This is a genomic window from Streptomyces sp. NPDC001880, from assembly GCF_053594575.1.
The window spans coordinates 1-115,343 of the sequence record NZ_JBSFET010000016.1 but is presented as its reverse complement, the minus strand read 5'-3'; the positions used below and the strand labels follow the sequence as shown (position 1 = coordinate 115,343).

The window sequence follows — 115,343 nt, the reverse complement described above, 5'->3', positions numbered from 1 at the left end:
ACGGTCTCGGCGAGGCCGGTGCGGAAGTCCTTGCGGGGCTCGTAGCCGAGCTCCTCGCGGATCTTGGTGCAGTCGACCGAGTAGCGGCGGTCGTGGCCCTTGCGGTCCTCGACGTACGTGACGCTGGTGTCCCAGTCGGCACCGCAGGCGTCCAGCAGCAGGCCGGTGAGCTCCTTGTTGGAGAGCTCGGTGCCGCCGCCGATGTTGTAGACCTCGCCGGCCCGGCCCTTGGTGCGGACCAGCTCGATGCCCTGGACGTGGTCGTCGATGTGCAGCCAGTCGCGGACGTTGGCGCCGTCGCCGTAGAGCGGCACCGTCTTGCCGTCCAGCAGGTTGGTGACGAAGAGCGGGATGACCTTCTCGGGGAAGTGGTGGTGCCCGTAGTTGTTGGAGCAGCGGGTCACCCGCACGTCGAGGCCGTGGGTGCGGTGGTACGAGAGCGCGATCAGGTCGCTGGACGCCTTGGCCGCGGAGTACGGCGAGTTGGGCGCGAGCGGGTCGGTCTCGGGCCAGGAGCCCTCGTCGATCGAGCCGTAGACCTCGTCGGTGGAGATGTGCACGAAGGTCTTGATGCCCGCCAGGTGCGCGGCGTGGATCAGGGTGTGGGTGCCCACGACGTTGGTGCGGACGAACTCGGCGCCGCCGTCGATGGAACGGTCCACGTGGGACTCGGCGGCGAAGTGCACCACCTGGTCGTGCTCGGCCATCAGCTTGGCGACCAGCTCCGGGTCGCAGATGTCACCCTGCACGAACCGGAAACCGGGGTGGTCGCGCACCTCGTCGAGGTTGGCCGGGTTGCCCGCGTAGGTGAGCTTGTCGAGCACGGTGACGGCGATGTCGCCGGGGCCCTCGGGGCCGAGCACCGTACGGACGTAGTGCGAGCCGATGAAGCCGGCGCCGCCGGTCACCAGGATGTTGGTGGTCATGAAGAGATCTGCACCTTGCTGTGGTCGCCGAGTACGAGTCGGTGGGCGGACGGGGAACGGGGCGCGGGGGTCACTTCGACGTCACGGCCGATGAGCGAGGCCTCGACGCGGCGGACGCCGGCGATGGAGGCGCCCCGCAGGACGATGGAGTACTCGATCTCGCTGTCCTCGATGCGGACGTCCTCCGAGACCGAGGTGAACGGGCCCACGTACGCACCGCTGATCACCGAACGCGCGCCGATGATCACGGGCCCGACGATGCGGCTGCCGCTGACCTTGGCACCCGCCTCGATCCGCACCCGGCCGATGATCTCGCTGTTCTCGTCGACCTCGGCGTCCTCGTGGAACGGCTCGACGGCCTCCAGGACGGTCCGGTTGACCTCCAGCATGTCGGTGACGTTGCCGGTGTCCTTCCAGTAGCCGTGGATCGTGGTGGAGCGCACGTCGCGCTCCTGGTCGATCAGCCACTGGATGGCGTGCGTGATCTCCAGCTCGCCGCGCCAGGACGGCTCGATCGAACGGACCGCCTCGTGGATGGCGGGGGTGAAGAGGTAGACGCCGACGAGCGCCAGATCGCTCTTGGGCTCCTTCGGCTTCTCCTCCAGCGCCGCGACCCTGCCGTTGGCGTCGAGCTCCGCGACACCGAAGGAGGTCGGGTTCGGCACCTGCGTCAGCAGGATCTGCGCATCGGGCTTGTCCGCGCGGAACTCCTCCACCAGACCGGTGATCCCACCGACGATGAAGTTGTCGCCGAGGTACATGACGAAGTCGTCGTCCCCCAGGAAGTCGCGGGCGATCAGCACCGCGTGGGCGAGGCCGAGCGGCTCGTCCTGCGGGATGTACGTGACCTCGATGCCGAGCGCGGAACCGTCGCCGACCGCCTCGCGGATCTCGGGCGCGGTGTCGCCCACGATGATGCCGACCTCGGTGATGCCCGCTTCGGCGATGGCTTCCAGACCGTAGAAGAGCACGGGCTTGTTGGCCACAGGCACCAGCTGCTTGGCCGAGGTGTGTGTGATGGGACGCAGGCGTGTGCCGGCCCCTCCGGATAGTACGAGAGCCTTCACGTGACCAGTCCCCATGGTGATCTGTCGGTCCTGTCGCGGGCGCGACGTCCGGATGATTTTACTGATGCTTCTCGGTGTGATCTTCGATGAATCGATACTGCGGGTGCACTCGGGGTCCACCCGCAGGACGAGCGGCCGTCACTCCACGGTCAGCCGCTCCTTCCATCGCCTCATGTCGCGGCGCATCCTGCGGGCCACACGCCGGGACAGCGAGGCCCGGCGGGCGGCGGCCCTCGGCTGCTCGATGCGCTTGCCGTCGTGCCAGTCCGGAACGGTCACCTCGTAGTTCGAGTCGGCCAGACCGGCCGACGCGTCGCGGAAGTGCGGGTACGCGAGGTAGAGCGTGTCACCGTTGCGCGAGCGGACCACGTCCGGGACCGTCTTCGCCCGGATGTACCGCACCACCTCGATGAGCAGGTCCATCCTGCCCTGTGCCACACAGGCCAGACGCAGCCGCTCCGACACCTTGATCAGCCGGGCCACGCCGTCGTTCCAGTACGTGCCCATCAGCGGAGCCGCGAGTTCCATCTTGTGCCGCCGGACTTCCTCGGAATCCTTCAGCACGACGGGGCCGAACTGCTGGAGCACCCCGACCGTGAAGGGCCGGACCATCAGGAAATCCCGTTTCGGACCCGCAGGCTCGATCCGGTGAATGAGCGACATCATGGCGCGCATCGAGTCGAAGCGCCATTCATACGTGCCGCTCTTCGTGACGTGCTTCCCGTCGTCACGGCCCACCAGGTAATAGCAGACGTAATTGGAGATCACCGAGACCCCGGCGCCGCGCAGATATGCCTCCATCGTGAAGAGGGCGTCCTCACCCGTTCTGAGATTCTCGTCGAACCTCAGAGAAAGCCGCTCCAGGAGTTCACGCCGGAAGAGCTTCTGGGCACTCAGGGTGTAAATGACCTTGGAGTTGTAGACGTCGACACGTTCCCTGGTGGCGCCCCACATCGACTGCGGCGCCCCCCTGTTCACTCCGACCACCTTGCCGAGCACCACGTCGGTGCCCGCCCGGTCGGCCATGGCCACCATCCGCTCCAGCGCCTCGTCCCCGAAGTAGTCGTCCGCGTCGAGGAAGAACACATAGCGACCGCGGGCCAGACCGATACCCACATTGCGCGGCCCGCTGGGACCGCCGGAGTTCTTCTGCCTCACCACTCTGGTCGACACCTTCGACCGCGCGGCGAATTCCTCCAGGTACTCCCCCGTACCGTCGGTGGAACCGTCGTCGACCGCGACGATTTCGATGCGGTCGGCACCGATGGTCTGCGCCTCCACCGATTCGAGACAACGGATGAGGTAGGGCATCGCCTCATATGCACCGACAACCACAGTCACGTCAGGAATTTGCGTCTCGTTCACACAACCAGAAGACAGCCGACCCGGTCCGTTGGTTGTCTCACGCCACACGGCCAAATGGTGATAGTCATCACAAAGGCCCGGCACAACCCTTTGTGGGGTATGCCGGGCCTTGCTCGATCATGTAATGCAAATGGTTGACTTTCAGCCACCCACAGGCTCGCCCAGGCTCTTCGCCACTCCGGTGTTCCGCGCCTCGGACTTGACCGAGAGCGCCTTCACCGCCGTATCGAACTGCACGATCGAGGTGGGCTCGTCCGGGCCCAGGAGGTACTGCTTCAGCTCGCGCCTGGCATCCGCCTGGGCGTCCGCGGCCGGATCCGTCACCGCGGCGAGCAGCTCGTCCAGCTCGGCCGCCGAGTTGGACAGGATCACCGCGGCGCGCACCGCGGTGTTCTGCCTGCGGAACTCGTCCTCGCCCAGCTCGGCCGAGTCCGTGACCGCGTACGGCTTGCCGCTCGCGATGAAGTCGGACACCACGCTGGAGATGTCCGAGACCATGGCGTCCGACTCGTTGAAGCAGTCGTACAGCCGCATCTGGGCGCCGGTGATGACCCGGTGCTCCCACCAGCCCTGCGCACGCCAGGACGCCGCGTTCCACGCGTCCTTGAGCTTCGCGGTCTCGGCCTCGCGCGCCGGGTCGGCCAGCGAGTCCCGGGACAGCTCCGCCTCGTCCCGCGCGGTGCGTCCGCCGCCTGCCAGCTCGGCCAGCCGTGCCTCGATACGGACCAGCTCGGCCCGCGCCTCGGCCTGCTCGCCCCGGAGCGCGGCCGACTGCTCCGCCCAGCGGGAGTCGGTGGCACGCTCGGCGGCGGCCTGCTCGATCATCGCGGTGATGCGCAGGTGCACCGCCTTGGCCTTGGCGCTGCGGGTGCCGGTGAAGGGGTGCGGCTTGTACAGCAGCCGGACCGGCTGCTCGGCCTCCAGCAGCCGCCTGACGATGTTCTCGCCGGCCAGCAGCAGGGAGGTGTTGCCCGGGTTGTCGTCCCAGCCCTCCCAGGTGGGGGCGTACAGCACGGTCGGGATCGGGTTCCGCTGCGTGCCCGACCAGGACTGGATGGTGGCCAGCTGCGGGCGGCCCACCTCCACGATGTCCTCGTCGCGCACCCCGACATCGGCCAGCGCGTAACGGTCGCGGCCCGCCCGGCCCGCGGTCCACACCTCGTCGTACACCTTGCTGTAAGGGTTGACGCTGGCGATCTTGTCGCTGTCGCCGTGGCCGATGAAGACGTGCTTCATCGTCGGCACCCGGAGCAGGTGGATGTTCTTGCCGACGTTGGCCGCGTAGAGCGCGACCCGCACCGACGAGAGGTCCAGGTTCATCAGGTGCACACCGCCGGGCACGCAGAGCACCGGCACCGAGGTCGTGGCGAGCTGCGGCACGATGTTGCGCTCACGGAGCAGGATCATCGGCCGGCCGTCGAGCTGCGCCATGGTCTCCAGCCACATGTTGACCTGGTAGGCGGAGTCCTTGGAGCCGGAGAAGTACAGCATCACGGTCGGCCGGTACTCGGCGAGCCAGTCGCCCACCGCGCCCAGGACCTTGGTCTCCGGGGGTACGAGCCGGCTGGGCCGGACGTACGGCAGCAGCGCCGCCAGGTAGCAGACCGCGAGAACGAGCGTCAGGCCGAGGCCGATGTACGCGATGGCGTCCTTGCCGGTCTCGACCGCGACCAGCACGCCCACCATCGAGAAGACGTCCAGGTGCAGCATCTTCTCGGCGGGCCGGCTCATCAGCATCTGCGGCGGGGCATCCGCTATCCGCACCGACGCCAGGTCGATGTTGCGGGTGACCACGGGAAGCTTGCGGCGCAGCCGGATCAGGGTGACCATGGCGCTCTGCGGCGCCTGGAGCCCGTAGAACGCCAGCAGGCAGGCGACCGTCACGTAGAAGAGCGTCTGCTCGCCGTATCCCATGCGGGACAGCAGCAGGATGAGCAGGAGCTGCCGGACCAGGAAGCGGATCGAAAGCCCCGCTCGGACTGCGGCGAGCCGGTTGATCAGATAGCTGCCGCAGTGGTGCAGATACCGGTCCGCGAGATAGGTGACCGCGGTGGCCGCGGCGAAGAACCAGAGATTGGGGATTATTGCCGCGAGCATTATGCACGGGAACCCCAGAGCCACCAGGAGCGCGGCGGCCAGCTCCGAACCGCTGCCCACCCGAGCCAAGCGCATGGCTTTCGAAATCACGAAGTACCGCTCCCGAGGGTGCCGACTTTTACCTTACGTGGGGAATGTGAAGGCAGAGCTTCACGAATTCGGACCCCTGCAGTTCGCACTTGGCGACTGCAGGGGTCCGAATAGTCGATTGTCAAGCAGTATTACACATCGGCCTGTCGGTCCAGCACAGCGGCAAGCGCCTGCTCGAAACCGGATGCCTCGGAGGCGCCACGCGTCGGGTCCTGCTGGCGTACGTCGATGACATGGCCGGTCATCTCGGAGAGCAGGACGTCGAGCGAGGTCCTGGCGACCGCCTCGGAGGAGAGCAGCGTGCCCGCGGGCTCCTCGCCGAACGCCTTGGTGCGCATCGGGGTGGCGGTGCGCTCGGGGTTCACGCAGTTCACCCGCACCCCGTCGGCCGCCCACTCGTCCGAGAGCGCCTGGGTGAGGTTCACCATGGCGGCCTTGGTCGACGAGTAGAGGCTGTACTCGGCGCGGCCCCGGGTGTAGCTGCTGGAGGTATAGAGCAGCAGCTGGCCCTTGGTCTCGGCGAGGTACCTGTACGAGGCGCGGGCGATCTGCACCGGTGCCAGGTAGTTGACGTTCAGCGCTTCCTGGATGGTCTCGTTGTCCGTCTCGGCCAGCTTGCCGATGCGGAGCACGCCCGCGGTGTTGATCACGTAGTCGACCCGGCCGGTGTCGGCGTACGCCTTGGAGAGCGCCTCGTCGATGTGGGCCGGGTTCTCCACGTGCGTACCGGTGGTGGAGCGGCCCAGGGCGTAGACGGTGGCGCCGTAGGACTCGGCGAGCGTCGCGATGTCCGCGCCGATGCCGTACGAGCCGCCGAAGACGACGAGGGTCTTGCCGGTGAGCAGCTCGCGGTAGGCGGCGTCGTCGGTCGGCTGCGGAACCGCCGTGGAGGCCAGCTGGAAGAGCTTGTCCGCGATGAAGACGTCGACCGGCTGGGTGACCTTCATGTTGTACTCGTCGCCCGCCACGACGTAGATCGGTACGTCGGGCAGGTACTTCAGCACGACCGAGCAGTCGTCGGTCGCCTGGAAGTTGGGGTCGCCGGCGGCGACCTCGTACGCCCGGCGGATCGTGGAGAGCTTGAAGGCCTGCGGCGTCTGGCCCCGGCGCAGCCGGGAGCGGTCGGGTACATCGGTGATGAACTCGCCGTCGCCGCCGTGGGTGCGGGTCACGATGATCGTGTCCGCGGACGGGATGGCGACGTCGACGGCCTCGTAACGGTCGAGGGCGTCGACGCAGTCCTTGATGACGCGCTGCGAGAGCAGCGGGCGCACGGCGTCGTGGAAGAGGACGTTGCGGTCCTCGCCCTCGGCCAGGCCCTCGCCGAGGGCCGCGATGGCGCGCTCGGTGGTCTCGTTGCGCGTGGAGCCGCCCTCGATCACCTTGGTGACCTTGGTGAGCCCGGCCTTGGCAACGATCTTCTCCACGTCGGGCACGTAGCCCGGAGCCATCAGCACGATGACGTCGTCGATGGAGTCGGCCTGCTGGAAGATCGACAGCGTGTGCTCGATGACGGCCTTGCCTGCGATCTTCAGCAGCTGCTTGGGAATGGACAGACCCACGCGCTGGCCGGTGCCGCCGGCGAGCACGACTGCTGTGGTTCGGGCTTTGGCTATGTGCTGAGCAGACACAGACGACCTACCTTGCGAGGGCTGGGAGACAACGCGATGGTTGCACTCTCCGTTACCGTCTCGCAAGGTGGACGTCGACCGCCGCATGCCGTATCGAGACCTTTTGTTGCCTTGCGATCAGGGCGAATACCGGAATTCACGCTTCCCGACCAGGTGACCGACGCCACACGAGTGAGCGGCATGATTCACCCTTGAGCGGGTTCGGATCCCCCGGACGAATGACGCGGAGAGCGTACACAACCGCCGGACGGGCTTGCGGAACAGGCCCGTCCGGCGACCGGTGCCCGGTCCCGGGCGTGTTTCGAAAGGAGCGTCGTCCGCCCGGACGCCCCCGACCGGGCGGGACTTTCGAAACCCGCCCTAGAACGGGTTGAACTCGTCGAACTCGCGCTGCGCCTCGTCGCGTTCCGCCTCGCGGTCGCGGCGGCGCTGCGCCGCCGGGCGCGGTGCTTCGAGCCGGTGGTCCTCGCCACGACGGCCGAGCATCTCCGCACCCGCCGCCAGGGTCGGCTCCCAGTCGAAGACGACCGCGTTGTCCTCGGCGCCGATGGCGACGCCGTCGCCCGCACGGGCACCGGCCTTCATCAACTCGTCCTCGACACCGAGGCGGTTGAGCCGGTCGGCCAGGTAGCCGACGGCCTCGTCGTTGTTGAAGTCGGTCTGGCGCACCCAGCGCTCCGGCTTCTCGCCGCGCACCCGGTAGATGCCGTCCTCCTCCAGCGTGACGGTGAAGCCCGCGTCGTCGACGGCCTTCGGACGGATGACGATCCGGGTCGCCACCTCCACCGGCTTGGCCGCACGCGCCTCGGCGACGATGCCCGCGAGCGCGAAGGAGAGCTCCTTCAGACCGGTGTGGGCGATGGCGGACACCTCGAAGACGCGGTAGCCGCGCTCCTCCAGGTCCGGGCGGATCATGTCGGCGAGGTCCTGGCCGTCCGGGATGTCGACCTTGTTGAGGACGACGATGCGGGGCCGGTCCTCCAGACCGCCGTACTGCTTCAGCTCCTCCTCGATCACGTCGAGGTCGGAGACCGGGTCGCGGTCGGATTCCAGCGTCGCGGTGTCCAGTACGTGCACCAGCACCGAGCAGCGCTCCACGTGCCGCAGGAACTCCAGGCCGAGGCCGCGGCCCTGGCTGGCGCCCGGGATCAGGCCCGGGACGTCGGCGACGGTGTAGACGGTGCTGCCCGCGGTGACCACGCCGAGGTTCGGGACGAGGGTCGTGAAGGGGTAGTCGGCGATCTTCGGCTTGGCCGCCGAAAGGACGGAGATCAGCGAGGACTTGCCGGCGCTCGGGTAGCCGACCAGCGCGACGTCGGCGACGGTCTTGAGCTCCAGGACGACGTCCCGGGCTTCGCCGGGCTCGCCGAGCAGCGCGAAGCCGGGGGCCTTGCGCCGGGCGGAGGCCAGCGCGGCGTTGCCGAGGCCGCCGCGGCCGCCCTGTCCGGCGACGAACGTGGTGCCCTGGCCGATCAGGTCGGCGAGCACATTGCCGTTCCGGTCGAGCACGACCGTGCCGTCCGGCACCGGCAGGACCAGGTCCTGGCCCTCCTTGCCGGAACGGTTGTCGCCCGCGCCCGGCTGGCCGTTGGTGGCCTTGCGGTGGGGGTGGTGGTGGTAGTCGAGGAGCGTGGTGATCGCCTGGTCGACGACCAGGGTCACATCGCCGCCGCGGCCGCCGTTGCCGCCGTCCGGGCCGCCGAGCGGCTTGAACTTCTCACGGTGTACGGAGGCACAGCCGTGGCCCCCGTTACCCGCGGCGACATGCAGCTCGACGCGGTCCACGAAGGTGGTCATGGTTGAAACCTCCAGTTACATGCATGCAGAAACATCTCACTCGCGCTGCTCCGCCGGCTCGTGCCGTATCGCTGGGAGACAGCCGCCCCTCATGGGAGAAACACGCGAAAGGCGGACCCGCTTCCCGTACGGGAAGTGAGGTCCGCCTCCGCAGAAACCGCTCGACGAGCGCCGAAAATCAGCCGGCGATCGGAACGATGTTCACGACCTTGCGGCCACGGTGCGTGCCGAACTCGACCGCACCGGCGGCGAGAGCGAACAGCGTGTCGTCGCCGCCACGGCCGACGCCCGTGCCCGGGTGGAAGTGCGTGCCGCGCTGGCGGACCAGGATCTCACCGGCGTTGACGGCCTGACCGCCGAAGCGCTTCACGCCGAGCCGCTGAGCATTGGAATCGCGCCCGTTCCGGGTGGACGATGCGCCCTTCTTGTGTGCCATCTCTCCTCAGTCCCTTACTTCGCAGCCGCGGGGATACCGGTGACCTTGATCGCCGTGTACTGCTGACGGTGACCCTGGCGACGGCGGTAGCCGGTCTTGTTCTTGTAGCGAAGGATGTCGATCTTCGCGCCCTTGTGGTGGTCCACGACCTCGGCCTGGACCTTGATCCCGGCCAGCACCCACGGGTCGCTGGTGACGGCGTCGCCGTCGACCACGAGCAGGGTCGAGAGCTCGACCGTGTCGCCAACCTGGGCAGTGGAAATCTTGTCAACCTCAACGATGTCACCGACAGCAACCTTGTGCTGGCGGCCACCGCTGCGCACGATGGCGTACACGCGGATCTCTCTCTCGCTCGGAACGGAGCCCCTGATGCCAGCCGCTCACACGGGCCGGGGCCCGAGGTGATCCGAATGGACGAGCGGCCTCTCACCTGTGAAGGGAGGGGGTTGCTCAGGGACAGGCGCATGGAAACACGCCGAAGGGCAAGATTACGGGCCGCCGTCCGGAGGGTCAAACCGGGCCCTGTGTCCTTCCCCGCCGCTCCCCCGTTCATGCCTGCCGACGCGGCCACGGACTCCACGGCGGGCCACGACGGCCGGTGGGCCACATCCCCGCAGGAAGTGTGGCCCACCGGCCGTCGCACCGCGCCGTACGGGCCGCGTTGTCGCCTACGCCTCGGCGTCGGCCGAGACGGTGGACTTCGACGGCTTCTCCGCGGCGACGGTCTTCTTCGCCGCCGCCTTCTTGGCCGTTGTCTTCTTGGCCGTCGTCTTCTTCGCCGCGGTCTTCTTCGCCGCGGTCTTCTTGGCGGCCGTCTTCTTGGTGGCCGTCTTCTTGGCCGTGGCCTTCTTGGCGGTCTTGCGGACCGCCTTCTTGGCCGGGGCCGCCGCCTCGGCGGTCTCGGCCGGCTCGGCGGTCTCGGCCTCGGGCTTCGGCTCGATCGGGCCGGTCACCACGACGACCTCCGCCCCGTCCGCGCCTGCGGGCGAGCCCGCGGGTGCGGTGACCTTGCGGGTCACCCGGCGACGCGCACGCGGCGGGGCGGCCTCGGGAGCCACCTCCTCGGGTGCGGCCTCGGGCTGCGGGGCCTCGGCCACGGGCTCCGGCTGCTCGGCCGGCTCGGTGGCCTGCACCGGGACGACCGGTTCGGCCGGGGCCGGCGAACCCGCCGGGGCGGTCGCCTTCCGGGTCGCCCGACGACGCGTTCGGCCCTGCGGGGCCTCGGCCGCGGGGGCTTCCTCGACCACCGGGACCGGGGCCTCCACGACCGGGGTCTCGACGACCGGCTCCGGCTCGACGACCGGGGCGGGCTCCACGGCCACGACCGGCTCCGGCTCGACGACCGGGGCGGCGGGCGCGGCTGCGGCCTTCGGGGCACCGGCCGGGGCCGTTGCCTTACGGGTCGCACGGCGACGGCCACGACCGCGCGTGGCGGCCGCCTCGGCCTCGGCCGCGCTGCTGTACAGCTCCTCGTCCGGGACGAACTCCGGCTCGGGCAGCGCCACCGGGGCGGCCACCTCGGCGGCCACCTCGGCCTCGGTCTCGGCCTCGGTCTCGACCTCTGCCACCGCTTCGGTCCCGGCCACGTGCTCGTGGTCCGCGCCGCCCCGGCCGCGCTTCTTGGAACGCTTGCCGTTGCCGCCGCCACCGACCGAGGTCGGCTGCTCCATGTGCACGATCACGCCGCGCCCGTTGCAGTGGACACACGTCTCGGAGAAGGACTCCAGCAGACCCTGGCCCACCCGCTTGCGGGTCATCTGGACCAGGCCCAGCGACGTGACCTCGGCGACCTGGTGCTTCGTACGGTCGCGGCCCAGGCACTCCAGCAGGCGCCGCAGCACCAGGTCCCGGTTGGACTCCAGCACCATGTCGATGAAGTCGACGACGACGATGCCGCCGAGGTCGCGCAGCCGCAGCTGGCGCACGATCTCCTCGGCCGCCTCCAGGTTGTTCTTGGTGACGGTCTCTTCGAGGTTGCCGCCCTGACCGGTGAACTTGCCGGTGTTGACGTCGACGACGACCATCGCCTCGGTCTTGTCGATCACCAGCGAGCCGCCGCTCGGCAGATAGACCTTGCGGTCCAGCGCCTTCATCAGCTGCTCGTCGATCCGGTACGTCGCGAAGATGTCGACCTCGGAGGTCCACCGCGACAGGCGGTCCGTCAGGTCGGGCGCCACCTGCGAGACGTAGCCGTGGATGGTCTCCCACGCGTCGTCGCCGCTGACGATGACCTTGGAGAAGTCCTCGTTGAAGATGTCGCGGACGACCCGGACGGTCATGTCCGGCTCGCCGTAGAGCAGGGTCGGCGCATTGGAGCTGCCGGTGCTCTTCGACTTCTTCCGGATGTCCTCCCACTGCTGCTGGAGCCGCTCGACATCGCGGCGCAGCTCGTCCTCGCTCGCGCCCTCCGCGGCGGTACGGACGATGACGCCCGCGTCCTCGGGGACGATCTTCTTGAGGATGGTCTTCAGCCTGGCCCGCTCGGTGTCGGGCAGCTTGCGGCTGATGCCGGTCATCGAGCCCTCGGGCACATAGACCAGGTAGCGGCCGGGCAGCGAGACCTGGCTGGTCAGGCGGGCGCCCTTGTGGCCGATCGGGTCCTTGGTCACCTGGACGAGGACCGACTGGCCGGACTTGAGCGCGGTCTCGATACGGCGCGGCCCGTGAGCCATGCCGAGCGCCTCGAAGTTCACCTCACCGGCGTAGAGCACGGCGTTGCGGCCCTTGCCGATGTCGACGAAGGCGGCCTCCATGGACGGCAGTACGTTCTGCACCTTGCCCAGGTAGACGTTGCCGACGTAGCTCGTGGCCTGCTCCTTGTTGACGTAGTGCTCGACGAGCACGTTGTCCTCAAGGACGCCGATCTGGGTGCGGTCGCCGTTCTGGCGGACGACCATGACCCGCTCCACGGCCTCGCGGCGGGCCAGGAACTCGGCCTCGGTGATGATCGGGACGCGACGGCGGCCCTGCTCACGGCCCTCGCGGCGGCGCTGCTTCTTGGCCTCCATACGGGTCGAGCCCTTGATGGACTGGACCTCGTCGAAACCGGTACCGGGCTCGCGCTCGGCGTCCTTGCGGCGGGGCTCACGGACCTTGACAACCGTGCGCTCCGGGTCGTCCGTGCCGTGGTCGGCGTCGGCAGAGACATCCCCGCTACGCCGACGGCGACGGCGCCGACGACGGCTGCTGCTCGATCCGGCGGCGGAGGCCTCGTGCTCCTCGTCCTCCTCCTCGGACTCCTGAGCGCGCTCCTGCTCGTCCTCGGCGTGCTCGGCGGCGGCCTCGTCGGCGTGCTGCTCCGCGGCCTCCTCGCCCTCGCTGACCTCACCACGACGACGGCGACGGCCACCGCGACGGCGACGGCGCGAAGGCCGGTCCCCGTGCTCATCCGTCTCGTCGCCCTCGTGCTCGGCCTCGGCCTCGTGCTCCGGCTCGTGCTCCTCCTCGGCCGGCGCCTCCACGGCGGGGGCAGCGGCCTGCTCGGGCTCGGCGGCCTCGCCACGACGGCGGCGACGGCGGCGCGAACCGGCCTGCGGCGCGGCCTCGGCTGCCGGAGCCTCGACGGTTGCCGTCGGCTCCTCGACCGTCTCGGTCTCTTCCTCGACCTCTTCGTAGCGCGACGCCGCAGCGGCTGCCGCCGCGGTCTCCGGGGTCTGGAACACCGGCTCGGCGAAGACCGGCGCCTGGAACACGGCCACGGCGGGGCGCGCGGCGCGACGGCTCTTGCGGACGGGCTCCTCGGCCTTGGCGGTGAACTCGGGCCCGCCCGCGGGGGCGGTGGCACGGCGGCGCTGACGGCCGCGCGGCGCGGTGTCCTCGGCCTCGGCCAGCTCGGCGGCCGGCTCCGGCTCGGGCTCGGCGGCGACCGGCGCCTCCTCGACGATCTCCACGGCTTCGGCAGCCTTCGGCGCACCGGCCGGCGACGTCGCCTTGCGGACCGCACGACGACGCGGACGCGCGGGCGCCGCCTCCACCGGGACCTCGGCCACGGGCTCGGCGGCCGGTGCGGCAGCCTCGGCAGGCTCGGCGGCCTTCGGTGCGCCGGCCGGCGATGTGGCCTTGCGGACCGCACGACGACGCGGACGCGCGGGCGCCGCCTCCACCGGGGCCCCGGCCACGGGCTCGGCGGCCGGTGCGGGCTCCACCACTTCGACGGCCTCGGCGGCCGCCGGCGCACCCGCCGGGGCCGTCGCCTTGCGGACCGCACGACGACGCGGACGCGCGGGCGGCGCGGCTTCCGCCGCAGCGGAACTCCCGGCGTCGGCGGTGGTGGTGCTGTCGGACACTGCGGCGTCAACGGCCGGTATGGCCGGCGCGGCCGCTTCGGCGGCTGCGCCCTGTGCCTCCGCCACCGGCGGACCGGCCGGGCGGGACGCTGCGCGGCGCCTGCGGCGCGGCGGCAGCTTGTCGCCAGGTGCGTTGTTCTCTTCGGCGTTCCCGGTCGTGCCGGGTTCGTTGGACTGGGGCATGCGGGCGGTTCTCCCGTCAGGCTCCCGGGCGCCGCGTCTGGTTCCGGTCCGGCACGGTCCGCGTGATGTACGCGGCTCCGCCGTCCGGGGCGCGGGCGCCGCACGGAAGCTCAATGTCTGGCTCGCCGGTTCCGTACGCGATGTGCGTACGGCCTGGCGAAAGTCTTATGGGTCATCGCGCGGCCCGAACCGGATGGCTCCGGAGTCGGAGGCTGCGCTGCAACGACCGCCTTACGCGGAACCTGCACCTTCCGGCGCCGTCGCGACGGCGGTCCCGGTGGCCGTGGGTGGAGCGGCCGGGGCTGCCTCGCGGTCGGGCGCGAGCGGGTCGGTCACCGTGCCGGACTCCTCGTCGAAGAGCCCCTGCGCCAGCCTGGTCACCGCTGCGGGGACCGGCGGCGCCAGGTCGGCCACAACGCGGAGACCGGACAGGACGTCGTCAGGTCGCACGGCAGGTGTCACGTGCCGAACAACCAGCCGCAGTATCGCACAGGGCCTGTCCTCGGGCCTATCAGCCTGTGGATCAAGAGCCTGCAGGTCGACCACGGCGGCACGGGCGTCGAAGGTGCGCATGCCGTTCTTCGCCCGGCGCTGGACCTCGACGGTCTCCGCGCTGTTGAAGGCGGCCACGGCTTCGGCCGCCTGCGCCGCGGTGACACCGTCGAGACGCAGCTCCCACACCGAGGCGGTCAGCCGGTCGGCGAGGCCCGAGGTGCGGGCCTCCACGGCGTCGGTGATGTCGAGACCGTCCGGCAGCGAGTCGTTGAGCAGTTGCCGCAGAACGGCCGGATCGCGGGCCTCGGTGAGGGCGATCTCCAGGAACTCGGCCTCGCTGCCCGTGCCGGTCGGGGCGGCGTTGGCGTACGACACCTTCGGGTGCGGGGTGAAGCCGGCCGAGTAGGCCATGGGCACCTCGGAGCGGCGCAGTGCCCGCTCGAAGGCGCGCTGGAAGTCACGGTGACTGGTGAACCGGAGGCGGCCGCGCTTGGTGTAGCGCAGTCGGATGCGCTGCACCGCCGGTGCGGGCGGCGGGCCTTCGGGCTGTCGCTTGCCCAGTGGTTCTTCTCCTCGGTGCGGGGCGGACGCGGTGGGGCGCCGCCCTCGAAATGCGGGTGGCCCGGGGTGTCCGGTCCGGCTCACCCCCGCTCGGCGTTCTTCTCTCCGGGCGAGGAGATCTCTGGTTCGGGCGCCGCGGTGGGCACAGTCGTTGTACTACCCAGAGTACGCGCAAGGGGCCCTTCCAGTTCCCTGGGCTCGGGCTCCCGGTCCCCGCCGACCAGCGCCCGCCAGGCGTCGCGGCGTGCCCGGCGTACGGTCTCGCGCGCCGAGCGCAGCGCCGACCGAGCCGCGCGGCCCGCCTCGACGGCTCCCCTTCTGGCCGGGCCCAGATCCGGTCGCGCCGGAAATGCCCCACCGGTGTGCAGACCGTGCGGTGGGCCCAGGTCACCGGCGCGCCGGTCAGATGCCGGGCGACGGCCCGGCCGGCGGCTCACGAGACGTACCCCGCGACCCGCCGGGCGACACCGAAGGCGGCGGCGACCTCCCGGCCGGCCGGGGCCAGGACCTCCCGGTACAGCTATCGGAGAGGCATGACCACCAGCGCGCTTCTTCGCACCGAACCCTCGATGGGCTTCGGTGCGGTCCGCTCGGGCATGCCGGCAAACGCCCCAGCCATCCGCTGGATGGCGTCGCCGCTGGTCGCGGCCTACTTCTTGACCGTGAGCGGCAGCAGCTTCTTGCCGGTCGGGCCGATCTGGATACTGGTGTCCATCTGCGGGCAGACGCCACAGTCGAAGCACGGGGTCCAGCGGCAGTCCTCGACCTCGGTCTCGTCGAGCGAGTCCTGCCAGTCCTCCCAGAGCCAGTCCTTGTCGAGGCCGGAGTCCAGGTGGTCCCAGGGCAGGACCTCCTCGTAGGAGCGCTCGCGGGTGGTGTACCAGTCGACGTCCACGCCGTACTCGGGCAGCGTCTTCTCGGCAGCGGTCATCCAGCGGTCGTAGCTGAAGTGCTCGCGCCAGCCGTCGAAGCGGCCGCCGGACTCGTAGACCGCGCGGATGACGGAGCCGACGCGGCGGTCGCCGCGCGAGAGGAGGCCCTCGACGATGCCGGGCTTGCCGTCGTGGTAGCGGAAGCCGATGGAGCGGCCGTACTTCTTGTCGCCGCGGATCTTGTCGCGGAGCTTGGCGAGCCGGGCGTCGGTCTCCTCGGCGCTCAGCTGCGGGGCCCACTGGAACGGTGTGTGCGGCTTGGGCACGAAGCCGCCGATGGAGACGGTGCAGCGGATGTCGTTCTGGCCGGAGACCTCGCGGCCCTTGGCGATCACGTTGACCGCCATGTCGCCGATCTGGAGGACGTCCTCGTCGGTCTCGGTGGGCAGGCCGCACATGAAGTACAGCTTCACCTGGCGCCAGCCGTTGCCGTACGCGGTGGCGACGGTACGGATGAGGTCCTCTTCCGAGACCATCTTGTTGATGACCTTGCGCATCCGCTCGGAACCGCCCTCGGGGGCGAAGGTGAGTCCGGAGCGGCGGCCGTTGCGGGTCAGCTCGTTGGCCAGGTCCACGTTGAACGCGTCGACGCGGGTGGACGGCAGCGAGAGGCCGATCTTGTCCTCGGTGTACCGGTCGGCGAGGCCCTTGGCGATCTCGCCGATCTCGGTGTGGTCCGCGGAGGAGAGCGACAGCAGGCCGACCTCCTCGAAGCCGGTCGCCTTGAGGCCCCTGTCGACCATCTCGCCGATGCCGGTGATGCTTCGCTCCCGCACGGGGCGCGTGATCATGCCGGCCTGGCAGAAACGGCAGCCGCGGGTGCAGCCGCGGAAGATCTCGACGGACATCCGCTCGTGGACGGTCTCGGCGAGCGGTACGAGCGGCTGCTTCGGGTACGGCCACTCGTCGAGGTCCATCACGGTGTGCTTGGACACCCGCCACGGCACGCCGGACCTGTTCGGCACGACACGGCCGATCCGCCCGTCCGGGAGGTACTCGACGTCGTAGAAGCCCGGGACGTAGACGCCACCGGTCTTCGCGAGGCGGAAGAGCACCTCCTCGCGGCCGCCGGGGCGGCCCTCGGCCTTCCAGGCGCGAATGATCTCGGTGATCTCCAGGACGGCCTGCTCGCCGTCGCCGATGACCGCGCAGTCGATGAACTCGGCGATCGGCTCGGGGTTGAACGCGGCGTGGCCGCCGGCCAGCACGATCGGGTCGTCGACGGTGCGGTCCCGGGCCTCCAGCGGGATGCCCGCGAGCTCCAGCGCGGTGAGCATGTTGGTGTAGCCGAGCTCGGTGGAGAAGCTCAGCCCGAAGACGTCGAACGCCCTGACCGGGCGGTGGCTGTCCACGGTGAACTGCGGGACCTTGTGCTCGCGCATCAGCGCTTCGAGGTCCGGCCACACGCTGTAGGTGCGCTCGGCGAGGACGCCCTGGCGCTCGTTGAGTACCTCGTAGAGGATCATGACGCCCTGGTTGGGGAGTCCGACCTCGTACGCGTCCGGGTACATCAGTGCCCAGCGGACGTCGCATTCGTCCCACGGCTTGACGGTGGAGTTCAGTTCACCGCCGACGTACTGGATGGGCTTCTGCACATGCGGGAGCAGAGCTTCGAGCTGTGGGAAGACCGAATCGACAGACATCGCGAACTTTCGAGAGCCGGCAAGGGTGACCATCAAGCGTACCCCGATGCTCAGCCTCCCAGCGCCGCCCGCAGCTCCGCCCGCGAGGCCCGCTCCCACACCCGGGGCAGCTCCCGCTCGCGGTCCGCGGCGGCCGCCTCCTCCCGCCCGTACAGCAGTCCCCAGGTGAAGGCGGACTCCTGCGCCGCGTGCGCCTGGGCGGCCAGGGTGCGCAGGGCCTCGCGGGCCACCACGCTGTCCTGGTGGTCGCCGAGGAGGCTCTGGACGGCCTTCATCCGTTTGGCGAACCGCTTGGCGGGTCCGCCGAGCGCGGGCCGGGCCGCCTCCGCCGCGTACCGGGCACGCTTGGCGGCCTTGCGGGCCTCGTGCAGGGCCACGTCCCGGTCGTGGCCGGGCGGCAGCTCCAGGGCGTGGCCGACCCGCGCCGCGAGGCGCCGGTACTCCTTCAGCACGGCCCGGGGCAGCGCCTTCCCGGGCGCCCGGGAGGCGCCGGGCAGCAGGGGCGGTGCGGCGAGCAGGGCGTCGAGGCTCTCCAGGAGTGCCAGGTACCGCTTTCCGTCGAGCACGGCCACCGTGCGGCGGCGGGAGCCGCCGCGCCGGGCCGTCGACCAGATCCGGAGCCGGCCGCGGACCGGGCCGAGGACCAGGGCACGGGGCAGGCCGTCGAGGCGGGCGCGCAGCCGGGCGTCGAGCACCTCCTGGTCGCGGTCGATGCCGAGCTCGGCGGCCAGCCACTTCAGCTCGTCGCCGACCGGGTCGGTGACCTCTCGGTCGAGGATCCTCCGGTACGTCCGCAGCACGCTGCGCAGCCTGCGGGTGGCGACCCGCATCTGGTGCACGGAGTCGGGCAGGTCGCGGCGGACGGCGGGGTCGAGGGCGACGATCGTCTCGGCCTGGTGCCGGATGTACGCGAGGACATGGTCGCCCGCGGTGGACCGCCGGGCGCTCCCGGCGGGGCTCTTGCTCCGCTCGGGCGTGGTCTCGGCGAGTGCTCTGGCCAGCTTGGACGGGGACGCGGACGGGCGGACCCCGGCCTTGCGCAGCCTGCGCTCCACGGCGTCGAGGAACGCGGGGTCGCCGTCGTCGGCGAGCTCGGCCTCGATCTCGGTCCAGGCGGCGGTGCCGTCGCCGCCGGTCAGCCGCTCGGCCCGCACCCGGTCGACGCTGACCTCGGCGAGCAGGGCGCCGTCGGCGTCGAGCAGGTGGTGGACGTCGCGGGCGGAGACCAGCCGGACGACGGGGACGAGGCCGCCGTCGCGGACCCGGGAGCGCAGCAGTCCCGCGAAGGAGCGCGGCAGAGTGTCGGAGAGCGGTTCTCGCAGCTCGTCCCGGATGCCGGAGGCGACCGGGAACTTGAGGTGCCAGCCGGCGTCGCTCCCGCCGGTGCGGCGGCGCAGGGTGAGGGAGTCCGCCGCGAGCCGGAGGTCCTCGGTGTCGTAGTAGACGGCGTCCAGTTCGCTGACGCCGCGGTGGGCGACGGCGAAGACCCCGGCCACCCGGCTCAGGTCCGGGAGCCGGGTCTCCATGGTGGCTTCGTACTTCCGCTCGATCTCACGCTTCGAGTCCGCCATGAACCGAATCTAGACGTGTTGTACGCGAATGGGCAGTGCTCACGCACCGGCTCAGGCGCTTATCGGCCGCTGCACCCTGATCGACTGGAGCAGCCCGACGGCCACCCAGACGGCGAACATCGAGGATCCTCCGTACGACACGAAGGGCAGCGGGAGTCCGGCGACCGGCATGATGCCGAGCGTCATCCCGATGTTCTCGAAGGACTGGAAGGCGAACCAGGCGATGATTCCGGCGGCGACGATCGTGCCGTACAGCTCGGTCGTCTCGCGGGCGATCCGGCAGGCCCGCCACAGCACGACGCCGAGCAGGACGAGGATCAGCCCGGCGCCGAGGAAGCCGAGCTCCTCGCCCGCGACGGTGAAGACGAAGTCGGTCTGCTGCTCGGGGACGAACTGGCCGGTGGTCTGGCTGCCCTGGAAGAGGCCCGTCCCGGTGAGGCCGCCGGAGCCGATCGCGATGCGGGCCTGGTTGGTGTTGTAGCCGACGCCCGCCGGGTCGAGCGCCGGGTTGGCGAAGGCGGCGAAGCGGGCGATCTGGTACTCGTCGAGCAGGCCGAGCTGCCAGATCGCGATGGCACCGGCCACGCCCGCGCCGAGCAGTCCGGCGATCCAGCGGTTCGACGCGCCGGAGGCGAGGAGCACGCCGAGCACGATGACGACCATGACCATCACGGAGCCGAGGTCCGGCATTCCCATGACGACGATCATCGGGACGGCTGCCAGACCGAGGGCCTTGGCGACGGTCCGGTGGTCGGGATGGAGCTGGTCGCCCGCGTCGACACGCTCGGCGAGCAGCATCGCCATGATCAGGATGATGGTGATCTTGGTGAACTCGGACGGCTGGAGCGAGAAGCCGCCGCCGATGATGATCCACGCGTGGGCGCCGTTGACGGTGGCGCCGAGCGGGGTGAGCACCGCGACCACCAGCAGCACCGAGACGCCGTAGAGGATCGGGACGGCGCCGCGCAGGGTGCGGTGGCCGAGCCAGATCGTGCCGACCATCAGGGCGAAGCCGATGCCGGTGTTGAGGGCGTGCCGGAGGAGGAAGTAGTACGGGTCGCCGTGGGTGAGCGAGTCGCGTCCCCGGGTCGCCGAGTAGACCAGCAGCGAACCGATGAAGGAGAGCGCGATCGCGGACCCGAGCAGCGGCCAGTCGAGTTGGCGTACGAGGGAGTCGCGGGCGGTGAGTTTGCCCCAGGCGGAGCGCTCGGGGGCGTACCGCTGGATGGAGAAGCCGGCCATCAGTCGCGCCTCCCCAGGACCGCGGCGAGGGTCTCTTTCTCCGGGGCCTTCTGCGAGTCCGGGTTGTAGGGCTTGATCTGCGGGGCATCGATCGAGCCGTCCTGCTGGATCTTCGGCAGGGACTTCTGCGGTGCGGGCAGCAGCGCCTTCTTCAGGTCCTGCTTGCCGGAGTCGTCGAGACCGTAGAGGGCGTCGTAGATGTTGCGCACGGCGGGCCCGGACGCACCGGAGCCCGTACCGCCCTGGGAGATCGTCATGACGATCGAGTAGTCCTTGGTGTACGTGGCGAACCAGGAGGTCGTCTGCTTGCCGTAGACCTCGGCCGTACCCGTCTTGGCGTGCATCGGGATCTTGTCCTGCGGCCAGCCGCCGAATCGCCAGGCGGCCGAACCGCGGGTCGCGACTCCCGCGAGGGCTTCGTCTATGTCGTTGCGGGTCTTGCGTGTAAAGGGCAGTTTGCCGTGCGACTTGGGCTTGATCTCCTCGACGCTCTTGCCGTCGCCGCTGACGATCGCCTTGCCGACGGTGGGGTCGTAGAGCGTGCCGCCGTTGGAGATCGCGGCGTAGATGGTGGCCATCTGGATCGGGGTGACGAGCGTGTCGCCCTGGCCGATCGAGTAGTTGACGGAGTCACCGGCGCGCATCTTGTCGCCTTCGAGGCAGTTCTCGTACGCGATCTGCTCGACGTACGTGCCGCCCTTCTTGCCCTGCTTGCACCAGGCGTCCTTGTTCGCGTCGTAGAAGTCCTGCTTCCACTTGCGGTCGGGGACCCGGCCGCTGACCTCGTTGGGGAGGTCGATGCCGGTCTCCTTGCCGAGGCCGAACTGGTGGGCGGTCTTGTAGAACCAGTCCTTGGCGTTCTTCTTGGGCTTCATCCCGCCGTCCTTCAGCCACTCCTTGTGCGCGATGCCGTAGTAGACGGTGTCGCAGGAGACTTCGAGGGCACGGCCGATGGTGATGTCGCCGTAGCCCTGGGACTCGAAGTTCTTGAAGGTCTGGCCGCCGACGTTGTACGAGCTGGGGCAGGGGTAGTGGCCGTCGAAGGGGTATCCGGCGTTGACCGCGGCGGTCGAGGAGATGACCTTGAAGATCGAGCCGGGGGCGGCCTGGCCCTGGATGGCCCGGTTCAGCAGCGGGAAGTTGGACTTCTTGCCGGTGAGCTTGGCGTAGTCCTTGGCGGAGATGCCGCCGACCCAGGCGTTGGGGTCGTAGTTGGGCAGGGAGGCCATCGCAACGACGCGGCCGGTCTTGGCCTCCATGACGACGACAGCGCCGGAGTCGGCCTTGTAGTTCTCCCCGGTGTTCTTGTCGAAGGCCTGACGGGCCGTCTTCATGGCCTCGTTGAGCTCGTACTCGGCGACGGCCTGGACCCGGGCGTCGATGGAGGTGACGACGCTGGAGCCGGGCTCCGCCTTGTCGTTCTTCGCCTGGCCGATGACCCGGCCGAGGTTGTCGACCTCGTAGCGGGTGACGCCGGCCTTGCCGCGCAGTTCCTTGTCGTAGGTGCGCTCCAGGCCGGAGCGGCCGACCTGGTCGGAGCGGAGGTACGGCGAGTCGGTGTTCTGGGCCTTGGTGATCTCCTCGTCGGTGACCGGCGAGAGGTAGCCGAGGACCTGCGCGGTGTTGGCCTTGCCGGGCGCTGCATACCGGCGTACGGCGGTGGGTTCGGCGGTGATGCCGGGGAAGTCCTCGGCGCGTTCGCGGATCTGGAGGGCCTGCTGGGTGGTGGCCTCGTCGGTGACCGGGATCGGCTGGTACGGCGAGCCGTTCCAGCAGGGCTGCGGCGTCTTCGAGTCGCAGAGCCGGACCTTGTCGAGGACCTCCTTGGGCTTCATGTCGAGGACGCCGGCGAGCCGGGTCAGGACGCTCTTGCCGTCGTCCTTCATCTTCATCAGCTCGGTGCGGCTGGCGGAGACCACCAGCCGGGTCTCGTTGTCGGCGAGGGGCACGCCGCGCGCGTCGAGGATGGAGCCGCGGACGGCGGGCTGGACGACCTGCTGGACGTGGTTGTTCTTCGCCTCGTCGCTGTACTCCTGGCCGTTGCGGATCTGGAGGTACCAGAGGCGCCCGCCGAGGGTGAACAGCAGGGAGAAGACGAGGACCTGGATGACGATGAGGCGGATCTGGACCCGTTGGGTCCGGCCGGTCTCGGGGATGTTGGTCACGGGGCGCCCCCGGTGGTGGTCGGGCCGGAGGTGTGCGAGGTGTCCCGGCTGCGGTGCGGCCTCACAGTCGCTTGACCCCCTTGATGCGTCCGGCGCGGCCCGCGCGGTTGCGGGCGGCCTTGACGCGCAGTCCACCGCGCTGGCTGCCGATGCGCAGTCCGGTGCCGGAGGCGAGCCAGCCCGCGGCCACGTCCCCGCCGCCGGAGGTGTCGGCGAGCGGGGCGTTCACCGTGCGTCTGGCGACGGCCATGATCAGCGGTACGACGAAGGGGGCCAGGAGCAGGTCGTAGACGGCGGCGGTGAACAGCAGGCTGCCGAGGCCGACATGACGGGCCGCCGTGTCCCCGACGAGTGCGCCGACCAGCGCGTACAGCAGGGTCGAGCCGATCGCCGCGGCGACCACTCCGAGCATCGGGACCATCGCCGACTTCAGCTGCCCGTTCTCCGGCTTCACCAGCCCCGCGAGGTAGCCGATGAGGCAGAGGACCAGCGCGTAGCGTCCGGCGGCGTGGTCGGCGGGCGGTGCCAGGTCGGCGAGGAGCCCCGCGCCGAAGCCGATGAGGGCGCCGCTGACATGCCCGTACACGAAGGCGAGAGCGAGGACGACGAGGAGCAGCAGGTCGGGCACGGCGCCGGGCAGCTGGAGGCGGGCGAGCACGGAGACCTGGATGACGAGGGCGACGACGACCAGGACGGTGGAGAGCAGAATCCGGTTCAAACGCATGGGAATCAGCTCTACCTCTGCTCGTTGACCGCGGTGCCGGGGTTCGATGTGCCGTCGGGGTCCGGGCTGTTGCTGGGGTCCGGGCTCTCGTTGATGTTCCCGACGACGTTTCCTTCGGTGTCGACGATGTCGCCGTTGGGCGAGATCGTGACGGTGACGGTGGGCGTCGGCTTCGGCTTGGCGGGCTTGGCCGGCTGCTTCGGCAGGACCATGTCACGGGGGTCCTCGCGCGGGGCCTGGACCACGACGCCGACGATGTCGAGCTTGGTGAAGCCGACGTACGGACGGACGTAGACGGTACGGGTCAGACCGCCGCCGGACGGGTCGACCCGGACGACCTCGCCGACCGGGACGCCGGGCACGAAGGGCTTGTTCTTGCTGGAGCCGAAGGTGACGAGCCGGTCGCCCTTCTTCACCTTGGCCTTGCCGTTGAGGAACTGGACGGAGAGCGGCTGGGTGCCCTGGCCGGTGGCGAAGCCGAGTTCGTCGGTCTTCTCCATCCGGGTGCCGACGGTGAAGTCGGGGTCGTTGGCGAGGAGCACCGTGGCGGTGTCCGGGCCGACGGTGGTGACCCGGCCGACCAGGCCGTCGCCGTTGATGACGGTCATGTCGCGCTTGATTCCGTCGTTGGAGCCCGCGTCGATGGTGACCGTCCAGGAGAAGCCCTGGGCCGCTCCTATGGCGATGACCTCGGCGCCCTTGATGCCGTACTGTCCGGCGGCCGACTTCTTCAGCATCCGGTCGAGCTCGCGGACCCTGTTGCGGTTGCGGTCGTCGCTGCCGAGCTTCGTCTTGAGCGCGGCGTTCTGCTGTTCCAGCTCGGCGATCCGGTTGTGCCGTGTCCCGGAGTCGCGTACCGCCCCTATGGCGTTGCCCACCGGGTCGACGGCTGCCGCGACGCCGTTCTCCACCGGCCCGAAGGCCGCTGCCGCGGCCCGCCGGGCGCCGTCCACCGGTGACTCCTCGCCCCCGCGGATGTCCACCGTGATCAATGCGAACGCGATGGCGATCAGCAGCACCAGGAGCAGCCGGCTCTCTCGTGTGTCCCTCACGTGCGGCGGCCGTGCCTTCCTCGTCGGAATGTTCGTGCCTGTATATCAACGATCGGCCGTACGGAGCGGCAGTGTTCCGTACAGCGGACCGCTGTGTTGTTCACCCGCTGAGTCGTTCACCTGCGGGGTCGTTCGCCTGCGGGGTCGTTCGCCTGCAGGATTGTTCACCTGCGGGGCTGTTCACCTGCGAGGTCGTTCGCCTGCAGGCCTGTTCACCTGCGGGGCTGTGCGTCCAGCACCTGCTGGAGCGCCTCGAACTCCTCGACGCACTTGCCGGATCCGAGGGCCACCGAGTCCAGCGGGTCCTCCGCGATGTGGATCGGCATGCCGGTCTCGCGGCGCAGCCGCTCGTCCAGTCCGCGCAGCAGCGCGCCGCCGCCGGTCAGGACGATGCCACGGTCCATGACATCGCCGGAAAGCTCCGGCGGGCACTTGTCCAGCGTGGTCTTCACGGCGTCGACGATCGCGTTGACCGGCTCCTCGATGGCCTTGCGGACCTCGGCGGCCGCGATGACCACGGTCTTGGGCAGTCCGGAAACGAGGTCACGGCCGCGGATCTCGGTGTGCTCGTCCTTGTCCATGTCGTACGCCGAACCGATCGTGAGCTTGATCTGCTCGGCGGTGCGCTCGCCGAGGAGGAGCGAGTACTCCTTCTTGACGTGCTGAATGATCGCGTTGTCCAGCTCGTCACCGGCGACCCGGATCGACTGGGCAGTGACGATTCCGCCGAGCGAGATGACCGCGACCTCGGTGGTGCCGCCACCGATGTCCACGACCATGTTGCCGGTGGCCTCGTGGACCGGCAGCCCGGAGCCGATGGCCGCCGCCATGGGCTCCTCGATGATGTGCACCTGGCGCGCGCCGGCCTGCGTCGACGCCTCGATCACGGCGCGTCGCTCGACCCCGGTGATGCCGGAGGGCACGCAGACGACGACCCGCGGGCGGGCCAGGTAGCGGCGCTTGTGGATCTTCAGGATGAAGTAGCGGAGCATCCGCTCGGTGATCTCGAAGTCGGCGATCACGCCGTCCTTCAGGGGCCGTACGGCAACGATGTTGCCCGGTGTGCGCCCGATCATCTTCTTGGCCTCGGAGCCGACCGCGAGGATGCCGCCCGTGTTGGTGTTGATGGCCACGACGGACGGCTCGTTCAGAACGATGCCGCGCCCCCTGACGTACACCAGCGTGTTGGCAGTCCCGAGGTCGATAGCCATGTCACGGCCGATGAACGACATTGAGTTCCCCTTGTTCCCCATTGAGGATGCGTCGGGCCTTCCAAGAAAGCGATGTGGCTTGTTCTGGTCGGCGAGGTGAGCGCGGCGGGCGTGGAAGATTCCATCGTAGTGCCGTAGTGACGGACACCGCGCGAGGGTCCTTCGCCATTGTGGGCGGAACGGGTGGCCGTTCCACTCATGGTGACGTTACGTCGAAGGGATGCGTTCCCGCGATCCTGGACCCTATACCGAAGGGCGACCGAATTAATTCGGTCGCCCCAGGTCTGAGCGCTGTTCGGCTGATCGGGGATCAGGCGATTCCGGGGAAGAAAAGCTTCAGTTCCCGCTCCGCGGACTCCTCGGAATCCGAGGCGTGAATGAGGTTCTCCCGGGTGATCGTGCCGAAGTCGCCGCGGATGGAGCCGGGCGCGGCGGCGATCGGGTCGGTGGGGCCGGCCAGCGTCCGGATGCCCTCGATGACCCGCTCGCCCTCGGCGACCAGCGCCACGATCGGACCGGACTGCATGAACTCGACGAGCGGCTCGTAGAACGGACGGCCGACGTGCTCGGCGTAGTGCTGCTCCAGCGTGGCGCGGTCGAGGGTGCGCAGTTCCAGTGCGGTGATCCGCCAGCCGGCCTTGCGCTCGATCCGCCCGACGATCTCGCCGACCAGTCCGCGCCGGACAGCGTCGGGCTTGAGGAGAACGAGGGTGCGCTGGGTCATGGTGTGCGGCTCCTTGCAGGCATGCGGGTGCGGTGAACCGAGGCTACAGGGGTACGGGGACGGGCCGGCGGCCGGGTTTGGCCGACGGGTGCCGAATCAGCCGCCGGCCGGGGCCTCGGCCGCCTCCTGCGCCGCCGCCCAGCGGGCCTTCGCCTCGTCGACCTTGCGGCCGTAGTGCACCGAGGCCCACCACAGGCCGGCGAAGACCACGCCGAGGATGAACATCATCGGGACGACGAAGCCGCTCAGTACCAGGGCGATCTGCAGCGCCCAGCCGAGCGGTATGCCGCCGGGGCGGGTGATCATTCCGCAGAGCAGCACGGAAAGCAGCATGCCTACGCCGCAGACCGTCCAGACCGTGGAAGTGGTCAGGTCGTCGGACTTCATCGCGACGAGACCGGCGAAACCGATCACGAAGAACTCGCCGATAAGCGTGGAAGCACAGAGCGTACGCATGGGTCAGCGCCTTCCCAGAAGCAGCCGGGCCTCGCCGACCGTGATCACGGAACCGGTCACCAGAACACCGGCGCCCGCGTATTCGTCCTCCTCCTCGGCGAGGGTGATCGCCGCCTCCAGGGCGTCGTCCAGGCGTGGCTCCACCTGGACGCGGTCCTCGCCGAAGACCTCGACCGCGACGGCGGCCAGCGCGTCGACGTCCATCGCGCGGCCGCTGGAGTTCTGGGTGATGACGACCTCGGCGAAGATCGGCTCGAAGGCTTCGAGGAGCCCCTTGACGTCCTTGTCGGCGCTGGTGCCGACCACACCGATCAGCCGGGAGAAGCCGAAGGCCTCGGAGAGGCCGTCGGCGGTGGCGCGGGCGCCCGCCGGGTTGTGTGCCGCGTCCAGGACGACGGTGGGGCTGGATCGGACGACTTCGAGGCGGCCCGGGGAGATCACCGAGGCGAAGGCCTGGCGGACCGTGTCGGCGTCGAGCGAGCCGGGCTGCTCGGCGCCGATCCCGAAGAACGCCTCCACCGCGGCGAGCGCCACCGCGGCGTTGTGCGCCTGGTGGGCGCCGTAGAGCGGGAGGAAGATCTCTGTGTACTCGGTGGCCGCACCACCGAGGCCGCGCAGCGTCAGCAGCTGGCCGCCGACGGCGATCTCGCGCGAGACGACGCCGAACTCCATGCCCTCGCGGGCCACCGTGGCGTCGACCTCGACGGCCTTCTTCAGCATGACCTGCGCGGCGTCCACCGGCTGCTGGGCGAGGACGACCGTGGCGCCCTGCTTGATGATCCCGGCCTTCTCGCCGGCGATCTCGGCGGGCGTGGCGCCCAGCCGGTCGGTGTGGTCCAGCGAAATGGGGGTGACGACGGCGACCGCGGCGTCGATGACGTTGGTCGCGTCCCAGCTGCCGCCCATGCCGACCTCGACGACCGCGACGTCGACCGGCGCGTCGGCGAAGGCCGCGTAGGCCATGCCCGTCAGCACCTCGAAGAAGGAGAGCCGGTACGGCTGCTGGGCGTCGACCATCTCCACGTACGGCTTGACGTCCTGGTACGCCTCGATGAACCGCTCGGGGTCGATCGGGGAGCCGTCCAGGCTGATCCGCTCGGTGATCGACTGGACGTGCGGCGAGGTGTAGCGGCCGGTGCGCAGCTCGAAGGCGCCGAGCAGCGCCTCGATCATGCGGGCCGTGCTCGTCTTGCCGTTGGTCCCGGTGATGTGGATCGAGGGGTACGCGCGCTGCGGCTCGCCGAGCACGTCCATCAGCGCGGCGATGCGCGTGACGGAGGGCTCCAGCTTGGTCTCGCCCCAGCGTCCGGCGAGCTCCTGCTCCACGGCGCGCAGCGCCTTGTCCACCTCGGGGTCGGCGGGGCGGGCCGGGACCTCTTCGCCCTGCGGCGGTCCGGAGCGGGTGCGCAGCGTGCGGCTCCCGGCCTCGATCACCGCCAGGTCGGGGTCGCGCTGGGTCTCCTCGTCGACGATCTCGGCGAAGGTGTCGTCGGCGTCGGAGTTGTCGTGCCGGTCGGAAGGGCGGGGCTCACTCACGGGGCCAGTCTACGGATGGGCACGGACATCGCGCGCAGCGCCCGGTGGCGGCCTCGGATGTGGTACGGGCGAAGCCCCCGTGCCCCTGGTCGGTCAGGGGTACGGGGGCTCCGTGCTCAGGTCATCAGCTCTGCGGCAGGTTCGCCAGCTGGCCGGAGATCCGCTCGATGTCGGCCTCGGCCTTGGCGAGCCGACCACGGATCTTGTCGACCACGTTGTCCGGGGCCTTGCCGAGGAACGCCTCGTTGGAGAGCTTGCCGACCGCCTGGGCCTTCTCCTTCTCGGCGGCGCCCAGGTCCTTCGTCAGGCGCTTGCGCTCGGCCTCGACGTCGATGGTGCCGGAGAGGTCGAGCGCGACCGTGGCGCCCGCGACGGGCAGCGAGGCGGTGGCGTGGAAGCCCTCCTCGGCCGGCTGCAGGCGCAGCAGCTGGCGGATGGCCGCCTCGTGCGGGGCGAGCGGCGTGCCGGTCAGGGTGAGCTCGGCCGGGACCTTCTGGCCGGGCTGCAGGCCCTGGTCGGAGCGGAACCGGCGGACCTCGGTGACGACCTGCTGGACGAGCGCGATCTCCTGCTCGGCCGCGTCGTCGCGGAAGCCGGAGTCCTTCGGCCAGTCGGCGATGACGACGGACTCCCGGCCGGTGAGGGCCGTCCAGAGCGTCTCCGTGACGAACGGGACGACCGGGTGCAGCAGTCGCAGCATCACGTCGAGGACCTCGCCGAGGACCCGGCCCGAGACCTCGGCCGGCCTGCCGCCCGCGAAGAACGTGGTCTTGGACAGCTCGACGTACCAGTCGAAGACCTCGTCCCAGGCGAAGTGCCGCAGCGTCTCGCTGAGCTTGGAGAACTGGAAGTCGTCGTAGTACGCGTCGACTTCGGCGACGGTCTTGCCCAGCCGCGAGAGGATCCAGCGGTCGGTCACCGACATCTCGTCGGCGGACGGCAGTTCGCCCTCGATCGTCGCGCCGTTCATCAGCGCGAAGCGGGTGGCGTTCCAGATCTTGTTGGCGAACTTGGCGGAACCCTGGACCCACTCCTCGCCGATCGGGACGTCGACACCGGGGTTGGCGCCGCGTGCCAGCGTGAAGCGCAGCGCGTCGGAGCCGTACTTGTCCATCCAGTCCAGCGGGTTGACGACATTGCCGAAGGACTTCGACATCTTCTTGCCGTACTCGTCGCGGACCATGCCGTGCAGGACGATGGTCTCGAACGGCGGGACGCCGTCGTTGACGTACAGGCCGAACATCATCATCCGGGCGACCCAGAAGAAGAGGATGTCGTAGCCGGTGACCAGGACGGAGTTCGGGTAGAACTTCGCGAGGCTGTCGGTCTGTTCGGGCCAGCCGAGCGTGGAGAACGGCCACAGGCCGGAGGAGAACCAGGTGTCCAGGACATCGGGGTCCTGCGTCCAGCCCTCGCCGGTGGGGGGCTCGTCGTCCGGTCCGACGCAGACCATCTCTCCGTCGGGTCCGTGCCAGACGGGAATGCGGTGCCCCCACCACAGCTGGCGCGAGATGCACCAGTCGTGGAGGTTGTCGACCCAGTCGAAGTACCGCTTCTCCATCTCCTGCGGGTGGATCTTGACCTTGCCGTCGCGGACGGCGTCACCGGCCGCCTTGGCGAGCGGGGCGACCTTGACCCACCACTGCATGGACAGCCGGGGCTCGACGGTGGTCTTGCAGCGCGAGCAGTGGCCGACGGAGTGGACGTACGGCCGCTTCTCGGCGACGATCCGGCCCTCGGCGCGCAGCGCGCCGACGATCGCGGAGCGGGCCTCCAACCGGTCCAGGCCCTCGAACGGACCGGGGACGGTGATGACCGCGCGCTCGTCCATGACCGTGAGGAACGGCAGGCCGTGGCGCGTACCGATCTCGAAGTCGTTCGGGTCGTGCGCGGGGGTGACCTTCACGGCGCCGGTCCCGAACTCCGGGTCGACGTGGTGGTCGGCGACGACGGGGATCGTGCGGTCGGTCAGCGGCAGCCTGATCTGCTTGCCGACGAGGTGCTTGTAGCGCTCGTCGTCGGGGTGGACGGCGACGGCGGTGTCACCGAGCATCGTCTCGGCGCGGGTCGTGGCGACGACGATGGTGTCGTCCCCGTCCCCGTACGTCATCGAGACCAGCTCGCCGTCGTCGTCCTGGTACTCGACCTCGATGTCCGAGATCGCGGTCAGACAGCGCGGGCACCAGTTGACGATGCGCTCTTTGCGATAGATGAGCTCCTCGTCGTACATCCGCTTGAAGATGGTCTGGACGGCGGTGGACAGGCCCTCGTCCATGGTGAAGCGCTCACGGGACCAGGCGACGCCCTCGCCGAGCCGGCGCATCTGGCCGGAGATCTGGCCGCCGGACTCGTTCTTCCACTTCCAGACGCGCTCGACGAAGGCCTCGCGGCCCAGGTCGTGGCGGGACTTGCCCTCCTTGCCGAGCTCGCGCTCGACGACGTTCTGGGTGGCGATGCCGGCGTGGTCCATGCCGGGCTGGTAGAGCGCCTCGAAGCCCTGCATGCGCTTGCGGCGGACGAGGGCGTCGATCAGCGTGTGCTCGAAGGCGTGCCCGAGGTGCAGGCTGCCCGTGACGTTCGGCGGCGGGATGACGATGGAGTACGGCGGCTTCTCGCTGTGCTCGTCGGCTTCGAAGTAACCCCGTTCTACCCAGCGCTCATACAGCTTCCCCTCTACCTCGGCCGGTGCGTACTGGGTCGGCAGTTCGGGGTTGCTGGCTGGCGTCTGCTGAGTGTTCTCGGTCACGGGGGACAGTTTAGGGCCGTCACAGTCGTGCACTGAAACCGGTTTGTTGAGTAACGGTGTGACTCCCGGTACTCCGTATGGGGAGCCCTTCCGTCAGGATGTTCGGAACGCATAAACATGACGAACAGGGGACACCGCAGATGAGCTACAACCAGCCGGGCCCGTACGGCGGACAGCCGCCCCAGGGCCAGCCCGGTCCGTACGGCGGCCAGCCGCCGCAGGGGCAGCCCGGCCCGTACGGCCAGCAGCCGGGTCCGTACCCGGGCCAGCCCCCGCAGGGCCAGCCCGGGTACGGATACCCCCAGCAGGCCCCCCAGGGTGTCCCGCCCCAGCAGCCCCAGCCGGGCTACGGCTACCCCCAGGCCCAGCAGCCCGGCCCCTACGGCCAGCAGCCGCCCACTCCCCCTTACGGCGGCCAGCAGCCCTACGGCACGATGCCGATGCCCCCGGCCGAGCCGAAGAAGAAAACCGGCCTGATCATCGGCGGCGTCGTCGTGGCGCTGGCGGTCATCGGAGGCGGGGTGTACTTCCTGACGTCGGGCGGTGCCAGCAACAGCGACGTGGCGGACTCCACCAAGGGGTACAAGCTGACGCCTGCTGCGGCTGTGGACGAGTACAAGAAGGAGTCGTCGGGCGCGACTCCTTCGACACCGTTGACCGGCAGCAAGAAGGCGGAAGCCGAAAAACTGGGGATCAAGGACCCCCAGAAGACGGCCGCCCAGTACAGCATGGGTTCCGAGGAGAATCCGCTCACCGTGAAGGGGCTCACGCTCCAGGGCATTTGGGGCAATGTCACCGACCCGGCGAAGGTCATCGACAGCTCGTTCACGAATGCCGAGAAGGACATGAAGCAGAGCAACGAGGACATGCAGTACTCCCTCGTCGGCAGCCCCAATGAGGTGACTCCGCCCGGCTTCGAGGGCGCGCTGATGAAGTGCCAGGACATGAAGATCGTCAACCCGGAGGGCGACGGCACCGCGGAGGGCGGGCCCAAGGAGTTCACAGCGCCCATCTGTGTGTGGGCCGACTACAGCACGGTCGGTGTGGTCACCGGCATCGACGTGGCCCTCTCCTTGGCAGGCAAGGGCATGTCCCAGGACGACGTGGCCGCCCTGACCGCCAAGCTCTACAACACGTCCCGCACCAAGATCTGATCGCACCGCAACACGGAAGGGGCGCCCGCCAGTCCACCTGGCCGGGCGCCCCTTCCGTCTGTCCCCGCTGCCGCTACGCGGACTTCTCGTGCCGGCCGCCGTCGCCCTTGCCGATCGAGCGCGGTTCGCGCGGGACCAGGGTCGGGTTGACGTTGTCCCGGACGACGTCCGCCGTGATGACGACGCGGGCGACGTCCTTGCGGGACGGCACCTCGTACATCACGGACTGGAGGACCTCCTCCATGATGGCCCGCAGGCCGCGCGCACCGGTGCCGCGGAGGATCGCCTGATCGGCGATGGCCTCCAGGGCCGGGCGGTCGAAGTCCAGCTCGACGCCGTCGAGTTCGAAGAGGCGCTGGTACTGCTTCACCAGCGCGTTGCGCGGCTCGACGAGGATCTGCAGCAGCGCCTCGCGGTCGAGGTTGTGGACCGAGGTGAGGACGGGCAGCCGGCCGATGAACTCCGGGATCATCCCGAACTTCACCAGGTCCTCCGGCATGACCTCCTGGAACTGGTCGCTCGCCTCGATCTCCTGCTTCGAACGGATCGTCGCGCCGAAGCCGATGCCCTTGGCACCCGCCCGGGACTCGATGATCCGCTCCAGGCCGGAGAAGGCGCCGCCCACGATGAACAGCACGTTCGTCGTGTCGATCTGGATGAACTCCTGGTGCGGGTGCTTCCGGCCGCCCTGCGGCGGTACGGAGGCGGTGGTGCCCTCCAGGATCTTCAACAGGGCCTGCTGTACGCCCTCGCCGGAGACATCGCGGGTGATCGACGGGTTCTCGCTCTTGCGGGCGACCTTGTCGATCTCGTCGATGTAGATGATCCCGGTCTCGGCCTTCTTGACGTCGTAGTCCGCGGCCTGGATCAGCTTCAGCAGGATGTTCTCGACGTCCTCGCCGACATAGCCGGCCTCCGTCAGCGCCGTCGCGTCGGCGATGGCGAACGGGACGTTGAGCATGCGGGCCAGTGTCTGCGCGAGCAGTGTCTTGCCGGAGCCCGTGGGGCCCAGCAGCAGGATGTTGGACTTGGCCAGCTCGATGGCGTCGTCCCGGCCCTGCGCGCCGCCGTTCTCACCCGCCTGGACCCGCTTGTAGTGGTTGTACACAGCGACCGAGAGGGCCTTCTTCGCGGGCTCCTGCCCGACGACGTACCCCTCGAGGAACTCGTAGATCTCGCGCGGCTTGGGGAGTTCCTCCCACCGCACCTCGGAGGTCTCGGCGAGCTCCTCCTCGATGATCTCGTTGCAGAGATCGATGCACTCGTCGCAGATGTACACACCGGGTCCCGCGATGAGCTTCTTCACCTGCTTCTGGCTCTTTCCGCAGAACGAGCACTTGAGCAGGTCGCCGCCATCACCGATGCGTGCCACGAGGTGCTTCCCCTTCGCCTGGGAGCAGCTTGGTTCAGCGGCTCCTGGTGCCTCTATCCGACGGTACCTTGCCTTGGCCCCCGTTCGGGCCCCCCTTGGCACGGTTCACACGGTCAAGACCGGGCGAACGTGGCGTGCCAAGGGGTGAAGGCCGACGTCAGACGGCCGCGGCCGCCTGCTTGCGGGTCGACACGATCTGGTCGACGAGACCGTAGGCGAGGGCGTCCTCGGCGGTCAGGATCTTGTCGCGCTCGATGTCGTCGCGGATCTTCTCCAGCGGCGTGGTGGAGTGCTTGGCCAGCATCTCCTCCAGCTGGGTGCGCATCCGCAGGATCTCGTTGGCCGCGATCTCCAGGTCGGAGAGCTGCTCACGGCCGGTCTGCGAGGACGGCTGGTGGATCAGCACGCGGGCGTTGGGCAGTGCCATGCGCTTGCCGGGCGTGCCCGCGGCGAGCAGCACGGCCGCGGCGGAGGCCGCCTGGCCCATGCAGACCGTCTGGATGTCCGGCTTCACGAACTGCATCGTGTCGTAGATCGCGGTGAGCGCGGTGAACGAACCGCCGGGGCTGTTGATGTAGATGGAGATGTCCCGGTCCGGGTCCATCGACTCCAGGCACAGCAGCTGCGCCATGACGTCGTTGGCGGAGGCGTCGTCGATCTGCACGCCGAGGAAGATCACGCGCTCCTCGAAGAGCTTCGCGTACGGGTCGTACTCGCGCACGCCCTGCGAGGTGCGCTCCACGAAGCGCGGCACGATGTAGCGGTTGTCCACCTGCGGGCCGGTGTAGAGGCCGCTCGCGGAGGCGCCGGGGAAGTTGTTCATGTGGGTGTTCACCATCCTGGTGGCGTTCTGTGGCTGGGGATCTCGGCGTACGAGAGGTGCGCGGGGCACCGGCGCACGATCCGGTGGGTACCGGATCAGGCGCCGGTGCCGCCGCCGCCCGGAACGCCCGATGCGATCGTGATGATCTCGTCGATGAGGCCGTACTCCTTGGCCTCCTCCGCGGTGTACCAGCGGTCGCGGTCGCCGTCGCGGATGATCGTCTCGACGGTCTGGCCGGAGTGATGGGCAGTGATCTCCGCCATCCGCTGCTTGGTACGCAGCAGGTACTGGGCCTGGATCTTGATGTCCGAGGCCGTACCGCCGATGCCGGCCGAACCCTGGTGCATGAGGATGTCGGTGTTCGGAAGCGCGAAGCGCTTGCCCGCGGTGCCGCCGGTGAGCAGGAACTGGCCCATCGAGGCCGCCATGCCCATACCGATGGTGACCACGTCGTTCGGGATGTACTGCATGGTGTCGTAGACCGCCATGCCGGCTGTCACCGAGCCGCCGGGGCTGTTGATGTAGAGGTAGATGTCCTTCTCGGGCTCCGCGGCGAGAAGAAGCAGCTGCGCGGTGATCTTGTTGGCGATCTCATCGTCGACCTGCTGACCGAGGAAGATGATGCGCTCACCGAGCAGCCGGCTGTAGACCTGGTCACCGAGGCCTCCACCGGGCGTCGGCTCACCGGCGGCGTAGGGCATCAGATTCGTCACGTATCCACCTGCTCGTCTCTGACGGCTCCGGCCGTCTCAGCGTCTTCGTACCGGGTGGGCGGGGACTCCCCTGCCCTTCCTATTCATGGACCCTAACGCGCAGGTGGGACAACGCCATCCCGCTTCCGCAACTGTTCGCTCGGAGCGCAAGCTCCGCAGTCCGCACAAGGGTTGTGGGGCACCGTACGGCCTACGACGACGGGCTCCGGACGCAGCGGCGTCCGGAGCCCGTCGTTCGGGTTCAGCGCGAGGCTCAGGCCTCGTTCTTCTCCTCGGCGGCCTCGGCGGCGGCGTCGGCAGCGGCCTCGGTGGTGCCCTCGGCGGCCTCGACGGCCTCGATGGCCTCCTCCTCGTCGTCCTCCAGATCGACGACCTCACCGTTGGTGTCGACGACCTTGGCGGCCTCGACGACCACGGCCAGCGCCTTGCCGCGGGCGACCTCGCCGACGAGCATCGGCACCTGGCCGCCCTCGACGACGGCCTGGGCGAACTGGTCGGGGCTCATGCCGGAGGAAGCAGCGCGCCGCATGAGGTGCTCGGTGAGCTCCTCCTGGTTGACGTTCAGCTTCTCCTTGTTGACGATCTCGTCCAGGATGAACTGGGTCTTGATGCCCTTGATCGCCTGCTCGGAGGTCTCGGCGTCGAACTCCTCGACCGTCTTGCCCTGGATCTCCAGGTACTTGTCGAGGGTCAGACCCATCTGACCGAGCTGGTGGTGCTCCAGGTTGTGCTTGCGGGTCTGGACCTCGTCCGCGAGCAGCTTCTCGGGGATCGGGACCTCGGCGAGCTTCAGCAGCTCGTCCAGGACGCGCTCCTGGGCCTGGGTGGCCTGGTCGTACTGCTTGGTGTTCTCGAGGCGCTTGCGGCTGTCCGCCTTCAGCTCGTCGAGGGTGTCGAACTCGCTCGCCATCTGGGCGAACTCGTCGTCCAGCTCGGGGAGCTCACGGGCGGCGACGGCGGAGACCTTGACGGTGACCTCGGCCTCCTTGCCCTCGGCGGAGCCGCCCTTCAGCTCGGAGGTGAAGGTGGCCTCGCCACCCGCCTCCAGGCCGGTGACGGCGGCGTCGATGCCGTCGAGGAGCTCGCCGGAACCGATGGTGTACGAGACACCCTCGGCGACGCCGTCCTCCAGGACCTCGCCGTCGACCTTGGCCTGCAGGTCGATCGTCACGACGTCGCCCTCTGCAGCGGCACGCTCGACCGGGTTGGTGGAGGCGAAGCGCTCGCGGAGCTGCTCCACGGCCTTCTCGACGTCCTCGTCGCTGACCTCAAGGGCGTCGACGGTGACCTCGATGCCGGAGTAGTCCGGAATCTCGATCTCGGGGCGTACGTCAACCTCGGCGGTGAAGGCCAGCAGCTCGCCGTCCTTCAGCTCGGTGATGTCGACCTCGGGCTGGCCGAGGACGTTGAGCTCACCCTCGTTGACGGCCTCGGTGTAGAACTTCGGGAGAGCGTCGTTGACGGCCTCCTCCAGCACCGCACCGCGGCCGAAGCGCTGGTCGATGACCCGGGCAGGGATCTTGCCCTTGCGGAAGCCCTTCACCGTGACCTGCTGGTTGATCTTCTTGTACGCCGCGTCGAGGCTGTCCTTGAGCTCCTCGAAGGGCACCTCGACAGTGAGCCGAACCCGGGTCGGGTTCAGGGTCTCCACGGCGCTCTTCACGGTTCGGTCTCCTTGTGGCTGACTTCTTGGGGTTCTGCTCCGCCGCGCGGGAGGCGGCTTCGCGGACCGAGCCCGGTACATCAGACACACGGGCACGCAATTTGCATAGTAACGGCAAGGCGTCGGACTCCCACAATGCGATCTTGCCGGTGGTCGGGGTGGCCGGATTCGAACCGACGACCTTCCGCTCCCAAAGCGGACGCGCTACCAAGCTGCGCCACACCCCGTCGGTGCGACACGTAGGGTACATGCAGTCAGGCAGTGCATCGGCCGCTTTGCGCGGACGGCACCGAACGCGACACCGGGTGGCCGCAATCGGGTGTGCGGGCAGCGTCCGCGACCCGCTACGATGCTTCTCGTGCCGTCGGCCTCCGGGCCTGCGGTGCGGCTTTGCGGGCGTAGCTCAATGGTAGAGCCCTAGTCTTCCAAACTAGCTACGCGGGTTCGATTCCCGTCGCCCGCTCCATGCTTGGGCCCGGTACGGCGAATTCCTCGCCGTACCGGGCCCTTTGCGTTCTGTATGTGCGACGCCGACCGCCCGCAGCGGGGCGCGGGCGGTCGGGCCGGCCGGCTCGGAAGGAGACCGGCTCAGAAGGAGATCTGGTTGATGGTCTCCGCTATCGAGTTCATGAACCTCTGGATCGACGGCGCCATGCCGGTCGATGCCAGGAAGAAGCCGAAAAGTATCGCGACGATCGCCGGCCCGCCCTTGAGCGAGCCGCCCCGGATCAGGACCACCAGGATGATCGCCAACATCAGCACCACAGACAGTGAAATGGCCACGACTGATCACACCCTTGGTCGGTCCGCCTTGCCGGCCCGGAGAGGTGCGGCCGAGCACCCTTCCGTCCTGTCCATCGTGCCACCAACTCCCCTGTGGTCGCTGCCGGCTGACGGACCGATGCGATGAGTTCGCGCCACCCTTGCGCCCCGCGCGCACTCGGGGCGCACGGCTGCACAAGGGGTCGCACAGGGCCCCGCACACCTGTGAGTGAACTGTGAACCGGCCATTCGCAATGACTTTCGAATGTGACGGTTTCCATATCCACACACTTCATCCACACGCAATTCCAAGGTTTAAGTGCGATGAAATTCACGCCCCGCAACAGCCTGGCGATATGCCCCGTTTAAGGGGGATGAATCGGTGCATAGTGGACGGTTGGCGGCGGTTTCACTTTCGACTGGGCGGCAGCACGCGATATCCCTGGGCGGTTTTACGAATTCCGATCGAGGCGTCTAAGGTGCATGAGATGTTCCACGCTCCGAACGCATTTCAGAGGGCCCCGCTCGCATCGGCGACCCGGGAGTCGGAGCCCAGACCCCAAGGGACGACCGCCACCGAGGCGCCCCCCGCACCAGTGGCGAACAAGCCGCCGTCGGCCGGACCGGCGAAGCAGCGCGACCCCTACTTCGACAACGTCAAGTACCTGGCCATCGTGCTCGTCGCGGTGGCGCACGCGTGGGAACCGGTGATGGACGGCAGCCGGACCGCCCGTGCGCTGTACATGGTGGCGTACACCTTCCACATGCCGGCGTTCATCATCGTCTCCGGCTACTTCTCCCGCTCGTTCGACATGTCCGCCGCCAAGGTGAAGCGCCTGATCACCGGCGTCGTCGTGCCCTATGTGGTGTTCGAGACGGCGTATTCACTGTTCAAATGGTTCGCGGACGACTCGGCCGACGGCGAGATCAGCCTGCTCGACCCCTGGTACCTCACCTGGTTCCTGATCGCGCTGTTCATCTGGCGGATCACCACGCCGCTGTGGCAGGCGCTGCGCCATCCGCTGCCGGTCGCGCTCGTCATCGCCGCGCTCGCCTCCTTCTCCCCGACGATCGGCAACGATCTCGATCTCCAGCGCGTTCTGCAGTTCCTGCCGTTCTTCGTGCTGGGGCTCCAGCTGCGGCCCGAGCACTTCGAGCTGGTGCGCCGGCGCGAGGTGCGGTTGCTCGCGCTCCCGCTGTTCGCCGGGGCCCTGGTGTTCGCGTACTGGGCGGCGCCGCGGATGCAGCTGGGCTGGTTCTACCGCAGCAACAGCGCGCAGGAGATGGGCGCCCCGTGGTGGTCCGGTGCCGTGATGACGCTGGTGCTGTTCGGCTGCGCGCTGCTGCTCACCATCGGGTTCCTGTCCTGGGTGCCGCGCCGCCGCACATGGTTCACGGTGCTCGGTGCCGGGACGATCTGCGGCTATCTGCTGCACGGCTTCCTGATCAAGGGAGCCGGATACGCCGGGGTGTTCGACGTCTACGACTGGCTCGCGGAGCCCGCCGGTCTGGTCCTGGTCTCCCTGGTCGCGGCCGCCGCCGTGACGCTGATGTGCACCCCACCGGTACGGCGGGCGCTGCGCCCGGTGACGGAGCCGGACATGAACTGGGCGTTCCGGCGGGACTCGGCCCGGCTCTGAGCCCCGCGGACGCGCGGATCAGTCCTTCGCCGTGTTGGCTTGATCCGATTGCTCGGTGGGCGATTTGCCCGGGGTGAGCCCCAGCAACCTCCGTACCAGCGCATACTTCTCGGTCAGCCGGGTACGGGTCGCCGGTTCCAGCACGGCGAGGCGGGCCGGGTCCGCGTTGTGTGCCAGATCGGACTCCTTGATCAGCAGCGCGCCCGGGGTGTCCAGGATGCGCCGGGTGTACGAACGAAGGTCCTCGCCGTCACGTTTGGTGACGGCGAGGACCATGTCCTTCACCTGCTGCGGCAGCGCGGCATCGGCCAGCCACCGCGCCGACAGCGCGTCGTCCTCGACCGCGTCGTGCAGCCAGGCCGCGGCTATCTGTTCCTCGCTGCCGCCCCTGGTCCGTACCCCCTCGGCGACGGCGGCGAGGTGTTCGGTGTACGGGCGTCCCGCCTTGTCCCGCTGCGCGGCGTGGGCCTCGCGGGCGATCGCCTCGACTTCGGCCAGGGTCAGGTGTGCGTGCGGCTCGGTCATGGTCCGACTCTACGGACGGGCGGCCGTTCGGCGCAGGGCAGCGCGGGCCGGGACGACCATGGCGAGGAGGCCGAGCCCGACGGTCGCGGCGACGAAGCTCCCGTACAGGACCGGTGGGATGTACGGCGGCTCGCCCGTCAGGCCCCGCATCATCGGGAAGAGCGTGACCATGGCGATGCCGGTGCCGAGCGCGGAGCCGGCCACTGTGACCAGCAGCGACTCCCAGCGGATCATGCCCATGACCTGACTGCGGGTGGAGCCGACCAGGCGCAGCACGGTCAGTTCGCGTCGGCGGTCGAGGACGGTCATCACCAGGGTGTTGACGGCGGCGATCGCGGCGAATCCGCCGAGCACCGCGGCCATGACGGTGTTGGCCCAGGCGTTGAGCTCGCGGTCCTTGTCCTGTGCCGCGGCGTAGCCGGAGGAGTCGGTGACGGTGCCGAGCGCGGTGAGCCTCTGTGCTGCGGCGGGGGTGGCCCGTACCAGGATGTCGGTGGCGTACGACGAGGTCATGTGGGCCTTCAGGTCGGCCGCGGGGAACGTCACGAGGCTGGTGCCGAGGCCGCGTCCGTAGACCGCGACGACCTTCGGGTGCGCCTTGGTGCCGTCCGGCAGCCGCAGGGCGAGCCGGTCGCCCGTGCGCAGGTCCGCCGTGTCGGCGAGCGTGGTGTCGACTGCGACGGTTCCGGGCCGCAGGCCGGTGAGGGAGCCGCTCCTGACGTCGAGGTCCCGGACCTCGGCGAGCTCCTTGCCGGAGCCGATGATGCCCTGCGCGGAGGCGCTCTGCAGTGCCACGCCCCCGCCGCCGGGCACCAGGACGGAGGCGCGGAGCAGTCCGACCGCGGTGGAGACGCCGGGGGTGGCGGCGGCCCGTTCGGTCGCGTCGGAGCCGAGTCCCGCCGGGGCGGTGACGATGTGGTCGGCGATGATGGCGTCGCGCTGCTGGTGTGCGGTCACCCGTTCCTGGCTGGTCTGCATGAAGACGAGCGTCGACGAGAAGGCCATGGCGAGCACGATCGGGGTGATCGCGGAGGCCAGTCGGCGGGCGTTGGTACGGGAGTTGGCGGCGGCCAGTGAGCCCGACGCGCCGGTGGCGCGCAGCGGGAGGCCGATGACGGTGGCGCAGATCCGGGCGATCAGCGGGCCGAGCAGCCCGACCGCGACCATGAAGAGCATGACGACGCCGAGGGCCGCGTTCGCCGAGTCGTCGCCGGACGTGGAGGCCGCGACTTTGGCGAGGACCCCGCCGCCGACGAGGGCGGCGATGCCGAGCGGGGTGCGGATCGCGCCGAACGGGGCGCGCTCCACGGCGGTCTGGGCGAGGGCGAGTCCCGGCTTCAACTTGGCGGGGCGCCGTGCGAGGTAGCCCGCGCCCAGCGCGGTGAGCATGGTGGTGGCGGCAGCGATGGCCAGTGGCGGCCAGGAGATGTGCAGGGCGACGCTGTCCAGGACCGCTCCCCGGTCCTGGAGCCGGCCGAACCACCACGTGGCCAGGGCGGCTCCGGGCAGGCAGCCGAGCGCTCCGGCGAGCGGGGCGACGAGCAGGGACTCGGTGGCGATGGTGCGGCGCAGCTGGCGCGGGGTGGCCCCGATGGCGCGCAGCAGGGCGAACTCGCGATTGCGCTGGCCCACGGAGAGGGCGACCGTGCCGGCGGCGGTGAAGACGGCGACCAGGGTGGCGACGCCGCCGAAGGAGAGGCCGAGTCCGAGGAGGAGTTCCTTGGTGCCCGCGAGGGCCGGGGTCTCCACGGCGCCCCGGTCGTCACCGGTGTGGACCTGGGCGGTGGCGGTGTGGCCGACGGCCTCGCGGACCCGGCCGGCGAGGGTGTCGGTGGCGGTGGTGCGGTCGGCGAGCACGGCGATGGCGTCGACCCGGCCGGGGTGGCCGGAGAGCTGTACGGCCTGCCGGTCGGCGAACCAGACGGTGGCGTCGGCGGCGGTGGTGCCGGACACCCGGAACTCCCGTACGCCTGCCGGTGTGTCGAGGGTGACGGTGTCGCCGGCCCGGTTCTCGGTGCCGGCCGGGAGGACGACCTCGCCGGTCCCGGGCGCGTCGCCGGTGACCAGCCGTGTGCCGGTGAGGGCGGTGGAGCTCCAGCCGTGCGCGGTGAGGGGGGTGCCGTCCTGTCGTACGGAGTAGCCGACGTCCCCGATCGCGGTGGCCGCGCCGGGGGCCGAGGCGGCTTTCGCCACCAGGGACTCGGGCAGCCGTGCGGTGTCCGGGAGGAGTACGTCGATCTCCTCCGCGCTGTCGCCGCTGCCGGACTTCAGATGGATCTTCTGGTCGGCGGCGACGACCACGGGGGCCTTCGCGTAGCGGTCCGCGGGCACGGAGGCGCGCAGGCCGGTCTCCGTCAGGATGCCGCAGGCGGAGACGACGGCCGCGGCCAGCAGGAGCGCGACGAAGGTCCCGATGAACGACGAGGGTTTGAAACGGACGGCCGCGCGGGCGAGGCCGTTCGGGACGTGCGGGGCGAACATCAGGCTGCTGCTCCTGCGGGGGCGGGGGCGGTGCGGGCGGTCAGCGCGGTCATCCGGGCGGCGATCTGTGCGGCGCCGGAGCGCGGCAGGCTGTCCGCGATCGCGCCGTCGGCGAGGAAGAGCACCTGGTCGGCGTAGGCGGCGGCGGCCGGGTCGTGGGTGACCATGACGACGGTGGCGCCGAGGTTGTCCACCGCGCTGCGGAGCAGGGCGAGGATCTCGGCGGCGGTGGTGGTGTCGAGGGCTCCGGTCGGCTCGTCGGCGAAGATCACGTCGGGCCGGGTGACCAGGGCGCGGGCGACGGCGACGCGCTGCTGCTGGCCGCCGGAGAGCTGGCCGGGGCGGCGATCGCCCTTGTCGCCGAGGCCGACCCGGGTGAGCATCTCGGCGGCTTCGCGGCGGCTGCGGGCGGAGCCGGTGCGCTGTCCGGCCAGGCGCATGGGCAGGACGACGTTCTGTTCGACCGTCAGGGACGGCAACAGGTTGAAGGCCTGGAAGACGAAGCCGAGGCGGGTGCGGCGCAGTTCGGTGAGCCGGTTCTCGCTCATGCCGGTGATCTCGGTGCCGCCGAGGCGTACGGAGCCCCCGGTGGGGCGGTCGAGTCCGGCCGCGCACTGCAGGAAGGTCGACTTCCCGGAGCCGGACGGTCCCATGACGGCGGTGAAGGTGGAGCGCGGGAGGGCGAGGTCGATGCCCCGCAGCGCGTGGACCACGGAGCCGCCCCGGCCGTACTGCCTGCGGACGCCGCGCAGTTCGACGGCGAGGTCCGAGGGCACGGCCCCCTGGTGGGCGTCCGTCGTGTACTGCCTGTCCTGCGCGCGCTGCCTGGTGCGTCGCAGCCCCATGATGTCCGCCTTCCGTCGCTCATCGGCCGCTTCTTCGACCATGGCTCGAAGCTACGGAGCGGGGCGGGTGCGGAACATGGCGGCTGCTGGCGGATCGGGGGTGGGGAAATCCCCAGGTCCGACCGGGGGAAGACGGGCCGCGGCGGCAGCACACCGATGGTTGCCCGGGTGTGGCCATGAACGTCCTCGCCGGGCTCGCCGCCGCGAAGGTGTACGGGTTCGGCCCGCAGGCCACGGCGAACATCTCCACCACGCTGGTGGCGCGCGACGAGTTCGCCCTGATCCTCGCCACGATGGCGGCGGTCGCGGGGCTGGCCGAGCGGCTCTCCCCCTTCATCGCGGGCTATGTGCTCCTCCTCGCGGTCCTCGCGCCGCCGGCGGCCGGGCGCTCGCACTGGCCGGCCCGCATCCTGCCGGGCGGGCGGGGCCGGAGTGAGGGCAGTGACAGCGGCGACGGCGCCGGGACACTCGCGGTCCCGGCCTGAGCCGGCATCCGCGGCGTTCCGGGTACGGGGACGGGCCCAGGTCCTGCCCGTACCCGGACAGACCGCGGTCGGGGTTCCGGTGACTGGCCGGCAACCGTTGACCCGTGCCTGGTCCGGCCCGTTCGCGTACGGTTCAGGATGTGCGCGACAGCAGCAACAGCGCCCGGTCGTCGTTGACGTCCTTGGCGCATGCCTCGATCAGATGCCAGGCCGCGCCCTCGAAGCCGGTGGCGACATAGCGGTCGGCCTCACCGGTCAGCCGGTCGATGCCCTCCGCGATGTCGCGGTCCGACGCCTCGACCAGGCCGTCCGTGAACAGCATCAGTACGTCGCCGGGGGCCAGCGAGCCCTTCACGGCGTCGAACTGCGCCCCGTCGTACACCCCCAGCAGCGGCCCCTCGGCCACCTTCTCCTCCCACTGGCCGCTGCCCGAGTGGAGCTGGAGGGCGGGCGGGTGCCCGGCCGAAAAAAGTTCGTAGTCGCCCGATTCGAGGTCCAGGACCAGATGGATCGAGGTGGCGAACCCCTCGTCCCAGTCCTGGCGCAGCAGATAGCCGTTGGCCGCGGGCAGGAAGCCGTGCGGGGGCAGCGAGCCGAGGAGCCCGCCGAAGGCCCCGGAAAGCAGGAGGGCGCGGGAGCCCGCGTCCATGCCCTTGCCGGAGACATCGGTGAGCACGGCCTCCAGGGTCCGGCCGCCGTTGGTGCGGGCGGCGACGACGAAGTCCCCGGAGAAGGACTGCCCGCCCGCCGGGCGCAGCGCCATCTCGCGGTGCCAGCCCTGCGGCAGCCTGGGCAGGGCGCTCTGCACCCGGATGCGTTCGCGCAGGTCGAAGAGCATGGTGCCGCCGCGCCGCCACGGCACGCCGACCCTGGCCCGGAACTGGGCGAGGACCAGCCCGAAGAAGCCGCAGGCCGCGACCACCAGGACGATTCCGGGGGTCACCCGGGCCGGGCCGTCGTCGTACGGGCCCAGTCCGACCGACTCCACGATCAGGGCCGCGGCGGCGGTCGCGTACAGACCCAGCAGGCTGGCCGGGCGCAGCAGCAGGCCGCCCGCGACGATCGGCAGGACGAGCGCGGCCGGTGAGCACCACATCGGATAGAACAGCGTGGCGCAGGTGATGGCGGGAATGGTGATCAGCAGGCCGACCAGCGCGATCCAGTCCGAGCCGTCGCCGCGGAAGTAGTCGACACCGGATTTGCGCAGCGCGATGCGTGCCCGGTGCGCCGATTTCCGCAATCGGGCCGGGTACGAGTCTGCTCCTGCGCGACGGGCCATTGCCCGGACCCTATCTACCCGGCCGCCCGAGGTGCAGGGGGACCCCGTGACAATGCGTTCGAAATCGGGTCGCCCCGCTGCCGCGTGCCCTGGTAGGCATGGCCCATGACTAGTGAGCTTCGCGTACTGCGTCCGTCCGAATGGAACCAATGGTTCGAGTGTCTGGAGCTGGCGTTCGGCGGTGTCGCGGAGCCTCCGGAGGAGCGCGAACTGTTCGAGCAGCTGACCGAGCACGAGCGCTCGCTCGGGATCTGGGACGACGGCGAGGTCGTCGGCACGGCGGGGGCGTTCAGCTTCCGGGTCGCGGTGCCGGGCGGTGCGCTGGTGCCCGCCGCCGCGATCACGATGGTGAGTGTCGCCTCCACGCACCGCAGGCGCGGGCTGCTGACCTCGATGATGCGCCGGCAGCTGGACGACATCCGTGCGCTGGGCGAGCCGATCGCCATCCTGACCGCGTCGGAGCCGGCGATCTACGGCCGCTTCGGGTACGGCGCGGCCTCGCGGCAGATGTCCTTGACGATCGAGAAGGACCGGGTCCGGCTGACGGTGCCGCCGGGCACGGACGAGGTGCGGCTGCGCCGCGCGAAGCCGGACGAGGCGATGGCCGCGTGCGAGGGCGTGTACGCGCGGTTGGTGTCCGGCCGTCCCGGGACGCCCGCCCATGCGCCCGGCTGGGAGCGCAAGGCCATGGTCGACCCGGTCTCCTCCCGGCAGGGGGCTTCGGCGCAGCAGTGCGTGCTGGCGGAGCGGGACGGGGAGATCGTCGGCTGTGTGACGTACTCCATCAATCCGGAGTGGGAGCCGGCCGGCCCCAAGGGCATCGTCCGGATCAACGATCTGGCCGCGCTGGACCCGGCGGCGTACGCGGCGCTGTGGCGGTTCGTCTTCGAGATCGACCTGATGAAGACGGTCGAGGCGCGGAACCGGCCGGTCGACGACGCGGTGCTGCACCTGGTGTCGGACGTGCGGCGGTGCAACATCCGGGTCCGTGATTCGCTCCATGTGCGTCTGGTGGAGCTGGGGGCGGCCCTGGAGGCCCGGACGTACCGGGGCCCGCTGGACGTGGTGTTCGACGTGGAGGACGCGTTCTGCCCCTGGAACGCGGGGCGTTGGCGGCTCACGGCCGATGCGAAGGGCGTCGCGTCGTGCCGGCGCACCGATGACCCGGCCGATCTCGCGCTCTCGGTACGGGAGTTGGGCTCGGCGTATCTGGGCGGCGAGTCGCTGAGTTCGCTGGGGCTGGCCGGGCGGGTGCGGGAACTGCGGGCGGGCGCGCTGGCGGAGGCGTCGTCGGCGTTCTCCTCGGACACGGCCCCATGGCTGCCCCGGGGGTTCTAGGACATTCCTAAGACCGACCGGCAATTGGGGGGTGGGAGAAGGAGCGGGGCTGGGTGCGTGCAGCTGCAAGGCGGAGGATTGAGGCAACGCGGAGCGTTGTTGATTGACGACAACGCGGCAGATGCGCGCACCCAGCCCCGCGACGCCGCCCCCAAATGCCGGTCGGTCTAAGCCTTCTGGCACCCCGGGCACCAGAAGAGATTGCGGGCGGCGAGATCGGCGGTGCGGATCTCGCCGCCACAGATGTGGCAGGCCTGACGGGCCCGGCGGTACACGTACACCTCGCCGCCGTGGTCGTCGACGCGTGGCGGGCGTCCCATCGCCTCCGGCAGGTGCTCGGGGCGGACCGTGTCGATCCTGTTGTTCCGTACGCCCTCGCGCATCAGCACCACCAGGTCCGCCCAGATGGCGTCCCACTCCGCGCGCATGAGATCCCTGCCGAGGCGGTACGGGTCGATCCCGTGCCGGAACAGCACCTCGGCTCGGTAGACGTTGCCGACCCCCGCGATGACCTTCTGGTCCATCAGCAGGGCCGCGACGGTGATCCGGCTGCGCGAGATCCGCAGCCAGGCCCGCTCGCCGTCCTCGTCGCTCCGCAGCGGGTCCGGTCCGAGGCGGTCGTGTATCGCGCCCTTCTCCGGATCGGTGATCAGCGCGCAGGCCGTCGGACCGCGCAGATCCGCGTGGTGCTCCTCGTTCAGCAGGCGCAGCCGGACCGTGTCGGTGGGCGGCGGGGCCGGGACCGTACCGAATCCGAGCTTGCCGAACAGGCCCAGGTGGATGTGGACCCAGCCGGTGCCCTCGAAGCCGAGGAAGAGGTGCTTGCCGTGGGCGTCGACCCCGGTGAGGGGCCGGCCGTCGAGCAGCGCGGCGCCTTCGGAGAACTTGCCCTGCGGGCTGCTCACCCGCACCGGACGCCCGGCGAACCTGTCCCGGTGGTCCGCCGCGAGGCGGTGGATGGTGTGTCCCTCGGGCACGGCGACGGCTCTCCTCGGTGACGTGGCGGCGCGGCGACGGGGCGGCGCGGAGAAATGGCTGTGCCGCCGGGGACGCCGGCGGCACAGAGGTGGGGTCGGTCAGCCCTGCTGCGGGTGGTGGGCCGGGATCGGGGGGAGCTCGCCGGTCGTCTCGTACGCCGTCAGCATCTCGATGCGGCGGGTGTGACGCTCCTCGTCGGAGTACGGGGTGGCGAGGAAGATCTCGACGAACTTGGTGGACTCCTCCACCGAGTGCATCCGGCCGCCGATGGCGACCACGTTGGCGTTGTTGTGCTCGCGGCCCAGCGCGGCGGTCTGCTCGCTCCAGGCCAGTGCGGCGCGGACGCCCTTGACCTTGTTGGCGGCGATCTGCTCGCCGTTGCCGGAGCCGCCGATCACGATGCCGAGGCTGTCCGGGTCCGCGGCCGTCCGCTCGGCGGCACGCAGGCAGAACGGCGGGTAGTCGTCCTGGGCGTCGTAGATGTGGGGGCCGCAGTCGACGGCCTCGTGGCCATGGGCCGTGAGCCACTCGACGAGGTGGTTCTTGAGTTCGTAGCCGGCATGGTCCGAGCCGAGGTACACGCGCATGTTCCGAGTGTGGCACGTGCGACGCGAGGTAGCCGCCATCGGGGTCAGAACGCCGCGGCCGGTCCGTCGGGTGCACGGGACGGACCTCGTGCGATCGCAGCGTACGGGCCCCATGTGAGCAAGGCCACCCTGGCAACGATTCGGTCAAAAATCCGGAGGAAAGGGTTCCGCTTTTCTGGTTCGCCGGGCTTCAATGCATCACTCGCTGCCGCACCCCACTGCGGCGGCCGGACACGCATCGCGTGATCCGAGAACGTAAGGATTCGCTCCATGACGTCGCAGACGACTACGGCCGGGCCGGGCCACCAGCCCGGCAAGCCGGACCGGTCGAACGAACCGGACACCCCGGAAACCCCCCACTCCCCGGATTCCGCGGACGGACTCCAGGCGGGACTCAAGAACCGCCATCTCTCGATGATCGCCATCGGCGGGGTGATCGGCGCGGGCCTCTTCGTGGGCTCCGGCGCCGGCATCGCCGCCGCAGGACCGGCCATCCTGGTGTCGTACGCCCTGGTCGGCATGATGGTCGTCTTCGTGATGCGGATGCTCGGCGAGATGGCCGCGGCCCGCCCCAGCTCGGGCTCCTTCTCCACCTACGCCGACCAGGCGCTGGGCCGCTGGGCCGGTTTCTCGATCGGCTGGCTGTACTGGTTCTTCTGGGTCGTGGTGCTCGCCGTCGAAGCCACGGCGGGTGCCGCGATCCTGGAGGGCTGGGTGCCGGGCGTCCCGCAGTGGGCATGGGCGCTGATCATCATGGTCGTACTGACCGCGACGAACCTGGCCTCCGTCGGGTCGTACGGCGAGTTCGAATTCTGGTTCGCCGGGATCAAGGTCGTGGCGATCGGTGCGTTCCTGGTCGTCGGCCTGCTCGCCATCTTCGGGTTGCTGCCCGGCTCGGACAACCCCGCCCCGGGGCTCTCCCACCTCACCGACACCGGCGGGTTCTTCCCCAAGGGGCCGGGCGCGATCCTCACCGGTGTGCTGATGGTCGTCTTCTCCTTCATGGGCAGCGAGATCGTCACCCTGGCCGCCGGCGAGTCCGAGAACCCGCAGCGCGCCGTCCAGAAGGCCACCAACAGCGTGATCTGGCGGATCGCCGTCTTCTACCTGGGCTCGATCTTCGTCGTGCTCGCCCTGGTGCCGTGGAACGACCCCTCGATCGTGAAGGACGGCAGCTATGTAGCCGCGCTCAACTCCATCGGCATCCCGTATGCCGGGGAGGTGATGAACGTCATCGTCCTCACCGCCGTGCTGTCCTGCCTCAACTCAGCCCTCTACACCGCCTCGCGGATGGCCTTCTCCCTCGGCAGGCGGGGGGACGCGCCGAAGGCGTTCGCCCGGGTGAACAAGCGGGGTGTGCCGCAGACCGCCATCCTGGCCTCGGTGGTCTTCGGCTTCGTCGCCGTGTTCTTCAACTACCAGTGGCCCGACACCGTCTTCCAGTTCCTGCTGAACTCCTCCGGTGCGGTCGCCCTGTTCGTCTGGCTGGTCATCTGCTTCAGCCAGCTGCGGATGCGCGGCATGATCCTGCGCGAGTCGCCGGAGAAGCTGGTCGTACGGATGTGGCTCTTCCCGTATCTGACCTGGGCGACGATCGCGATGATCTCCTTCGTCCTGGTCTACATGCTGACCGACGACAGCGGACGTGAGCAGGTGCTGCTCTCGCTGCTGGTCGCGGCGTTCGTGGTGACCGTCTCGCTGGTCCGCGAGGCCAGGAACCGCAGGAACCGCACGGAGGCGGAAACCCCCGCCCGTACCTGACGGCCGCTGTCGGGCTCAGCGGAAAGGCTCTCCGGTCGCTCCCTCGCAACACCACCGAGCGAGCGACCGGAGAGCCTTTTTCCGTGACCGCCGCCCCACCGGTTTCCGGACCGGTTTCGCGATCCGGCCCGGCCCCGCCGCCGGGCCTCCCACGCCGAGGACGTACGCACCGCCGGTGGGCGGCGCCGCCGCGCACGGGCTCCCGGTCCGCTTCCGCGCCACCGGCCACGGGCCGTCCGGGGCTGTCCGGGGCCGCCCAGCGGGTCCTGATCAGCACCCGCCGTGGCCGAGGTGCCGTTTCGGCCGCCCAGGGCCGTTCGCCGAACCTCTCCTTCGGCGGCGGGGACCGGACCGAGGGCTTCCATGGCACGCGGACACGAAACACGGCACGCGGACACGGAAAGAGGCTCGCCGGTCTGTGTCGCGTCACGACCCGGCGAGCCTCTTCGGGAGGGAGTTACGGCATCAGCCCCGGCGGCCGACAAGCTTCCAGGCCGCGGGCAGCACGCCCATGGCCAGCGCCGCCTTCAGCGCGTCGCCGAGCAGGAACGGCACCAGGCCGGCCGCGATCGCGGCGCTCGCCGACATGCCGGTGGCCAGCGCCAGGTACGGGACGCCGACGGCGTAGATGATCGCGGAGCCCAGCACCATCGTGCCCGCGGTGCGCAGCACGGAGCGGTCGCCGCCGCGGCGGGCGAGGCCGCCGACCACGGAGGCGGCGAGCATCATGCCGAGGACGTAGCCGAACGAGGGGAAGCCCATGCCGGAGGTGCCCTCGGAGAACCACGGCATGCCCGCCATGCCCGCCAGCGCGTACACCGCGAGGGAGAGGAAGCCGCGGCGGGCGCCGAGCGCGGTGCCGACGAGGAGCGCGGCGAAGGTCTGGCCGGTGACCGGGACCGGGGAGCCGGGGACCGGCACGGCGATCTGGGCGGCGATGCCGGTGAGCGCGGCGCCACCGAGGACCAGGGCCGTGTCGACGGCGTAACGGTGCCTGGCGGCGGGCAGCAGGTCGGCGAGGACCGCTCCGGTGCGGGCAGGGGCGGCGGCAGCAGTGCTCATCGGGACTCCGCGGGGGTGAGGGCAGGTGGGGACAGACTGAGCCCGACGTTAGCCCACGTGTTAACGCTCGATCACCATCAGTGGCCCACAAAGCGGCGACCGAGGCCTTGGTGGGGTTCACACAAAGGGCCGTTCGCAATCATGCGGCGGCGTGATGCTCGTCACTGAGGCGGGGGCGGAGCTGCTCGGATTCGGCGAGGAGCGGTCACCGCGAGGGGACTGTAGGTTCCTGCCAATTCCACGTCGGCTCCGGCCCGGGTCGGCCGACGGCCGGCCGGGCGCCGGGCCGACCGCGGACGGGGCGGCCGTCTGCTTGTGTCCAGGTGCGCACCTTGTGTGAGCATCGTGCCCGTATGACGGACACCGGTTCCCCGTCGGCGGTGTGCATGCCCAGACTGTCGGCGCACCTCCCCCCACGTCTCACCTATCGAACAGAGCTTGTCCATGTCTCGGAATTCCGCGTCTCCCCCCACCGGTTCCCCGGCCGTCGTCTCCGACGCCGGGGCCGATTCGGCCCTCACTCACGGGCTCAAGCAGCGCCATCTGTCGATGATCGCCCTCGGCGGTGTCATCGGCGCCGGACTCTTCGTCGGCTCGGGTGCGGGCATCGCCGCGGCGGGCCCGTCGATCATCATCGCGTACGCCGTCTCCGGGCTGCTGGTCATGCTCGTGATGCGCATGCTAGGCGAGATGTCGGCCGCGAACCCGGACTCCGGTTCCTTCTCCGTGCACGCGGAGCGGGCGATCGGGCCGTGGGCGGGGTTCACCGTGGGCTGGGCGTTCTGGGTACTGCTCTGTGTCGCCGTCGGCCTGGAGGGCATCGGCGCCGCGAAGATCGTCACCGGCTGGCTGCCCGGTACCCCGGAGTGGGCCTGGGTCGCGCTCTTCATGGTGGTCTTCCTGGGCACCAACCTGGCCTCGGTGAAGAAGTTCGGCGAGTTCGAATTCTGGTTCGCCACCCTCAAGGTCGTGGCGATCACGCTCTTCCTGGTCCTGGGCGTGCTGGCGATCCTGGGGCTGCTGCCGGGCACGGACGCCCCCGGCACCGCCAACCTCAGGGGTGAGGGCGGCTTCATGCCGAACGGCACCGAGGGCCTGGTGATCGGGCTGCTCGCCTCCGTCTTCGCGTACGGCGGTCTGGAGACCGTCACCATCGCCGCGGCCGAGTCCGAGGACCCGGTACGCGGTGTCGCCAAGGCCGTGCGCACGGCGATGTGGCGGATCGCGCTCTTCTACGTCGGCTCGATGGCGGTCGTCGTCACGCTCGTCCCGTGGGACGACCCGAAGGTCGTGGAGGTCGGGCCGTTCTACGCGGCCCTGGACCACCTCGGGATCAGCGGTGCGGCCGAGATCATGAACGTGGTCATCCTGGTCGCGCTGCTCTCCGCGATGAACGCCAACATATACGGCGCGTCCCGGATGGCCTGCTCGCTGGTCGCCCGCGGCCAGGGACCGGCGCGGCTCGGCCGGATCTCCGCGGGGGTCCCGCGCACCGCGGTGCTGGTCTCGTCCGTGTTCGGCTTCCTGTGCGTGCTGCTCAGCTACTGGCGCCCCGACGACGTGTTCCCGTGGCTGCTCAACATGACCGGCGCGGTGATCCTGGTCGTCTGGATCTTCATCGCCGTCTCCCAGCTGATCCTGCGCGACCGGATGGAGCGCGAGTCCCCGGAGAAGCTGGTCGTACGGATGTGGCTCTTCCCGGTCCTGACCGTGGTCGCGCTCCTGGCGATGGCCGGCGTCTTCGTCCTGATGCTGCGCCAGCCGGACACCCGCGACCAGCTGATGGCGTCCGGTGCCCTGACCCTCGTACTGGCCGTCATCGGTCTCGTACGGCAGCGGCGGGCGGCGGCCGTCGAGGGCTGACGCCCGGCACCCGGGGCACGTCGAGGTCGGCGCAGGGCACGTTGAGGGAGAGCAGCGCACCGCCCTGCTCCCCGATCCGCACCTCGCTCACCGCCGTGTTCCGCAGCTGCGGGAAGACCCGGCGGTAGGAGCCCAGCGGAATCGACAGCAGTTCGCACAGCACCAGCCGCAGCAGGGTGTTGTGCGCGACGACGAGCACCCGCTGCCCCGGATGCCCGTCCGCGATCCGGTGCAGCGCCGCCGTCCCCCGGGCCGCCGCGGCCCGGGGGTCCTCGGCCCCGGGAAAGGGGTGGGCCACCGGGTCGGCACGGTACTCCCGGGCCCGCTCCGGCTGCTCGGCCGCGAACTCCGCCAGGGTGCGCCCCTCCACCTCGCCGAAGTCGCATTCGCGCAGCTCGTGTTCGCGCCGTGGGGTGATGCCGAGCGCCTCGCACGCGGGTCGCGCGGTCTCGATCGCGCGACTGACCGTGGAGGTCCAGACCGCGTCGACCTCGCTCCGGGCGGCCCACTCGCCCAGCTGCCGGGCCTGGCGGCGGCCCTCGTCGGTGAGGGCGATGTCGCTGACCCCGGCGTAGCGGTTCTCCGCGTGCCAGACGGTCTGACCGTGGCGGGCGAGCAGCAGGGTGGCCTGGCTCCTGGTCATGGCTTCTCCGTTCGGGTTCGGGCTCGGGGTCCGGGTCGTCACAGCTGCTCCGTCCGGGTGCGGGCGTGGGCGGCGACCGGGCCCGGGAGCCAGCCGCGGCGCTCGAGTTCGTCCACCAGCGTGAGGTACGGCTCGGTGTACCACGCCGTACGCGCCGGGTGCGGGCGCAGCACGTGCCGCAGCCGCACCATCCGGCCCGCGGCCCGTTGCAGGGTCTGCGCCTCCCCCGCCCCGTAGGCGGCGAGGACGGCCATGCCGAGCGCGGGCTCGCTGTACTGCGGGATGTATACGGGCCGACCCAGGATGTCGGCGCGCAGCCGGCTCCAGTAACCGCTGCGGACCGCGCCGCCGGTGAAGGTGAGCCGGCCGTGCGGCCGGGCACCGAGCAGGTCGAGGTAGTCGAGGCAGAGCCGTTCGACGAGGCCCACCCCGGTCAGCAGGGCCAGCCAGTGCTCGGCGTCGGAGGCGGGCTCGCCGAGCAGGAAGCCGGTGGCCTCCGGCGCCACGAAGGGGAACCGCTCCCCGGTCGCCACCAGCGGATACGCCACCGCCCGCGCCGGTTCACGGTCGCGGGCCAGTGCGTCCATGCGGGCCGGGTCCACGGCCGGGAAGGCGGCGGCCAGCACCCCGCCACCGACTCCGGAGGCCCCGCCCGGCAGCCAGCTCCCGTCCGGCGCCCGGTGGTTGTAGACGACCCCGGCCGGGTCCTCGACCGGTGACGAGGTGACTCCCTTGAGGACCAGCGTCGTGCCGAGCACCGAATTCCAGGAGCCGACGGTGAGCGAACCGGAGGCGAGCTGCGCCGCGCACCCGTCCGTCATCCCCGCCACGATGGCGGTGCCCGCCGGAATCCCGGTCTCCTCGGCCGCCGCCCGCCCCACCTCCCCGATCCGCGTCCCCGGCCGCACCACCTCCGGGAACAGTCCGTCGGGCAGGCCCAGCTTCCCGAACCTCCGTCGCGGCCACTCGCCCCGCTCCAGGTCGTAGCCGGTCTTCAGGGCATGGCTGGAATCGGTGGGCAGCGGCGTCCCGGCGAGCCGCGCCAGGACCAGATCGGCCTGGTGCATCACCCGTACGGCTCCGTCCGCCCCTCCCCCGTGCTCCCGCAGCAGCCACATCGCCTTGGGCAGGGCCCAGCTCGGCGGGGCCCCCGCCCTGGCCGCCTCCGCCACGGCCCGCCCGTCGTCGTACATCACCCCGGGGGTCAGCGGCCGGCCCTCCCGGTCGCCGAGCAGCACGGTGCCGGAGGTGGCGCAGACGGCGAGCGCCCGCGGGGCGGGGCAGTCGCGCAGCGCCTGCCGGGCGGCCGCGCACACGGCCGTCCACCAGTCGAGGGGCCGCTGCTCGTGCCGTACGCCGTCACGTCTGCCCGTGAGCGGTGCCGAGCCGCTGCCGAGGATCTCGCCACTGTCTCCTGCCACCACCGCCCGGACGCTCTGCGTGCCGAGATCGATGCCCATCCACATATCGGTCCCCTCTGTGAACTTCTCACTCTGCACCGAGAATTTCCGTTGCGCGAGGGATTGACGGTCAACTTCCGTTGTTCCAAGCTCTGTTAACCAGTCGATTCAACGTGTGAACGGGCCCCCCACCCATCTCCGGCCGGACCGTGGAGGTCACGGATGGACATGCACGCGCACGACCGGCGGCGATTCCTCGCCATCGGCGCGGCCACGGCCGCGTCCGCCACCGGGCTGCTGACCGCCTGCGGCGCGGGCTTCGGCGGCGACAAGGCCGGGAACGACGGCTCCGCGGCCGACGACGTCACAGGCCCCTTCGACTGGAAGCGGGCCAAGGGCAGGACGGTCAAGGCGCTGCTGAACAAGCATCCGTACACCGACGCGCTGATCGCCGACCTGAAGGCGTTCACCGAGAAGACCGGGATCAGGGTCGAGTACGACGTCTTCCCCGAGGACAACTACTTCGACAAGCTCACCGTCGACCTCTCCAGCGGGCGCGCCTCCTACGACGTGTTCATGCTCGGCGCGTACATGGTGTGGCAGTACGGACCGCCGGGCTGGCTGGAGGACCTCGGCCCGTGGATGCGCAATTCCTCGGCCACCGGGGCCGAATGGGACCAGGAGGACTTCTTCCCCAACCTCCTCTCGGCCGACCAGTGGTCGCTGAAGGCGGGCGCGCCGCTCGGGCGGGGCGGGCAGTACGCGCTGCCGTGGGGCTGGGAGACCAATGTCGTCGCGTACAACGCCGAGGTGTTCAAGAAGCTCGGCCTGAAGCCCGCCGAGACCTTCGACGAGCTGCGCGAGGTCGCCGGGGCGATCACCCGCCGGGCGCCGGGGGCGGGCTTCGACGGGATGTACGGGGTCGCGGTGCGCGGCTCGCGCAGCTGGGCGACGATCCACCCGGGCTTCATGACGATGTACGCCCGCAACGGCCTGAAGGACTTCACCGTCGAGGGCGGGACGGTGAAGCCCGCGATGAACTCCCCTGAGGCGATCGCGTTCACCCGGGACTGGGCGGAGATGGTCAGGAAGGGCGGGCCGCCGTCCTGGACCTCGTACACCTGGTACCAGTGCTCCAGCGACCTCGGGGCGAAGAAGGCGGGAATGCTGTTCGACGCGGACACCGCCGCCTACTTCCAGGCGGTGAAGGGGGCTTCTCCCGCCTCCGGGAAGATCGCCTTCCACCCCGGGCCGAAGGGCCCCGGCGGCTCGCTCGCCACCAACATGTGGATCTGGTCGCTCGGCATGAACGCCAGGAGCCGCAACAAGTCCGCCGCCTGGCTGTTCCTCCAGTGGGCGACCGGCAAGGAGCATCTGCGCAAGGGCGCGATCGAGCACAACCACATCGACCCGGTACGCAAGTCGGTCGGCCAGGACGCGGCATACAAGGACAAGATGGGGGCCATCCCCGGTTTCATCGAGACCTTCGAGACGGTCGTCGACCAGACGCGGATCCAGTTCACCCCGCAGGAGCAGTTCTTCGACGCGACGACCTCCTGGGCCGCCGCGCTCCAGGAGATCTACGGCGGGAAGAACGCCTCGTCGGTGCTGAACGGCCTGGCCGGCGATCTGGCGTCGAAGGTCGGCTGACCGGTGCCGGGACGCACGGCCTCCGCTCCGGCGGCCGACCACGAGGCGGCCGCCGGGACGGAGGAGGCCGGGAAGCGGGCGGTACGGGCGGTGCCTGCCTGGCGCCGCTCGCTGCGGCCGTATCTGCTGATCGTGCCCGCGCTGCTGCTGACGGGCGGCATCCTCTACCCGTTCGGCCTCGGCCTCTACTACACGGTGTTCGACTTCGCGGCGAGCAAGCCGCAGCCGGACCTGGTGGGCCTCGGGAACTACCGGCGGATCTTCACCCAGCCGGCGTTCTGGGACTCGGCGCGGGTGACGGTGGCGTACGCGGTCGGCGCGGCGGCGGCCGAGACGGTGCTCGGGGTGGCCGTGGCGCTGCTGCTGCACCGGTCGAGCCGGGTCGGGCGGGTGCTGGAGAAGATCCTGATCCTGCCGCTGATGATCGCGCCGGTGATCGCCGCGATCATGTGGAAACTGATGCTCCAGCCCTCGGTCGGGGTCATCAACCATCTCCTGGAGCCGCTGGGCCTCGGCGGGGTGCAGTGGACGGACACCCCGACGGGCGCGCTGCTCTCGTCGATCGCGGTGGACGTGTGGGTCTACACCCCGTTCGTCGCGATCCTCGCGCTGGCCGGTCTGCGCTCGCTGCCCGCCTCGCCGTTCGAGGCGGCGGCGGTCGACGGGGCGGGCTGGTGGTTCACCTTCCGGCGCCTGACCCTGCCGATGCTCTGGCCGTACGTCCTGGTCGCCGTGATCTTCCGGTTCATGGACTCGCTGAAGGTCTTCGACATCATCTACGCGCTGACCGAGGGCGGCCCCGGCGACTCGACGATGGTGCTCCAGATCCGGGCCTATCTGGAGGCGATCCGCTTCCAGCGCTACTCCTTCGGGATCAGCTACATGATCGTGCTGTGGGCCGTGGTCTACCTGGTCACGATGGTGCTGGTGCGCTATCTGGGCCGGATCCAGAACCGGGCGGCGGAGGTGGAGCGATGAGGCACAGGCTGCTCTCCGTCGCCGCCGACCTGGCGCTGATCGCCTACTTCGTCTTCGCGCTGTTCCCGGTCGTCTGGATGGTGGTCCTGTCGCTGAAGCCGGCGAACGAGCTGTTCAGCACGTACTTCTCGTTCACCCCGACCCTCGACTCGTACCGCACGGTGCTGGGCGCGGGGGACGACCAGGGCGTGCCGTTCCTCCGGTTCTTCGTGAACAGCCTCGTCGTGTCGCTGGGCGCGGTCGCGCTGTCGCTGGTGATCGGGCTGCCCGCCGCGTACGCCGCCGCGCGGTGGCGGTTCCGCGGCTCGGAGAACCTGATGTTCACCCTGCTCTCGTTCCGCTTCGCCCCCGAACTCACCGTGATCATCCCGCTGTTCGTGCTCTACCAGCAGCTCGGGCTCTTCGACAGCTACGTCGGCATGGTGTGGGTGCTGCAACTGGTGACGCTCCCGCTGATCGTCTGGATCATGCGGTCGTACTTCTCCGACCTCTCCCCCGAGCTGGAACAGGCGGCGCTGCTGGACGGCTACACCCGCAAGCAGGCGTTCTTCAAAGTGGCGCTGCCGCTGGTGAAACCGGGGATCGCGGCCGTCTCGCTGCTGGCGTTCATCTTCGCGTGGAACAACTTCGTCTTCCCGCTGATCCTCACCTCGTCGAACGCGCAGACGGTGACGGTCGGCGCGCTGTCCTTCCTCGGCGGCGACCGGCCCAAGTACAACCTGACGGCCGCGGCGGCGCTGGTCTCGGTCATCCCGCCGCTGCTGCTGGCGCTCACCATCCAGCGGTATCTGGTGCGCGGCCTGTCGTTCGGGGCGGTGAAGTCATGACCGGCCCGGCGGCCGTCGCGCTGCGCGGGGTCAGCAAGCGGTACGGGAAGAACACCGCGCTCGACGGCCTGGACCTGGAGGTGGCGGAGGGCGAGTTCTTCTGTCTGCTCGGCCCGTCCGGCGCCGGGAAGACCACGACGCTCAAGACGATCGCGGGCCTGGAGCAGCCGCAGGCCGGGACGGTCGAGCTGGGCGGGGCGGACATGGCGGGCGTGGAGCCCTACGACCGGGGCGTGGCGATGTGCTTCGAGTCGTACGCGCTCTACCCGCACCGCACCGCGTACGACAATCTCGCTTCCCCGCTCCGCTCGCCGCGCCACCGCCTCCCCGCGCACGAGGCGCACGAGCGGATCGGGGAGATCGCCGAACTCCTCGGCATCGGCGCCCTGCTGGACCGCCAGGTGGGCCGGCTCTCCAACGGCCAGCGGCAGCGGGTGGCGCTCGGCCGGGTGCTGGTGCGGCCGGCCAGGGCGTTCCTGCTGGACGAGCCGCTGTCGCACCTGGACGCGAAGCTGCGGCAGGCGATGCGGGCGGAGCTTCGGGCGATCGGCGCGGTGCGGCGCACCACCACCCTGTACGTCACCCACGACTCGGTGGAGGCGCTGGCGCTCGGCGACCGGATCGGGGTGATCAGGGACGGCCGCATGGTGCAGACCGGCACCCGCGAGGAGCTGTGGCACCGCCCGTACGACACCTTCGTCGCCCGGTCCTTCGGCCGGCCGCGGATCAATCTGCTGCCCGGGACGGTGACGCCCGAGGGGCACTTCCTGTCGCCGGACGGGGCGTACGAGCTGCCGCTGGCGGTGCCCGCACCGCCCGGCACCGCCGTCCAACTGGGCGTACGGCCCCGGGACATCGGACTCCGCGGACCGGCGGGGACCGGCGGCGGGGGCCGGGTCCTGGAGCTGACCGGCACCGTCCATGTCACCGAACTGCTGGGCCGGGCCACCGAGGTCACCGTCCGGATCGGCGGGCAGCGGCTGTCGCTGGTCGTCCCGCGCGCCGAGGCGGCCGGCCTGAGCCCCGACCATCCGGTACGGCTCTCCGTGGCGCCTGAGAGTCTGCTGCTGTTCGAGGCCGACCGGCCGGCACGTCCAGGACGAAGGATCAGCACGTGAGCAACGTTCCGCAGCGGGGTCCCGCCCCGCGTCAGGCATCCATAGCCGAGTACGTCCTCGCCCAGGGCGAGGTGAGCGCCGCCGAACTGGCGGAGCGTTTCGACGTCAGCCTGATGACCATCCACCGCGATCTGGACGAGCTGGAACGGCAGGGCATCGTACGCAAGTTCCGTGGCGGCGTCACCGCCCAGCCGTCCGGGGTCTTCGAGTCGAACGTCTCCTACCGGCTGAAGACGATGCGGGCCGAGAAGGCCGCCGTCGCCGAACGGGCCCTGAAACTCATAGAACCCGGCATGGCGGTGATGCTCGACGACTCGACGTCCACGCTGGAGATAGCGCGCAGGCTGCGCTCCATCACTCCGCTGACCGTCGTCACCAACTTCCTGGAGGCGATCAATCTGCTGTCGCAGGAGCGCGGCATCCATCTGATGGGCCTCGGCGGGGACTTCGACCCGCTGCACTCCTCGTTCCTCGGTGTCTCGTGCGTGGAGGCGGTGCAGTCGCTCCAGGTCGACATCTGTTTCACCTCCACCTCCGCCGCGTCCGGCGGCTTCGCCTACCACCAGGAGCAGCACATCATCTCCGTGAAGCGGGCGATGCTCGACTCGGCGAGCCGCAATGTGCTGCTGCTCGACCACTCGAAGCTGGGCCGGGTCGCCCTGCACCGGCTCGCCCCGCTCTCCCGCTTCGATCTGCTGCTGGTCGACGACGGGGCGTCCCCGCAGGCACTGCGCGAGCTGGACGAGCACAAGGTGCCCTACGTGGTCTGCTCCACGGGGCGGGGCTCCGGGGCGGAGGACCGCGATGACGGGTGAGCGCGATGACGGGTGAGCGCGAGGCGGCGGTGACGGATGACTGAACTGGCCCTGCGCGCCCTGCGCAAGACCTACACCGGGCGGGGCCGGGCCGCCGTCGAGGCCGTCCGGTCCATCGACGTCGAGCTGCGCTCCGGCGAGCTGCTGGGGCTGCTCGGCCCGTCCGGCTGCGGCAAGTCCACGACCCTGCGGATGATCGCGGGACTGGAGACGGTCACCGGCGGCGACATCCTCATCGGCGGCTCGTCGGTGGTCGGCCTCCCGGCCCGGCAGCGCAACATCGGGGTGGCGTTCGAGAACTACGCGCTCTACCCGCCGCTGACGGTCGCGGAGAACCTCGGTTTCGGGCTCGCCGCCCGCGGCGGCTGCGGGCGGGCCGAGATCCGCCGCCGGGTCACCGAAATGGCCGAACGCATCGGGATCACCGAGCTCCTGGACGCCCGCCCGGCCGGACTCTCCAGCGGCCAGAAGCAGCGGGTCGCGTTGGCCCGCGCGCTGATCCGGGTCCCTGACGTCCTCCTCCTGGACGAACCGCTCTCCCATCTCGACGCCGCCCAACGGGACACCACGCGGCGGGAGTTGAAGCGCATCCAGCGTGACAGCGGCCACACCACGATCCTGGTCACGCACGACCAGGAGGAGGCGCTGTCGCTCGCCGACCGGATCGCGGTGATGCGGGACGGCGAGATCCAGCAGCTCGGCACGCCCGAGGAGATCTACGACTGCCCGGCGAATCTGTTCGTCGCCGACTTCGTCGGGGAACCGGCGGTCAATCTGCTGCCGGGCACCGCCGACGGAGCGGGCGGGGTGCGCCTCTCGGACTCCGTGCGCGTCCCCGTACCGCACCGGATCGCGGCGGGACGCGCGGTGGTGCTCGGCATCCGCCCGGAGGACCTCTGCCTGGACGACACTGGTGCACGGGCCCGGGTCACCGCCCATGAACCCCTGCTGGAATCCGGCATCGCCACGCTGTCGCTCGACGGGGTGGCGAAGCCACTGGTCGTCGTGACCGGTCCGGAGGTACGGCTCGACCGGGACGACACCGTACGCATCACCGCCGATCCACAGCACATCCATGTCTTCGACGCCCAGACAGGAGACGCTCTGCGATGAACCGCCCCGAGACAGTCCACCCGGAGGCAGTCCGCCCCGCGCCCAAAATTCTGCTCGCCGGTGACCACTTCGTCCGCAACTCGCTGCTCGCCGATGCCCTGCACCGGGCGCTCGGCCCGCTCGGCACAAAACCGCGGCTCGGCGAACTCACCCTGCCCTGGCCGCTGGATCCCTTCGGCAAGGTCGCCGAGGTCGACGAGGCGAGCGACGCCGAGGACGCGCTGATCGCCGCCCTGGACGGGGTCGAGGTGTGCGTGACCCAGATGGGCCCGTTCACCGAGCGGGTGCTGGCCGCCGCGCCCGAGCTGCGGCTGATCGTGGTCTGCCGGGGCGGCCCGGTCAATGTGAACGCCGCCGCGGCGCGCGCCCGGGGCGTACGGGTGTGCTTCGCGCCGGGACGCAACGCGGCGGCGACCGCCGAGTTCACCGTCGGGCTGCTCCTCTGTGCCCTGCGCCGCATCCCCGACGCGCACCGCGCCCTCGCCGCCGACGGCCGCTGGGACGCCACCCACTACACGTACGAGAACTGCGGCCTGGAGCTGGAGGACACCCCGGTCGGACTGATCGGCTACGGCGCGGTGGGCAGCCGGGTGGCGCGGGTGCTCTCCGCGTTCGGCGCCGAGGTCGAGGTGTACGACCCGTACGTACGCGGCGACGTCCACGGCATGCGGGCCGGCTCGCTGGAGGCGCTGCTGTCCCGCTCGCGCGTCCTCACCCTGCACGCCCGGCTCACCCCGGAGTCCCGGCATCTCATCGGCGCCCGGGAGCTGGCGCTGCTGCCGCACGGTGCGGTGCTGGTGAACGCGGCCCGGGGCGGGCTGCTGGACACGGACGCACTGTGCGACGCCCTGGACTCGGGGCAGTTGCGGGCCGCGGCGCTCGACACGTACGAGCAGGAGCCGCCCCCGCCCGACTCACGGCTCTTCCGTACCCCGCACCTTCTGATGACCCCGCATGTGGCGGGGGCCAGCCGGGCCGTCGCGGAGAAGGCGGCCCGGATCGCGGCGGCCGAGGTGGCGCGCTACGTACGGGGCGAACCGCTCGCCCACGCGCTGTGAGGGGAGCCGTGACGATGACCGGAGGCACGACGAGGTACATCGGCATCGATGTCGGCACGTCCGTGGTGAAGGCCGCCGCCTTCGACCCGGCCGGCCGCACGCTGGCCGTCGAATCCCGCCCGGTGGGGCTGGCGATCCACGACGGCTCCGTGGAGCAGGACATGGACGAGGTGTTCGGGGCGGTCCGCGAGGTGCTGGACGCGCTCGGCTCCGACGGGGTCGCGTTCGCCGGACTCACCGGCCAGGGCGACGGCGTCTGGCTGGTCGACGCGGCGGGCCGGCCGGTCCGCAAGGCGATCTCCTGGATGGACGGCCGGGCCCATGAACTGGTCGACGCCTGGCTGGCGTCCGGTGTCTTCGAGACCGTCTACCGGCGCACCGGCAGCGCGATGTTCCCGGGCTGTCCGGGCCCGGTGCTGGCCTGGCTCGACCGGCACGAACCGGCCGCGCTCGACGCCGCGACGACCGCCCTGTACTGCAAGGACATGGTGTTCCAGCGGCTGACCGGGGTCCGGGCCACGGATGTCTCCGACGCCTCGATGCCGTTCCTGGACCCGACGACCCGCGCGTACGCCCCCGATGTCCTGGCCGCGCTCGGCCTGGCCCACCGGGCGCCGCTCCTCGCCCCGGTCAGCGACCCGGTCGCGACGGGGGTGCTGCCCTCGGGCTTACGGATCTCCAACGGCCCGTACGACCTGCCGGCCTGCGCGCTCGGCGCGGGTGTCACCCGTCCCGGCGACGGGCTGCTGATCGTCGGCACCTGCCTGGCCGCGCTGGTGGCCACCGAGCGGCTCGACCTGGACGGCGAACCGGCCGGGCTGCACATCTCCACCGACCGTCCCGGCCACTGGCTGCGCGCCATGCCCGCGATGGTCGGCACGGCGGCCCTGGACTGGGTCCTGACCACCACCGGCGTACGCCACGCGGAGGTCGACGTGCTGCTCGCCGCCACCCCGCCCGGCGCGAACGGTGTCCGGGTGCTCCCCTACTTCGCCCCGTCCGGCGAACGCGCCCCGTTCGTCGAGCCGAGGCTGCGCGCCGAGCTGACCGGGGTGTCCCTGGAGACGAGCTCCGCCGATCTGATCCGCGCCGTCTGCGAGGGCATCGGCTTCGCCGCGAGGCACTGCCTGGAGGCCGCGGGCCTCACCGGCACCCTGGCCCTGTGCGGCGGCGGCACCCGCTCCCCCGCCTGGATGCGGCTGTTCGCCGATGTGCTGGGCCGGCCGGTCCGGATCGTGGAGGGCGAGGTCGGGGCGCGGGGCGCGGTGCTCGCGGCGGCCCGGCGCTTCGGGGCGGAGCTGGACGAGGCCGCGTGGACGGCCCCGACCGCGGTCGTCGAGCCGGACCCGACGCGGGCGGCGTACTACGCGAAGGCGTACGAGGACCACCTGAACCGGCTGGATCGAGCCCGTACGCAGGCACGCGCCTGAGCCGCTCTGCTGCTTCTCCCCGGAGTCGCGCGGGTCGGTCGCCTCACGGCGGATGCGGTGACCGCTGTCCGTGTCGACGTCCAACTCGAAATACATCTCCGGCTCGTCCCCGCCCCGGGCGCCCCGGAGACACGTCCTAGGTCAAAGGGCTGATCACCTCCGCACCCCTCCTGCTGTTAGCCTGCTCTTGCATAGAGGTTGCAATAACAACAAGAAAGCAGCTGGAGGGTTCGACCACATGGCCACGTACACGCTTCCGGAACTCCCGTACGACTACGCGGCGCTCGAACCGGTCATCAATCCGCAGATCATCGAGCTCCACCACGACAAGCACCACGCCGCCTATGTGAAGGGTGCGAACGACACCCTGGAGCAGCTGGCGGAGGCGCGCGACAAGGGGACCTGGGGAGCGATCAACGGACTCCAGAAGAACCTCGCGTTCCACCTCTCCGGCCACATCCTGCACTCGATCTACTGGCACAACATGACCGGTGACGGCGGCGGCGAGCCGCTCGCGGCGGACGGTGTCGGTGACCTGGCGGACGCGATCGCCGAGTCGTTCGGCTCCTTCGCCGGTTTCAAGGCCCAGCTGACGAAGGCCGCGGCCACCACGCAGGGCTCCGGCTGGGGCGTCCTGGCGTACGAGCCGGTCAGCGGCAAGCTGATCGTCGAGCAGGTCTACGACCACCAGGGCAATGTCGGCCAGGGTTCCGTCCCGATCCTGGTCTTCGACGCCTGGGAGCACGCCTTCTACCTGCAGTACAAGAACCAGAAGGTCGACTTCATCGACGCAATGTGGGCCGTCGTCAACTGGCAGGACGTGGCGAAGCGTTACGCGGCCGCCAAGGAGCGCGCCGACGTGCTGCTGCTCGCCCCCTGACCGGGCGGCGCATGTACGTCCTGCCTCGTGATCGTCTTCTCAACCTTCACCGGGCAGGCGGATGGAGGGAGGGCCCTCGCCTGGACGTGACAGGTGAGGGCCCTTCTGTCATGTTCGAGGACTCAGAGGGCCGCGACGCGCCCCAGCAGCGTGCTCAGCACCTGCTCCGCATGCGTCCAGAGCACCGCCCCGCCGGCCTCCGGCACCAGGTGCCGGACCGCACCCGGGATACGCGAGGACAGCCGCACTCCCTGGTCGGGCGAGTGACCGGTGTCCTTCTCCCCGTACCAGAGGTCGACGGGTACGGCGATGTCCGACAGCCCGATCCCCCAGCACCCCATGGCCAGCGCGGTGTCCCGGGCATAGCCGGCCGCCCCCTGCGCGAAGGCTTCGTCGAGCGCACGCCGGTAGGCCGCGGCGAACGCGGGCTGTTGGTACACATCGAGGTCGCACTCCGGGCTGCCGGACATGACCATGTCCCACATGCCCTGCGCGGTGAACCCGGCAAAGACCTGCTCGGCGGCGGCCGGATCGGCCACGGCCAGGTCGACGAGGCGCCTCAGCTCCTCCGGAAGCGCGTCGGCGAAGCACGGCTCGGCGACCTCGTCGGCACCGGAGACCACCGCGAGCGCCCGGACCGCTCCCGCAGCGGCGCACGCCAGCGCGAAGGGCGCCCCCTGCGAGTTGCCGACCATCAGGGGCCGCCCCAGACCACGCAGACCGGCGAACGCGCGGACGTCATCGGCGAAGTCACCGAACGTACGCCCCGGCGCGGGCGAGGAGGCGCCCAGACCGGGGCGGTCGACGGAGATCAGCCGCACCCCGAGCCCGTCCAGCACATCGGCACCGAAGCCGAGATGCCTGCTGGTGGCCGCACCGGGCGAGAACAGCACCGGCACCCCGCCCTCCGGCCCCCACTCGGCCCAGCCCAGCAACCGCCCTCCCGGGAGCTGTTCCGTACCGATACGAACAGGTTCAATCACACTCAAAGCCATGCGCCCGATCATGGCCGGATCCGCATCCCACGTCGAAGGGGTTTCCCGCCTGCAGCCGGACGTCGTCCAGGCCGGGCAAGCAGTCCGGAGCGCCGTGGTCGGCCGTCAGTCACTCAGCGATCGCGTCCAGCCCCTTCACCTCTTCGGCGCTCACGACGTCCGCACGGCTGGGCGGCTTCACCCGCACCGGCTCGTCGTAGTCACCGAGTTCGAGCAGCACCGGAGCGTCACCGAGACTGAAGTCAATACCCCTGGGCACGGAACCTCCCTTCTCCGGTACGTGCACCGGCACTTCATCGCCGCCGGAACCATGCGTGAGCTCGAACGCGACAGACGGGCGCCGTTCCGTCATGTGGTGCGGCAGGGGGCAGCTCAGCCGGGCAGCGGGCCGCCGAGGTTCGGCATGGGGACAACCTTGCCGGGGTCCGGAGCCTTCGCCCGCACCGGCTTGCCGTGGTCCGCCAGGTTCATCGTCGCCTTGACGCCCGCCGCTCCCATGGGCCAGTCGAGCCTGGTGCGCACGATCCGCCCGTTCCGGTCGATCCAGGCATCCGCGTACACGGTGATCCCGCCGACCTGTTCCCGCGCGGAGTCGATCTTGGCCCGCATGTCCTTCGCCATCCGCAGCGTGACCGTCTCATAGGGGAGTACCCCGCGGTAGTGGACCGCGGGCGTGCCGTTCACCGTCGCCTCACCGACCTTCGAGATCCGGCGCATCTGCGCCACTTGGCGCAAGACGTGTTCGGGGTCGTTCATCGGCGCCCGCAGCACATAGTGAGCCTCGGCCTTGTCCCGGCGAATCGATCCCCAGGAGCCGTCCATCTCGGCGAATCCGCTCACATAGACGGTGCCTCCGTCGAAGATCTCGTCCATGCCGGGCGATGACTTCCCGGGACTCGCCGCATTCCGGAGGGCAACCGCGAGGCGCCCCTTGGCGCCCGCCCAGTCGAAGTCGCCCTTGATCGAGACGACGTATTCGGTGGTGCCGTCCCCTATCTCGATCTGCTCATCGATCCTGGCACTGCTCTTCTTCGTCGCGGCCACCGCGGCTCGTACCGCTGCCCCGTGGTCCTCCGCCGAGCGGGACGGAGAGTCTTTCCCTGACTTCTCCGCCTCTCGCGCCGATCCCGATCCCGACCCCGATCCCCCGGAACATCCGGCGCACAGCAGTGCTGCGGCGACAACAAGCGGGACGAGGGGACGCTGCATGGTCTCTCCTACAAGGTGATGGCCGGGTGCCGACGCACCGACGCACCGACGCACCGACGCACGTCGAACGCGCGATCGTATCAACCCGGCGTCACGGCATGATCCTCTCGATCCGATGCGAGTTCCCAAAGTGAACTTACCTCGCCCGGAGCGAATGCGATGATGACCGCCATGAGCGCCACGAGCCCGGTCCCCGCCGACCCCACCGTTCTGCACCCGATGCCGGGCCAGCCCCGGGTCGTCCTGCTGAAGCCTCTGGTGAAGTCCGAACTGATCGAGGTCGGGGACTTCACGTACTACGACGACCCCGACGACGCGACCGCGTTCGAGACCCGCAACGTGCTGTACCACTACGGCCCGGAGAAGCTCGTCATAGGAAAGTTCTGCGCGCTCGGGACCGGGGTGCGGTTCATCATGAACGGCGCCAACCACCGGATGGACGGCCCGTCCACCTTCCCGTTCCCCTCGATGGGCGGCTCCTGGACCGACCACTTCGACCTGCTGACCGGGCTGCCCGGCCGGGGCGACACGGTCGTGGGCAACGACGTCTGGTTCGGCTACAACTCCATGGTGATGCCGGGCGTACGGATCGGGCACGGCGCGATCATCGGCGCCGGCTCCGTCGTCACCTCCGACGTACCGGACTACGGCATCGTCGGCGGCAACCCGGCCCGGCTGATCCGCACCCGGTACGACGAGGAGACCGTCGCCCGGCTCCTCGCCGTCGCCTGGTGGGACTGGCCCACCGAGCACCTCACCCGCCACATCCGCACCATCATGTCCGGCAGCGTCGACGCCCTCGAAGCGGCTGCCCCGGAGGGGACACCATGACGATCACCGTCCGCGAACTGGCCTACTACCCGGTCAAGGGCTGCGCCGGGACCACGGTCGACTCCGCACAGGTCCTCGGCACCGGTCTCGAACACGACCGTACGTTCATGGTGGTGGACGCGGCAGACGGCGCCTTCCGCAGCCAGCGCACACACCCCGCGATGGCCGCGATCGGCGTCGAAGTCCTGGACGCGGGCGCGACGTTGGCGCTGAAGGCCGCCGGCCTCGAACCGTTCCATCTGGACGTCGACCCGCACGGCCCGCGCCTCGACGTCAGCATGTTCGACCGCCCGCTCGGCGCGGCCGTCGACCAGGGGGACGCGGTCGCGGAGTGGTTCTCCGACGCGCTCGGTGCGAAGTCCCGCCTGGTACGGGTGGCCCCCGGCTTCGACCGGGACGGCTGGGGCGACACCCCGGGCAAGGTCAACTTCGCCGACGCGCACGCGGTGCTGGTCGCCTCGACGGCTTCCTTGGACGACCTCAACGCCCGCATCACCGCCCGGGGCGACGCGAAACCCGTCCCCATGAACCGCTTCCGCCCCAACATCGTCCTGACCGGCAACGACGAACCCCACTTCGAGGACCGGGTGCGCCGGATGACCATCGGCCGCGTCGAACTCGCCCACTCCGTACGGGCGACCCGGTGCGCCGTCCCCATGGTCGACCAGGCCACCGGCCACCGCGCGGGCCCGGAGCCGATCCGCACCCTGTCGACGTACCGCCGCGAGCCGGAGTACGGGAACAAGGTCAGCTTCGGCGCGAAGAACGCCGTGGTCTGCCAGGGCACGGTGAGCGTCGGGGACGTGGTCGAGGTGACGGAGTGGCTCGGCACGTAAGCACCCCGAACGTCACCGCACCGCGCGACCGAAGTCCTCGAACGGGCACGCACCCTGGGCTGATTTGTCTCGTTCGGATCAGCCGGCGGACCGGAGTCCGGGCGCCGTTCCTGTTCCCTTGTGGGTTACAGCGGATTCGGCCTTCTCGTGCTGGGACGAGTGGGCCACCCGCCCCAGCAGGTAGAGGGGCGAAGAAAGCCAAACGGCGATTTTTGGTTTATCTCTGTAGTCAATCGACATATCAGTCCGTTTGGGTGGCCCCTCGGAGCAGCAAGCTTCCCCTCGCAAGGTTCGAGGTAAGGGGACAGGAAAATGGCTGACTGGAAGAACGTCTCCGGTGGTCTCACTTCGATCTCGGTCGGGTCCAGAACTCATGTCTGGGGTGTGAACTCCCTGGGCCAGATGTACCGGTACACGGGCCACGACTCCAACCCGTGGGTCGGCATCCCCGGCAAGGCCGTCGACATCGGCGTGGCAGCCGACGGCACCGTATGGCACGTCAACTCAGCAGGCGGAATCTACCGGTACACCGGAGACCAGGGCTCCACGGACTGGGTCCCCGTCTCGGGCGGCCTGACCCGCATCTCGGTCGGGTCCAGGACCCACGTCTGGGGCGTGAACTCCCTGGGCCAGATGTACCGGTACACCGGCCACGACTCCAACCCGTGGGTCGGCATCCCCGGCAAGGCCGTCGACATCGGCGTGGCAGCCGACGGCACCGTATGGCACGTCAACTCAGCAGGCGCGATCTACCGGTACACCGGAGACCAGGGCTCCACGGACTGGGTCCCCGTCTCCGGCGGCCTGACCCGCATCTCGGCCGGGTCCAGGACCCACGTCTGGGGCGTGAACTCCCTGGGCCAGATGTACCGGTACACCGGCCACGACTCCAACCCCTGGGTCGGCATCCCCGGCAACGCCGTCGACATCGGCGTAGCAGCCGACGGCACCGTATGGCACGTCAACTCAGCAGGCGGAATCTACCGGTACACCGGAGACCAGCCGAGCTGATCCCGGAAGCCGGCGAAGGTGGGCCCACGCGTGGTGTGCGTGGGCCCACCTTCGTTCCCGCTTGGGTCGCCCGGTGATCCGGTCGGCAATCACGAGCCGAGCGGCCCTTGGACGACATGGGCCGGGAAGACATATATGCGTACGGAACTCCCGCCGTGCAGGATGGCGTCGGGAAGCGAGGTCTCGTGGACGAGTTGAGGCGGGTCAGCTTCGGCGCGAAGAACGCGGTGGTGTGCGAGGGCGTCGTGAGCGTCGGGGACGTGGTCGAGGTGGCGGAGTGGCTCGGCACGTAAGCACCCCGAACGTCACCGTCCCGGTGGCCGACCGGAACCCGACGGCCCGTGGGAACCTCGGTTCCCACGGGCCGTCGTGCGTCTCGGCTCAGTACGGACGGATCAGCACGGGCAGGGATCCGTACCCATGCCCAGGGCGGAGATGTCCTCGTCCCGCAGCGCACCGGAGAGGGCCTGCACCTCGTCCACATCGCCGTGGAGGTACTCGCCCCAGCCGTCACCGGCTTTGGCCCGGCCGATCTGGAGAGCACCGGTGCTGCGCAGGCCGCTGGGGAGGCTCGCGGTCGCCTTGACGGAGGCACCGCGGAAGAGCTTGATCGTGTCGGTCCCGTCGTCGTAGACCACGGCGAGACGACGCATCTGACCACCCTCCGAGCTCTGGATCTGGGCCACCACCTTCTCGGGGGCTCCGACCTCGTCCCTCTCCGGCATCACCAGTTGCCAGGTGTACGTGGACGGCTCGTAGCGCACCTTGAACACGTCGGTGTGCTCGCCGGCCTGCGAGAGCACGGTCATCGGGCGGGCCGGATCGGAGTCCGCCAGACGTACCACGACGCCGAGGGTGAAACTTTCCGTGGTGTCCACGACGGGCCCATCGGCAGCGGCGTACCCGGTCTCGCCGTCCAGACTGAGATGCCCGTTGCCGACGAGTGCCGGCGGCACGGGTGGGCAGTCGGGGTCCTCTTCCGGGCGACAGGGACCGTCGGGTTCCCGGTAGATCGAAGCTCCCGCGCCGAGCCGCAGCGGTGCGCCGCCCGACCGTTCGGGGCTCGTGCCGTCCACCGCGTTCTCCAACGACCAGTAGCCGAGCAGCTTCGGCTTGCGCAGTGCCAGTTCGGTCACTTCGTCCGGCACCACGACCCGGTCGTGGACCCGTACGTCGCCGATTTCGCCGTGCCACCGGTCGCGGTAGCCGACGGCCCCGTGGGCGCGGCCGATCTGGAACGCGCCGGCCGCCTCGGCGGGAGTCGCCTCCACCTCGGTGCCGACCTCATGGCCGTTGACGTACAACCGGGCACGGCCCGTCTCCGCGTCGTACAGCCCCAGCAGATGGGCCCACTCACCGGTCTCGGGCGCACCGCCGGACACCGTCGCGTCCCCGATCGCGAACGACCAGGCAGGGCCGGTCTCCTGGTTGCGCAGCCCAAGGGTGAAGCCGGGCTCCTCGTCCGCGTCCTGGCTGGCGACGGTCATGTTCCGACCGGTTTCGGCGGGCCGCGCCCAGCCACTGACGGCGAAGGACTTGCGGATGTCGGTGGCCGGGGCGTCGGTGGTGAGGAAGCCGTGGCCGCTGCCGTCGAGGCCGACCGTGGCGGTGGTTCCGGTGCCCGAGGGCGCCGGGCCGCCGAAGGTCACGCCGGTACCGGCCCGGGCGGCGGTGCCCGTCTCGGCAGCGGCCGAGCGGGAGCCCGCCGGGTCGTCCAGCTTCCAGCGGGCGACGGGGGCACGCCCGGACGTCACCAGGAATTCGTAGTACGAATCCCCACTGCTTCGGCCGGACCGGTCGATCGCACGGACCCTCAGCCGATCGGGCCCGCTGCCGAGCGGCAGGTACGGAATGGTCACAGCCGCGCCGGGGTGCTCGGCGGAGACTGTCCTGGGAGAGCCGCCTACGAAGTCGTACATGTACGACACCACGTCGTCGGAGGGCGAGTCCATGGTGAAGTGACCGTAGACGCCGACCCCGTCCGTCCAGGTATCGTCATCGGGGTATTCGGGGGAGCTGATCGTCGCCTTCTCGGGGCTCACGTCGTCGTACACGAACGAGCAGACCGAGCCGTCGCCCTCGTCGCTCCATGCGGAGTCCGCCTCGCCGTCGTTCGCGCGAACGTGCCAGGAGATGACCGTGTTGGCCGGGATGTCCTCCGGCATCGTCCAGTAGTGGCGCGACCCCGACGACAACGTGATGGTGGTGTAGGTGCGGCGCTGCTCCACCCCCGCCTCGTCCGTCCACCAGGCTTCGAACTCTCCCTTGACCGGGCTGGACTCGGCGGGCTGATTGTCCTCCTCCGGGTCGTACAGCATGGCACTGAGCCTGGGCGGCTGCGAGACGTACGGCATGTCGTCCCCGGTCGCGCAAGGCTTGTTCGCCGTCTGGAGATCCTGGATCAGCGGCTGCTTCGGCGGCAGGTTGTCCAACGCCTGCGCCGGGCCGGTGGCCGTGGCCAGCAGTGCCACCGCGCAGCCGGCAACCACCATCCGTCTGCGTCTGACTGTTCTCCCGGATCTGGTCAATTGGCCCTCCCCTGTGAACATTTGAGGCTCGTGCAATGCACGAACCGCATGAAGCTAACAGAGGTCACCGACAACGCCGGGGAGGCTTTTTTCTTCGCTCAGGCACTGGTGGCAGGCAGCAGCTTCGAACCTGTCCGCCACCACACCTGCCTTGCGGCAGGCGGCAGTTTAACGACAGGCCCTTCGGCCGACCGGACGACGTAGGCCGGGAAAACGCGTGTGCGTGCGGGATCCCGGCCGTGCAGGATGGTGCCGGGAAGCGAGGTCTCGTGGACGAGTTGGGGCGATTCAGCCGGGCGGCGGTCGCATGGGCGGCCGGCGGAGCGGAGTCGGACGCGGCAGCCGCGCAAGCGCGGGAACTGGCCGGCGGTGTGCGCACGGTCGTGCTCGTCGAGGGGAGCAGCGACCGGGTCGCGATCGAGGCGCTGGCCACGCGCCACGGCCGCGACCTGGGCGCGGAGGGCGTCGCGGTGGTACCGCTCGGTGGCGCGATGAGCATCGGGCGCTTCCTGGACGTATGCGGCCCGCCGGGGCTCGGCCTCCCGCTGGCGGGTCTCTGCGACATCGGCGAGGAGCGGCACTTCCGACGCCACCTGGAACGGGTCGGGCTCGGCTCCGGCCTCACCCGCGCCGGACTGGAGACCCTCGGGTTCCAGGTGTGCGTGGCCGACCTGGAGGACGAGCTGATCCGCGCCCTCGGCGCCGAGGGCGTACAGCAGGTGATCGAGGCCCAGGGCGAGATGCGCCCCTTCCGTACGTTCCAGGGCCAGCCGGCGCAGCGGGAACGCCCTGTCGAACACCAGCTGCGACGGTTCATGGGCACGCACAGCGGCCGCAAGGCGCTGTACGCGCAGGCGCTGATCGCACACCTGGACCTCAAGCGCGTACCCCGACCGCTGGAGCGGCTCCTCGCGCACGTCTAGTGCTGCGACCGGAAACGTTCAGGGTGTCACCGAAGTCCTGTTCCAGGGGGTGCAGGCCATTGGGAATGGGGCGGCGTGAAGCGGTCTACGCCGAGAGATCGCTCCGCCGGAGCAAGTCGACGGGGAAGGGCACCGTACGGTCGGTCAGGAGGCCGCAAGCGCCCATCCACCAGTCACGAGGCCGCGTGCCGCATCAAGTGGGTCACCGACACGAACCCCTCACTCCCGCGCTCGATGACGTCGTCCTGGTGACGCCCACCGAACGGTGCCACCGGCCGCACCGACGCGGAATACGGCGCCGGAACATGCCATCCGCAGGACAAGGGAAGCATGAGGGCAACGGCGCGTGGCCTCACGGGAGCCACTACTGAGGGGAAGGGCCGCGACATGCAGGGATGGCCGATTTACCTGGGTCTGCTTCTAGTCGTCTCCCTGTGGGCAGGCCGCCAGTGGTTGGAGCGGCGACAGGTGCATCAGCTCACGGGAGAGGTGACCGCTGAGCCGCCCGTTCCCACACCTGACCGGCCTGAGCCGGTGCTGCGCGCAGCAGCGTCACGGGGGGAGGCACGGGCCATGCTCGAACTTGGCGACCTGGGCCTGCTCAAGCGAGACGCGCCCCAGGCGCTGTCGTGGTGGACGAAGGCATTGGAGGCGGGCGACGATCTGGCGGCCTACCGCCTTGCCGATCTCCACCAGGTACTCGGTGACACAGAGAAGGCCTCGCTCCACTTCCGGCGCGCCGTCGAGGCCGGAGTGCCCGGAGCCGCCAACGACTACGCCATGTTCCTGATCGGTCAAGGCGACGACGCCGGCCATGGACAACTGCTGCGCGCCGCCGAGGAAGGCGACGCGTCGGCCATGTACAACCTCGCTTACCTGGCGGCTGAACGCGGCGACCTGACCGAGAACGAGCGATGGAGTCGAGCCAGTGCCGAGGCCGGACACCCCGGCGGAGCATTCTCCCTGGGCCTCCTCGCCTACGAGCGCGGTGACCTGGAGGCGGCGGAGACCTGGTACCGCAAAGCAGCCGGGGCACAGCACTCGGATGCCATGTTCAACCTCGGAAACCTTCTGCGCGAGCGGGGAGACCTCGACGGCGCGGAACACTGGTACGGTCGAGCCGCTGCGGCAGGCGTTGCGGAAGCCGCCGAAAACCTCGTCCTACTGCGCCGCACCAGAGGCTGATCGCACAGTGCCACCGGGGTCCGCGCATAGCCGAGAGCGGCGCGGTCCCCGTCGTCATCTCGCCGCACTGCACGAGGAGTTCGGACATGCTGATGTGCTCGGTCGACCTGCGCACCGCCTCGGGACCGTGGCAGTGGAGCGCTGGACAACCATCAGCCAATTCGACACTTCCGCGGCGCGCGAGCAGGCAGCGCAGGGCCTCGCGGCCGATGCGTATCGGTCGGGCGACATTGCGCCGCAGATGGCCGGCGAGCTTGCGGATCGACCAGCGGGTAAAGGGCCTGCCGAGCTTGGTGGGGCGGGTGGTGGCCGTCTGGATGACGAACTCCTCGTCGTCATCGCTGAGCAGGCGGGGACGACCTCCCGCCCACTGAGGGTCCAGGCAGGCCAGCCCGATCTCGTTGAAGCGGTGGATCACATCCCGGACGGTGTCCTCGTCCGCTTGGACGAGATTCGCGATCACCGGGACGGTGCTCCCGCCCGCCGAGGCCAGCAACATCATCGCCCTACGGAACCGCACCGTGCTGGTGCTGCCCCGCCGCACAATCCGCTGCAGCTTCTGCCCCTCCTGCTCAGTCAGCCTGCGAACCCTGACCAGCCCTGCCATCGCGCCTCCTCGTGCCGATCGGACGTGTCGGCACATCCAACCGGCGCGAGCCCAGTTGCCACCACCGGTGATCATTTCCGGTCACGGCACTAGCGCAGCCCGCCTGGCTCCCCGGGGTGCGTCAGCCCCCGAAGGCCCCGCGCTTCACCCCGTCGAGGAACGCGGCCCACTCCTCGGGGGCGTAGAACTGGAGCCCGCCGCCAGGGTTCTTGCTGTCCCGCACGGCCCGGCCGCCATCGGCGGTGTGGGCGACCTCGACACAGTCCTGCTGCCCTCCCTGCGAGGCGCTGGCCTTCATGAACCCGGTGACGATCCGCTGGTTTTTCATCACTGCTCTTTCTCGTTCTCGGGGATGCTTGCGATGTGCTCGCGCAGGAAGGCGAGCGACTGTGCGGGCGTCAATGCGGCCGACCTGAGGGCTTCGAAGATCTGCGCGTGCACGGCCATTTCCTCGAGGTCCTCGATGATGACGGTGCTCGTCGTGCTGTCGAAGGCGACCGCTTCCGGGGCAGGTTCGGGGCCGAAGTTGAACATGACGAAGTGTGACGCCATGTGCGCGGCCTCCCACTCCGCCGCCGGGAGCACTTGAATGCTGACGTTCTGCCGTTGCGCCACATTCAAGATGTGCAGGAGCTGGTCGCGATGCGCTTTCGTGGAAGGCATCGGCGCCGTGAGCGCAGGCTCCCAGACGACCGCCGCGAACCGGGCACCCTGCTCCTCGATCACCTTTCTGCGTGCCTGGCGGATGGCCACCATTTCGTCAACCGCCTCAGGTGCATGAACCTTCAGGCCGGCACCGAGCAGGGCTCTGAGGTAGTCGTCTGTCTGCAGAAGCCCCGGCAGGAACAACGGTTGCCAGGTACGGATGTACGTCGCGTCGGATTCGAGCGCGATGAAGTCGGCATACTCCGGCTTGGCCGCCCACTCGTAGTCGAGCCACCACCCACGCTTGTTGGAAGCCCGCGCCAGCTGCTCCAACTGCTGCTGCACGGCACCGTCTTCCACCCCGTACAGCTCCAGAAGCAGCCGGACGTCACCAGGGCGCGCCGAAACCTGCCCGGCCTCAATCCGGCTGATCTTGGCCTTTGATCCCACGATGTGGTCGGCAGCGTGCTGCTGATCGAGCTTCGCCGCCAGCCGGTACCTCCTGAGCGCTGCGCCAAGCCGCCTGCTGCGCACAGTAGGACGTCCACCTGCAGGCATGTCCCCTCCTCTTACTCCGTGTGACCAGTCTGCACGTCAACGGAGGCTACGCGCCAGGCGCTTGAGACCGTGAGCAACATGCAAATTCTCGATGCAGTTCGATTGCATAGATGAAGAGTCTCGCTCTAGCGTGGGATGCATCACAAAAAGTGCCCCCTCGGGTGCACTAAGTGACGTGAATCCGCCTGCCCACCTGACCTCGGGAGACCCATGTCCGGGCGCACGCACATCAAGAGATTCCGGGCCCGCAGGGACTCCGTCCCCGCCGCCCGACGCCACGTCGAGAGCGTCCTGACCGAGTGGAAGCTCGGCGGGCTCATCGACGAAACAACACTCGTCGCAAGCGAGTTGAGCACCAACGTGGTCAACCACGCCAAGGGGACCGGCGACTACTTCGAACTCGGCTTACGCCGTCGCAACGGCACACTCGTGCTGGAGGTCTCCGACTCCTACCAGTGGCGGATGCCCGAACTCCGCACCCCCACGCTCGACGACCTCTCCGGCCGGGGCCTGGTCATCGTGGACGCGGTCGCGGCGAAGTGGGGCGTACGGCCCCGCGACCCCGGCAAGACCGTCTGGGTCCATCTGACCATCGGCCGAGCGGAGTTGACGTGAGGCGGCCCCTCCGGACCGCCTGGCGGTGCGAGTTCACCGTCGACGGACTGCTCGTACGGGCGGAGCACGCCGCCACTCCCCCGCAGGCGCTGATCTGGATGCGGGTCTCCGTGAGGACCCTGCTCTCCGCGTTCGACGCGGAGGACCGCGACCGCACCTTCCGCTGGCTCGACCACGGCCAGTGGGAGGCCGTCATACGGCTCAGGGCCGGTGAGTCGTACACCTACACCGTTCGCGCGGGCGGGCGCGTCGTCGGCTGGTCCGCGCGCCCCGTGCGGGTCCTGCCCGTGGCCACGGTCATCGCGGTTTCGTGTCGATGGACTCCGCCTGCGACGCCGCAGCCCACCTCCCGTCCGCGACCGAGCCGGACGCCCGCACCCGCCCTGCCGCGCCACGTGCACCCGTCAGCAAATCCTCTGCGTGGATGCAGAAGCACAGAGCCGACCCCAGGTTTCTCACGATGCCCACGTGAACGCGTGATCCTGGTCTACCCACCACGCACTGGCCGCTGTTGGCTGATTGTTGATTTGCTGATTGCGCCAGCGATGCCCGGGTTGATAGAGAGGAGCGTACGAACAGTTGTTCAGATTGCTGGAAGTCCCTGACGCGAGGGCAACCGGCGCGAGGGGGGCTCTTCATGGTGGCGTGGGACATCAGACCGCAGGGTGTGCAGGGCCAGTTGAGGGTGGTCGGTGGGTATGCCGGTGATCTGGAGAAGGCTCTGACGGCGTTGATGGCGACGGTGTCGGAGGCGGCGCAGGCGGCGGGTACGGCGGTGCCGGGTGTGCAGGCGGTCACGCGGGTGCAGGGTCCGGTGGCTCCGGGGCAGGCACCGTTGTCTCGCAAGGCGTTGGGCCCGGTGGCTGCGGCACTGGGGGAGTATCTGGGCGTGCGGAAGAAGGACTTGGAGGCGGCGGCCGAGCGGATCGAGGCGTCCGTCCTGGGGGCGGTCGAGGCCACCAACGCGTACTGCGAGGGTGATCTGGACACGGCCAGGCACGCGCAGGATGCGGCGAAGACCGTACGTCTGGACGTCCTCAAGGGCATGCAGGGGCACCGGTGAGCGGGGCGGCCCCGGTCGACCCGGTGGGGATACCGGTGTTCACCGGTGACCTGGCCCTGCTCGACACGAAGGTGACGGCCCTGTCCGGGCACGGGGCGAAGATCGCCGAGGCTTCCGGTGACGTGCACCGCAGCTTCGGCGGGCTGAGCGCCTTCTACAAGGCTCCCGAGGCGGAGCAGTTGTTCGCGACGACCGCCCCGGTCGCGGCGACCGGGGCGTCGTTGAGTTCGGATCTGTGTGTCATCACCGGCGCGCTGGGCACGTACTCGGACGATGCGTTCCCGCTGGTGGAGAAGCTCAAGGAGCTCAAGCGGGACGCGGTCGCCTTCCGGGTGAAGGTGGACGGCGACGACGAGTGGGCCGAGGACGGTGATCTGGTCGAGGAGAACAACCGGCGCCGGAACGAGATAGCCGAGGTCTGGGCCGCGTTCCAGGAGGTGGAGCGGGCCTGTCACGCCAAGATCGTCGCCCTGGTCGGCGGCACGGCGCTCAAGACTGGTGACGGCTCGGGCAAGCAGGGCACCTACGGGTACGACGCCGAGGCCCTCAAGCAGGCCAAGAGTCTGCCGTGGGGGAGGCGGTCGAGGAGTCGACGCCCTGGTGGCAGGTGTGGGAGCACGCCTACGACTTCGGCAAGGGCTTTCTCGTCGACGGGGTCTGGGGCACCCTCAAAGGCCTGGGCACCCTGGCCGGGTTCGAGGGCGGGGACGCCGCGAAGGAGGCATGGACCGGCCTGGCCAAACTCGCCACCGGACTCTCCCCCGCCGCCCAGCTCGTCCTGCACGCCCTGCCCGGCGACCACTCCGCCTGGCTACGCGACTCCCACACCGCCGTGAAGGAAACCGGCAAGGCGCTGGTGGCCTGGGACCAGTGGGGCAGCAACCCCTCCCGCGCCGCCGGAGCGGTCACTTTCAACGTCCTGACCACCGTCTTCACCGGCGGCACCGGCGGCGCAGCAGCAGGCGCGGGCAAAGCCGGCCTCGCCGCCAAAGCCCTCTCCCTCACCAGCAAGACCGCCCGCGCCGTGGACCCCATGACCTACGTCTTCAAGGGCGCGGGCGCCGGACTTACCCGCATCGGCGACGTGATGGCCGGCCTGAAGGGTCTGGGACGGGTCGAGTTCCCACCCCTGCCCGACCACATCATCACCGTCCCCGACGGCACGCTCAAGCTCCCCGACGGCACCCTCCACCTGCCCGAAGGCGCCACCGTCCCCGAAGGCGCGACCACTCTCCCCAACGGCACCGTCAAACTCCCCGACAACGCCATGGCACTCCCCGAAGGAACGGTCAGATCTCCCTTCGACGAGGGCGCCCCCTACCTCGACCGCGACGGCAACCTCTACAACGAAGACGGCACCCTCGCTCAACACGCCCACCAAGCAGGAACCAACGCCCACACACCGGCCCCCCTACGCGAACCGGCCCTGGCCAGCGCAGGCACCCGCGTCGGCGACGACGCCATCCGCCTGGGGGACGATCCAGGCAGCCTGGGCCGGGTCGATGACGACACCCCAGCCGGAGGCACAGGCCGGCACTCGCCAGACAACGGAACCAATCACACCCCCGGCGGCGGTGCCGACCGCAACATGCCCAGCAACCACCTGGGCAATGGCGCGCGCGGTGGCCGCACGGACGAGAACCTTCCAACTGACCGACCCGCCGAGACACCCAGCACGCAGTTCTCCGTCGGCCGCGACCTGCCAGACGGACCCACCGCGCAACATGCCTCCGGCTCCGAGGGACTCCGCGGCAGTGGCGGCCCAGACCATCTGAGCCGTGCTGGGGATGATGCATCCTGGCCTGAAGACAAGGCTGGTCACGACAACGTCGGGTCGGACTCTGCGAATGATCAGCCTGAAACAGCGGACGGCAGCGGGAAACCAGACGATGGAAATCCGTATGCCGGAAAAGAGCCGGATTATTCAAGACCTGCCCTGCTGCCGTCCGACGGTCCACTCACGCTCAGGAATGTACGCAACACACGCGATCTGGAGACCCGCTGGAAGCGGGGCGAGGAATTCCACCGCCAGATGTGGGGCAGCGGTGGCGAACGCCACTACCCAGTACCCAAGAGCAGCGGGCCACGGTACCCCGTAACTACTGGTGGCGGGAGAAAAGTTGATGTACCCGCTGATCTGCCGGGAGGGCGTACAGTTGCCATCGAGGTGAAAACATACGGACCCTACCACACGGTAACAATGAAAGACGGAACAAAATATAGGGTGCAAAACGAAGTGCCACTCAGCAAAAAAATCAAAGAGCAAATTAATAAAGATATAGCCCTGAGGCGCCTAAATCCTGGATACGACCCCCGGTGGTCATTCACGCATGCAGGGCCAAGTGGCAGCCTTCGCGCTTACTTCAAGAAAGCAAAGATCATTTTCCTCGAATACGGACCTGAACCCAAGAAGGACAAATGGGATCAGCCAAATCGTAAGAAGTAAGTAGCATCGCCCGAAACACTGGAGGACAATAAATCATGCAGAGCACAGAAGATGCAGACGTGTCGGATTGGGCGGAGGGAGCCCATCGCAACGCTCTCGCCCTGGCAGCCATGTTCGGCTTGACATCCGAACAGTACTCGGAGGACCCACTGGTACTGCTGCCCGGATTTCAGAGCTACGTGGATCGACTACCTCTGGACGAGTTTGAACAATCGGACTGGATCACCCTCCATACAGACCTGACATCATATTTGGGCGATCTTTTGGTATTGCGGCACGGAGCAGCGTGGAAAAAATTTGCCGATCAAAGTGCACCTGTCGGATATCGCTACATTGTCGAGGCCAGAGGGTTGGACGGGTGCACATACAGCGTGGAGCCCTACGATGTCGCAATGGAGGAATTCGAGAATCCCCCTATCGAAATCGGACGCCTGATCGCGAACGCGGAAGCAGTGTTGCGAGTTACGCCACATATCGATTGATATCCCATTCCGGTCACAGGCGAGTTGAGAGACGGAGCGACGCCGCAACGGCGGATGAGCGGAGCTCGACAGCAAGTCCGTGTCCGTCCACGAGGCCGGAAAGTCGAACAGTCACCTGTTCCGGGGAGCTCCGTTCCGCGCACGACCGCGGACTGTCTCCTTCCCAAGCCCTGGCCGAACTGGCCGACCTGACGGACGGCAACAAACTCAACATGCTCAGCCTGCCGATGCTGCGCAAGCTTGCAAGCGGAGACTGAACGGCACCCCGGTGTCAGGGGTGTCGAAGATGCAGTGCCCCTGGAGGTGAACCCGCTCTGCGAGCTGCGGGAGTTGGCTCGCCGGTGAACGGGCATCGGCACGGTCGAACTTCGAGCAGGTCGCTCCAGCTCGGCCCGTGGACGTCGTTGCGGTGACGCCCCCCTCACCCGCCCCCCTGCGCCCCCACCAGCACATCGCCCGCCTCCGTGCGGAAGTACAGGACCGAGCGGCCGGCCCGGCGGCGGTCTGCCAGGCCCGCGTCGAGGAGGATCTTGAGGTGGCGGCCGACCGAGCCGAGGGCCTGATCTGTCAGGGCCACCAGTTGGGTGGTGCTCTTCGGGCTGGAGAGGAGGACGAGGACCGATGCCCGACCGGGGCCCAGGAGGCGGGACAGGCTGTCCGGGACCCGGGCCCGGTCCGCGTCGGCCAGGGTGCCGGAGCAGGGGTAGACGAGCGCGTATCGCTCGGCTGCGTCGTCCCAGGAGGCCCAGCCCGAGCGCTGGGTGACCGGGACGAACAGCAGCCGTACGCCGGAGAGTTGCTTCGGCGGATAGTCGTGCCTGTTGATCTGGAGCCGGCTCCCGCCCAGCCACCGCATCCCCGGGCACAGACCGCCCAGGGCGGCCGCCCAGCCGCCCTGGCTCAGCTGGCCGGTCCGCGCGACGATGTCCGCCTCGATGATCCGGCGGCGGCGCGGCCAGTCCGGGAGCACGGTGTGCAGCCAGACCCAGTGCAGGACATCGGCGGCGTGCCGGGCCAGGTCGTCGCGGTCCAGGAGCGCCGGGAGGGGGCCGCCGCCGAGCGAGACCGCCAGGTCCGCCCGGGCGCGCTCGGGGGTGGTCGCCCGGACGGGGGCCAGCTCCTCCTCGAAGGTCGGGGTGCCCTCGCCCGTCGGCGTGGGGGTGAGGAAGTCCGCGCTCCAACTGCCGCCGAGCCCCACCGGTACGAGCAGGGCCGCGACCGGGTCGGCGGCCTGCCGGGCGCGGTAGGCGGGCAGATGGGCGTCGAGCCAGGCCCGTTCACCGGGGTGATCGGGCCGGCCCCGCTCCAGGGAGTTCAGGGCGGAGACGGTCTCGGCGAGGGGTGAGACGACGAACCGGCTCCCCGCGAGCGTGTCCGTGTCGATCTGCCACATGCCCATGACGTTTCGCCTCCGCGCGAAACTGTAACGGCCGCCGCGGACCGCCGCCGAGACTCCCCGCATGCGCACCTATCGGGAACTCTTCCGTACGCCACAGTTCGGACCGTTCTTCGCGACCAGCGCCGTACAGGTCGCCGCGTCGACGACGAGCGGGCTGGCCCTCGGCGTCCTCGTCTACGCCGCGACCGACTCGCCGCTGCTCGCCGCCCTGTCCATGTTCGGCTCCTCGCTCTCCCAGATGATCGGGGCGACGCTGCTGATGTCGGCGGCGGACCGGCTGCCGCCCCGGGCCGCGATATCCGGTCTGGCACTCGCCTTCGCGCTGACCACCGCCGTCCTCGCCGTCCCGGGGCTGCCGCTGCCGGTGGTCTTCGCGATCATCCTGGCCCAGGGGGTGGTCGCGGCCGTGGGCGGCGGGGTGCGGTACGGACTGCTCAACGAGGTGTTGCCCAAGGACGGTTATCTGCTGGGGCGTTCGGTGCTGAACATGTGCTCCGGCCTGATGCAGATCGGCGGGTTCGCGCTCGGCGGGCTGCTGGTGGCGACGCTCTCCGCGCGCGGCACGCTGCTGGTCGCCGCCGCCCTGTATCTGACGGGTGCCGCCGTCGCCCGGTTCGGGCTGGTGCGCAGAGAGCCGCGCGCCACCGGGCGGCCGTCGCCCGCCGAGACCTGGCGGATCAACGCCCTGCTGTGGTCCTCGGGCCCGCGCCGCCGGGTCTATCTCGCGCTCTGGGTGCCGAACGGGCTGATCGTCGGCTGCGAGTCGCTCTTCGTCCCGTACGCCCCCGAGCATGCCGGGCTCCTCTTCGCCTGCGCCGCGCTGGGGATGCTCATCGGGGACACCGTGGCGGGCCGTTTCTTCGCGCCGCAGTGGCGGGGACGGCTGGCCACTCCTCTGCAACTGCTCCTGGCCGCCCCGTATCTGCTCTTCGCCACGCATCCGGCGCTCCCGGCGGCGCTCGCCCTGGCGATGCTCGCCTCGGTCGGGTTCGCGGCGAGTCTGCTGTTCCAGGAGCGGCTGATGGCCCTGGTCCCGGACGAGTTCACCGGCCAGGCGCTCGGCCTGCACTCCTCCGGGATGCTCACCATGCAGGGTGTTGCGGCGGCGCTGGCCGGCACCGTCGCCCAGTGGACCTCCCCCGCGACGGCGATGACCGTGATGGCGGCGGCCTCGATCGCGGTCTCCCTGGCCCTGACCGCGGCCGGGCGCCGGGCCGCGGGAGCGGTGGACGAGGGCGGTGCGGGGCCGGGCGGCTGCCCGGATCCGCACCGCGCCCGGCAGGTCAGTCGAAGATCGGGCCCTGGGTCCGGGTCCGCTTGATCTCGTAGAAGCCGGGGATCGACGCCACCAGCAGCGTGCCGTCCCACAGCTTCGCCGCCTCCTCGCCCTTCGGGGCGGGGGTGACGACCGGGCCGAAGAAGGCGATCTGCTCGCCGTCCGCGCCGGGGACCGCGATGACCGGGGTTCCGACGTCCTGGCCGACCTTGTCGATGCCCTCCTTGTGGGAGGCGCGCAGCTCGGCGTCGTACACGTCCGAGTCCGCGAAGTCCGCCAGCTCGGCCGGCAGGCCGATGTCCTGGAGCGCCCCCACGACCGCCTCGCGGGTGGGGCCTTCGCCCAGGTTGTGGAAGCGGGTGCCGAGCGCGGTGTACAGCGGGCCGACGACCTCGTCGCCGTGCTTCTGCTGGGCGGCGATGACCACGCGGACCGGGCCCCAGCCCTTCTCCAGCAGCTCGCGGTACTCCTCCGGCAGCTCGTCGATCTTGTCCTCGTTGAGGACCGACAAGCTCATCACGTGCCAGCGGACCTCGACGTCGCGGACCTTCTCCACCTCCAGCATCCAGCGGGAGGTCATCCAGGCCCAGGGGCAGAGCGGGTCGAACCAGAAATCGACAGGGGTCTTGCCGGTCGCCGCGCTGTTGTCGGGCATCGTTTCTCCTCGTCATGACGGTCGCGTCTGTGCGCAGAACGTCCCCGGAGGCGCCCGCCATTCCCGAGTGCCGGGCCGAACAGCGGCATGGGAGGATCAAAACCATTCGAACGAGACACAAAGGAGTGTGCCCGTGCCCGGTGAGAACCTGTCCCGTGACGAGGCCCGCGTGCGGGCCGAGCTGCTGACCGTCGACGGTTACGAGGTCGAGCTCGATCTGCGTTCCGCCGTCGGCGGGCCCGACGGGGACGGGGAAGCGGCATCCGGTCCGCGCACCTTCCGCTCGGTGACCACGATCCGCTTCCGCAACGCGCGGGCCGGGGCGTCGACCTTCGCGGACCTGGTGGCGCCGGCGGTGGACGCGGTGACGCTGAACGGACAGCCGCTCGACCCCGCCGTGGTCTTCGACGGCACCCGGGTGGCGCTGGAGGGGCTGCCGGAGGGCGAGAACGTCCTGGTGGTCGACGCACAGTGCGCGTACAGCCGGACCGGCGAGGGCATGCACCGCTTCGTCGACCCGGAGGACGGCGAGGTCTACCTCTACACGCAGTACGAGCCGGCCGACGCGCGGCGCGTCTTCACCAACTTCGAGCAGCCCGACCTGAAGGCCCCCTTCCGCTTCCAGGTGACGGCGCCGGAGGGCTGGACGGTCTGGAGCAACGGCGCGCAGGAGTCGCGGGAGGACGGGGTCTGGCGGTTCGCCGAGACGAAGCCGATCTCCACGTACATCACGGCGGTCGTCGCCGGTCCGTACCACTACGTGACGGACTCCTACAGCCGTACGTTCGAGGACGGTACGACGCTGGAGATCCCGCTCGGCGCGATGTGCCGCAAGGGACTCGCCCGGTACTTCGACGCGGACGACGTCTTCCTGATCACCAAGCAGGGCCTGGACTTCTTCCACGACAACTTCGACTACCCGTACCCGTTCGGGAAGTACGACCAGGCGTTCGTGCCGGAGTACAACCTCGGCGCGATGGAGAACCCGGGCTGTGTCACGTTCCGCGAGGAGTACATCTACCGCGGCAAGGTGACGCAGGCCGCGTACGAGAGCCGGGCCAACGTCATCCTGCACGAGATGGCGCACATGTGGTTCGGCGACCTCGTCACCATGCAGTGGTGGGACGACCTGTGGCTGAAGGAGTCCTTCGCCGACTTCATGGGCACGTTCTCCATGGTGGAGTCGACCCGCTTCGACAACGGCTGGATCACCTTCGCCAACAACCGCAAGTCCTGGGCGTACCGAGCCGACCAGCTGCCGTCCACGCACCCGATCACGGCCGACATCCGTGACCTGGAGGACGCCAAGCTGAACTTCGACGGCATCACGTACGCCAAGGGCGCCTCGGTCCTGAAGCAGCTGGTGGCGTACGTGGGGCGGGAGGCGTTCCTTGAGGGCGCCCGGCGCTACTTCAAGAAGCACGCCTACGGCAACACGCAGCTGGGCGACCTGCTGTCGGTGCTGGCCGAGACGTCCGGGCGGGACATGACCGCCTGGTCGCGGTCTTGGTTGCAGACCGCGGGCGTCAACTCGCTGACCCCGGCCGTGACATACGACTCGGCGGACCGGATCACGGAGCTGGCGGTCCTCCAGGAGGCGGCCGACTCCCACCCGGAGCTGCGGCCGCACCGGGTCGCGGTCGGGCTGTACCGGCGCGCCGCCGACGGCGGCCTGGTGCGCTACGCCCGCGCCGAGGTGGACGTGGCGGGGCCGCGCACGGTGGTCGGGGAGCTGGCGGGGGCCGAGCGGCCCGAGCTGATCCTGGTCAACGACGACGACCTCACGTACTGCAAGGTCCGCTTCGACGAGGTGTCGCTGGCCACGCTGCGGGAGCACCTGGGCGACATCACGGACCCCCTCGCCCGTGCGCTGTGCTGGTCGGCGCTGTGGAACCTGACCCGGGACGGGCTGATGCCGGCCCGTGACTTCGTCTCCCTCGTGCTGGCCTTCTCGGGCCGGGAGTCCGACATCGGTGTGCTCCAGATGCTGCACGCCTGGACCCGGACCGCGCTGGAGCAGTACGCGGCGCCCGGGTGGCGCGAGGAGGGCGGCCGGGCGCTGTCCGAGGGCGCGCTGCGGGAGCTGCGGATCGCCGAGCCGGGCAGCGAGCACCAGCTGGCGTGGGCGCGGTTCTTCGCGTCGGTCGCCGACTCGGACGCGGACTTCCAGCTGCTGTCCGGGCTGCTGGACGGCACGGCCCGGATCGACGGGCTCGACGTCGACCAGGAGCTGCGGTGGGCGTTCCTCTCCCCGCTGGCCTCGCACGGGGTGGCCGACGAGTCGGTGATCGACGCCGAACTGGCCCGCGACGACACGGCGTCCGGCAAGCGGCACCAGGTGCGGTGCCTGGCCTCGCGGCCCTCCGCGGCGGTCAAGGCGCAGGCCTGGGCGGCCGTGGTGGAGTCGGACGCGCTGTCCAACGCGCTGGTGGAGGCGACGATCGCGGGCTTCGCCCAGTCGTCGCAGCGGGAGCTGCTGGCGCCGTACGCGGGCACGTACTTCGACGCGATCGAGCGGGTCTGGGCCGAGCGGTCGATCCAGATCGGGGTGATCGTGGTGAAGGGTCTGTTCCCGGCGCTTCAGGGCGACCCGTCGACGCTGGCCGCGACGGACGCCTGGCTGGCCGCCCACGAGGACGCGGCGCCCGCGCTGCGGCGGCTGGTGCTGGAGGCCCGGGACGACCTGGCGCGGGCCCTGCGGGCGCAGGCGTGCGACACGGGCGCGGCGGAGGCCGTGACCGGGGTCTGATGTGCGGCTGACGCGCCGGGGCCGGGCGGCCCCGGCGCGTCAGCGATCGGCCCGGCCGCCGGAAGGGGCCGGGCCTTTTCGGTCGTCGAACCTTTAATTCAGGGCGGTGTTGTCCTGAAGTGCGCTCCTGCGCCATGCCCACACCGAGCAGGTGGACGGCCTGCCCGTGGCCCCGGTGGAGCGGGCGCTCGCGGACGCGGTCGCCGGACTCCAGGACCCCTTGGCCGTGCGCGGGCTGCTCATCGAGGCGGTGCGCACTGCGAACCGGCCGCGTATGTGACGGTCCTGCCCCGCTGAGAACGGTGGAGTGAATCACAGGCGTCACTTATCTACCACTTCATCCCTGATGGCGCATCAGGGACGGTGGCGGAAGCCCGCCATGTCCGCATCTCGCCCCCTTCAACTCTCCACAAACCCCTGTCGTTTGCGAAAGGGTGAGCGGTCATCCGGTACCGAATTCCGGACTCTCTCTTTCACATCCAGGGATGCTGATGACCTCCGAATCCCCCAGTTCCATACCCGGGGCGAGACGCGCGGCCCGAGTCGCGGCCGCAGCCGGTCTGGTGGCCGCGCTGGCCGCCACCGGCGCCGCCCCCGTCTTCGCCACCGATGCGCCCGCCCCCTCTCCCGTCAAGTCCTCCGCCGCCGAGGACACCACGGCGAAGAAGCTCGGCACCAACGACGAGCAGCTGCTGGCGAAGGCGAAGGCCAAGGGCCAGAAGAACATCACGATGATGGTCGCCACCGCTCCCGGTGCGACCGAGCAGGTCGCCGAGCAGCTGGACTCCGTCAAGGGCTCCGTGCTGGGACGTGCGTACGACAAGCTCGGCTACGTACGGGCCACCGTGCCCACCGCGACCGCCGAGGCGACCATCAAGGCGGCCTCCAAGCTGTCGTCCGTCCATGGCATCGATCTCAAGCAGGAGATCAAGCTGGACGACCCGACGCCCGCCGCCGACCGCGCCACCGGGGCCGGTGTGAAGGCGAAGGCCACCGGCTCGTACCCGGCGCCCGGCAAGAAGACCCCGGCGAAGAACCCGTACAACCCGTCCTTCGAGACGGGCGCGGTCGACTTCGTCCAGCAGCACCCGAAGGCCGACGGCCGCGGGGTGACCATCGGTGTCCTCGACTCGGGTGTCGACCTCGGCCACCCGGCGCTGCAGAAGACCACCACCGGCGCCCGCAAGATCGTCGACTGGGTGACCGCGACCGACCCGGTCAGCGACGATGACGGCACCTGGCTGCCGATGACGGACGCCGTGTCCGGCCCGACGTTCACGTACGAGGGCCGCACCTACAACGCGCCCGCGGGTGACTACCGGATCAGGCTGTTCGCCGAGTCCGCCACCAGGGGCGGCGACATGGCGGGCGACCTGAACCGCGACGGCGACACCACCGATGTCTGGGCCGTGCTCTACGACCCGGTCACCGGCACCACCCGGGTCGACCTGAACAACAACGCGGACTTCTCCGACGACGCCGTGCTCAAGCCGTACAAGGAGAAGCACCAGGTCTCCTACTTCGGCAAGGACGACCCGCGGACCGAGGTCGTCGAGCGCATCCCGTTCGTCGTCGAGACCCGCAAGAACGTCGTCTACAACGCCGCCGGTGACACCTCCGACTTCGTCAACATCGGTGTCATCGAGAGCGAGCACGGCACCCACGTCGCGGGCATCACCGCCGCGAACGGCCTGTTCGGCGGCAAGATGAACGGTGCCGCGCCGGGTGCGAAGATCGTCTCCTCGCGGGCCTGCACCTGGTCCGGCGGCTGCACCAACATCGCGCTCACCGAGGGCATGATCGACCTCGTCGTGAACCGCGGCGTCGACGTCGTCAACATGTCGATCGGCGGCCTGCCGCCGCTCAACGACGGCAACAACGCCCGTGCCGAGCTCTACAAGCGGCTCATCGACATCTACGGCGTGCAGCTGGTCATCTCGGCCGGCAACGAGGGTCCGGGCGTGAACACCATCGGTGACCCCGGCCTCGCCGACCACGTCATCTCCGTCGGCGCGTCGATCTCCAAGGAGACCTGGGCCGCCAACTACGGCTCGAACGTCACCAAGAAGTACGACATGCTGCCCTTCTCCTCGCGCGGTCCGCGTGAGGACGGCGGCTTCGCGCCGATCCTGACGGCCCCGGGCGCGTCCATCAACACCACCCAGACCTGGCTGCCCGGCGGCCCGGTCAAGGAGGCGGGCTACTCGCTCCCGGCCGGCTACTCCATGCTGCAGGGCACCTCGATGTCCTCGCCGCAGGCCGCCGGTGCGGCCGCGCTGCTGCTGTCCGCCGCGAAGCAGAAGCACATCGAGCTGCCCCCGGCCGATCTGCGCACCGCGCTGACCAGCACCGCCACCCACATCAAGGGTGTGCCCGCGCACGCCCAGGGCTCCGGTCTGATCAACATCGTCGGCGCCTGGAAGCAGATCGAGAAGCAGGGTGCCCCGGCGCACGAGTACTCGGTGAAGGCCCCGGTCGACACCGCGATCGACTTCGCGCTGAAGACCCCCGGCTTCGGCACCGGCCTGTACGACCGCGAGGGCGGCCTGAAGGCCGGCCAGACCAAGTCGTACGACGTCACGATCACCCGCACCACGGGCCCGGACAAGGCCGTCAAGCACAAGCTGTCGTGGAAGAACAACGACGGCACCTTCAAGCTGGCCGGTTCGAGCACGGTCCTGCTGCCGCTGGACAAGCCGGTGACCGTCAAGGTCCGGGCGAAGCCGGGCAGCGCGGGCGTGCACAGCGCGATCCTGAAGGTGGACGACGGCAGGACCGTCGGCGTGGACCAGCAGATCCTCACCACGGTGGTCGTCTCCGCGAAGCTCGTGAAGCCCGCCTACGCGTTCAAGGCGTCCGGCTCGGTGCAGCGCAACGGCACCACGTCGTACTTCGTGACCGTGCCGGAGGGCGCCAAGACCCTCGAGGTCGCCATGAGCGCGCTGCGCTCGGGCAGCCAGACCCGCTTCATCTCCCTCCACCCGTACGGGGTGCAGATGGAGGACAGCTCCACGATCTTCTGCTACCCGAACTACGAAAACCCGGCCAACACCTGCCGTCCGGACGTGCGCTCGTACAAGGACCCGCAGCCGGGCGTCTGGGAGATCGAGGTCGAGGCACGGCGTACCTCGCCGCTGCTGGACAACCCGTACAAGCTGGACGTCTCGCTCCTCGGTGCCACCTTCGACCCGGCGGTGCAGACCATCGCCGAGGCGAAGGTCGGCACGCCGTCCGCGGTGAACTGGAAGGTCACCAACAACGCGGGTGACCTGGAGGGCGCGCTCAAGGGCGGCTCGCTGGGCTCGGCCAAGGTCGCGAAGCCGTCGATCAGGACGGGCGACCAGCAGGAGTACACGGTCACCATCGGTGAGGGCGTCGAGAAGCTGGACGTCGCCATCGGCGGCACGTCGGACGCCAACGCGGACCTGGACCTGTACGTCTACCTGGGCGACACCGAGGTCGGCACTTCCACCACGGCGGGCTCCGAGGAGTCCGTCAGCCTGGCGAAGCCGGCCGCCGGCACGTACACCGTCCTGATCGACGGCTACGACGTCCCGGCCGGCACCACCACGTACGACTACCGCGACGTGTACTACGCACCGTCGCTCGGCACGATCAAGGTCGACGAGTCGAAGGCCGTGAACCTGGCCAACGGCGCCTCGACGCAGATCGGCGCCGAGGTCTCGGTCGCCGGGGCGGCCCCCGAGGGCCGGCAGTTCTTCGGCGAGGTCCACCTGGTGAACGGCCGCGGGACCTCCGCGGGCATCGGCAGCGTCGTGATCGAGAAGGTCACGCCGTAACGGTCACCATGTGATCCGTACGACAGGTACGACAGTGGGGCGGGTGCTCGGTGGAGCTCCCGCCCCACTGCTGTGTGCCCGGCCGGGCGGGCACTGTCCGCACCGCGGACAATGGATTGGACAAGAAAGCCGTGAACATACGCATCATGGGACGGCAAAGTTCTCAGTTCGTACGTTCGAAGGAGTCCCTGTGAAGGTCGGAATCGTCGGTGCCACCGGTCAGGTCGGCACAGTCATGCGCAGGATCCTGGCCGAGCGGAAGTTCCCGGCCGACGAACTGCGGCTGTTCGCCTCCGCGCGCTCCGCGGGCTCGACGATCGAGTGGCAGGGCCGGGAGATCACCGTCGAGGACGCCTCGACGGCCGACTACACCGGGCTGGACATCGTGCTGTTCTCGGCCGGCGGCGCGACGTCGAAGGCGCTCGCCGAGAAGGTCGCCGCGCAGGGCGCCGTCGTGATCGACAACTCCTCCGCCTGGCGCAAGGACCCCGAGGTCCCGCTCGTCGTCTCCGAGGTCAACGCGCACGCGATCGCGAACCGGCCCAAGGGCATCATCGCCAACCCGAACTGCACCACGATGGCCGCCATGCCCGTGCTGCGCCCGCTGCACGACGAGGCCGGTCTCCAGGCGCTGACCGTCGCCACCTACCAGGCGGTCTCCGGCTCCGGTCTGGCCGGCGTCGCCGAGCTGCACGGTCAGGCGTCCAAGGTCGTCGCCGACGCCGACGGGCTCACCCACGACGGCGAGGCCGTCGAGTTCCCCGAGCCGGGCGTCTACAAGCGTCCGATCGCCTTCAACGTGCTGCCGCTGGCCGGTGCCATCGTAGACGACGGCTCCTTCGAGACCGACGAGGAGCAGAAGCTCCGCAACGAGTCCCGCAAGATCCTGGAGATCCCGGAGCTGAAGGTGTCCGGCACCTGTGTCCGGGTGCCGGTGTTCACCGGTCACTCGCTCCAGGTCAACGCCCGTTTCGCCCGTCCGGTCAGCGTGGAGCGCGCGTACGAGCTGCTGAAGGACGCGCCGGGCGTCGAGATCTCCGAGATCCCCACCCCGCTCCAGGCGGCCGGCAAGGACGCCTCGTTCGTCGGCCGGATCCGGGTCGACGAGACCGTGGAGAACGGCCTCGCGCTCTTCGTCTCCAACGACAACCTGCGCAAGGGCGCGGCGCTGAACGCGGTGCAGATCGCGGAGCTGGTCGCGGCGGAGCTGAACGGCTGACGCCCGAGGGCACGGCGAAGGGGCGGCCACCGGGGTGCGGTGGCCGCCCCTTCGGATGCGCGCATCCACTGCGGACCAGACCCCCCATCGGAGCGTGTGACGTGGAAGGATGACCGAAAACGTCACATACCAAGGAGATGACCGCGTGCCTGGCACCAATCTGACCCGCGAAGAGGCACAGGAGCGGGCGCGCCTGCTGACCGTGGACGCGTACGAGATCGATCTCGACCTCTCCGGAGCGCAGGAGGGCGGCACCTACCGGTCCGTGACCACCGTGCGCTTCGACTCCGCCGAAGCCGGTGCGGAGACCTTCATCGACCTGGTCGCCCCGGCCGTGCACGAGGTCGAGCTGAACGGCAGGGCGCTGGACGTCGCGGCCGTCTTCCGCGACTCGCGCATCGCGCTCCCGCACCTGGTCGCGGGCTCCAACGAGCTCAAGGTCGTCGCCGACTGCGCGTACACCAACACGGGCGAGGGCCTGCACCGCTTCGTCGACCCGGTCGACCAGCAGGCGTACCTGTACACCCAGTTCGAGGTGCCGGACGCGCGCCGGGTATTCGCGAGCTTCGAGCAGCCGGACCTGAAGGCGACGTTCCGGTTCACCGTGAAGGCGCCGGAGGGGTGGACGGTCATCTCGAACTCGCCGACCCCCGAGCCGCAGGACAACGTCTGGTCCTTCGAGCCGACGCCGCGGATCTCGTCGTACATCACGGCCCTGATCGCCGGCCCGTACCACTCGGTGCACAGCAGCTACGAGCGGGACGGCCAGTCGGTCCCGCTCGGCATCTACTGCCGTCCGTCGCTGGCCGAGTTCCTCGACGCCGACGAGATCTTCGACGTCACGCGGCAGGGCTTCGACTGGTTCCAGGAGAAGTTCGACTACGACTACCCGTTCGCCAAGTACGACCAGCTGTTCGTCCCGGAGTTCAACGCCGGCGCGATGGAGAACGCGGGCGCGGTCACCATCCGCGACCAGTACGTCTTCCGTTCGAAGGTGACGGACGCGGCGTACGAGCGGCGTGCGGAGACCATCCTGCACGAGCTGGCGCACATGTGGTTCGGCGACCTCGTCACCATGGAGTGGTGGAACGACCTGTGGCTGAACGAGTCGTTCGCCACGTACACCTCGGTCGCCTGCCAGGCGTACGCTCAGGGCACGAAGTGGCCGAACTCCTGGACCACGTTCGCCAACTCCGAGAAGACCTGGGCCTACCGCCAGGACCAGCTGCCGTCCACGCACCCGATCATGGCGGACATCCGTGATCTGGACGACGTGCTGGTCAACTTCGACGGGATCACCTACGCCAAGGGCGCCTCGGTCCTGAAGCAGCTGGTGGCCTACGTCGGCATGGACGAGTTCTTCAGGGGCGTCCAGGCGTACTTCAAGGCGCACGCCTTCGGCAACACCCGGCTCTCCGACCTGCTGGGCGCCCTGGAGGAGACCTCCGGCCGCGACCTGAAGACCTGGTCGAAGGCGTGGCTGGAGACGGCGGGCATCAACGTCCTGCGCCCGGAGATCACCACGGACGGGAACGGCCACGTCACCTCGTTCACCGTGCTGCAGGAGGCCCCGGCCCTCCCCGCCGGCGCGAAGGGCGAGCCGACGCTGCGCCCGCACCGCATCGCGATCGGCTGCTACGACCTCGACGACTCCGGCAAGCTGGTCCGCACGAACCGCATCGAGCTGGACGTCGACGGCGAGCGCACGACCGTGCCGTTCCCGGCCGGCACCGCCCGCCCCGCCGTGATCCTGCTCAACGACGACGACCTCTCGTACGCGAAGGTCCGGCTCGACGAGGAGTCGCTGCGCGTCGTCACCGAGCACCTCGGCGACTTCACGGAGTCCCTCCCCCGCGCCCTGTGCTGGGCCTCCGCCTGGGACATGACCCGCGACGGCGAGCTGGCGACCCGCGACTACCTCGCCCTGGTGCTCTCCGGCATCGGCAAGGAGTCGGACATCGGCGTCGTGCAGTCGCTGCACCGCCAGGTGAAGCTGGCGCTGGACCTGTACGCGGCGCCGGAGTGGCGCGAGGCCGGGCTGACCCAGTGGACCGAGGCCACCCTCGCGCACCTGCGCGCGGCGGAGCCGGGCAGCGACCACCAGCTGGCCTGGGCCCGTGCCTTCGCGGCGACGGCCCGCACCCCGCAGCAGACGGACCTGCTGCGGTCGCTGCTCGACGGCAAGGAGACGGTCGAGGGCCTGGCCGTCGACACGGAGCTGCGCTGGGCGTTCGTCGAGCGGCTCGCCGCCACCGGTGTGTTCGAGGAGGAGGACATCGCCGGCGAGTACGAGCGCGACAAGACTGCGGCGGGCGAGCTCCACGCGGCGACCGCCCGTGCGGCCCGCCCCACCGAGGCGGCGAAGGCGGAGGCGTGGGCCTCGGTCGTCGAGTCCGACAAACTGCCGAACTCCCTCCAGGAGGCGGTCATCGCCGGCTTCGTCCAGACCGACCAGCGCGAGCTGCTGGCTCCGTACACGGAGAAGTACTTCGCCGCGGTCAAGGGCGTCTGGGACTCGCGCAGCCACGAGATGGCGCAGCAGGTCGCGGTCGGCCTCTACCCGACCCTCCAGGTCTCGCAGGCCACGCTGGACGCCACGGACGCCTGGCTCTCCTCGGCGGAGCCGAGCGCGGCCCTGCGCCGGCTGATGTCGGAGTCCCGCTCGGGCGTCGAGCGTGCGCTGAAGGCCCGCGTCGCGGACGCGGCGGCGGCCACGGTGTGACGCACTGACCGGTGACACGGCAAGGGGCGCCTCCCGCGGTGGGGGCGCCCCTTGCTCGCTTGCGCAGGATGCGGAGCTTCTTGACGTCCCACTCGATCACGGCCGCAACCTACCCGGCACCGGGGGCAGGGTGCCCGGCCGCGGACATGCGGGTGCGCCGCAGGTACTCGCGGAGTACCTGCGGCGCACCCGGGAGAAGCGTGTGGGTGCCAGGGTCTTTCGTTTGGATCGGGCCGGATCGGGGATGCGGGGCACGCGAGCCCGGCATGATCCGGACGAAAGACCTAGGCCTGCTTCCTGGACTTGTCCAGGACCATGACCAGGCCCGTGATGACCAGGTACAGGACGATGGGCGCCACGACGTAGAGGCCGATGGTCTCCATCGCGCTCAGGCCGGGCCCCGGGTCGTCACCGTCGTCGCGGGTGAGCGCGAGCGCGGGGGACGACATGAGCAGCATCATCAGCGTCGTTCCGGCCGCGACGGCGCCGGTGCGCATAGCGTTCTTCTTGTCCACGGTGCAAACGTAGCGAACGCCTACGAGGGGCGCGCGCCCGGGGGTGCCGTACGGGGTCGGGCGTGATCACGGGTGGGCGTGCGGGTGGGCTTCCGGGTCTGGTTCCGGGCGGTCCTCGCGTGGGCGGAAGACCGCCATCAGCCGGTGCAGGCGGGGTGCGGCGGCCAGTTCCTCCAGGGTGACCGGACGGTCCTCCGCATCGGCGACGGGCAGGCGCCAGTTGGGGTACTGGTCCCAGGTGCCGGGGAGGTTCTGGGGGCGGCGGTCGCCGAGTGTGTCGGGCAGCCAGACGCCGGTCATGCGGGCGGGGGTGCGCAGCAGGAAGCGGTGCACGGCGCGGACGGCGCCCTCCTCGTCGCCCTCACCCTCGGGGAGCAGGCCGAGTCTGGCCAGATGTCCCAGCCACTCGGCGGTGTCGGCCGCGTCCGTCGTCAGCTCCTGGTCGAGGGGGCGGGTGAGCAGGCCCAGGCGGTGGCGCAGCGTCACATGGTCGCCGGTCAGCCGGGCCGCGGTGGACGGCAGATCGTGGGTGGTGACGGTGGCGAGGCAGTCCTCGCGCCACTCCTCGGGGGCCAGTGGGCGGCCGGTCCCCGCCCAGTCCCGTTCGAACCAGAGGACGGAGGTGCCGAGCACGCCGCGCCGGGCCAGCGCCTCGCGGACCCCCGGCTCGACCGTGCCGAGGTCCTCGCCCATGACGACCGCGCCGGCCCGGTGTGCCTCCAGGACGAGGACCGCGAGCATCGCCTCGGCGTCGTGGGTGACATAGGTGCCCTCGGTGGGCGGGCGTCCCTCAGGCACCCACCAGAGCCGGAACAGGCCCATGACGTGGTCGATGCGCAGGGCGCCCGCGTGGGCGAGGAGCCCGCGCAGCAGTCCGCGGTACGGGGCGTAGCCGGAGGCGGCGAGGACGTCCGGGCGCCATGGCGGCAGGCCCCAGTCCTGGCCGCGGGCGTTGAAGGCGTCCGGCGGCGCACCGACGGACATGCCGTGCGCGAAGGCGTCCTGCTGGGCCCAGGCGTCGGCACCGCCGGGGTGCACGCCGACGGCGAGGTCGTGGACGATGCCGACGGCCATGCCCGCGTCGAGAGCGGCGCGCTGGGCGGTGGCGAGCTGACCGTCGGTCAGCCAGGCGAGCCGGCAGTGGAAGTCGACCCGGTCCAGCAGTTCGCCGCGGGCGCGGGCGGCCTCCTGGGAGCGGGGGTCGCGCAGCCCGGCGGGCCAGCTGTGCCAGTCGGGGCCGTGCACCTCGGCGAGGGCGCACCACAGGGCGTGGTCCTCCAGGGCCTGTCCCTGCTCGGCCAGGAAGTCGCAGTACGCGGCGCGGCGGCCGGGGGTGAGGGGCACCTGCCGTACGAGTTCGAGAGCCTGGCGCTTGAGGTCCCAGACGGCGTCGCGGTCGATCAACGCGCCCTTGTTCAGGACGGTGTCGCGGAGCGTCGCGGCGTCCTGGCGCAGGTCGTCGAGGGCGGCCCGGTCCGTCACGTGCCCGTACTCGGGGACGGACTCGATGTGCAGATGCACGGGGTCGGGGAAGCGGCGCGACGAGGGGCGGTACGGAGAGGGGTCGGTGGGCCTGCCGGGTACGGCGGCGTGGAGCGGGTTGACCTGGACGAATCCGGCGCCGAGGGTCCGCCCGGACCAGGCGGCGAGGTCGGCGAGATCTCCCAGGTCGCCCATGCCCCAGGAGCGGGCGGAGAGCAGGGAGTAGAGCTGGACGAGGAAGCCGTGGCTGCGGGCGGGCGGCCGGGGTGCCCGGGGCGGGGCGACGACGAACGTGCAGGCCGCGCTGCGGCCGCCGGGCGCCCGTACGGCCAGCCGGTGCACCCCGAGCGGCGGCTCGGCCCACCAGGCGGGGACCGCGGGCGCTCCGGCACCGTCCCCCGCCCCCTCCGCGCCCGGCGGATCCGCCACCGCGTCCACCGGATCCGCCCGCCCGCCGTCGGTGCCCCGCACCGAAACGGCCGGATCCGGTCGGTCGGCCGGAATACGCATCCGCGGGGACGGGGCCGAACCGGGGTCTTCGAGGGCGATTTCCAGCGTGGTGCCGGGCGGCAGGCCGGTCAGGGCCTCGGGCAGCGGCTCGCCGGTCCACACCACCAGCGTCGGCGGGAGCAGCCGGGAGCGGGCCGAGGACTCGGCGGCGGCGAGCGATTCCCGTACCGCTTCGGGCGTGGTGGCGTCCACGCCGAGCGCGGCGAGCACGGCGACGACCGTGTCGTCGGGAACGGACACGGTCACGTCGGCGGACGGGGAGTAGGAGGTGGCGACGCCGTGCAGCGCGGCGAGCCGGTCCAAGCCCATTCAGACTCCTGGGAACTCCGTGCCCCACGCGGCGCCGGACGTGGCCGGCTCGCTGGTCAGCGGGGCGTTGACGGCGAGCGGGGGTTCGCTGGTCAGGGGGGTGGCGTCGGCGAGCGGCGGCTCGCTGGTGAGGGGTATCGCATCGGCGAGCGGCGGCTCGCTGGTCAGCGGGCCGGGGCCGGGCACGGGGGCCGGCGCGAGGGACGGCGGGGCTGCGGGACCGGGTTCCTGTCCGGGGAGGGCGGAGAGCAGACGCTTCGCGACAGCGGGCATGGTGGCCTCCTGGCCGTGGGGAAACAGGACACAGCAGGCCTACCCGGCGGACTCGACCACTGGCGTAGGCGTCATCACAACGAATTCAACGTGCTCTGAGTCACATCCCGTTCCCCTCGGGCCCGTTCTCCGCAAGTTGTCCGCTGTTTTCGGCCATCCGGCGTCATCTTTGGCGTCGGCGGCCCCGGTCCGCCGACGCTCACCCCACCTGCACCATCGGGCATTTCCGGCACACCACCCACGCGCATTGACACCCTTGCGCGCGGGTGGTGGGCTCGGAGCCCAGCGGCGGGAACGAGGGAGACGAGCGATGCGGCTCAGGCGCGGAACGCAGGCAACGGCCATCGCGGTCGCGGTGCTCGGCGGACTGCTCTCCACGGGCACCACGGCGGCCGTTGCGGCCCCGTCCACGCCCGGCTCCACCGCGGTCACCAACCCCGACCGCACGGACGACACCGCACTGCCCTCCGTGTGGCCCCGGCCGCAGTCCGTCCAGGCCGCCGGATCGTCCGTACCGCTCTCCTCCGAGGTCACCCTCGTCGCCGGCGCCCACGCCGATCCGTACGCGGTCGACGCGCTCCGGCAGGTCCTGCGGGACGCGGGCGTGCGGACCGTCCACGAGGCGCTGCCCGGCCGCGGCCCGGTCATCAGGCTCGGCGGCGACAGCGCCCGGGACGCGCTGCGCACCCTGCACGCGCCCACGCGCGGCGACCTGCCCTCCGGGGGCTACCGGATCGCGGTCGGCCGGGTCGCGGGCCGGGACACCGTCGCCGTGGACGGTCTCGGCGAGGACGGCCTCTTCCACGGCGTGCAGACACTGCGTCAGCTGATCCGGGACGGGAGCGTCGCCGGAGTCACCGTCAGGGACTGGCCGGGCACCGCCGTACGCGGCACGACCGAGGGCTTCTACGGGCAGCCGTGGACCCACGAGGAACGGCTGGCCCAGATCGGCTTCATGGGCCGCACCAAGCAGAACAGGTACCTGTACGCGGCGGGTGACGATCCGTACCGCCAGGCCCGTTGGCGCGACCCGTACCCGGCCGGCCGGCGGGCCGACTTCCGGGCGCTGGCCGAGCGGGCCCGCGCCGAGCATGTGACGCTCGGCTGGGCCGTCGCCCCCGGCCAGGCCATGTGCATGTCCTCGGCCGGCGACGTGAAGGCGCTGACGAAGAAGCTCGACGCGATGTGGGCGCTGGGCGTGCGGGCCTTCCAGCTCCAGTTCCAGGACGTCAGCTACAGCGAATGGCACTGCGACGGCGACGCCGACACCTTCGGCAGCGGCCCGCGGGCGGCGGCCAGGGCGCAGGCGCGGGTGGCCGGCGAGGTGGCGCGCCATCTCGCGGACCGGTATCCGGGTTCGCAGCCGCTGTCGGTGATGCCGACGGAGTTCTACCAGGACGGGTCCACCGACTACCGCAAGGCGCTCGCCGAGGAACTGGACGACCGGGTCCAGATCGCCTGGACCGGCGTCGGGGTCGTGCCGAGGACCATCACCGGCAAGGAGCTGGCCGGCGCCCGCGCCGCGTTCGGGCATCCGCTGGTCACGATGGACAACTACCCGGTCAACGACTACGCGCAGGACCGGATATTCCTCGGCCCGTACACCGGCCGGGACCCCGCGGTGGCCACAGGGTCCGCGGCACTGCTCGCCAACGCGATGGAACAGCCGTCCGCGTCCCGCATTCCGCTCTTCACCGCCGCCGACTTCGCCTGGAACCCGAGGGGTTACCGGCCGCAGGAGTCCTGGCAGGCGGCGATCGACGACCTGGCGGGCGCCGACGCGCGCACCAGGGAGGCGCTGCGGGCGCTGGCCGGGAACAACGCGACATCCGTGCTGGGCGGCGACGAGTCCGCGTATCTGCGGCCGCTGCTGGCCGCGTTCTGGAAGTCCCGCGGGGCGCACGATGCAACGGAGCGGGACGGCGCGGCGCGCAGGCTGCGAGAGGCGTTCACCGTGATGCGCCAGGCCCCGCAGCGGCTGAAGGGCCTGGCGGACGGGCGCCTGGACGACGAAGTGCGGCCGTGGACGGAGCAGTTGTCCCGCTACGGCCGGGCCGGCGAACTGGCCGTCGATCTGCTCCAGGCGCAGTCGCGCGGCGACGGCGACGCCGCCTGGAAGGCGTCGGTGGCCCTGGAGCCGGTGCGCAAGGCCGCCAAGGCGGACGAAGCGACGGTCGGCAAGGGCGTGCTGGGCCCGTTCCTGGACCGGGTGCGCCGGGAGGCGGACGCCTGGACGGGCGCGGACCGCGACGCCGGTACGGTGACGAAGGCTCCGGGCAGCTACACGGTCCGGCTGAACCGGGCGCGCCCGGTGGAGACGGTGACGGCGATGACCCTGCCCGGTGGCGGCACGGTGGCCGGCGCGGCGCTGGAGGCCCATGTGCCCGGGGAGGGCTGGCGCCGCCTGGGGGCGCTGTCGGCGAGCGGCTGGACCCAGACGGCGGCGAAGGGGCTGCGGGCCGACGCGATCCGGATCACCTGGCCCGCGCACGTCCCGGCGATGCCTTCGGTCGTCTCCCGCACGGTGGCACCGATGGCCCCGGGAGGCAGCGCCTCCGGGAGCACCCCGGTGCCGGCTCCGCGGGTGCACGCGCTCGTGCCCTGGTTCGGGGACGAGCCCGCCGCCCGGCTCGATCTGCCACGCGGCGAGACGGATGCCGAGATCGGCGGCGGGCCGCAGCGGGTCGAGGCGCGCCTCGCCGCCCGGCGCCCCGCCGAGGTGCGTGGCACGCTCACCGCGAAGGCACCCAAGGGCATCGAGGTGGAGGTCCCGAAGCAGACGAGGGTGCCGCGCGGTTCCCGTACCGACGTGCCCGTGGAGATCACGGTTCCCGCGGGCACCCCGGCCGGGGAGTACGAGGTGCCGTTCAGCTTCGGTGACGAACGCAGCACGCTCACCGTCCGGGCGTTCCCGCGCACCGCAGGCCCCGATCTGCTGCGCACCGCCACCGCGTCCTCGTCCGGCGACGAGACCCCGGACTTCCCGGCGGCGGCCGCCTCCGACGGCGATCCGGAGACCCGCTGGTCCTCACCGGCCGAGGACGGTGCCTGGTGGCAGGCACAGCTGCCGCGGGCCGCCCGGATCGGCCGGGTGGTGCTGCACTGGCAGGACGCGTACGCCACCCGCTACCGCGTCCAGGTCTCCTCGGACGGCCGCAGCTGGCGCACGGCGGCAACCGTCCGGGACGGCAGGGGCGGGCGCGAGTCGGTCCGGATGGACGCGAAGGACGCCCGCTATCTCAGGGTCCAGGGCGATGCCCGGGGCACCGAGTTCGGCTATTCGCTCTGGTCGGTGGAGGCGTACGCCGTCGCCGCGACGGAGTAACGGTCCGGGTTTTTCCCGGGGACGGCGAAGGCCCGGATCTCTCAGGCGGAAATGCTGCCTTCGATCCGGGCCAGTGCGTCGTCCGCGCCGAACGGTTGCAAGTACGGCAGCCAGCGCGGGTCGCGGTGTCCCGTGCCGATGATCCGCCAGGCGAGCCCCGTCGGCGGGGCGGGCTGCTGGTGCAGCCGCCAGCCGAGCTCCGGCAGGTGCCGGTCCGCCTTGAAGTGGTTGCAGCGGCGGCAGGCCGCCACCACGTTGTCCCAGACGTGCTGTCCGCCGCGGCTGCGCGGAATCACATGGTCGACGCTGGTCGCGGTGGCGCCGCAGTACATGCAGCGGCCCCCGTCCCGGGCGAACAGCGCCCTGCGGGTCAGCGGTACGGGCCCCCGGTAGGGAACCCGTACGAACCGCTTCAGGCGGACGACGCTGGGGGCCGGGACGACCCGGGTGGCACTGCGCATGAAGGCGCCGGACTCCTCCAGGCAGATGGCCTTGTTTTCGAGGACGAGGACGAGCGCGCGGCGGAGCGGCACGACGCCGAGTGGCTCGTACGACGCGTTGAGAACCAGGACGTGCGGCACGGTGGATGCCTCCTTGTACGCCGGCGGCGCGTGGCTCGCGCCGGGACGATCCGGTCTCAGTCTCTACTCCTGCCTGGTGGAAGCGCCACCACGTGCGCGTAACGGGCCGGAAGGATTTTCGCCCGGGTCACCGGCCGCTCGCGCCGCGGCCACCGGCGGAACAGGCGCTTTTGCCCCGCTTCCGCGACGGCCCGCGCGCGATGTGCGATCGGCCACAGGCAGCCGCCGCGACCCCGCCTCCGCGCTGCTTCCCGCCCTCGGTGTCCCCTCGTGAGACGTGTCTCTCCGCTCGGTAACGGCAATGGACCACTCCCGATGCCCCGTTAGTGTGGTCGGGCCGCCGTTGCCCATCTGGAGGTCCCACCGTGTCCCTGTCCGCCCTGTTGGCCGCAGCCCCGTCACCCGAGCCCGGCAGCTCGCTGGACGAAGCCGCCAAGCAGGCCGGCGATGCCGCGGGCTGGGTGCAGGAGAACTGGTCCACCTGGCTGAGCACCGGTCTGCGCATCATCCTCATCGTGGCGATCGCCATCGTGTTGCGGAACGCGATCCGGCGGGCTATCACCAAGCTCATCGACCGGATGAACCGCAGTGCCCAGGCGGTGGAGGGCACCGCGCTCGGCGGGCTGCTGGTCAACGCGGAACGCCGCCGTCAGCGCTCGGAGGCGATCGGTTCGGTGCTCCGCTCGGTCGCGTCGTTCCTGATCCTCGGCACGGCCGCCCTGATGATCCTGAGCGCGTTCCAGATCAACCTGGCCCCGCTGCTGGCCTCCGCCGGTGTGGCCGGTGTGGCGCTCGGTTTCGGTGCGCGCAACCTGGTCACCGACTTCCTCTCCGGTGTCTTCATGATCCTGGAGGACCAGTACGGCGTGGGCGACACCATCGACGCGGGCGTCGCCTCCGGCGAGGTCATCGAGGTCGGCCTGCGGGTCACGAAGCTGCGCGGCGACAACGGCGCGATCTGGTACGTCCGCAACGGCGAGGTGAAGCGGATCGGCAACCTCAGCCAGGGCTGGTCGACGGCCGGCGTCGATGTGATGGTGCACCCGACGGAGGACCTCGACAAGGTTCGTACGGTGATCACCGAGGCCGCCGCGGCGATGGCCAAGGAGGACCCCTGGAACGAGCTCCTGTGGGGCCCGGTGGAGATCCTGGGCCTGGACACGGTGCTCCTGGACTCGATGACGGTCCGGCTGAGCGCGAAGACGATGCCGGGCAAGGCACTGGGCGTGGAGCGCGAGCTGCGCTGGCGGATCAAGCGTGCCTTCGACGCGGCGGGCATCCGCATCGTCGGCGGTGTCCCGGCCCAGGCGGACGAGCCCTCCGGCCCCGACCCCGCATCCGGCATGGCCGCCCCCTCGGCCTACGCCTCGACCACCTCCCCCCAGTCCCTGGCCACGGCCCCGATCACCCCGCCGAACATCTCGAAGTAGCACTCGCCGGGCGGGCCGATACGGTGCCAACTCGGTTCGCCGGCGATCCGGTTGGGCATGCCTCACCATGGACCCGGATATTCCGGAAGTCGTCCGGGTAACGCTTTGGTTGCCACCGCGGCGCTGCCCATTGACGGCCGGGTGACGCGCGCATACCGTCCTCTCACCAAATAGGAAACTTTCCTAACAGAGGGGCAGGTGCAGCACTCATGGCCGGAACCACACCGGGTACCCCCCGCGTTCTGCGAGCCATGAACGACCGGGCTGCTCTTGATCTGCTGCTGGAGCACGGCCCCCTCTCACGGACCAGGATCGGGAAGCTGACCGGGCTCTCCAAGCCCACCGCTTCGCAGCTGCTGGCGCGGCTGGAGGCGGCCGGGCTGGTCGTCGCCACCGGGACCGTGGCCGGACGGCCGGGGCCCAACGCCCAGCTGTACGGAGTGAACGCGCGGGCCGCGCATGTCGCGGGGCTGGATGTGAACGCCCGCCGGATCGTCGCGGCCGTCGCCGATGTGACCGGGGAGACGGTCGGACAGTTCGAGCTGCGCACCCCCGGGCGGCGCGCCGACGGTGTGGTGCAGCAGGTGGCTCGGGCGCTGGACGGGGCGGTGAAGGACGCCGGGCTCACCCGCTGCGATGTGCACCGGGTCGTCATCGGCACCCCGGGCGCCTTCGACCCCGGTACCGGGCGGCTGCGGTACGCCTCGCACCTGCCGGGCTGGCACTCCCCCACGCTGCTGGAGGAGCTGGCCGCCTTTCTGCCGATGCCGGTGGAGTACGAGAACGATGTGAACCTGGTCGCGGTGGCCGAACAGCGGCTGGGCGCGGCGCGGGGGTACGAGGACTTCGTCCTGCTGTGGAACGAGGAGGGGCTCGGTGCCGCCCTCGTCATCAACGGACGGCTGCACCGCGGCTTCACCGGCGGCGCGGGCGAGGTGGGTTTCCTGCCGGTGCCGGGTGCCCCGCTGGTCCGTCAGGTCACCAAGGTGAACGCGGGCGGCTTCCAGGAGCTGGCGGGCGCTCAGGTGCTGTCCCGGCTGGGCCGGGAGCTCGGCATCGACGACGAGCTGATCCGCGCCCCCGGCACCCATCACGAGGTCGCGGCCCGGTTGCTCGCCCGCGCCGCCGAGGCCGCCGAGGCGGGTGAGGACGGCCCGTACCCCCGGCTCCTCGATCTGTTCGCCACCGGTCTCGCGACCGGTCTCGCCTCCCTGACCGCCGTGCTCGACCCGGAGGTCGTCGTGCTGTCCGGCGAGGTCATCGCGGCCGGCGGCGAGCCGCTGCGCTGCCGGGTGGAGTCCGAGCTCACCGAGCTGGCGGCCTCCCGGCCCCGGCTGATCGCCGGGGACGTGAAGCACCGCCCCGTACTGCGCGGCGCGCTGGAGAGCGCACTCGCCACCACCCGTGACGAAGTCTTCGACACGTCCCGCTGACCCTTCTCGGTCCGTCCTCCTCCGTACCCCGCCCCCATTCCTTCACCGGGAGACCGCCATGTCCGGAAACCGCCGGAAGACGGCCGCCGCGCTCGCCGCGACGGCCGCCATGTCCCTGCTCGCCTCGGCCTGTACGGGCCAGAGCAACTCCGGTGCCAGTGATGACCCGTCCAAGGAGACGACCATCACTTTCTGGCACGGCTGGATCGACCCGAACGAGGTCCGGGGAATCCAGGCGACGGTCGACGCCTTCGAGAAGGCGCATCCCAACATCCATGTGAAGGTCGTCGGCAACATGACCGACGACAAGGTCAACCAGGCGCTGCGGGCGGGCGGTTCGAACGCCCCGGACGTCGTCTCGTCGTTCACCACGAACAATGTCGGCAAATTCTGCTCGTCGAAGGCGTTCGTCGATCTGAATCCCTTCCTGAAGAAGGACGGGATCGACCCGGACAAGACCTTCCCCAAGGCGATGAACGAGTACACGCAGTTCGACGGGGTGCGCTGCACCGTGCCGCTGCTCGGTGACGCGTACGGCCTCTACTACAACAAGGACGCGTTCGAGAAGGCCGGTATCGCGGGGCCGCCGAAGACCTGGTCGGAGTTCGCCGAGGCCGCCAGGAAGCTGACGAAGAGCAAGGGCGATTCGTACGAGCAGCTCGGCTTCATGCCGAACTACCACGGTTACGAGTCGACGACCGAGCATTACCTGGGCAGCTGGACCCCGAAGTACTTCGACGCGGACGGCAGGTCGAACATCGCCAAGGACCCCGCGTTCGCCGCCATGCTCACGGCCCAGAAGAAGCTGGTCGACGACCTGGGCGGCTACGAGAAGCTGGAGAAGTACCGTACGGCGTTCGGTGACGAGTGGGGTGCCGAGCACCCGTTCCACACCGGCCAGGTGGCGATGCAGCTGGACGGCGAGTGGCGGCTCGCGATGGCCGAGGAGACCGAGCCGGACTTCGAGATCGGCGTCGCCCCGATGCCCGTCGCCGACGACGAGGCCGACTCCTGGGGCAAGGGCTATCTGACCGGCACCATCGCCGGTATCGCCGCCACCTCGAAGAAGCAGAATGCCTCCTGGGAGCTGGTGAAGTTCATGACGACCGACACCGATGCCGTCGTGAACTTCGCCAATGCCATTCACAATGTGCCGTCCACCCTGGCGGCGCTGAAGTCGCCGAAGCTGAAGTACGACCCGCGGTTCAAGACGTTCCTGGACATCGCCGCGAACCCGAAGAGCACCACCACCCCGCCCTCGGTGAACGGCGGCGCATACCTGGTGTCCCTGCAGAACCTCGGGTTCGACATCGAGAAGGGCAACCAGAAGGACATCAAGGCGGGTCTGGAGAAGACAGCCAAGGAAATCGACGCGGCGATCGCACAGGCGGAGTAGAACCGCGATGACCACGTACACACTCCGTTCGAAGCGCCGCCGGTCGGCGCTTCGGACAGCGGCCTTCATGTCGCCGTGGCTGATCGGGTTCTGTGTCTTCTTCGCCTACCCGCTGATCTCCACCGTCTATTTCTCCTTCACCGACTACGACGGTTTCACGGCCCCCGAGTTCAGCGGGCTGCAGAACTGGTCGTTCGTCCTCAACGACTACCCGTTGTTCTGGCCGGCGCTGCGCAACACGCTCTGGCTGGTCGTGGTGATGGTCACCTGCCGGGTGGTGTTCGGACTCGGTGTCGGGCTGCTGGTCACCCGGATCAAGACGGGGGCCGGGGTCTTCCGCACCCTGTTCTACCTGCCGTACCTGGCCCCGCCGGTCGCGGCGACCCTGGGCTTCGTCTTCCTGCTCAACCCCGGGACCGGGCCGGTCAATTCGATCCTCGGCGAGCTGGGGCTGCCCACGCCCGGCTGGTTCACCGACGCCACCTGGTCCAAGCCGGCGCTGACCGCGCTCGCGGTGTGGGGGGTGGGCGACCTGATGGTGATCTTCATGGCCGCCCTGCTCGACGTACCGAAGGAGCAGTACGAGGCGGCGGAGCTGGACGGGGCGACGGCGCTCCAGCGGTTCCGCTTCGTCACCCTGCCGAACATCTCGCCGATCATCATGTTCGCGGTGGTCACCGGGATCATCCAGACGATGCAGTACTACACCCAGCCGTTCGTGGCCGGGAAGGTCGCCTCCGGAGTGATGGGCGGCTCCGGGCAGCAGTTCGAACCGGGCTACCCCGACAAGTCGACGCTGACGCTTCCGCAGCTCGTCTACAACCTCGGTTTCCAGCGCTTCGACTACGGCTCCGCCTGCGTGGTCGCACTCGTTCTCTTCGTACTCGCCATGGCGTTCACCGCACTGCTGATGCGGCGCCGCAGCGGACTGATCCAGGCAGGTGAGTGACGTGGCGCAGGTTCTCGACACCCCGGAGAAGGTCGCCCCCGCGGCCGCCCCGGGCACCCCGGACACCCCGGCCGGGCGCAGGGCCCGCCGCAAGGCGCTGCTGAACTGGATCGCCGTGCACGCGCTCGGTGTCGCCGCCGCGCTCTTCTTCGTGCTGCCGTTCGTCTTCCTGGTGCTCACCTCGTTGATGAGCGGCCAGCAGGCGCTGACCCGCGATCTGTGGCCGCACCCCTTCGAGTGGGGCAACTACCAGCGGGTGTTCGAAACCGACGGCTTCCTGATCTGGTGGCGGAACACCCTGCTGTACGCGGGACTCGGCACCGTCCTCACGGTCGTGTCGTCGCTGCCCGTGGCGTACGCACTCGCCAAGTTCCGCTTCCGCGGCCGGCAGTTGTCGCTGATGCTCGTCATCTCGATGATGATGCTGCCGCCGCAGGTCGTCGTCATCCCGATGTACCTGTTCTGGGCCAAGCATCTGGACCTGTCCGGCACGCTCTGGCCGCTGATCATCCCGATGGCCTTCGGCGACGCGTTCTCCATCTTCCTGCTGCGGCAGTTCCTGCTGACCATCCCGAACGAGTACCTCGACGCGGCGAAGGTCGACGGCTGCGGCGAACTGCGCACCCTGCTCAGGGTCGTGGTGCCGATGGCGAAACCGGGCATCGCCGCCGTGGCCCTCTTCCAGTTCTTCTACGCCTGGAACGACTACTTCGGCCCGCAGATCTACGCCTCGGAGAACCCGGCCGCCTGGACGCTCAGTTACGGGCTGGAGTCCTTCAAGAGCGCGCACCACACCGACTGGAACCTGACCATGGCCGCGACCGTACTGGTCATGGCCCCCGTGATCCTCGTCTTCTTCTTCGCACAGAAGGCATTCGTCGAGGGCGTCACACTGACCGGAGTAAAGGGCTGACCTATGAAGCTCGCAGTAGTTGGTGGCGGGTCCACCTACACCCCTGAACTGATCGACGGCTTCGCCCGGCTGCGGGACACGCTGCCCATCGAGGAGCTGGTGCTCGTCGACCCGGCGGCCGACCGGCTGGAACTCGTGGGCGGCCTCGCCCGGCGGATCTTCGCCAAGCAGGGCCACCCGGGGCGGATCGTCACCACCTCGGACCTCGACGCGGGCGTCGCCGAGGCCGACGCGGTCCTGCTCCAGCTGCGCGTCGGCGGCCAGGCCGCCCGCAACCAGGACGAGACCTGGCCGCTGGAGTGCGGCTGCATCGGCCAGGAGACCACCGGCGCCGGCGGCCTCGCCAAGGCGATGCGCACCGTGCCGGTCGTCCTGGACATCGCCGAGCGGGTCCGCCGCACCAACCCGAACGCCTGGATCATCGACTTCACCAACCCGGTCGGCATCGTCACCCGGGCGCTGCTCCAGGCCGGCCACAAGGCCGTCGGCCTGTGCAACGTGGCGATCGGCTTCCAGCGGAAGTTCGCCCGGCTGCTCGACGTCACCCCCGGCGAGGTGCACCTCGACCATGTCGGGCTCAACCACCTGACCTGGGAGCTCGGGGTGCGCCTCGGCGGGCCCGACGGCGAGAACGTGCTGCCGAGGCTGCTCGCCGAGCACGGCGACACGATCGCGGGCGACCTGCGCATGCCCCGGGCGATCGTCGACCGGCTCGGCGTCGTCCCCTCGTACTACCTGCGCTACTTCTACGCGCACGACGCGGTCGTGCGGGAGCTCGGCACCAAGCCGTCCCGGGCCGCCGAGGTCGCCGCGATGGAGAAGGAACTCCTCGCCATGTACGGCGATCCGGCGCTGGACGAGAAGCCCGCGCTGCTCGCCAAGCGCGGTGGCGCCTTCTACTCGGAGGCGGCCGTGGACCTGGCGTCCTCGCTGCTCGGCTCGGGCGGCTCCGCGGTGCAGGTGGTCAACACGTACAACAAGGGCACACTGCCGTTCCTGCCGGACGACGCGGTGATCGAGGTGCAGGCCCGGGTCGACGGCACGGGCGCGACGCCGCTCGCCGTTCCCGGGCTGGACCCGCTGTACGCCGGTCTGATCGCCAACGTGACGGCGTACGAGGACCTCGCCCTGGAGGCCGCGCTCCGCGGCGGCCGGGCCACCGGGCGGGCGGGCGGGAGGGACGCGGTCTTCAAGGCGCTGCTCGCGCACCCGTTGATCGGCCAGTTCGAGTACGCCGAGGCGCTCACCGACAAGCTGATCGCGCACAACCGGGAGTACCTGGCGTGGGCGTGAATGCTTCGGTCCTCGCGATCGACGCGGGGAACAGCAAGACCGACGTGGCACTGATCGGTGCGGACGGAACGGTGCTTTCGACGGCCCGGGGCGGCGGCTTCCAGCCGCCGGTGGTGGGCGTGGAGGCGGCGTTGGACGTCCTGGCCTCGGTGATCGAGCAGGCTCTGGCCGCGTCCGAGCAGTGCGTCGCCGGCGTGGAGCATGTGTCGGCGTGTCTGGCCAACGCCGATCTCCCGGTGGAGGAGGCCGAGTTGGCCGAGGCCCTGGTCCGCCGGGAGTGGGGCCGCACGGTCGAGGTGCGCAACGACACCTTCGCGATACTGCGCGCGGGGGTGGACGAACCGCGCGGTGTGGCCGTGGTCTGCGGCGCGGGGATCAACTGTGTCGGCATGGTGCCGGACGGGCGGACCGCGCGGTTCCCCGCCATAGGCCGGATCTCCGGTGACTGGGGCGGCGGCGCGGGGCTGGCCGAGGAGGCGATGTGGTTCGCCGCGCGGGCCGAGGACGGGCGCGGTGAGCCGACCGAGCTGGTCCGCACGCTGCCGGGGCACTTCGGGCTCGGCTCGATGTACGAGCTGATCGAGGCGCTGCATCTGGGCCGGGTCGAGTTCGAGCGCCGGCACGAGCTGGCTCCGGTGCTCTTCGCGACCGCGGCGGCCGGGGACGCGGTCGCGGGTGCTCTGGTGGACCGGCTGGCGGAGGAGGTCGTCGCGATGGCCTCGGTCGCCCTGGGCAGGCTGGACCTGCTGGACGAGGAGGCGCCGGTGGTGCTGGGCGGCAGCGTACTGGCGGCCCGTCACCCTCAGTTGGACGCGAGGATCGGCGAACTCCTCGCGGTGCGGGCCCCGAAGGCGGAGATCCGGGTGGTGACCCAGCCGCCGGTGCTGGGCGCCGCGCTGCTCGGCCTGGACCACACGGGCGCGGCCGCCGGGGTGCACGAGAGGCTGCGTGCGCAGCACGGCTGACATGTGGTCCGGGATCCACGGCATGGCCTGGGGGCGTTCCGTCGCGTTTTCGCGCTGCGGGGCGCCCCTCGCGTACGGGAACCGTTCAGTTGTCCCGGACGTGTTCATGGGTGGGGAGATCGGTCCGCTCCGGGTACTGGTCCGTCGATCGGCTTGATCGGCGGCGCATGCCTTGATCGAATGCGTGTGGGCGCATCCGTGGGCCGATGCAGGATCCGGACGTTCGTGGTGTGGATGCCGGTCCCTGCGGCCATACTTCATGGCCGGGTACCGGTCCCCGATCGGCCGGGGGTCGGACCACCGTCAGTGACCGAGGGGGAGGTCGGGTGACATACCCGCCGAATGTGCGCACGGCGCCTGAGCACGGGCCGGTGCAGCCGCCCGCGACCGCACCCGCTCCGCCGCAGCGCGGCGTGCTGTCCGTGACGGCCGACAAGGTGCGGGCCGCGGCCACCACCGAGCCGGGCAGACTCCAGATCATCGGGGCCGTACTGGCCCTGCTCGTCGTGGCGTTCGGAGCCGTCACGGCCTTCGAGATCGCCGACCGGGCGGCCGCCGCCGACGACGTGGTGGGCCGCAGCCAGCCGCTGAGCGCCGACGCGGCGGCCATCTACCGCTCGCTCGCGGACGCCGACACCGCCGCGGCGAGCGGTTTCCTGGCCGGGGCGCAGGAGCCGCGCGATGTCCACGACCGGTACGAGAAGGACATCCAGGAGGCCTCCCGCCTCCTGGTGAAGGCCGCCGCCAACACCGACGCGTCGACGAAGTCCGGTCAGGAGATCACCACGCTCAGCAAGGAACTCCCCCGGTACACGGGCCTGATCGAGCGGGCCCGCGCCAACAACCGGCAGGGCCTGCCGCTGGGCGGCGCCTACATCCGGTACGCCAACCAGCGGATGAGCAAGGTGATGCTGCCGGCCGCCGAGCGGCTGTACACGGCGGAGACCGGCCGGCTCGGCGAGGACAGCGACTCGGCCAGGGCCCGGCCGTTCTTCTCGCTCGGGCTCGGGGTCGTGGCGCTGGGCGGGCTGGTCTGGGCGCAGCGGCGCAACTACCTCAGGACGAACCGGGTGTTCAACCACGGGCTGCTCGTCGCGACCGCGGCGTCCACGGTGCTGCTGCTGTGGCTGGCCGTGGGGCACACGGTGGCGCGGTCCGAGCTGCACGCCGCCGATGTCGACGGGCAGCAGTCCCTCGACGTCCTCAACCACGCGCGGATCGACTCGCTGAAGGCGCGCGCCAATGAGAACCTCACTCTGGTCGCCCGCGGCGCCGTGCTCACCGCGGACGGCAGGAACGACAAGTACGAGACCGACTACAGCACGGGCATGAAGGCCCTCGGCGAAGAGCTGTCGAGAGCCGGGAAGCTCGCCGACGACGACCGGGGTAGAGGGCCGGTGACGAAGGCCGTCGACGCCGTCGCCGAGTGGCAGGACCGCCACCGGACGGCCCGTACGGCCGACGACAGCGGCGACTACGAGGGCGCGCGGACACAGATCATCGGGTCGAAGGACTCGACGGGTGAGTCCTTCGAGCGGGTGGACGACGCGCTGAAGCAGGCGCTCGCCCATGAGCAGGGCGAGTTCACCCGGGCCGCGAAGGGCGGGCAGGGGGCGCTGGGCGGGCTGCCGACCGGGGCCGCCGCACTGGCCGCGCTGGCCGCCGTGGCCGCGATCCTCGGCGTCAACCGCAGGCTCTCGGAGTACCGGTGAGAGGAGGAGCGATGACCAGGAAGCGCGCGGGTGCGAGGGCCCGCGCCGAGTTTCCCGCCGGATCAGGGAGCGCGGTCCGGGGCCTTCGGATCCAGGGCGGAGGAGGGAATCGACGCGGAGCGTCGGTGACCGACGACAACGCCGGAGACGGAGGCCCCGGACCGCGCGAGCCCGGCGGCAAGCTCGGCGCGGGCCCTGGGGCCCGCGGCAGGCTGCGCGGCTGGGGCGGGGTGACGGGCATGGCCGTGGCCTGCGCGGTGACGGCCGCACTCACCCTGCTACCGCTCTCCCACGGCGGCGCCGAGGTCCTCGGCGCGGATGTCGCGGGGCCGGGCACGGCCGGGGCCGTGCAGATCAGGGCCGACGGCTGCACGGACCCGGAGGCGAGCCTTCCGCCGTCGTCCGGCAGCGGTCCGAACATCGAGAAGATCAAGAAGCGCGGAAAGCTGATCGCGGGCGTCGACCAGAACAGCTTCAGCTGGGGATACCGCAATACGGCGGCCGCCGAGGGCAAGGACAAGCTCGAAGGCTTCGACATCGATCTGGTGCGGGCCATCGCCGAGAACATCCTGGGCGACCCCGACGCGGTGATCTTCCGGGCCATCCCCACCAACCAGCGGATCGCCGCCCTGGAGAACGACAAGGTCGACGTCGTCGTCCGGACGATGACCATCAACTGCAGCCGGCTGAAGCAGGTCTCGTTCTCCACGGCCTACTTCCAGGCCGGGCAGCAGGTCCTCGCGCCGAAGGAATCGACGATCACCGGCTTCGGCAAGTCGCTGACCGGCAAGCGGGTCTGCACCGCCGAGGGCTCCACCGCCTACGAGGCGCTGGAGAAGCAGTCGTTCGGGGCGGTCTTCAAGGACCCGCACGACGGCACCGAGGCGGACGAGGACCAGCTCACCGTCCCCAACCAGCTGGACTGCCTGGTGCGGCTGCAACTGGGCGAGGTCGACGCGGTGGTCACGGACAACGCGCTGGCGGCCGGCCAGGCCGCCCAGGACCCGGCGGTCGAGCTCAAGGGCGACAAGCCGTTCACCACCGAGTACTACGGCGTGGCGGCGAAGCTCGGCGCCGACGACCTGGTGGCACGGGTCAACCAGGTTCTGGTGGACTACCGCAGGGGCGGCAAGGACAGCCCCTGGATGCAGTCGTACCGGAACTGGCTGGAGGACGGTCTGCCGGGGATAACGGCGCCGCCGGCCCCCAAGTACCGGAGCAACTGACGCCGGACCGGCCGGGTGGGCGCGACGGAGCGGGCCCGGCCGCAGAGACAGTGGTACTGATCCTGCCGGGGCCCGCCCCGGCAGGAAGAGCGGAGAGGTGATCGATGGGCGTCGCGGGCCCCTTCCCCGGCCAGGCGGCCGGGCCCCCCGTCCCGGTCATAGACCGGGACGAGGCGGACCGTGCGCTGGCCCGGCTCGGCGCGGAGCACGAGGCGATCGAGACCTCGCTCCTCGCCCTCCAGGACCATGCGGGCCGCCGGCTCCTGGAGGGCGCCGAGCTGACCGGTGTCACCAAGGAACGCTGGGCCTCGACCGATCAGGCGATCACACTGCTGTGGCGGTATTTCGACGCCTATGCGGGGGTGCTCGCCCAGGCGCGTGCGGTGCGGGCCCGCCGCCGCTGTCCCAACCGGGACGATCTGGTGGCCCTCACCGAGCTGCTGCGCGGCCAGGGCGTCACGGTGGCGCACGCGGCGGCCCGCCCCGATCCTTCGGTGGGCGGCCCGGCCAGGCTCTCCGAGCGGTTCACGCTGGAGGAACTGGTCGGCCGGATGAACGAGCTGTACGCCCGCTCGCTGGACATGGTCGTCGCCTCCGACTCCGTGTGGTCCGCGCTGCCCGCCCGGATAGATCTGCTCGCCGCCGAGCTGCACCGCACCCGTTCGCTGGCGCACTCCGTGGGGGTGCGGCCCGGTGAGCACCCGGCGGGCGACGACCTGGAGGCGATCACCCACGAACTGGCCACGCTCCGGGTCCAGGTGATCTCCGATCCGCTGGCCTTCTGGCTACCGGGACCGGGCAGTTCGGCACCCGGCGGCGGCCGCCCCGACACGGCGCGCTACGACCGGGCGGCCCGCGCCCTGGACGACGTACGCCGTGAGATCGAGGCGGTGCTCGCGGTGCGGCAGGACGCCGAGCAGCGCCTGGTCCAGCTGCGCGACGTGCTCTCCCGCGCGGACCGCACCCTGACCGAGGCCCGGGCGGCGCGCGGCGAGGTGCTGGCGAAGATCGCGGCCTCCGAGGTGCCCGCGGTCAGCGGCCCGCCGACCGTGCTCCAGGAGCGGCTGGCCGCCGCCTCGGAGTACCGCAGGCATGCCCAGTGGCACCGGCTGTCCCCGCTCCTGGAGAAGCTGGAGCGGGAGGCCGAGGACGAATTGCTGCGGGCCCGTGAGTCGTTGACCGCGGTCACGGCCCCGCTGGCGGTGCGGGCGGAGCTGCGCGGCAGGCTCGACGCGTACAAGGCGAAGGTCGCCCGGCACGGTCTGGCCGAGGATCCGTTGCTGATCGAGCGGTACGACGCGGCGCGCCGGATGCTGTGGAGCGCACCGTGCGATCTGCGGGTCGCCGGACAGGCGGTGCTGCGCTACCAGGAGGCGGCGGCCGAACTGCTCTCCCAGTACCGGGCGCCGGGACCGGAGGGCCGGCGATGAGCACAGGGGTACGCAAGGCGCAGGGGCCGCTGCGGCGGCGGGGCGATCAGGGGGACCGACCATGAGTACGCAGTGCCAGCGCCCCGCGTGCGAGGGCAGTTACGAGGACATGGGCGGCGGTGAGCTGTACTGCGACACCTGCGGTCTGGCTCCGGTCGTGTCGCCGGCGGGGCCTTCCCCGTTCGAGCGAAGCCGAGAACCCGGGGACGGTCTGGTGAGCTCGCCGCCCACCGGGATCGCGGGCGGCGGCGCGAACAGCCGGGGCAGCAGGAGTGGTTCACGGTCCTCGTCCCGGGCGTCCTCGCGTTCGTCCCGCTCGTCGACCTCTCGGCGTTCGGTGTCGGGGCGGCTCTCGCGTTCGCTGTCCGGCTCCGCCACCTCTCCCTCGGTATCGGTGCGTTCCTCCGGTTCGTCCTCGGGCGCGTCCGCCCGGGGCAGGCTGGGTGCGGGCCTGGTGCAGGTGCCGGACGTGCCGCGTCCCGACCCGCGCTCGGCGGTGATGGAGAACCCGGAGGTGCCGGAGCGGAAGCGATTCTGTTCGCGTTCCGACTGCGGGGCCCCGGTCGGCCGGTCCCGCGGTGAACGGGTGGGCCGCACCGAAGGGTTCTGCACCAAGTGCGGTCACCCCTACTCGTTCGTGCCCAAGCTCCACGCGGGCGACATCGTGCACGGCCAGTACGAGGTCGCCGGCTGTCTGGCGCACGGCGGACTCGGCTGGGTCTATCTCGCGGTCGACCGTGCGGTCTCCGACCGCTGGGTGGTGCTCAAGGGCCTGCTCGACACCGGTGACCAGGACGCCATGGCGGCCGCGATCTCCGAGCGCCGCTTCCTCGCCGAGATCGAGCACTCCAACATCGTCCGGATCTACAACTTCGTCGAACACCTCGACCAGCGCACCGGCTCGCTCGACGGCTACATCGTGATGGAGTACGTCGGCGGCAAGGCGCTCAAGGACATCGCCAACGAGCGCCGCACCGCCGCGGGCAAGCGCGATCCGCTGCCGGTCGAGCAGGCCTGCGCGTACGGCATCGAGGCGCTGGAGGCGCTCGGTCATCTGCACAGCCGCAACCTGCTGTACTGCGACTTCAAGGTCGACAACGCGATCCAGACCGAGGACCAGCTGAAGCTGATCGACATGGGCGCCGTCCGCAGGATGGACGACGACGAGTCGGCCATCTACGGCACAGTGGGGTATCAGGCGCCGGAGGTCGCGGAGGTCGGCCCGTCGGTCGCCTCCGACCTGTACACGGTCGCGCGGACACTCGCGGTGCTCACCTTCGACTTCCAGGGCTACACCAACGTCTTCGTGGACTCGCTGCCGGACCCGGACAACATCGAGGTGTTCCGGACCTACGAGTCGTTCTACCGGCTGCTGGTGCGGGCCACCGACCCGGATCCGGCGCGGCGGTTCGCCTCGGCGGCGGAGATGGCGGAGCAGCTGACGGGTGTGCTGCGCGAGGTGGTGTCGCTGCAGACCGGGCGGCCGCGTCCGGCGCTGTCGACGCTGTTCGGTACGGAAGTACGGGTCACGGACACGCAGTTGTTCCCCGAGCTGACGGACGACGTGTCCCGGCTGGGGGCCCGGGGCACCGCGTCCGGCCGCTCCGGGCGGTGGCGGAGCGGGGCGGCCGGCGCCGCGCCGGCCGCGGTGCCGGTGGCGCCCGCCGC

The 115,343-nt window shown here is 70.3% G+C and carries 90 protein-coding genes, 2 tRNA genes and 3 pseudogenes (1 of these 95 running past the window's edge); 45 read left to right on the top strand and 50 right to left on the bottom strand.

Annotated features, from left to right (window positions below):
- The 22 genes and pseudogenes from rfbB to ACWCQ6_RS12885 all read right to left on the bottom strand — a co-directional run.
- On the bottom strand, positions 1 to 926 hold the 5' portion of the coding sequence (gene rfbB, locus ACWCQ6_RS12990) for a dTDP-glucose 4,6-dehydratase (protein ID WP_451088412.1). It extends 61 nt beyond the left edge of the window; only the first 926 of its 987 coding nucleotides appear in the window; it begins with the start codon at positions 924 to 926; its stop codon lies off the left edge, out of view.
- Positions 923 to 1,993: a glucose-1-phosphate thymidylyltransferase gene (locus tag ACWCQ6_RS12985; protein ID WP_451088410.1), complete on the bottom strand. Its 1,071-nt coding sequence runs from the start codon at positions 1,991 to 1,993 to the stop codon at positions 923 to 925. Before ACWCQ6_RS12985 ends, rfbB begins: the two co-directional genes overlap by 4 nt.
- A gap of 138 nt (positions 1,994 to 2,131) precedes the next feature.
- On the bottom strand, positions 2,132 to 3,343 hold the full coding sequence (locus tag ACWCQ6_RS12980; RefSeq protein WP_451088430.1) for a glycosyltransferase family 2 protein: 1,212 nt from the start codon (positions 3,341 to 3,343) through the stop codon (positions 2,132 to 2,134).
- Between the two features lie 156 nt (positions 3,344 to 3,499).
- Positions 3,500 to 5,545 (bottom strand): hypothetical protein, encoded by a 2,046-nt coding sequence (locus ACWCQ6_RS12975; RefSeq protein ID WP_451088408.1) that lies wholly within the window; start codon positions 5,543 to 5,545, stop codon positions 3,500 to 3,502.
- 131 nt (positions 5,546 to 5,676) lie between these two features.
- Positions 5,677 to 7,176, bottom strand: a complete 1,500-nt coding sequence (locus tag ACWCQ6_RS12970) for a D-ribitol-5-phosphate cytidylyltransferase (protein ID WP_451088406.1) — start codon at positions 7,174 to 7,176, stop codon at positions 5,677 to 5,679.
- 360 nt (positions 7,177 to 7,536) lie between these two features.
- The gene (gene obgE / locus ACWCQ6_RS12965; protein WP_451088404.1) at positions 7,537 to 8,973 is read right to left on the bottom strand and encodes a GTPase ObgE; all 1,437 of its coding nucleotides are present in this window, start codon (positions 8,971 to 8,973) and stop codon (positions 7,537 to 7,539) included.
- A gap of 178 nt (positions 8,974 to 9,151) precedes the next feature.
- Positions 9,152 to 9,409 carry a 50S ribosomal protein L27 gene (gene rpmA, locus ACWCQ6_RS12960; protein ID WP_018103204.1) on the bottom strand — a complete coding sequence of 86 codons (258 nt, stop codon included), beginning with the start codon at positions 9,407 to 9,409 and terminating at the stop codon, positions 9,152 to 9,154.
- 14 nt (positions 9,410 to 9,423) lie between these two features.
- On the bottom strand, positions 9,424 to 9,744 hold the full coding sequence (gene rplU / locus ACWCQ6_RS12955) for a 50S ribosomal protein L21 (protein ID WP_030921216.1): 321 nt from the start codon (positions 9,742 to 9,744) through the stop codon (positions 9,424 to 9,426).
- A gap of 333 nt (positions 9,745 to 10,077) precedes the next feature.
- The gene (locus ACWCQ6_RS12950) at positions 10,078 to 13,878 is read right to left on the bottom strand and encodes an Rne/Rng family ribonuclease (RefSeq protein WP_451088402.1); all 3,801 of its coding nucleotides are present in this window, start codon (positions 13,876 to 13,878) and stop codon (positions 10,078 to 10,080) included.
- Between the two features lie 231 nt (positions 13,879 to 14,109).
- The gene (locus ACWCQ6_RS12945) at positions 14,110 to 14,892 is read right to left on the bottom strand and encodes a TIGR03936 family radical SAM-associated protein (protein ID WP_451088400.1); all 783 of its coding nucleotides are present in this window, start codon (positions 14,890 to 14,892) and stop codon (positions 14,110 to 14,112) included.
- Between the two features lie 122 nt (positions 14,893 to 15,014).
- Positions 15,015 to 15,454 (bottom strand): annotated as a pseudogene (locus ACWCQ6_RS12940) (hypothetical protein); the annotation flags it as partial.
- A 129-nt stretch (positions 15,455 to 15,583) separates the two neighbouring features.
- Positions 15,584 to 17,509: a TIGR03960 family B12-binding radical SAM protein gene (locus ACWCQ6_RS12935; protein ID WP_451088398.1), complete on the bottom strand. Its 1,926-nt coding sequence runs from the start codon at positions 17,507 to 17,509 to the stop codon at positions 15,584 to 15,586.
- 50 nt (positions 17,510 to 17,559) lie between these two features.
- On the bottom strand, positions 17,560 to 19,080 hold the full coding sequence (locus ACWCQ6_RS12930) for a CYTH and CHAD domain-containing protein (RefSeq protein ID WP_451088396.1): 1,521 nt from the start codon (positions 19,078 to 19,080) through the stop codon (positions 17,560 to 17,562).
- 51 nt (positions 19,081 to 19,131) lie between these two features.
- Positions 19,132 to 20,322, bottom strand: a complete 1,191-nt coding sequence (gene rodA, locus ACWCQ6_RS12925; protein ID WP_451088394.1) for a rod shape-determining protein RodA — start codon at positions 20,320 to 20,322, stop codon at positions 19,132 to 19,134.
- Entirely contained in the window at positions 20,322 to 22,487 is a 2,166-nt protein-coding gene (gene mrdA / locus ACWCQ6_RS12920; protein WP_451088392.1) for a penicillin-binding protein 2, read from the bottom strand. Before mrdA ends, rodA begins: the two co-directional genes overlap by 1 nt.
- Before the next feature lie 61 nt (positions 22,488 to 22,548).
- Positions 22,549 to 23,211: a rod shape-determining protein MreD gene (gene mreD / locus ACWCQ6_RS12915; RefSeq protein ID WP_451088390.1), complete on the bottom strand. Its 663-nt coding sequence runs from the start codon at positions 23,209 to 23,211 to the stop codon at positions 22,549 to 22,551.
- A gap of 11 nt (positions 23,212 to 23,222) precedes the next feature.
- Positions 23,223 to 24,263, bottom strand: coding sequence for a rod shape-determining protein MreC (gene mreC, locus ACWCQ6_RS12910; protein WP_451088388.1), 1,041 nt, complete (start codon positions 24,261 to 24,263; stop codon positions 23,223 to 23,225).
- Between the two features lie 212 nt (positions 24,264 to 24,475).
- A complete protein-coding gene (locus ACWCQ6_RS12905) occupies positions 24,476 to 25,495 on the bottom strand; it encodes a rod shape-determining protein (RefSeq protein WP_451088386.1) in 1,020 nt (339 codons plus the stop codon).
- Positions 25,496 to 25,784: 289 nt separating this feature from the next.
- Positions 25,785 to 26,198, bottom strand: coding sequence for a nucleoside-diphosphate kinase (gene ndk, locus ACWCQ6_RS12900; RefSeq protein ID WP_072483627.1), 414 nt, complete (start codon positions 26,196 to 26,198; stop codon positions 25,785 to 25,787).
- Positions 26,199 to 26,294: 96 nt separating this feature from the next.
- Complete coding sequence (locus ACWCQ6_RS12895) at positions 26,295 to 26,654, bottom strand: DUF4233 domain-containing protein (protein ID WP_451088383.1); 360 nt, start codon at positions 26,652 to 26,654, stop codon at positions 26,295 to 26,297.
- 3 nt (positions 26,655 to 26,657) lie between these two features.
- Positions 26,658 to 28,190, bottom strand: a complete 1,533-nt coding sequence (gene folC, locus ACWCQ6_RS12890; RefSeq protein WP_451088381.1) for a bifunctional tetrahydrofolate synthase/dihydrofolate synthase — start codon at positions 28,188 to 28,190, stop codon at positions 26,658 to 26,660.
- A gap of 124 nt (positions 28,191 to 28,314) precedes the next feature.
- The gene (locus ACWCQ6_RS12885; protein WP_451088379.1) at positions 28,315 to 30,936 is read right to left on the bottom strand and encodes a valine--tRNA ligase; all 2,622 of its coding nucleotides are present in this window, start codon (positions 30,934 to 30,936) and stop codon (positions 28,315 to 28,317) included.
- 140 nt (positions 30,937 to 31,076) lie between these two features.
- On the opposite strand from ACWCQ6_RS12885, the gene ACWCQ6_RS12880 reads away from it, so the two are divergent.
- Complete coding sequence (locus ACWCQ6_RS12880) at positions 31,077 to 32,090, top strand: hypothetical protein (protein ID WP_451088377.1); 1,014 nt, start codon at positions 31,077 to 31,079, stop codon at positions 32,088 to 32,090.
- A gap of 73 nt (positions 32,091 to 32,163) precedes the next feature.
- On the opposite strand, the gene clpX is transcribed toward ACWCQ6_RS12880, so the two are convergent.
- The 5 genes from clpX to ACWCQ6_RS12855 form a co-directional block, all read right to left on the bottom strand.
- Positions 32,164 to 33,462 carry an ATP-dependent Clp protease ATP-binding subunit ClpX gene (gene clpX / locus ACWCQ6_RS12875; protein WP_451088375.1) on the bottom strand — a complete coding sequence of 433 codons (1,299 nt, stop codon included), beginning with the start codon at positions 33,460 to 33,462 and terminating at the stop codon, positions 32,164 to 32,166.
- Positions 33,463 to 33,619: 157 nt separating this feature from the next.
- On the bottom strand, positions 33,620 to 34,300 hold the full coding sequence (locus tag ACWCQ6_RS12870; protein ID WP_308434207.1) for an ATP-dependent Clp protease proteolytic subunit: 681 nt from the start codon (positions 34,298 to 34,300) through the stop codon (positions 33,620 to 33,622).
- An 80-nt stretch (positions 34,301 to 34,380) separates the two neighbouring features.
- A complete protein-coding gene (locus tag ACWCQ6_RS12865) occupies positions 34,381 to 34,986 on the bottom strand; it encodes an ATP-dependent Clp protease proteolytic subunit (protein WP_451088428.1) in 606 nt (201 codons plus the stop codon).
- A gap of 265 nt (positions 34,987 to 35,251) precedes the next feature.
- Entirely contained in the window at positions 35,252 to 36,661 is a 1,410-nt protein-coding gene (tig, locus tag ACWCQ6_RS12860) for a trigger factor (RefSeq protein ID WP_072483635.1), read from the bottom strand.
- A 150-nt stretch (positions 36,662 to 36,811) separates the two neighbouring features.
- Positions 36,812 to 36,888: transfer RNA gene (locus ACWCQ6_RS12855), tRNA-Pro, on the bottom strand.
- 165 nt (positions 36,889 to 37,053) lie between these two features.
- Here ACWCQ6_RS12855 and ACWCQ6_RS12850 point away from each other — a divergent pair.
- A tRNA-Gly gene (locus ACWCQ6_RS12850) sits at positions 37,054 to 37,127 on the top strand.
- Positions 37,128 to 37,249: 122 nt separating this feature from the next.
- Here the strand turns inward: ACWCQ6_RS12850 and ACWCQ6_RS12845 are convergent.
- Positions 37,250 to 37,444, bottom strand: a complete 195-nt coding sequence (locus ACWCQ6_RS12845) for a hypothetical protein (protein WP_451088373.1) — start codon at positions 37,442 to 37,444, stop codon at positions 37,250 to 37,252.
- 467 nt (positions 37,445 to 37,911) lie between these two features.
- Between ACWCQ6_RS12845 and ACWCQ6_RS12840 the strand changes: the two genes are divergently transcribed.
- A complete protein-coding gene (locus ACWCQ6_RS12840; RefSeq protein WP_451088371.1) occupies positions 37,912 to 39,063 on the top strand; it encodes an acyltransferase family protein in 1,152 nt (383 codons plus the stop codon).
- Positions 39,064 to 39,081: 18 nt separating this feature from the next.
- Here the strand turns inward: ACWCQ6_RS12840 and ACWCQ6_RS12835 are convergent, their stop codons facing one another.
- From ACWCQ6_RS12835 to ACWCQ6_RS12825, 3 genes are read right to left on the bottom strand one after another with little or no spacing between them, the layout of a single operon-like run.
- Positions 39,082 to 39,588, bottom strand: a complete 507-nt coding sequence (locus tag ACWCQ6_RS12835) for an HD domain-containing protein (RefSeq protein ID WP_451088369.1) — start codon at positions 39,586 to 39,588, stop codon at positions 39,082 to 39,084.
- 9 nt (positions 39,589 to 39,597) lie between these two features.
- Positions 39,598 to 42,069 carry an FtsX-like permease family protein gene (locus ACWCQ6_RS12830; RefSeq protein WP_451088368.1) on the bottom strand — a complete coding sequence of 824 codons (2,472 nt, stop codon included), beginning with the start codon at positions 42,067 to 42,069 and terminating at the stop codon, positions 39,598 to 39,600.
- Positions 42,069 to 42,914, bottom strand: a complete 846-nt coding sequence (locus tag ACWCQ6_RS12825; protein WP_451088426.1) for an ABC transporter ATP-binding protein — start codon at positions 42,912 to 42,914, stop codon at positions 42,069 to 42,071. Before ACWCQ6_RS12825 ends, ACWCQ6_RS12830 begins: the two co-directional genes overlap by 1 nt.
- Positions 42,915 to 43,084: 170 nt before the next feature.
- On the opposite strand from ACWCQ6_RS12825, the pseudogene ACWCQ6_RS12820 reads away from it, so the two are divergent.
- A pseudogene (locus ACWCQ6_RS12820) lies at positions 43,085 to 43,399 on the top strand (cation:proton antiporter); the annotation flags it as partial.
- A gap of 133 nt (positions 43,400 to 43,532) precedes the next feature.
- Here ACWCQ6_RS12820 and ACWCQ6_RS12815 read toward each other — a convergent pair.
- Positions 43,533 to 44,678 (bottom strand): PP2C family protein-serine/threonine phosphatase, encoded by a 1,146-nt coding sequence (locus ACWCQ6_RS12815; protein WP_451088366.1) that lies wholly within the window; start codon positions 44,676 to 44,678, stop codon positions 43,533 to 43,535.
- A 105-nt stretch (positions 44,679 to 44,783) separates the two neighbouring features.
- Between ACWCQ6_RS12815 and ACWCQ6_RS12810 the strand changes: the two genes are divergently transcribed.
- Positions 44,784 to 46,016: a GNAT family N-acetyltransferase gene (locus ACWCQ6_RS12810; protein ID WP_451088364.1), complete on the top strand. Its 1,233-nt coding sequence runs from the start codon at positions 44,784 to 44,786 to the stop codon at positions 46,014 to 46,016.
- Between the two features lie 167 nt (positions 46,017 to 46,183).
- Here the strand turns inward: ACWCQ6_RS12810 and ACWCQ6_RS12805 are convergent, their stop codons facing one another.
- Together ACWCQ6_RS12805 and ACWCQ6_RS12800 are read right to left on the bottom strand one after the other, a co-directional pair.
- Positions 46,184 to 46,993 (bottom strand): Fpg/Nei family DNA glycosylase, encoded by an 810-nt coding sequence (locus ACWCQ6_RS12805; protein WP_451088362.1) that lies wholly within the window; start codon positions 46,991 to 46,993, stop codon positions 46,184 to 46,186.
- 99 nt (positions 46,994 to 47,092) lie between these two features.
- On the bottom strand, positions 47,093 to 47,581 hold the full coding sequence (locus ACWCQ6_RS12800; protein WP_451088360.1) for a ribose-5-phosphate isomerase: 489 nt from the start codon (positions 47,579 to 47,581) through the stop codon (positions 47,093 to 47,095).
- 270 nt (positions 47,582 to 47,851) lie between these two features.
- Between ACWCQ6_RS12800 and ACWCQ6_RS12795 the strand changes: the two genes are divergently transcribed.
- Entirely contained in the window at positions 47,852 to 49,342 is a 1,491-nt protein-coding gene (locus tag ACWCQ6_RS12795) for an amino acid permease (protein ID WP_451088358.1), read from the top strand.
- A 465-nt stretch (positions 49,343 to 49,807) separates the two neighbouring features.
- On the opposite strand, the gene ACWCQ6_RS12790 is transcribed toward ACWCQ6_RS12795, so the two are convergent.
- On the bottom strand, positions 49,808 to 50,404 hold the full coding sequence (locus ACWCQ6_RS12790; protein WP_451088356.1) for a biotin transporter BioY: 597 nt from the start codon (positions 50,402 to 50,404) through the stop codon (positions 49,808 to 49,810).
- A 444-nt stretch (positions 50,405 to 50,848) separates the two neighbouring features.
- Between ACWCQ6_RS12790 and ACWCQ6_RS12785 the strand changes: the two genes are divergently transcribed.
- Positions 50,849 to 52,267: an amino acid permease gene (locus ACWCQ6_RS12785; protein ID WP_451088354.1), complete on the top strand. Its 1,419-nt coding sequence runs from the start codon at positions 50,849 to 50,851 to the stop codon at positions 52,265 to 52,267.
- Here ACWCQ6_RS12785 and ACWCQ6_RS12780 read toward each other — a convergent pair.
- Positions 52,221 to 52,910: a histidine phosphatase family protein gene (locus ACWCQ6_RS12780; protein WP_451088352.1), complete on the bottom strand. Its 690-nt coding sequence runs from the start codon at positions 52,908 to 52,910 to the stop codon at positions 52,221 to 52,223. The genes ACWCQ6_RS12785 and ACWCQ6_RS12780 overlap by 47 nt on opposite strands.
- A gap of 38 nt (positions 52,911 to 52,948) precedes the next feature.
- Positions 52,949 to 54,376 carry an FGGY-family carbohydrate kinase gene (locus tag ACWCQ6_RS12775; RefSeq protein ID WP_451088424.1) on the bottom strand — a complete coding sequence of 476 codons (1,428 nt, stop codon included), beginning with the start codon at positions 54,374 to 54,376 and terminating at the stop codon, positions 52,949 to 52,951.
- 156 nt (positions 54,377 to 54,532) lie between these two features.
- Here ACWCQ6_RS12775 and ACWCQ6_RS12770 point away from each other — a divergent pair, with 156 nt between their 5' ends.
- The 9 genes from ACWCQ6_RS12770 to ACWCQ6_RS12730 all read left to right on the top strand — a co-directional run bounded on the left by ACWCQ6_RS12770 (position 54,533) and on the right by ACWCQ6_RS12730 (position 64,179).
- Positions 54,533 to 55,960, top strand: coding sequence for an ABC transporter substrate-binding protein (locus ACWCQ6_RS12770; RefSeq protein ID WP_451088350.1), 1,428 nt, complete (start codon positions 54,533 to 54,535; stop codon positions 55,958 to 55,960).
- Between the two features lie 3 nt (positions 55,961 to 55,963).
- Positions 55,964 to 56,938 (top strand): carbohydrate ABC transporter permease, encoded by a 975-nt coding sequence (locus ACWCQ6_RS12765; protein ID WP_451088348.1) that lies wholly within the window; start codon positions 55,964 to 55,966, stop codon positions 56,936 to 56,938.
- Entirely contained in the window at positions 56,935 to 57,765 is an 831-nt protein-coding gene (locus ACWCQ6_RS12760; protein ID WP_451088346.1) for a carbohydrate ABC transporter permease, read from the top strand. Before ACWCQ6_RS12765 ends, ACWCQ6_RS12760 begins: the two co-directional genes overlap by 4 nt.
- Positions 57,762 to 58,883: an ABC transporter ATP-binding protein gene (locus tag ACWCQ6_RS12755; RefSeq protein ID WP_451088344.1), complete on the top strand. Its 1,122-nt coding sequence runs from the start codon at positions 57,762 to 57,764 to the stop codon at positions 58,881 to 58,883. Before ACWCQ6_RS12760 ends, ACWCQ6_RS12755 begins: the two co-directional genes overlap by 4 nt.
- Positions 58,880 to 59,698 (top strand): DeoR/GlpR family DNA-binding transcription regulator, encoded by an 819-nt coding sequence (locus ACWCQ6_RS12750; RefSeq protein ID WP_451088342.1) that lies wholly within the window; start codon positions 58,880 to 58,882, stop codon positions 59,696 to 59,698. Before ACWCQ6_RS12755 ends, ACWCQ6_RS12750 begins: the two co-directional genes overlap by 4 nt.
- 36 nt (positions 59,699 to 59,734) lie before the next feature.
- Positions 59,735 to 60,811 carry an ABC transporter ATP-binding protein gene (locus ACWCQ6_RS12745; protein ID WP_451088340.1) on the top strand — a complete coding sequence of 359 codons (1,077 nt, stop codon included), beginning with the start codon at positions 59,735 to 59,737 and terminating at the stop codon, positions 60,809 to 60,811.
- A complete protein-coding gene (locus ACWCQ6_RS12740; protein ID WP_451088338.1) occupies positions 60,808 to 61,869 on the top strand; it encodes an NAD(P)-dependent oxidoreductase in 1,062 nt (353 codons plus the stop codon). Before ACWCQ6_RS12745 ends, ACWCQ6_RS12740 begins: the two co-directional genes overlap by 4 nt.
- 14 nt (positions 61,870 to 61,883) lie before the next feature.
- Complete coding sequence (locus ACWCQ6_RS12735; protein WP_451088336.1) at positions 61,884 to 63,299, top strand: FGGY family carbohydrate kinase; 1,416 nt, start codon at positions 61,884 to 61,886, stop codon at positions 63,297 to 63,299.
- A 238-nt stretch (positions 63,300 to 63,537) separates the two neighbouring features.
- Positions 63,538 to 64,179 (top strand): superoxide dismutase, encoded by a 642-nt coding sequence (locus tag ACWCQ6_RS12730; protein WP_451088334.1) that lies wholly within the window; start codon positions 63,538 to 63,540, stop codon positions 64,177 to 64,179.
- A 122-nt stretch (positions 64,180 to 64,301) separates the two neighbouring features.
- Here the strand turns inward: ACWCQ6_RS12730 and ACWCQ6_RS12725 are convergent, their stop codons facing one another.
- The 3 genes from ACWCQ6_RS12725 to ACWCQ6_RS12715 form a co-directional block, all read right to left on the bottom strand.
- Entirely contained in the window at positions 64,302 to 65,174 is an 873-nt protein-coding gene (locus ACWCQ6_RS12725) for an alpha/beta fold hydrolase (RefSeq protein ID WP_451088332.1), read from the bottom strand.
- Between the two features lie 109 nt (positions 65,175 to 65,283).
- Positions 65,284 to 65,433 carry a hypothetical protein gene (locus ACWCQ6_RS12720; RefSeq protein WP_451088330.1) on the bottom strand — a complete coding sequence of 50 codons (150 nt, stop codon included), beginning with the start codon at positions 65,431 to 65,433 and terminating at the stop codon, positions 65,284 to 65,286.
- Between the two features lie 113 nt (positions 65,434 to 65,546).
- On the bottom strand, positions 65,547 to 66,218 hold the full coding sequence (locus ACWCQ6_RS12715) for a hypothetical protein (RefSeq protein WP_451088328.1): 672 nt from the start codon (positions 66,216 to 66,218) through the stop codon (positions 65,547 to 65,549).
- 336 nt (positions 66,219 to 66,554) lie between these two features.
- Here ACWCQ6_RS12715 and ACWCQ6_RS12710 point away from each other — a divergent pair, with 336 nt between their 5' ends.
- The 4 genes from ACWCQ6_RS12710 (at position 66,555) to ACWCQ6_RS12695 (ending at position 69,354) form a co-directional block, all read left to right on the top strand.
- Entirely contained in the window at positions 66,555 to 67,214 is a 660-nt protein-coding gene (locus ACWCQ6_RS12710) for a CatB-related O-acetyltransferase (RefSeq protein ID WP_451088326.1), read from the top strand.
- Entirely contained in the window at positions 67,211 to 68,050 is an 840-nt protein-coding gene (locus tag ACWCQ6_RS12705) for an MOSC domain-containing protein (RefSeq protein ID WP_451088324.1), read from the top strand. Before ACWCQ6_RS12710 ends, ACWCQ6_RS12705 begins: the two co-directional genes overlap by 4 nt.
- Positions 68,051 to 68,362: 312 nt before the next feature.
- On the top strand, positions 68,363 to 69,061 hold the full coding sequence (locus ACWCQ6_RS12700) for a tectonin domain-containing protein (RefSeq protein ID WP_451088322.1): 699 nt from the start codon (positions 68,363 to 68,365) through the stop codon (positions 69,059 to 69,061).
- Between the two features lie 155 nt (positions 69,062 to 69,216).
- Positions 69,217 to 69,354: a hypothetical protein gene (locus tag ACWCQ6_RS12695; protein WP_451088320.1), complete on the top strand. Its 138-nt coding sequence runs from the start codon at positions 69,217 to 69,219 to the stop codon at positions 69,352 to 69,354.
- Between the two features lie 102 nt (positions 69,355 to 69,456).
- On the opposite strand, the gene ACWCQ6_RS12690 is transcribed toward ACWCQ6_RS12695, so the two are convergent.
- On the bottom strand, positions 69,457 to 71,553 hold the full coding sequence (locus ACWCQ6_RS12690; protein ID WP_451088318.1) for a LamG-like jellyroll fold domain-containing protein: 2,097 nt from the start codon (positions 71,551 to 71,553) through the stop codon (positions 69,457 to 69,459).
- A 305-nt stretch (positions 71,554 to 71,858) separates the two neighbouring features.
- Between ACWCQ6_RS12690 and ACWCQ6_RS12685 the strand changes: the two genes are divergently transcribed.
- The gene (locus ACWCQ6_RS12685; protein ID WP_451088422.1) at positions 71,859 to 72,512 is read left to right on the top strand and encodes a TOPRIM nucleotidyl transferase/hydrolase domain-containing protein; all 654 of its coding nucleotides are present in this window, start codon (positions 71,859 to 71,861) and stop codon (positions 72,510 to 72,512) included.
- A gap of 573 nt (positions 72,513 to 73,085) precedes the next feature.
- Positions 73,086 to 73,697, top strand: a complete 612-nt coding sequence (locus ACWCQ6_RS12680; RefSeq protein WP_451088316.1) for a tetratricopeptide repeat protein — start codon at positions 73,086 to 73,088, stop codon at positions 73,695 to 73,697.
- A gap of 169 nt (positions 73,698 to 73,866) precedes the next feature.
- Here ACWCQ6_RS12680 and ACWCQ6_RS12675 read toward each other — a convergent pair.
- The 3 genes and pseudogenes from ACWCQ6_RS12675 to ACWCQ6_RS12665 all read right to left on the bottom strand — a co-directional run.
- Positions 73,867 to 74,304 (bottom strand): annotated as a pseudogene (locus tag ACWCQ6_RS12675) (helix-turn-helix domain-containing protein); the annotation flags it as partial.
- 121 nt (positions 74,305 to 74,425) lie between these two features.
- The gene (locus tag ACWCQ6_RS12670) at positions 74,426 to 74,632 is read right to left on the bottom strand and encodes a DUF397 domain-containing protein (protein ID WP_451088314.1); all 207 of its coding nucleotides are present in this window, start codon (positions 74,630 to 74,632) and stop codon (positions 74,426 to 74,428) included.
- Entirely contained in the window at positions 74,632 to 75,483 is an 852-nt protein-coding gene (locus tag ACWCQ6_RS12665) for a helix-turn-helix domain-containing protein (protein WP_451088312.1), read from the bottom strand. Before ACWCQ6_RS12665 ends, ACWCQ6_RS12670 begins: the two co-directional genes overlap by 1 nt.
- A gap of 234 nt (positions 75,484 to 75,717) precedes the next feature.
- Here ACWCQ6_RS12665 and ACWCQ6_RS12660 point away from each other — a divergent pair, with 234 nt between their 5' ends.
- From ACWCQ6_RS12660 to ACWCQ6_RS12640, 5 genes are all read left to right on the top strand, one after another.
- On the top strand, positions 75,718 to 76,122 hold the full coding sequence (locus ACWCQ6_RS12660; RefSeq protein ID WP_451088310.1) for an ATP-binding protein: 405 nt from the start codon (positions 75,718 to 75,720) through the stop codon (positions 76,120 to 76,122).
- A 637-nt stretch (positions 76,123 to 76,759) separates the two neighbouring features.
- On the top strand, positions 76,760 to 77,185 hold the full coding sequence (locus ACWCQ6_RS12655; protein WP_451088308.1) for a DUF6507 family protein: 426 nt from the start codon (positions 76,760 to 76,762) through the stop codon (positions 77,183 to 77,185).
- The gene (locus tag ACWCQ6_RS12650) at positions 77,182 to 78,021 is read left to right on the top strand and encodes a hypothetical protein (protein WP_451088306.1); all 840 of its coding nucleotides are present in this window, start codon (positions 77,182 to 77,184) and stop codon (positions 78,019 to 78,021) included. The genes ACWCQ6_RS12655 and ACWCQ6_RS12650 overlap by 4 nt, the downstream gene beginning before the upstream one ends.
- The gene (locus ACWCQ6_RS12645) at positions 78,018 to 79,631 is read left to right on the top strand and encodes a hypothetical protein (RefSeq protein WP_451088304.1); all 1,614 of its coding nucleotides are present in this window, start codon (positions 78,018 to 78,020) and stop codon (positions 79,629 to 79,631) included. The genes ACWCQ6_RS12650 and ACWCQ6_RS12645 overlap by 4 nt, the downstream gene beginning before the upstream one ends.
- Before the next feature lie 35 nt (positions 79,632 to 79,666).
- A complete protein-coding gene (locus tag ACWCQ6_RS12640; RefSeq protein WP_451088302.1) occupies positions 79,667 to 80,113 on the top strand; it encodes a hypothetical protein in 447 nt (148 codons plus the stop codon).
- Between the two features lie 421 nt (positions 80,114 to 80,534).
- Here the strand turns inward: ACWCQ6_RS12640 and ACWCQ6_RS12635 are convergent, their stop codons facing one another.
- Positions 80,535 to 81,512 (bottom strand): winged helix-turn-helix domain-containing protein, encoded by a 978-nt coding sequence (locus ACWCQ6_RS12635; protein WP_451088300.1) that lies wholly within the window; start codon positions 81,510 to 81,512, stop codon positions 80,535 to 80,537.
- Positions 81,513 to 81,573: 61 nt separating this feature from the next.
- On the opposite strand from ACWCQ6_RS12635, the gene ACWCQ6_RS12630 reads away from it, so the two are divergent.
- Positions 81,574 to 82,833 carry an MFS transporter gene (locus ACWCQ6_RS12630; RefSeq protein WP_451088298.1) on the top strand — a complete coding sequence of 420 codons (1,260 nt, stop codon included), beginning with the start codon at positions 81,574 to 81,576 and terminating at the stop codon, positions 82,831 to 82,833.
- On the opposite strand, the gene ACWCQ6_RS12625 is transcribed toward ACWCQ6_RS12630, so the two are convergent.
- Positions 82,796 to 83,443, bottom strand: coding sequence for a mycothiol-dependent nitroreductase Rv2466c family protein (locus ACWCQ6_RS12625; protein WP_451088296.1), 648 nt, complete (start codon positions 83,441 to 83,443; stop codon positions 82,796 to 82,798). The two genes, ACWCQ6_RS12630 and ACWCQ6_RS12625, sit on opposite strands and share 38 nt — an antisense overlap.
- A 133-nt stretch (positions 83,444 to 83,576) precedes the next feature.
- Here ACWCQ6_RS12625 and pepN (ACWCQ6_RS12620) point away from each other — a divergent pair, with 133 nt between their 5' ends.
- From pepN (ACWCQ6_RS12620) to pepN (ACWCQ6_RS12600), 5 genes are all read left to right on the top strand, one after another.
- Positions 83,577 to 86,192, top strand: a complete 2,616-nt coding sequence (pepN, locus tag ACWCQ6_RS12620) for an aminopeptidase N (protein WP_451088294.1) — start codon at positions 83,577 to 83,579, stop codon at positions 86,190 to 86,192.
- A 151-nt stretch (positions 86,193 to 86,343) separates the two neighbouring features.
- Positions 86,344 to 86,472 carry a hypothetical protein gene (locus ACWCQ6_RS12615; RefSeq protein WP_451088292.1) on the top strand — a complete coding sequence of 43 codons (129 nt, stop codon included), beginning with the start codon at positions 86,344 to 86,346 and terminating at the stop codon, positions 86,470 to 86,472.
- Positions 86,473 to 86,677: 205 nt separating this feature from the next.
- Positions 86,678 to 89,992, top strand: a complete 3,315-nt coding sequence (locus ACWCQ6_RS12610; protein WP_451088290.1) for a S8 family serine peptidase — start codon at positions 86,678 to 86,680, stop codon at positions 89,990 to 89,992.
- Between the two features lie 190 nt (positions 89,993 to 90,182).
- Positions 90,183 to 91,211, top strand: a complete 1,029-nt coding sequence (locus ACWCQ6_RS12605; protein ID WP_451088288.1) for an aspartate-semialdehyde dehydrogenase — start codon at positions 90,183 to 90,185, stop codon at positions 91,209 to 91,211.
- 145 nt (positions 91,212 to 91,356) lie between these two features.
- A complete protein-coding gene (gene pepN, locus ACWCQ6_RS12600) occupies positions 91,357 to 93,933 on the top strand; it encodes an aminopeptidase N (protein ID WP_451088286.1) in 2,577 nt (858 codons plus the stop codon).
- A 284-nt stretch (positions 93,934 to 94,217) separates the two neighbouring features.
- Here the strand turns inward: pepN (ACWCQ6_RS12600) and ACWCQ6_RS12595 are convergent, their stop codons facing one another.
- The 3 genes from ACWCQ6_RS12595 to ACWCQ6_RS12585 form a co-directional block, all read right to left on the bottom strand.
- Positions 94,218 to 94,448: a hypothetical protein gene (locus tag ACWCQ6_RS12595; protein WP_451088284.1), complete on the bottom strand. Its 231-nt coding sequence runs from the start codon at positions 94,446 to 94,448 to the stop codon at positions 94,218 to 94,220.
- Positions 94,449 to 94,514: 66 nt separating this feature from the next.
- The gene (malQ, locus tag ACWCQ6_RS12590; RefSeq protein WP_451088282.1) at positions 94,515 to 96,749 is read right to left on the bottom strand and encodes a 4-alpha-glucanotransferase; all 2,235 of its coding nucleotides are present in this window, start codon (positions 96,747 to 96,749) and stop codon (positions 94,515 to 94,517) included.
- The gene (locus tag ACWCQ6_RS12585) at positions 96,750 to 97,022 is read right to left on the bottom strand and encodes a hypothetical protein (protein ID WP_451088280.1); all 273 of its coding nucleotides are present in this window, start codon (positions 97,020 to 97,022) and stop codon (positions 96,750 to 96,752) included. It abuts the gene before it with no gap.
- 310 nt (positions 97,023 to 97,332) lie between these two features.
- Between ACWCQ6_RS12585 and ACWCQ6_RS12580 the strand changes: the two genes are divergently transcribed.
- The gene (locus ACWCQ6_RS12580) at positions 97,333 to 100,347 is read left to right on the top strand and encodes a beta-N-acetylglucosaminidase domain-containing protein (RefSeq protein WP_451088278.1); all 3,015 of its coding nucleotides are present in this window, start codon (positions 97,333 to 97,335) and stop codon (positions 100,345 to 100,347) included.
- 41 nt (positions 100,348 to 100,388) lie between these two features.
- Here ACWCQ6_RS12580 and ACWCQ6_RS12575 read toward each other — a convergent pair whose 3' ends face one another.
- On the bottom strand, positions 100,389 to 100,928 hold the full coding sequence (locus tag ACWCQ6_RS12575; protein ID WP_451088276.1) for an HNH endonuclease: 540 nt from the start codon (positions 100,926 to 100,928) through the stop codon (positions 100,389 to 100,391).
- 365 nt (positions 100,929 to 101,293) lie between these two features.
- On the opposite strand from ACWCQ6_RS12575, the gene ACWCQ6_RS12570 reads away from it, so the two are divergent.
- From ACWCQ6_RS12570 to ACWCQ6_RS12520, 11 genes are all read left to right on the top strand, one after another.
- On the top strand, positions 101,294 to 102,358 hold the full coding sequence (locus ACWCQ6_RS12570; protein ID WP_451088274.1) for a mechanosensitive ion channel family protein: 1,065 nt from the start codon (positions 101,294 to 101,296) through the stop codon (positions 102,356 to 102,358).
- Positions 102,359 to 102,567: 209 nt separating this feature from the next.
- On the top strand, positions 102,568 to 103,791 hold the full coding sequence (locus ACWCQ6_RS12565) for an ROK family transcriptional regulator (protein WP_451088272.1): 1,224 nt from the start codon (positions 102,568 to 102,570) through the stop codon (positions 103,789 to 103,791).
- 58 nt (positions 103,792 to 103,849) lie between these two features.
- Complete coding sequence (locus ACWCQ6_RS12560) at positions 103,850 to 105,187, top strand: ABC transporter substrate-binding protein (RefSeq protein ID WP_451088270.1); 1,338 nt, start codon at positions 103,850 to 103,852, stop codon at positions 105,185 to 105,187.
- Between the two features lie 7 nt (positions 105,188 to 105,194).
- On the top strand, positions 105,195 to 106,136 hold the full coding sequence (locus ACWCQ6_RS12555) for a carbohydrate ABC transporter permease (RefSeq protein ID WP_451088268.1): 942 nt from the start codon (positions 105,195 to 105,197) through the stop codon (positions 106,134 to 106,136).
- A 1-nt stretch (position 106,137) separates the two neighbouring features.
- Entirely contained in the window at positions 106,138 to 107,049 is a 912-nt protein-coding gene (locus ACWCQ6_RS12550) for a carbohydrate ABC transporter permease (RefSeq protein ID WP_451088266.1), read from the top strand.
- Between the two features lie 3 nt (positions 107,050 to 107,052).
- Complete coding sequence (locus ACWCQ6_RS12545; RefSeq protein ID WP_451088264.1) at positions 107,053 to 108,342, top strand: 6-phospho-beta-glucosidase; 1,290 nt, start codon at positions 107,053 to 107,055, stop codon at positions 108,340 to 108,342.
- Positions 108,333 to 109,307, top strand: coding sequence for an N-acetylglucosamine kinase (locus ACWCQ6_RS12540; protein WP_451088262.1), 975 nt, complete (start codon positions 108,333 to 108,335; stop codon positions 109,305 to 109,307). Before ACWCQ6_RS12545 ends, ACWCQ6_RS12540 begins: the two co-directional genes overlap by 10 nt.
- Before the next feature lie 326 nt (positions 109,308 to 109,633).
- A complete protein-coding gene (locus tag ACWCQ6_RS12535; RefSeq protein ID WP_451088260.1) occupies positions 109,634 to 111,019 on the top strand; it encodes a hypothetical protein in 1,386 nt (461 codons plus the stop codon).
- A gap of 239 nt (positions 111,020 to 111,258) precedes the next feature.
- The gene (locus ACWCQ6_RS12530; protein WP_451088420.1) at positions 111,259 to 112,245 is read left to right on the top strand and encodes a glutamate ABC transporter substrate-binding protein; all 987 of its coding nucleotides are present in this window, start codon (positions 111,259 to 111,261) and stop codon (positions 112,243 to 112,245) included.
- Positions 112,246 to 112,349: 104 nt separating this feature from the next.
- Entirely contained in the window at positions 112,350 to 113,675 is a 1,326-nt protein-coding gene (locus tag ACWCQ6_RS12525) for a hypothetical protein (RefSeq protein WP_451088258.1), read from the top strand.
- 61 nt (positions 113,676 to 113,736) lie between these two features.
- A partial coding sequence (locus ACWCQ6_RS12520; RefSeq protein WP_451088256.1) for a serine/threonine protein kinase occupies positions 113,737 to 115,343 on the top strand: 1,607 nt, incomplete at its 3' end.

What these genes read in the sequence shown, in the direction of transcription:
- ACWCQ6_RS12580 (WP_451088278.1), top strand. Translation starts at nt 97,333, where the DNA reads ATGCGGCTCAGGCGCGGAACGCAGGCAACGGCCATCGCGGTCGCGGTG.
- ACWCQ6_RS12560 (WP_451088270.1), top strand. Translation starts at nt 103,850, where the DNA reads ATGTCCGGAAACCGCCGGAAGACGGCCGCCGCGCTCGCCGCGACGGCC.
- ACWCQ6_RS12530 (WP_451088420.1), top strand. Translation starts at nt 111,259, where the DNA reads ATGGCCGTGGCCTGCGCGGTGACGGCCGCACTCACCCTGCTACCGCTC.
- ACWCQ6_RS12840 (WP_451088371.1), top strand. Translation starts at nt 37,912, where the DNA reads ATGTTCCACGCTCCGAACGCATTTCAGAGGGCCCCGCTCGCATCGGCG.
- ACWCQ6_RS12785 (WP_451088354.1), top strand. Translation starts at nt 50,849, where the DNA reads ATGTCTCGGAATTCCGCGTCTCCCCCCACCGGTTCCCCGGCCGTCGTC.
- ACWCQ6_RS12830 (WP_451088368.1), bottom strand. Translation starts at nt 42,069, where the DNA reads ATGTTCGCCCCGCACGTCCCGAACGGCCTCGCCCGCGCGGCCGTCCGT.
- ACWCQ6_RS12745 (WP_451088340.1), top strand. Translation starts at nt 59,735, where the DNA reads ATGACTGAACTGGCCCTGCGCGCCCTGCGCAAGACCTACACCGGGCGG.
- ACWCQ6_RS12810 (WP_451088364.1), top strand. Translation starts at nt 44,784, where the DNA reads ATGACTAGTGAGCTTCGCGTACTGCGTCCGTCCGAATGGAACCAATGG.
- ACWCQ6_RS12775 (WP_451088424.1), bottom strand. Translation starts at nt 54,376, where the DNA reads ATGTGGATGGGCATCGATCTCGGCACGCAGAGCGTCCGGGCGGTGGTG.
- mreD (WP_451088390.1), bottom strand. Translation starts at nt 23,211, where the DNA reads ATGCGTTTGAACCGGATTCTGCTCTCCACCGTCCTGGTCGTCGTCGCC.
- ACWCQ6_RS12725 (WP_451088332.1), bottom strand. Translation starts at nt 65,174, where the DNA reads ATGGCTTTGAGTGTGATTGAACCTGTTCGTATCGGTACGGAACAGCTC.
- ACWCQ6_RS12740 (WP_451088338.1), top strand. Translation starts at nt 60,808, where the DNA reads ATGAACCGCCCCGAGACAGTCCACCCGGAGGCAGTCCGCCCCGCGCCC.
- ACWCQ6_RS12780 (WP_451088352.1), bottom strand. Translation starts at nt 52,910, where the DNA reads ATGACCAGGAGCCAGGCCACCCTGCTGCTCGCCCGCCACGGTCAGACC.
- ACWCQ6_RS12655 (WP_451088308.1), top strand. Translation starts at nt 76,760, where the DNA reads ATGGTGGCGTGGGACATCAGACCGCAGGGTGTGCAGGGCCAGTTGAGG.
- ACWCQ6_RS12905 (WP_451088386.1), bottom strand. Translation starts at nt 25,495, where the DNA reads ATGTCGTTCATCGGCCGTGACATGGCTATCGACCTCGGGACTGCCAAC.
- ACWCQ6_RS12815 (WP_451088366.1), bottom strand. Translation starts at nt 44,678, where the DNA reads ATGGCCCGTCGCGCAGGAGCAGACTCGTACCCGGCCCGATTGCGGAAA.
- ACWCQ6_RS12870 (WP_308434207.1), bottom strand. Translation starts at nt 34,300, where the DNA reads ATGGTGAACACCCACATGAACAACTTCCCCGGCGCCTCCGCGAGCGGC.
- ACWCQ6_RS12795 (WP_451088358.1), top strand. Translation starts at nt 47,852, where the DNA reads ATGACGTCGCAGACGACTACGGCCGGGCCGGGCCACCAGCCCGGCAAG.
- ACWCQ6_RS12635 (WP_451088300.1), bottom strand. Translation starts at nt 81,512, where the DNA reads ATGGGCATGTGGCAGATCGACACGGACACGCTCGCGGGGAGCCGGTTC.
- ACWCQ6_RS12625 (WP_451088296.1), bottom strand. Translation starts at nt 83,443, where the DNA reads ATGCCCGACAACAGCGCGGCGACCGGCAAGACCCCTGTCGATTTCTGG.
- ACWCQ6_RS12825 (WP_451088426.1), bottom strand. Translation starts at nt 42,914, where the DNA reads ATGGGGCTGCGACGCACCAGGCAGCGCGCGCAGGACAGGCAGTACACG.
- ACWCQ6_RS12770 (WP_451088350.1), top strand. Translation starts at nt 54,533, where the DNA reads ATGGACATGCACGCGCACGACCGGCGGCGATTCCTCGCCATCGGCGCG.
- ACWCQ6_RS12935 (WP_451088398.1), bottom strand. Translation starts at nt 17,509, where the DNA reads ATGTCTGTCGATTCGGTCTTCCCACAGCTCGAAGCTCTGCTCCCGCAT.
- ACWCQ6_RS12735 (WP_451088336.1), top strand. Translation starts at nt 61,884, where the DNA reads ATGACCGGAGGCACGACGAGGTACATCGGCATCGATGTCGGCACGTCC.
- ACWCQ6_RS12950 (WP_451088402.1), bottom strand. Translation starts at nt 13,878, where the DNA reads ATGCCCCAGTCCAACGAACCCGGCACGACCGGGAACGCCGAAGAGAAC.
- ACWCQ6_RS12880 (WP_451088377.1), top strand. Translation starts at nt 31,077, where the DNA reads ATGAGCTACAACCAGCCGGGCCCGTACGGCGGACAGCCGCCCCAGGGC.
- ACWCQ6_RS12755 (WP_451088344.1), top strand. Translation starts at nt 57,762, where the DNA reads ATGACCGGCCCGGCGGCCGTCGCGCTGCGCGGGGTCAGCAAGCGGTAC.
- ACWCQ6_RS12670 (WP_451088314.1), bottom strand. Translation starts at nt 74,632, where the DNA reads ATGAAAAACCAGCGGATCGTCACCGGGTTCATGAAGGCCAGCGCCTCG.
- ACWCQ6_RS12790 (WP_451088356.1), bottom strand. Translation starts at nt 50,404, where the DNA reads ATGAGCACTGCTGCCGCCGCCCCTGCCCGCACCGGAGCGGTCCTCGCC.
- rodA (WP_451088394.1), bottom strand. Translation starts at nt 20,322, where the DNA reads ATGGCCGGCTTCTCCATCCAGCGGTACGCCCCCGAGCGCTCCGCCTGG.
- ACWCQ6_RS12800 (WP_451088360.1), bottom strand. Translation starts at nt 47,581, where the DNA reads ATGCGCGTGTACCTCGGCTCGGACCATGCCGGCTACGAACTCAAGAAC.
- ACWCQ6_RS12690 (WP_451088318.1), bottom strand. Translation starts at nt 71,553, where the DNA reads ATGGTGGTTGCCGGCTGCGCGGTGGCACTGCTGGCCACGGCCACCGGC.
- ACWCQ6_RS12710 (WP_451088326.1), top strand. Translation starts at nt 66,555, where the DNA reads ATGAGCGCCACGAGCCCGGTCCCCGCCGACCCCACCGTTCTGCACCCG.
- ACWCQ6_RS12930 (WP_451088396.1), bottom strand. Translation starts at nt 19,080, where the DNA reads ATGGCGGACTCGAAGCGTGAGATCGAGCGGAAGTACGAAGCCACCATG.
- ACWCQ6_RS12555 (WP_451088268.1), top strand. Translation starts at nt 105,195, where the DNA reads ATGACCACGTACACACTCCGTTCGAAGCGCCGCCGGTCGGCGCTTCGG.
- ACWCQ6_RS12730 (WP_451088334.1), top strand. Translation starts at nt 63,538, where the DNA reads ATGGCCACGTACACGCTTCCGGAACTCCCGTACGACTACGCGGCGCTC.
- ACWCQ6_RS12610 (WP_451088290.1), top strand. Translation starts at nt 86,678, where the DNA reads ATGCTGATGACCTCCGAATCCCCCAGTTCCATACCCGGGGCGAGACGC.
- ACWCQ6_RS12835 (WP_451088369.1), bottom strand. Translation starts at nt 39,588, where the DNA reads ATGACCGAGCCGCACGCACACCTGACCCTGGCCGAAGTCGAGGCGATC.
- ACWCQ6_RS12680 (WP_451088316.1), top strand. Translation starts at nt 73,086, where the DNA reads ATGCTCGAACTTGGCGACCTGGGCCTGCTCAAGCGAGACGCGCCCCAG.
- ACWCQ6_RS12565 (WP_451088272.1), top strand. Translation starts at nt 102,568, where the DNA reads ATGGCCGGAACCACACCGGGTACCCCCCGCGTTCTGCGAGCCATGAAC.
- ACWCQ6_RS12895 (WP_451088383.1), bottom strand. Translation starts at nt 26,654, where the DNA reads ATGCGTACGCTCTGTGCTTCCACGCTTATCGGCGAGTTCTTCGTGATC.
- ACWCQ6_RS12525 (WP_451088258.1), top strand. Translation starts at nt 112,350, where the DNA reads ATGGGCGTCGCGGGCCCCTTCCCCGGCCAGGCGGCCGGGCCCCCCGTC.
- ACWCQ6_RS12865 (WP_451088428.1), bottom strand. Translation starts at nt 34,986, where the DNA reads ATGCCCTACGCCGCCGGTGAGCCGACGCCCGGTGGAGGCCTCGGTGAC.
- ACWCQ6_RS12545 (WP_451088264.1), top strand. Translation starts at nt 107,053, where the DNA reads ATGAAGCTCGCAGTAGTTGGTGGCGGGTCCACCTACACCCCTGAACTG.
- ACWCQ6_RS12760 (WP_451088346.1), top strand. Translation starts at nt 56,935, where the DNA reads ATGAGGCACAGGCTGCTCTCCGTCGCCGCCGACCTGGCGCTGATCGCC.
- ACWCQ6_RS12630 (WP_451088298.1), top strand. Translation starts at nt 81,574, where the DNA reads ATGCGCACCTATCGGGAACTCTTCCGTACGCCACAGTTCGGACCGTTC.
- obgE (WP_451088404.1), bottom strand. Translation starts at nt 8,973, where the DNA reads ATGACCACCTTCGTGGACCGCGTCGAGCTGCATGTCGCCGCGGGTAAC.
- rpmA (WP_018103204.1), bottom strand. Translation starts at nt 9,409, where the DNA reads ATGGCACACAAGAAGGGCGCATCGTCCACCCGGAACGGGCGCGATTCC.
- ACWCQ6_RS12640 (WP_451088302.1), top strand. Translation starts at nt 79,667, where the DNA reads ATGCAGAGCACAGAAGATGCAGACGTGTCGGATTGGGCGGAGGGAGCC.
- malQ (WP_451088282.1), bottom strand. Translation starts at nt 96,749, where the DNA reads ATGGGCTTGGACCGGCTCGCCGCGCTGCACGGCGTCGCCACCTCCTAC.
- ndk (WP_072483627.1), bottom strand. Translation starts at nt 26,198, where the DNA reads ATGACCCAGCGCACCCTCGTTCTCCTCAAGCCCGACGCTGTCCGGCGC.
- ACWCQ6_RS12585 (WP_451088280.1), bottom strand. Translation starts at nt 97,022, where the DNA reads ATGCCCGCTGTCGCGAAGCGTCTGCTCTCCGCCCTCCCCGGACAGGAA.
- ACWCQ6_RS12700 (WP_451088322.1), top strand. Translation starts at nt 68,363, where the DNA reads ATGGCTGACTGGAAGAACGTCTCCGGTGGTCTCACTTCGATCTCGGTC.
- ACWCQ6_RS12660 (WP_451088310.1), top strand. Translation starts at nt 75,718, where the DNA reads ATGTCCGGGCGCACGCACATCAAGAGATTCCGGGCCCGCAGGGACTCC.
- ACWCQ6_RS12705 (WP_451088324.1), top strand. Translation starts at nt 67,211, where the DNA reads ATGACGATCACCGTCCGCGAACTGGCCTACTACCCGGTCAAGGGCTGC.